105 protein-coding genes, 4 tRNA genes, 1 other RNA gene, 1 pseudogene and 1 riboswitch (2 of these 112 cut by a window edge) are annotated in these 115,343 nt (G+C 59.7%); of the genes and pseudogenes, 72 read left to right on the forward strand and 39 right to left on the reverse strand.

The genetic code is table 11. The features are described 5' to 3' along the window. The 4 genes from AC1ENN_RS02490 to AC1ENN_RS02505 all read left to right on the forward strand — a co-directional run. Window positions 1-592, forward strand: partial view of an alpha/beta fold hydrolase gene (locus AC1ENN_RS02490; RefSeq protein ID WP_449648382.1) — the 3' portion only. Its footprint begins 293 nt before the window's first position; only the last 592 of its 885 coding nucleotides appear in the window; its start codon lies beyond the left edge, outside the window; the stop codon is at window positions 590-592. A 365-nt stretch (window positions 593-957) separates the two neighbouring features. Further along, window positions 958-1,404, forward strand: a complete 447-nt coding sequence (locus AC1ENN_RS02495; protein WP_449648381.1) for an FAS1-like dehydratase domain-containing protein — start codon at window positions 958-960, stop codon at window positions 1,402-1,404. Then, the gene (locus AC1ENN_RS02500) at window positions 1,401-1,808 is read left to right on the forward strand and encodes a MaoC/PaaZ C-terminal domain-containing protein (RefSeq protein WP_449648380.1); all 408 of its coding nucleotides are present in this window, start codon (window positions 1,401-1,403) and stop codon (window positions 1,806-1,808) included. Before AC1ENN_RS02495 ends, AC1ENN_RS02500 begins: the two co-directional genes overlap by 4 nt. Beyond that, window positions 1,805-2,920, forward strand: a complete 1,116-nt coding sequence (locus tag AC1ENN_RS02505; RefSeq protein ID WP_449648379.1) for a UDP-N-acetylmuramate dehydrogenase — start codon at window positions 1,805-1,807, stop codon at window positions 2,918-2,920. The genes AC1ENN_RS02500 and AC1ENN_RS02505 overlap by 4 nt, the downstream gene beginning before the upstream one ends. Before the next feature lie 60 nt (window positions 2,921-2,980). Here AC1ENN_RS02505 and AC1ENN_RS02510 read toward each other — a convergent pair whose 3' ends face one another. From AC1ENN_RS02510 to AC1ENN_RS02535, 6 genes are read right to left on the reverse strand one after another with little or no spacing between them, the layout of a single operon-like run. After that, entirely contained in the window at window positions 2,981-3,610 is a 630-nt protein-coding gene (locus tag AC1ENN_RS02510; protein WP_449648378.1) for a response regulator, read from the reverse strand. Continuing rightward, a complete protein-coding gene (locus AC1ENN_RS02515) occupies window positions 3,607-4,761 on the reverse strand; it encodes a sensor histidine kinase (RefSeq protein ID WP_449648377.1) in 1,155 nt (384 codons plus the stop codon). Before AC1ENN_RS02515 ends, AC1ENN_RS02510 begins: the two co-directional genes overlap by 4 nt. Continuing rightward, complete coding sequence (locus AC1ENN_RS02520) at window positions 4,762-5,634, reverse strand: ABC transporter permease (RefSeq protein WP_480406610.1); 873 nt, start codon at window positions 5,632-5,634, stop codon at window positions 4,762-4,764. Next, window positions 5,631-6,506 (reverse strand): ABC transporter ATP-binding protein, encoded by an 876-nt coding sequence (locus AC1ENN_RS02525; RefSeq protein ID WP_480391678.1) that lies wholly within the window; start codon window positions 6,504-6,506, stop codon window positions 5,631-5,633. Before AC1ENN_RS02525 ends, AC1ENN_RS02520 begins: the two co-directional genes overlap by 4 nt. Before the next feature lie 57 nt (window positions 6,507-6,563). Continuing rightward, complete coding sequence (locus AC1ENN_RS02530) at window positions 6,564-6,902, reverse strand: hypothetical protein (RefSeq protein ID WP_480391679.1); 339 nt, start codon at window positions 6,900-6,902, stop codon at window positions 6,564-6,566. Between the two features lie 4 nt (window positions 6,903-6,906). Next, the gene (locus AC1ENN_RS02535; RefSeq protein ID WP_449648373.1) at window positions 6,907-8,475 is read right to left on the reverse strand and encodes a PspC domain-containing protein; all 1,569 of its coding nucleotides are present in this window, start codon (window positions 8,473-8,475) and stop codon (window positions 6,907-6,909) included. 102 nt (window positions 8,476-8,577) lie between these two features. Here AC1ENN_RS02535 and AC1ENN_RS02540 point away from each other — a divergent pair, with 102 nt between their 5' ends. Together AC1ENN_RS02540 and AC1ENN_RS02545 are read left to right on the forward strand one after the other, a co-directional pair. Then, entirely contained in the window at window positions 8,578-9,735 is a 1,158-nt protein-coding gene (locus AC1ENN_RS02540; protein WP_449648372.1) for a sensor histidine kinase, read from the forward strand. Beyond that, window positions 9,732-10,394, forward strand: a complete 663-nt coding sequence (locus tag AC1ENN_RS02545; protein ID WP_449648371.1) for a LuxR C-terminal-related transcriptional regulator — start codon at window positions 9,732-9,734, stop codon at window positions 10,392-10,394. The genes AC1ENN_RS02540 and AC1ENN_RS02545 overlap by 4 nt, the downstream gene beginning before the upstream one ends. Before the next feature lie 4 nt (window positions 10,395-10,398). Here AC1ENN_RS02545 and AC1ENN_RS02550 read toward each other — a convergent pair whose 3' ends face one another. From AC1ENN_RS02550 to AC1ENN_RS02560, 3 genes are all read right to left on the reverse strand, one after another. Then, window positions 10,399-11,121, reverse strand: coding sequence for a HEAT repeat domain-containing protein (locus AC1ENN_RS02550; RefSeq protein ID WP_449648370.1), 723 nt, complete (start codon window positions 11,119-11,121; stop codon window positions 10,399-10,401). Window positions 11,122-11,155: 34 nt separating this feature from the next. After that, window positions 11,156-12,352, reverse strand: a complete 1,197-nt coding sequence (locus AC1ENN_RS02555; protein ID WP_449648369.1) for a pyridoxal phosphate-dependent aminotransferase — start codon at window positions 12,350-12,352, stop codon at window positions 11,156-11,158. 131 nt (window positions 12,353-12,483) lie between these two features. After that, window positions 12,484-14,538 carry a choice-of-anchor G family protein gene (locus AC1ENN_RS02560; RefSeq protein ID WP_480406611.1) on the reverse strand — a complete coding sequence of 685 codons (2,055 nt, stop codon included), beginning with the start codon at window positions 14,536-14,538 and terminating at the stop codon, window positions 12,484-12,486. Window positions 14,539-15,009: 471 nt separating this feature from the next. On the opposite strand from AC1ENN_RS02560, the gene AC1ENN_RS02565 reads away from it, so the two are divergent. From AC1ENN_RS02565 to AC1ENN_RS02595, 7 genes are all read left to right on the forward strand, one after another. Beyond that, window positions 15,010-15,082 (forward strand) — tRNA-Trp (locus AC1ENN_RS02565). Between the two features lie 64 nt (window positions 15,083-15,146). Then, window positions 15,147-15,428 carry a preprotein translocase subunit SecE gene (secE, locus tag AC1ENN_RS02570; RefSeq protein WP_480391682.1) on the forward strand — a complete coding sequence of 94 codons (282 nt, stop codon included), beginning with the start codon at window positions 15,147-15,149 and terminating at the stop codon, window positions 15,426-15,428. A gap of 71 nt (window positions 15,429-15,499) precedes the next feature. Beyond that, window positions 15,500-16,447, forward strand: a complete 948-nt coding sequence (nusG, locus tag AC1ENN_RS02575) for a transcription termination/antitermination protein NusG (protein WP_449648366.1) — start codon at window positions 15,500-15,502, stop codon at window positions 16,445-16,447. Between the two features lie 87 nt (window positions 16,448-16,534). After that, on the forward strand, window positions 16,535-16,966 hold the full coding sequence (gene rplK, locus AC1ENN_RS02580) for a 50S ribosomal protein L11 (protein WP_480406612.1): 432 nt from the start codon (window positions 16,535-16,537) through the stop codon (window positions 16,964-16,966). Further along, window positions 16,966-17,655 (forward strand): 50S ribosomal protein L1, encoded by a 690-nt coding sequence (gene rplA / locus AC1ENN_RS02585; protein ID WP_219949415.1) that lies wholly within the window; start codon window positions 16,966-16,968, stop codon window positions 17,653-17,655. Before rplK ends, rplA begins: the two co-directional genes overlap by 1 nt. A 69-nt stretch (window positions 17,656-17,724) precedes the next feature. Continuing rightward, a complete protein-coding gene (locus AC1ENN_RS02590; protein ID WP_480406613.1) occupies window positions 17,725-18,267 on the forward strand; it encodes an N-acetyltransferase family protein in 543 nt (180 codons plus the stop codon). Between the two features lie 95 nt (window positions 18,268-18,362). Continuing rightward, window positions 18,363-19,031, forward strand: a complete 669-nt coding sequence (locus tag AC1ENN_RS02595) for a DUF998 domain-containing protein (protein ID WP_480406614.1) — start codon at window positions 18,363-18,365, stop codon at window positions 19,029-19,031. On the opposite strand, the gene AC1ENN_RS02600 is transcribed toward AC1ENN_RS02595, so the two are convergent. After that, complete coding sequence (locus tag AC1ENN_RS02600; RefSeq protein WP_480406924.1) at window positions 19,032-19,634, reverse strand: YqaJ viral recombinase family protein; 603 nt, start codon at window positions 19,632-19,634, stop codon at window positions 19,032-19,034. It abuts the gene before it with no gap. A gap of 135 nt (window positions 19,635-19,769) precedes the next feature. Here AC1ENN_RS02600 and AC1ENN_RS02605 point away from each other — a divergent pair, with 135 nt between their 5' ends. Beyond that, window positions 19,770-21,176 (forward strand): hypothetical protein, encoded by a 1,407-nt coding sequence (locus AC1ENN_RS02605; RefSeq protein WP_480406615.1) that lies wholly within the window; start codon window positions 19,770-19,772, stop codon window positions 21,174-21,176. A gap of 6 nt (window positions 21,177-21,182) precedes the next feature. Continuing rightward, on the forward strand, window positions 21,183-22,514 hold the full coding sequence (locus AC1ENN_RS02610; protein ID WP_449648362.1) for an MATE family efflux transporter: 1,332 nt from the start codon (window positions 21,183-21,185) through the stop codon (window positions 22,512-22,514). Window positions 22,515-22,583: 69 nt separating this feature from the next. Here the strand turns inward: AC1ENN_RS02610 and AC1ENN_RS02615 are convergent, their stop codons facing one another. Further along, window positions 22,584-23,255, reverse strand: a complete 672-nt coding sequence (locus AC1ENN_RS02615) for an ABC transporter ATP-binding protein (RefSeq protein WP_480406616.1) — start codon at window positions 23,253-23,255, stop codon at window positions 22,584-22,586. 36 nt (window positions 23,256-23,291) lie between these two features. Next, complete coding sequence (locus AC1ENN_RS02620; RefSeq protein WP_480406617.1) at window positions 23,292-24,773, reverse strand: ABC transporter permease; 1,482 nt, start codon at window positions 24,771-24,773, stop codon at window positions 23,292-23,294. 166 nt (window positions 24,774-24,939) lie between these two features. On the opposite strand from AC1ENN_RS02620, the gene AC1ENN_RS02625 reads away from it, so the two are divergent. From AC1ENN_RS02625 to rplL, 4 genes are all read left to right on the forward strand, one after another. After that, window positions 24,940-25,692 carry a response regulator transcription factor gene (locus tag AC1ENN_RS02625; RefSeq protein ID WP_480406618.1) on the forward strand — a complete coding sequence of 251 codons (753 nt, stop codon included), beginning with the start codon at window positions 24,940-24,942 and terminating at the stop codon, window positions 25,690-25,692. A 65-nt stretch (window positions 25,693-25,757) separates the two neighbouring features. Then, a complete protein-coding gene (locus AC1ENN_RS02630) occupies window positions 25,758-27,164 on the forward strand; it encodes a sensor histidine kinase (protein ID WP_449648358.1) in 1,407 nt (468 codons plus the stop codon). Window positions 27,165-27,428: 264 nt separating this feature from the next. Beyond that, on the forward strand, window positions 27,429-27,944 hold the full coding sequence (gene rplJ, locus AC1ENN_RS02635) for a 50S ribosomal protein L10 (protein ID WP_449625201.1): 516 nt from the start codon (window positions 27,429-27,431) through the stop codon (window positions 27,942-27,944). A gap of 39 nt (window positions 27,945-27,983) precedes the next feature. Beyond that, on the forward strand, window positions 27,984-28,364 hold the full coding sequence (rplL, locus tag AC1ENN_RS02640) for a 50S ribosomal protein L7/L12 (protein WP_449648357.1): 381 nt from the start codon (window positions 27,984-27,986) through the stop codon (window positions 28,362-28,364). 365 nt (window positions 28,365-28,729) lie between these two features. Here rplL and AC1ENN_RS02645 read toward each other — a convergent pair whose 3' ends face one another. Beyond that, window positions 28,730-30,328 carry a helix-turn-helix transcriptional regulator gene (locus AC1ENN_RS02645; RefSeq protein ID WP_480406619.1) on the reverse strand — a complete coding sequence of 533 codons (1,599 nt, stop codon included), beginning with the start codon at window positions 30,326-30,328 and terminating at the stop codon, window positions 28,730-28,732. Between the two features lie 372 nt (window positions 30,329-30,700). On the opposite strand from AC1ENN_RS02645, the gene AC1ENN_RS02650 reads away from it, so the two are divergent. The 8 genes from AC1ENN_RS02650 (at window position 30,701) to AC1ENN_RS02685 (ending at window position 42,229) form a co-directional block, all read left to right on the forward strand. Beyond that, window positions 30,701-32,731: an RTX toxin gene (locus AC1ENN_RS02650; protein ID WP_480406620.1), complete on the forward strand. Its 2,031-nt coding sequence runs from the start codon at window positions 30,701-30,703 to the stop codon at window positions 32,729-32,731. Between the two features lie 123 nt (window positions 32,732-32,854). Then, on the forward strand, window positions 32,855-34,705 hold the full coding sequence (locus tag AC1ENN_RS02655; RefSeq protein ID WP_449648354.1) for an ABC transporter ATP-binding protein: 1,851 nt from the start codon (window positions 32,855-32,857) through the stop codon (window positions 34,703-34,705). 135 nt (window positions 34,706-34,840) lie between these two features. Further along, window positions 34,841-36,070: a multidrug effflux MFS transporter gene (locus tag AC1ENN_RS02660; RefSeq protein WP_449648353.1), complete on the forward strand. Its 1,230-nt coding sequence runs from the start codon at window positions 34,841-34,843 to the stop codon at window positions 36,068-36,070. 112 nt (window positions 36,071-36,182) lie between these two features. Beyond that, window positions 36,183-36,824, forward strand: coding sequence for a phosphatase PAP2 family protein (locus tag AC1ENN_RS02665; RefSeq protein ID WP_449648352.1), 642 nt, complete (start codon window positions 36,183-36,185; stop codon window positions 36,822-36,824). A gap of 80 nt (window positions 36,825-36,904) precedes the next feature. Next, the gene (locus tag AC1ENN_RS02670; protein WP_480406621.1) at window positions 36,905-38,791 is read left to right on the forward strand and encodes a helicase HerA-like domain-containing protein; all 1,887 of its coding nucleotides are present in this window, start codon (window positions 36,905-36,907) and stop codon (window positions 38,789-38,791) included. 272 nt (window positions 38,792-39,063) lie between these two features. After that, window positions 39,064-40,335 carry an ABC transporter substrate-binding protein gene (locus AC1ENN_RS02675; protein WP_480406622.1) on the forward strand — a complete coding sequence of 424 codons (1,272 nt, stop codon included), beginning with the start codon at window positions 39,064-39,066 and terminating at the stop codon, window positions 40,333-40,335. 77 nt (window positions 40,336-40,412) lie between these two features. Further along, the gene (locus tag AC1ENN_RS02680) at window positions 40,413-41,303 is read left to right on the forward strand and encodes a carbohydrate ABC transporter permease (RefSeq protein ID WP_449648349.1); all 891 of its coding nucleotides are present in this window, start codon (window positions 40,413-40,415) and stop codon (window positions 41,301-41,303) included. Beyond that, the gene (locus AC1ENN_RS02685) at window positions 41,300-42,229 is read left to right on the forward strand and encodes a carbohydrate ABC transporter permease (protein WP_480391692.1); all 930 of its coding nucleotides are present in this window, start codon (window positions 41,300-41,302) and stop codon (window positions 42,227-42,229) included. Before AC1ENN_RS02680 ends, AC1ENN_RS02685 begins: the two co-directional genes overlap by 4 nt. 185 nt (window positions 42,230-42,414) lie before the next feature. Here AC1ENN_RS02685 and AC1ENN_RS02690 read toward each other — a convergent pair whose 3' ends face one another. Beyond that, complete coding sequence (locus tag AC1ENN_RS02690) at window positions 42,415-43,071, reverse strand: hypothetical protein (RefSeq protein ID WP_480406623.1); 657 nt, start codon at window positions 43,069-43,071, stop codon at window positions 42,415-42,417. Between the two features lie 48 nt (window positions 43,072-43,119). Further along, a tRNA-Ser gene (locus tag AC1ENN_RS02695) sits at window positions 43,120-43,204 on the reverse strand. 144 nt (window positions 43,205-43,348) lie between these two features. On the opposite strand from AC1ENN_RS02695, the gene ffs reads away from it, so the two are divergent. The 14 genes from ffs (at window position 43,349) to AC1ENN_RS02765 (ending at window position 59,387) form a co-directional block, all read left to right on the forward strand. Further along, window positions 43,349-43,445, forward strand: an RNA gene (ffs, locus tag AC1ENN_RS02700) — signal recognition particle sRNA small type. A 78-nt stretch (window positions 43,446-43,523) separates the two neighbouring features. Beyond that, a complete protein-coding gene (gene pta / locus AC1ENN_RS02705) occupies window positions 43,524-45,740 on the forward strand; it encodes a phosphate acetyltransferase (protein WP_480406624.1) in 2,217 nt (738 codons plus the stop codon). Further along, entirely contained in the window at window positions 45,737-46,858 is a 1,122-nt protein-coding gene (locus AC1ENN_RS02710) for an acetate/propionate family kinase (RefSeq protein ID WP_480406625.1), read from the forward strand. Before pta ends, AC1ENN_RS02710 begins: the two co-directional genes overlap by 4 nt. Window positions 46,859-47,321: 463 nt before the next feature. Then, entirely contained in the window at window positions 47,322-49,460 is a 2,139-nt protein-coding gene (locus tag AC1ENN_RS02715; protein WP_449648344.1) for a DNA polymerase III subunit gamma and tau, read from the forward strand. 3 nt (window positions 49,461-49,463) lie between these two features. Continuing rightward, window positions 49,464-50,063: a recombination mediator RecR gene (gene recR, locus AC1ENN_RS02720; protein ID WP_449648343.1), complete on the forward strand. Its 600-nt coding sequence runs from the start codon at window positions 49,464-49,466 to the stop codon at window positions 50,061-50,063. Between the two features lie 93 nt (window positions 50,064-50,156). Beyond that, the gene (locus AC1ENN_RS02725) at window positions 50,157-51,422 is read left to right on the forward strand and encodes an aspartate kinase (protein WP_449648342.1); all 1,266 of its coding nucleotides are present in this window, start codon (window positions 50,157-50,159) and stop codon (window positions 51,420-51,422) included. 65 nt (window positions 51,423-51,487) lie between these two features. Next, window positions 51,488-52,552 carry an aspartate-semialdehyde dehydrogenase gene (locus AC1ENN_RS02730; protein WP_480406925.1) on the forward strand — a complete coding sequence of 355 codons (1,065 nt, stop codon included), beginning with the start codon at window positions 51,488-51,490 and terminating at the stop codon, window positions 52,550-52,552. A 38-nt stretch (window positions 52,553-52,590) separates the two neighbouring features. Beyond that, window positions 52,591-53,280: an SGNH/GDSL hydrolase family protein gene (locus AC1ENN_RS02735; protein ID WP_480391697.1), complete on the forward strand. Its 690-nt coding sequence runs from the start codon at window positions 52,591-52,593 to the stop codon at window positions 53,278-53,280. Between the two features lie 67 nt (window positions 53,281-53,347). Next, window positions 53,348-54,019 (forward strand): SGNH/GDSL hydrolase family protein, encoded by a 672-nt coding sequence (locus AC1ENN_RS02740; RefSeq protein ID WP_449648339.1) that lies wholly within the window; start codon window positions 53,348-53,350, stop codon window positions 54,017-54,019. A gap of 20 nt (window positions 54,020-54,039) precedes the next feature. Continuing rightward, complete coding sequence (locus tag AC1ENN_RS02745) at window positions 54,040-55,515, forward strand: malate:quinone oxidoreductase (protein WP_449648338.1); 1,476 nt, start codon at window positions 54,040-54,042, stop codon at window positions 55,513-55,515. A gap of 123 nt (window positions 55,516-55,638) precedes the next feature. Then, entirely contained in the window at window positions 55,639-56,859 is a 1,221-nt protein-coding gene (locus AC1ENN_RS02750) for a sensor histidine kinase (protein ID WP_480391698.1), read from the forward strand. Then, the gene (locus AC1ENN_RS02755) at window positions 56,856-58,052 is read left to right on the forward strand and encodes a hypothetical protein (RefSeq protein WP_480391699.1); all 1,197 of its coding nucleotides are present in this window, start codon (window positions 56,856-56,858) and stop codon (window positions 58,050-58,052) included. The genes AC1ENN_RS02750 and AC1ENN_RS02755 overlap by 4 nt, the downstream gene beginning before the upstream one ends. After that, window positions 58,039-58,722, forward strand: a complete 684-nt coding sequence (locus AC1ENN_RS02760) for a response regulator transcription factor (protein WP_449648335.1) — start codon at window positions 58,039-58,041, stop codon at window positions 58,720-58,722. The genes AC1ENN_RS02755 and AC1ENN_RS02760 overlap by 14 nt, the downstream gene beginning before the upstream one ends. Then, window positions 58,722-59,387 (forward strand): thymidine kinase, encoded by a 666-nt coding sequence (locus AC1ENN_RS02765; protein ID WP_480391700.1) that lies wholly within the window; start codon window positions 58,722-58,724, stop codon window positions 59,385-59,387. The genes AC1ENN_RS02760 and AC1ENN_RS02765 overlap by 1 nt, the downstream gene beginning before the upstream one ends. Before the next feature lie 87 nt (window positions 59,388-59,474). Here AC1ENN_RS02765 and AC1ENN_RS02770 read toward each other — a convergent pair. The 3 genes from AC1ENN_RS02770 to AC1ENN_RS02780 form a co-directional block, all read right to left on the reverse strand. Continuing rightward, window positions 59,475-59,548: transfer RNA gene (locus AC1ENN_RS02770), tRNA-Pro, on the reverse strand. A gap of 28 nt (window positions 59,549-59,576) precedes the next feature. Then, a complete protein-coding gene (locus tag AC1ENN_RS02775) occupies window positions 59,577-60,542 on the reverse strand; it encodes a metallophosphoesterase (protein WP_480391701.1) in 966 nt (321 codons plus the stop codon). Beyond that, complete coding sequence (locus AC1ENN_RS02780) at window positions 60,539-63,091, reverse strand: transglycosylase domain-containing protein (RefSeq protein ID WP_480391702.1); 2,553 nt, start codon at window positions 63,089-63,091, stop codon at window positions 60,539-60,541. The genes AC1ENN_RS02775 and AC1ENN_RS02780 overlap by 4 nt, the downstream gene beginning before the upstream one ends. 54 nt (window positions 63,092-63,145) lie before the next feature. Between AC1ENN_RS02780 and sp36 the strand changes: the two are divergent. The 3 genes and pseudogenes from sp36 to AC1ENN_RS02795 form a co-directional block, all read left to right on the forward strand. Further along, a pseudogene (sp36, locus tag AC1ENN_RS02785) lies at window positions 63,146-63,286 on the forward strand (Sp36 family protein); the annotation flags it as partial. Window positions 63,287-63,306: 20 nt separating this feature from the next. Next, entirely contained in the window at window positions 63,307-63,768 is a 462-nt protein-coding gene (locus AC1ENN_RS02790) for a RidA family protein (RefSeq protein WP_449648331.1), read from the forward strand. Further along, window positions 63,765-65,282, forward strand: coding sequence for a UDP-N-acetylmuramoyl-L-alanyl-D-glutamate--2,6-diaminopimelate ligase (locus tag AC1ENN_RS02795; protein WP_480406626.1), 1,518 nt, complete (start codon window positions 63,765-63,767; stop codon window positions 65,280-65,282). Before AC1ENN_RS02790 ends, AC1ENN_RS02795 begins: the two co-directional genes overlap by 4 nt. A gap of 60 nt (window positions 65,283-65,342) precedes the next feature. Here AC1ENN_RS02795 and acs read toward each other — a convergent pair whose 3' ends face one another. Next, window positions 65,343-67,307, reverse strand: coding sequence for an acetate--CoA ligase (gene acs / locus AC1ENN_RS02800; protein ID WP_449648329.1), 1,965 nt, complete (start codon window positions 67,305-67,307; stop codon window positions 65,343-65,345). A 365-nt stretch (window positions 67,308-67,672) separates the two neighbouring features. Here acs and AC1ENN_RS02805 point away from each other — a divergent pair, with 365 nt between their 5' ends. From AC1ENN_RS02805 to AC1ENN_RS02890, 18 genes are all read left to right on the forward strand, one after another. Continuing rightward, entirely contained in the window at window positions 67,673-68,848 is a 1,176-nt protein-coding gene (locus tag AC1ENN_RS02805; RefSeq protein ID WP_449648328.1) for a TadA family conjugal transfer-associated ATPase, read from the forward strand. After that, entirely contained in the window at window positions 68,845-69,762 is a 918-nt protein-coding gene (locus AC1ENN_RS02810; protein WP_449648327.1) for a type II secretion system F family protein, read from the forward strand. The genes AC1ENN_RS02805 and AC1ENN_RS02810 overlap by 4 nt, the downstream gene beginning before the upstream one ends. Window positions 69,763-69,866: 104 nt before the next feature. Beyond that, a complete protein-coding gene (locus AC1ENN_RS02815) occupies window positions 69,867-70,160 on the forward strand; it encodes a DUF4244 domain-containing protein (RefSeq protein WP_449648326.1) in 294 nt (97 codons plus the stop codon). Next, window positions 70,111-70,530: a TadE family type IV pilus minor pilin gene (locus tag AC1ENN_RS02820; RefSeq protein WP_480391704.1), complete on the forward strand. Its 420-nt coding sequence runs from the start codon at window positions 70,111-70,113 to the stop codon at window positions 70,528-70,530. The genes AC1ENN_RS02815 and AC1ENN_RS02820 overlap by 50 nt, the downstream gene beginning before the upstream one ends. Continuing rightward, window positions 70,530-70,928 (forward strand): Rv3654c family TadE-like protein, encoded by a 399-nt coding sequence (locus AC1ENN_RS02825; RefSeq protein WP_480406627.1) that lies wholly within the window; start codon window positions 70,530-70,532, stop codon window positions 70,926-70,928. Before AC1ENN_RS02820 ends, AC1ENN_RS02825 begins: the two co-directional genes overlap by 1 nt. Before the next feature lie 82 nt (window positions 70,929-71,010). Further along, entirely contained in the window at window positions 71,011-73,866 is a 2,856-nt protein-coding gene (gene topA, locus AC1ENN_RS02830) for a type I DNA topoisomerase (protein ID WP_480406628.1), read from the forward strand. Window position 73,867: 1 nt separating this feature from the next. Then, window positions 73,868-74,497 carry a dTMP kinase gene (gene tmk / locus AC1ENN_RS02835; protein WP_449648322.1) on the forward strand — a complete coding sequence of 210 codons (630 nt, stop codon included), beginning with the start codon at window positions 73,868-73,870 and terminating at the stop codon, window positions 74,495-74,497. Between the two features lie 9 nt (window positions 74,498-74,506). Next, entirely contained in the window at window positions 74,507-75,673 is a 1,167-nt protein-coding gene (locus AC1ENN_RS02840; protein WP_449648321.1) for a DNA polymerase III subunit delta', read from the forward strand. Then, window positions 75,670-77,199 carry an alpha/beta hydrolase gene (locus AC1ENN_RS02845; protein WP_449648320.1) on the forward strand — a complete coding sequence of 510 codons (1,530 nt, stop codon included), beginning with the start codon at window positions 75,670-75,672 and terminating at the stop codon, window positions 77,197-77,199. Before AC1ENN_RS02840 ends, AC1ENN_RS02845 begins: the two co-directional genes overlap by 4 nt. A gap of 17 nt (window positions 77,200-77,216) precedes the next feature. Beyond that, complete coding sequence (locus tag AC1ENN_RS02850; RefSeq protein ID WP_480406629.1) at window positions 77,217-78,791, forward strand: alpha/beta hydrolase; 1,575 nt, start codon at window positions 77,217-77,219, stop codon at window positions 78,789-78,791. A 73-nt stretch (window positions 78,792-78,864) separates the two neighbouring features. Next, window positions 78,865-78,940, forward strand: a tRNA-Thr gene (locus AC1ENN_RS02855). 81 nt (window positions 78,941-79,021) lie between these two features. Then, window positions 79,022-79,795: a lysophospholipid acyltransferase family protein gene (locus AC1ENN_RS02860; protein WP_449648318.1), complete on the forward strand. Its 774-nt coding sequence runs from the start codon at window positions 79,022-79,024 to the stop codon at window positions 79,793-79,795. Window positions 79,796-80,289: 494 nt separating this feature from the next. Next, the gene (locus tag AC1ENN_RS02865; RefSeq protein WP_449648317.1) at window positions 80,290-81,396 is read left to right on the forward strand and encodes a GAF domain-containing protein; all 1,107 of its coding nucleotides are present in this window, start codon (window positions 80,290-80,292) and stop codon (window positions 81,394-81,396) included. 315 nt (window positions 81,397-81,711) lie between these two features. Then, window positions 81,712-82,572 (forward strand): hypothetical protein, encoded by an 861-nt coding sequence (locus AC1ENN_RS02870; protein WP_449648316.1) that lies wholly within the window; start codon window positions 81,712-81,714, stop codon window positions 82,570-82,572. Between the two features lie 45 nt (window positions 82,573-82,617). Continuing rightward, on the forward strand, window positions 82,618-84,042 hold the full coding sequence (locus AC1ENN_RS02875; RefSeq protein ID WP_449648315.1) for a D-alanyl-D-alanine carboxypeptidase/D-alanyl-D-alanine-endopeptidase: 1,425 nt from the start codon (window positions 82,618-82,620) through the stop codon (window positions 84,040-84,042). Window positions 84,043-84,065: 23 nt separating this feature from the next. After that, entirely contained in the window at window positions 84,066-84,650 is a 585-nt protein-coding gene (locus AC1ENN_RS02880) for an isochorismatase family protein (protein ID WP_449648314.1), read from the forward strand. After that, complete coding sequence (locus AC1ENN_RS02885) at window positions 84,643-85,185, forward strand: hypothetical protein (RefSeq protein WP_449648313.1); 543 nt, start codon at window positions 84,643-84,645, stop codon at window positions 85,183-85,185. The genes AC1ENN_RS02880 and AC1ENN_RS02885 overlap by 8 nt, the downstream gene beginning before the upstream one ends. A gap of 1 nt (window position 85,186) precedes the next feature. Next, window positions 85,187-85,987 (forward strand): TrmH family RNA methyltransferase, encoded by an 801-nt coding sequence (locus AC1ENN_RS02890; RefSeq protein WP_449648312.1) that lies wholly within the window; start codon window positions 85,187-85,189, stop codon window positions 85,985-85,987. A 114-nt stretch (window positions 85,988-86,101) separates the two neighbouring features. Here AC1ENN_RS02890 and AC1ENN_RS02895 read toward each other — a convergent pair whose 3' ends face one another. The 13 genes from AC1ENN_RS02895 to AC1ENN_RS02955 form a co-directional block, all read right to left on the reverse strand. Next, window positions 86,102-87,973: an ABC transporter ATP-binding protein gene (locus AC1ENN_RS02895; protein WP_480406630.1), complete on the reverse strand. Its 1,872-nt coding sequence runs from the start codon at window positions 87,971-87,973 to the stop codon at window positions 86,102-86,104. 211 nt (window positions 87,974-88,184) lie between these two features. Then, window positions 88,185-88,550, reverse strand: a complete 366-nt coding sequence (locus tag AC1ENN_RS02900) for a DUF202 domain-containing protein (protein WP_197157434.1) — start codon at window positions 88,548-88,550, stop codon at window positions 88,185-88,187. After that, window positions 88,547-88,927, reverse strand: a complete 381-nt coding sequence (locus AC1ENN_RS02905; protein ID WP_197107834.1) for a YidH family protein — start codon at window positions 88,925-88,927, stop codon at window positions 88,547-88,549. Before AC1ENN_RS02905 ends, AC1ENN_RS02900 begins: the two co-directional genes overlap by 4 nt. 102 nt (window positions 88,928-89,029) lie before the next feature. Next, the gene (locus tag AC1ENN_RS02910) at window positions 89,030-90,019 is read right to left on the reverse strand and encodes a hypothetical protein (protein WP_449648308.1); all 990 of its coding nucleotides are present in this window, start codon (window positions 90,017-90,019) and stop codon (window positions 89,030-89,032) included. A gap of 138 nt (window positions 90,020-90,157) precedes the next feature. After that, a complete protein-coding gene (ribH, locus tag AC1ENN_RS02915) occupies window positions 90,158-90,631 on the reverse strand; it encodes a 6,7-dimethyl-8-ribityllumazine synthase (protein WP_449648307.1) in 474 nt (157 codons plus the stop codon). After that, window positions 90,628-91,923: a 3,4-dihydroxy-2-butanone-4-phosphate synthase gene (gene ribB / locus AC1ENN_RS02920; RefSeq protein ID WP_449648306.1), complete on the reverse strand. Its 1,296-nt coding sequence runs from the start codon at window positions 91,921-91,923 to the stop codon at window positions 90,628-90,630. Before ribB ends, ribH begins: the two co-directional genes overlap by 4 nt. After that, window positions 91,920-92,543: a riboflavin synthase gene (locus AC1ENN_RS02925; RefSeq protein ID WP_449648305.1), complete on the reverse strand. Its 624-nt coding sequence runs from the start codon at window positions 92,541-92,543 to the stop codon at window positions 91,920-91,922. Before AC1ENN_RS02925 ends, ribB begins: the two co-directional genes overlap by 4 nt. Before the next feature lie 2 nt (window positions 92,544-92,545). Beyond that, complete coding sequence (gene ribD, locus AC1ENN_RS02930; RefSeq protein ID WP_449648304.1) at window positions 92,546-93,598, reverse strand: bifunctional diaminohydroxyphosphoribosylaminopyrimidine deaminase/5-amino-6-(5-phosphoribosylamino)uracil reductase RibD; 1,053 nt, start codon at window positions 93,596-93,598, stop codon at window positions 92,546-92,548. A gap of 100 nt (window positions 93,599-93,698) precedes the next feature. Beyond that, window positions 93,699-93,853: riboswitch (FMN riboswitch) on the reverse strand. A 67-nt stretch (window positions 93,854-93,920) separates the two neighbouring features. Continuing rightward, window positions 93,921-94,676 carry an HAD family hydrolase gene (locus AC1ENN_RS02935; RefSeq protein WP_449648303.1) on the reverse strand — a complete coding sequence of 252 codons (756 nt, stop codon included), beginning with the start codon at window positions 94,674-94,676 and terminating at the stop codon, window positions 93,921-93,923. 19 nt (window positions 94,677-94,695) lie between these two features. Next, entirely contained in the window at window positions 94,696-95,262 is a 567-nt protein-coding gene (locus AC1ENN_RS02940) for a GNAT family N-acetyltransferase (RefSeq protein ID WP_449648302.1), read from the reverse strand. Then, window positions 95,262-96,272 (reverse strand): tryptophan--tRNA ligase, encoded by a 1,011-nt coding sequence (gene trpS, locus AC1ENN_RS02945; RefSeq protein ID WP_449648301.1) that lies wholly within the window; start codon window positions 96,270-96,272, stop codon window positions 95,262-95,264. The genes AC1ENN_RS02940 and trpS overlap by 1 nt, the downstream gene beginning before the upstream one ends. A 12-nt stretch (window positions 96,273-96,284) precedes the next feature. Further along, entirely contained in the window at window positions 96,285-97,145 is an 861-nt protein-coding gene (locus AC1ENN_RS02950) for an exodeoxyribonuclease III (protein WP_480406631.1), read from the reverse strand. Between the two features lie 59 nt (window positions 97,146-97,204). Then, on the reverse strand, window positions 97,205-98,296 hold the full coding sequence (locus tag AC1ENN_RS02955; protein ID WP_480406632.1) for a YihY/virulence factor BrkB family protein: 1,092 nt from the start codon (window positions 98,294-98,296) through the stop codon (window positions 97,205-97,207). A gap of 54 nt (window positions 98,297-98,350) precedes the next feature. Between AC1ENN_RS02955 and ptsP the strand changes: the two genes are divergently transcribed. After that, window positions 98,351-99,997 carry a phosphoenolpyruvate--protein phosphotransferase gene (ptsP, locus tag AC1ENN_RS02960; protein WP_449648509.1) on the forward strand — a complete coding sequence of 549 codons (1,647 nt, stop codon included), beginning with the start codon at window positions 98,351-98,353 and terminating at the stop codon, window positions 99,995-99,997. Here ptsP and AC1ENN_RS02965 read toward each other — a convergent pair. Then, window positions 99,994-100,692: a flavodoxin family protein gene (locus tag AC1ENN_RS02965; RefSeq protein WP_449648298.1), complete on the reverse strand. Its 699-nt coding sequence runs from the start codon at window positions 100,690-100,692 to the stop codon at window positions 99,994-99,996. The genes ptsP and AC1ENN_RS02965 overlap by 4 nt on opposite strands. Before the next feature lie 169 nt (window positions 100,693-100,861). Between AC1ENN_RS02965 and AC1ENN_RS02970 the strand changes: the two genes are divergently transcribed. Then, entirely contained in the window at window positions 100,862-101,221 is a 360-nt protein-coding gene (locus tag AC1ENN_RS02970; protein WP_480406633.1) for an RNA polymerase sigma factor, read from the forward strand. A gap of 7 nt (window positions 101,222-101,228) precedes the next feature. Next, complete coding sequence (locus tag AC1ENN_RS02975; RefSeq protein ID WP_480406634.1) at window positions 101,229-102,542, forward strand: zf-HC2 domain-containing protein; 1,314 nt, start codon at window positions 101,229-101,231, stop codon at window positions 102,540-102,542. A gap of 190 nt (window positions 102,543-102,732) precedes the next feature. On the opposite strand, the gene AC1ENN_RS02980 is transcribed toward AC1ENN_RS02975, so the two are convergent. The 6 genes from AC1ENN_RS02980 to AC1ENN_RS03005 all read right to left on the reverse strand — a co-directional run bounded on the left by AC1ENN_RS02980 (window position 102,733) and on the right by AC1ENN_RS03005 (window position 108,042). After that, the gene (locus AC1ENN_RS02980) at window positions 102,733-103,491 is read right to left on the reverse strand and encodes a succinate dehydrogenase iron-sulfur subunit (RefSeq protein WP_449648296.1); all 759 of its coding nucleotides are present in this window, start codon (window positions 103,489-103,491) and stop codon (window positions 102,733-102,735) included. After that, the gene (gene sdhA, locus AC1ENN_RS02985) at window positions 103,491-105,305 is read right to left on the reverse strand and encodes a succinate dehydrogenase flavoprotein subunit (protein WP_449648295.1); all 1,815 of its coding nucleotides are present in this window, start codon (window positions 105,303-105,305) and stop codon (window positions 103,491-103,493) included. Before sdhA ends, AC1ENN_RS02980 begins: the two co-directional genes overlap by 1 nt. Further along, a complete protein-coding gene (locus AC1ENN_RS02990; RefSeq protein ID WP_449648294.1) occupies window positions 105,306-105,752 on the reverse strand; it encodes a succinate dehydrogenase hydrophobic membrane anchor subunit in 447 nt (148 codons plus the stop codon). 2 nt (window positions 105,753-105,754) lie between these two features. Next, window positions 105,755-106,165 (reverse strand): succinate dehydrogenase, cytochrome b556 subunit, encoded by a 411-nt coding sequence (sdhC, locus tag AC1ENN_RS02995; protein WP_449648508.1) that lies wholly within the window; start codon window positions 106,163-106,165, stop codon window positions 105,755-105,757. A gap of 317 nt (window positions 106,166-106,482) precedes the next feature. Next, window positions 106,483-106,797 (reverse strand): MerR family transcriptional regulator, encoded by a 315-nt coding sequence (locus AC1ENN_RS03000; protein WP_480406635.1) that lies wholly within the window; start codon window positions 106,795-106,797, stop codon window positions 106,483-106,485. Window positions 106,798-106,890: 93 nt separating this feature from the next. After that, window positions 106,891-108,042, reverse strand: coding sequence for a glycosyltransferase family 4 protein (locus tag AC1ENN_RS03005; protein ID WP_480391774.1), 1,152 nt, complete (start codon window positions 108,040-108,042; stop codon window positions 106,891-106,893). Between the two features lie 90 nt (window positions 108,043-108,132). On the opposite strand from AC1ENN_RS03005, the gene AC1ENN_RS03010 reads away from it, so the two are divergent. The 7 genes from AC1ENN_RS03010 to AC1ENN_RS03040 all read left to right on the forward strand — a co-directional run. Next, entirely contained in the window at window positions 108,133-109,254 is a 1,122-nt protein-coding gene (locus tag AC1ENN_RS03010; RefSeq protein WP_449648291.1) for a mannose-1-phosphate guanylyltransferase, read from the forward strand. 130 nt (window positions 109,255-109,384) lie between these two features. Continuing rightward, window positions 109,385-110,482, forward strand: coding sequence for a BMP family lipoprotein (locus tag AC1ENN_RS03015; protein WP_480406636.1), 1,098 nt, complete (start codon window positions 109,385-109,387; stop codon window positions 110,480-110,482). A 122-nt stretch (window positions 110,483-110,604) separates the two neighbouring features. Next, on the forward strand, window positions 110,605-112,119 hold the full coding sequence (locus AC1ENN_RS03020; protein ID WP_480391775.1) for an ABC transporter ATP-binding protein: 1,515 nt from the start codon (window positions 110,605-110,607) through the stop codon (window positions 112,117-112,119). Beyond that, window positions 112,116-113,447, forward strand: coding sequence for an ABC transporter permease (locus AC1ENN_RS03025; RefSeq protein WP_480391776.1), 1,332 nt, complete (start codon window positions 112,116-112,118; stop codon window positions 113,445-113,447). The genes AC1ENN_RS03020 and AC1ENN_RS03025 overlap by 4 nt, the downstream gene beginning before the upstream one ends. Further along, window positions 113,447-114,727 (forward strand): ABC transporter permease, encoded by a 1,281-nt coding sequence (locus tag AC1ENN_RS03030; protein WP_449648287.1) that lies wholly within the window; start codon window positions 113,447-113,449, stop codon window positions 114,725-114,727. The genes AC1ENN_RS03025 and AC1ENN_RS03030 overlap by 1 nt, the downstream gene beginning before the upstream one ends. 4 nt (window positions 114,728-114,731) lie before the next feature. Further along, the gene (locus AC1ENN_RS03035; protein ID WP_010205718.1) at window positions 114,732-115,148 is read left to right on the forward strand and encodes a cytidine deaminase; all 417 of its coding nucleotides are present in this window, start codon (window positions 114,732-114,734) and stop codon (window positions 115,146-115,148) included. After that, window positions 115,141-115,343, forward strand: partial view of a thymidine phosphorylase gene (locus AC1ENN_RS03040; RefSeq protein WP_449648286.1) — the start only. Its footprint extends 1,111 nt past the window's final position; 203 of the gene's 1,314 nt are visible here — the first part of the coding sequence; the start codon lies at window positions 115,141-115,143; its stop codon lies beyond the right edge, outside the window. Before AC1ENN_RS03035 ends, AC1ENN_RS03040 begins: the two co-directional genes overlap by 8 nt.

Below are 115,343 nucleotides of genomic sequence, written 5' to 3' on the forward strand. Positions count from 1 at the left end.
TTTTCTGGGAATCGAGCGCTTCGCCGTGATGGGTCACTCTGGCGGTGGGCCCCATGCGTTGGCGGTCGCCGCGATGCTCCCTATGCGAGTCGTCGCAGCTGTCGCCATTGCGAGCCTAGCTCCACTGGGCCGAGACGGGCTCGAGCCGGAGGTGTATACGGCAGGGATGGCCGCCACAGGTATCGCGAGCCTGACAGCAGCCATCGAGGGGCGCACAACTAAGGAATCCTACGAAAAAGAGCACGGTGACGATTACGACCCCGAATTCACCCCCGGTGATCTGGCCATGTTCGAGGGGGAGTGGTCGTGGTTCATCGACGTGGTACGCGCTGGCGCCGCATCTGGCCCAGCACCGGCCATTGACGACGACCTCGCTTACGTGCGTGATTGGGGATTCGACCCCGCATCGATCCAGGCTCCCACCCTGCTTCTCCACGGTGGCGCTGACAGAGTTGTGCCACCGGCACACTCCCAGCGTCTGGCTGCATCCATCCCGGGCGCCGAGTTGAGGCTGGAGCCGAGCGCTGGCCATATTTCGGTGATTGACGGCGCAATCGATGCTCTCGCGTGGATCGCGCGACAGAAAGATTAAGCGTGCCTTCGCCGCGGGAATGTCAGTGGCCCAGAGTATGTTTTAAAGAAAGTTAGGCGACACGCCGAGACACTACATGTTGTGTAATGACATGGGTGTCATTCCCCGTATATAGTGAAATATCCGACAAACCGTCGGTAAACTTCGAGAAGACTTTAAGGAGGATCGAATGGACAACGACAACGACAACGTCGGTGGATACGCAATTCCCGTCGACCCAATGGATCTTCTGCAGTGCGACAGTTGCCAGTAAAAACTTACTGAGCTCGCACCTCAAGAGATTCCTGAAGCCCCGGCAGACCATCGGTCACCGGGGCTTCACTCGTTAATATGCAGAACGTTCAACATTGCCTAAGCTGGACTCCGTGCCAGTCAATAAAGAACTCGAAGGCCGGGTCTTCCCGCCAACAAGCCCCTACCTCGTCGGTCGAGAAAAAGTGCGCGAATTCGCCCGTGCCGTCTTCGCCCAAAGCTCCCTCAACCACGACCCAGCAGCAGCGCGTGCAGCAGGCTACGCCGACGTCGTCGCCCCACCCACGTTCGCCGTTGTCATCCAAGAAGCAGGCCTCGCCCTCCTCCTGGCAGCACCAGACACTGGCATCGACTTCTCCCGCATCGTGCACGGAGAACAAAAGTTCACGTACACACGGCCCATCGTCGCCGGCGACGAACTCACCGCCATCCTCACCGTCACCAGCATCAAATCCCTCGGCGGAAACGACATGATCACCGCCGAAACCGCCATCAGCGACGCAAGCGGCAGCCACGTCGTCACCGCAACCTCCGTACTCGTCATGAGAGGCACAGAATGAGCGACCTCACCGTCGGGCAAGAACTCATCACCGGCAAAGTAACCCTCACTCGCTTCTCCCTCGTGCGCTACGCCGGAGCATCCGGCGACTTCAATCCCATCCACTACCGTGACGACGTCGCCGCCTCGGTCGGCCTCCCCGGAGTGCTCGCCCACGGAATGCTCACCATGGGCCTCGCCGTCCAACCCGTCATCGACTGGATGGAAGACCGCGGCGAACTCGTCGAATACGGTGTGCGCTTCACTCGCCCCGTCGTCGTCGACGGCAACGGCGGAGTCACCGTCACCGTCACCGCCAAAGTCGGCGCCATCGAAGATGACGTCACTCGCATCGATCTCACCGTTAGTGCCGCCAACCAGACCGTGCTCGGCAAATCCCAAGTGAGGGTCAAACTCCACAAATGACAGACAGCCCCGCTAGCGAAACGCTGATGCTCGCCGACCTCACCACCATGAAAGTTGGCGGGCCCGCAAACACCCTCTTGCGACCAACCACAGAGGAAGAACTCCTCGAAAACGTGCGTGCGGTCTGGAAACGCGGAGACGACTGGCTGCTCATCGGGGGCGGCTCCAACATGGTCATCAGCGATGAAGGATTCGACGGCACCGTCATCCACATCGCTACCAAAGGAATCCACGTTGTCTCCCAAAACGAGACCTCGTTGAGCATCCGCGTGCAAGCGGGCGAATCGTGGGATGGCCTAGTCGCGCGCCTCGTCGCTCGCGGTTGGGCTGGCATTGAAGCACTCAGTGGCATTCCCGGATCTGTTGGCGCAGCTCCCATCCAGAACATCGGCGCTTACGGTCAAGAAGTGGCAAGTGCCCTCGACGGTATCGACTTCCTGGACTATTCCAGCGGCGACCTGGTGCACTTGAGTACAGCAGAACTTGAACTCGGCTACCGCAGCTCCGTCATCAAAAGTGGCCGTGCAGGTCTCGTAGTAGCCGTGCACCTCACCCTCACCGCATCGCCAACAAGCACAGTGCAGTACCAACAACTCGCCACGGCGCTCGGAGTGAACATCGGCGACAAAGTGCCCGTGCAACAAGTTCGCGACACCGTGCTCGCGCTGCGGGCATCCAAAGCAATGGTGCTCGACCCCAACGAACCAGACTCGGCAAGCTGCGGCTCGTTCTTCACGAATCCGATCGTTCCCGAAAACATTGCACGAGCACTGCCAGCCGATGCCCCACGCTGGGTAATCGACGATGAACCTGTTGCCGACATTGTGGTTCCGCTCGGAGAAGCTCCCGCCCTGCCGCCCGTGCCACAACAGCGAATGGTGAAGTTGAGCGCCGCCTGGCTCATCGAACACTCCGGTGTGAAAAAAGGCTTCCGGCTGCCTGGATCGCGCGCCGCCATCTCGTCAAAGCACAGCCTCGCAATCGTCAATCGAACCGGAGCGGATGCCGCCGAAGTGGCAGAACTTTCGCGCTACATTGCCGCCAGAGTGCTTGGCGAATACGGCATTCGCCTGCAGCCAGAACCCGTCGCCGTTGGCGTCGAACTCACCTAGATTGCCGCAGCCCTTAGTCGCTACGGCACTTTTTCGTTACGGCACTTAGTCGCAGCAGCTCTAGCTCGAAGTCGGTAGCAGCCCTAATTCCATTGCTCTCGTGACGGCCCGCGTTCGATCCTTCACTTCAAGCTTTTCGAACACATGGATGAGGTGCGTCTTCACCGTCGCCTCACTCACGAACAGGGCGATGGCAATCGCCCGATTGCTGTTGCCCTCAGCAACAAGCGCAAGAACTTGAGTTTCGCGATCACTGAGCGAGACCGGTGCCGGTTCGCGCATACGCTTCACCAGCAGCGCCGCAATCGACGGAGCCAGAGCAACCTCGCCGCGAGCCACCGACCGTAACCCAGCCACAATCTCATCCTGCGGTGCCGCCTTCAGCAGGTAACCGCTCGCTCCAGCCTCAATGGCGGTCAGAATGTTCTCGTCAGACTCATAGGTGGTCAAGATCACGACGCGCACCTCGGGGCGGGCGGCAACGATTTGCGCGGTCGCTTCAGCGCCTCCAACCCCGGGCATGCGCAAATCCATGAGCACAACGTCGGGCGAAAGCTGCGTGGCCAACGTGACCGCCTCGGCACCATTGCCGGCCTCCCCGACGACCTCAATGTCATCCGCAGAACTCAACAGTCCAACAATTCCACTGCGCACAATGGGGTGATCATCGGCAACAACAACACGAATCATGCGGACGCTCCTTGCGGGATCGTGGCGCGCACCGTTGTACCGGCGCCCGAACTGTCAATATCGAGGCGGCCATTCACGAGCGCCAACCGTGCACTCATTCCCTCAAGCCCGAAACCAGTGTGCACGGACGCCGGGTCAAAGCCGACACCGTCATCCGTTACCGCCAGTGTGAGCCCCGTGCCATCCACTGTCACTGCAATAGTCGCGTGAGTGGCCGACGCGTGCTTACGTACATTCGCCAGGGCTTCTTGGGCGCAGCGCAACACGACAACTTCAGTTTCGCGTTCGATCGCAGGCAGCTGCCCGGCATCCACGCTCACGGTTAGTCCAGTTTCTCGGCTGTAGCGTTCTGCAAGTCGTTCGAGAGCGCTCATAATTCCGTCGCCCGTGAGTCCAACCGGAGCGGATGCCGTGACCAGGGCGCGCGCTTCCGCGAGTGCTGCGCGAGCACTGTCTTCGATCAGCTCGAGTTGTTCGGCTGCGGCGGCAGGGTGGTTGTTGTCGAGTTCGCGCCGTGCCCTTTGGGCAACGAGCACTAGCCCGGTGAGGTCTTGCGCGATGGTGTCGTGGATTTCGCGGGCAAGCCGCTCTCGTTCGCTGGAGACTCCGGCATCTCGGCTGACGGCTGCGAGCTCGTCACGGGTGGAGCGGAGTTCCTGCACGAGGTGGTGGCGTTGGTCGCTGAGCTGGGAAATTTGGGTGATCCAGAGGCCGAGGGCGAGGCTGAAGAGCAGGGAAAGGGCCACAACGGTGCCGCTATAGAGCAGTGCATCGGTGCTGAAGCCACCATTGATGAGAAAGCCGAGCCCCACAGAGAGGGCGAGGGTCACGTTGCCGATGATGGCGTTTCTGGTGCGTTCCGCGATCACCCAAATCAGTGGGTAGGCGAGCGATTGCAGGGTGGCCATGACGGGCATGAAGGCGACGGCGGTGCCGACAATGATCACGATGGAAGCAAGGAAGACGATCGCTGCGATTCGGCTGGTGTATGAGCGGATGCCGATCGTGAACCAGGAGAGAGTGAAGGTGGCTAGGGCGATTCCGGCCCCCACTCGGCTCTCGAGGTCGTAGCCTCCGGAGCCGACGATGAGCACCGTCATGACCGCCGCTGTGGCGATCACTGCAATGCTCATCCAGCGAACGAATCCCATTTAGCTATCCTTGCGGATCCAGCGGAAGGTGAGCCGCGTCACAATGAGGCCGAGCACGAGCCAGAGGCCGGTCGCGATCGCAACACCGGGAAGGTTCCAGCTCTCGGACTGTTCAAGTACTTCGAAGCTGGCGGGCAGGAACACTTCCCGCATTCCCTGCGCCATCCACTTGAGGGGGAACACACTCGCAAAGTTCTGCAGCCATGTCGGAAGCATCGAGAATCCGAGATACACCCCGGAAATGAATTGCAGCACGAGGGCGATGGGGATCACGACGGCGGTTGCACTCTTTCCCGAGCGGGGGAGTGCGCTCAGCGCTATACCGAGCACGGCGGATGTCGTAACACCGAGCACGAAGACCCAAGCGAAGGTCAGCCATTTGCTTGGTTCGCTCGGCAGTTCAACACCGAAAGCGATGCCAGCGACAAGAAGCACGAGGGTCGCTTGCAGTACGCCGGTCACGAACACCTGACCAATTTTGCCGATGAAGTAGCTCATCACCGGAAGCGGGGTGCCGGCGAATCGTTTGAGGGTGCCGTCGCTACGTTCCATTGCGATATCAATGGCCATGTTCTGCAGGCCACTGAGGAGTAGTCCGGCGGCGAGCATGCCCGGCAGGTAGAACGCGGCGGCGGTCAGTGGTTCTTCTTCGGTGCCAAAGTTTTGTTCGCTGAAAGCGACTGCGAAGATCGTGAGCATGACGACGGGGAAGAGGAAGGTGAAGAACACCGAGTCACCCTGACGGAAGTAGGCACGCACTTCATATTTGGTGCGGCTGGCGCCGAGCGTCAGGTTGCGGCCCAAGCGGGAACCGACACTGCTTTTTGTAATCGGGGCTGGCGCCGCTGCGGGGGGTGATGTTGTGGTGCTCATCGTGCGTTCTCCACTTCACGTGCTGTTGCGTGATCGGCAACCAACTGCAGGTAAATGTCTTCCAGGCTGGGGCGGATGATCTCGAGCCCGGCAGGTTCTGCACCGTCGACCATGAGGGATGCCACGAGGGCACCAGGAGTGTGGGTGCGTTCTTCTCGGCGCACGCCGCCGTCGCGCCAACGCACAATCGGAACCCGCGCTTCTGCGCCGCCCAACTCATCAATTGCACCGATATCGATCATCGTGCCGCCCGCAATCACGCCAGCGCGGTCGCCAAGCTGCGCTGCTTCATCGAGGTAGTGGGTGGTGAGGAGGATGGTGGTGCCGTCCGCCTTGAGTGAGCGAATGAGCTGCCAAAACTGTTGACGAGCCTCAGGGTCGAAGCCGGTAGTTGGTTCGTCGAGGAAGAGCATCTCTGGGTTGCCGATGATGCCGAGCGCGACATCCACTCGCCGGCGTTGACCGCCCGAAAGTTTGCGAATCAACGTGCTGGCTTTCTCGTCAAGCCCGACGGCGGCAATGACTTCGTCAACTGTGCGCGGGTTGGGGTAGTAACCGGCAAAGTGGCTGAGCTGTTCGCGCACGGTCACGTTGCCGCTCTCGCCGGTGGACTGCAACACGATGCCGAGCCGCGCTTTCCATTCGAGGCCTCCCTTGCCTGGGTCAACGCCGAGCACAGTCGCGTGGCCACTCGTTCGATCGCGGTAGCCCTCAAGAATCTCGATGGTTGTCGACTTGCCTGCACCGTTTGGTCCAAGCAAGGCGAAGGTTTCGCCGCGCTGAATCTCAAAGCTGACAGAGTCAACGGCGGCGAAAGAGCCGTAAGTTTTGCGCAAATCTTCGACCTGCACGACGGGAGCGGTGGTGTTCATGCTTCTATCGTCGCTTGTCTGGCCCGCCCGCAACAGGTTTGCTCGGTTAGAGGTCTATCAACCGATCGGTTGATGGTGGATGTTGCGGCGGGACCAGCGTTTCTGTTGGGATCGGATGACGGCGAGCAGTCCGAGCACCAAAACGATGGCGCCGACAATGATGGCGGCGATGAGCATGCTGTCGCTGGGGCTCAGTGAGAGTGCCCAGCCGACGAATTGGTCCCGCTGTCCGGGAGTGCGAAGTGCCGTGAGCAGTGTGGCGCCAGCGGCAAAGATAAGAAGGCCCCACACAATGGTGCCGAATCGGATGCGCGGCTGAGCGACAGGGTTCGAAGAGTCAGCGCCAGCACTGGTCTCTGTCCCCGCCTCGGTCAGGTTTTCGGTGTCAAATGTCATCTTCTTACTCCTCAAGCTCGGTTGCGGTGAGCGGGTTGTCGTTAAAGACGCGAACCTGCCCTTCCTGCTGCCATAGGCGGACGGTGTGGGTCACGGTGGCGTCAGGGTCGCCGATCCTGACCTGCCATCGTTCGAACGTGCTGCTGAGACTCGTGGGGGAGAGGCAATCGAACTCGCCGTTGAATCCGGCGTTGTTCTCGTCGGTTCGAAGGTTGGCGACACACACAGAACTTTGTGGTGAGCGCACGTCGAGTGTCACTGCAGTTCCTTCTGCGACATACACTTCGACTGATCCGGCACCTTGCCAGAGATCGCTCGTGATGACTGGCTCATTCTGCTGGGTGTTGACGTAGGCAGTGCCCCACAGTTGCGCGGTGCGAGTCCCGTCGAGCGGCGCCGTCGGGGAGAGCAGGGTGCGGTCGACCGGCAGAGTGAATGCAACGAGCGCGGCGAGAACGGTCATGCCGGCCAGGAAGGCTAAGAATGCGCTGCGGCGACGCAGTATTCCGCCAATCACTATCGCTAGCCCGAAGATAAGGGCCGCAACGGAGAGCCCGGTGGCTGCGGCGATTGTCGGGGAATCTCCGCTAGCCGTCGCCGCTGCGGCGACGAGACCATAGGCGAGAAGCGCCAATCCGGCAACAACGGCCATGACCGCTACGGGGAGTCGGGGGCTCAGCCGTTGACGTTCACGTCGACGTGCTGTCGCGATCGCTGCCGCGGCACGAGCACGCTCGCGCGATTCTGCGGTGCGTTGGCGGCGGATCTCTTGAGCATTCGCCTCCTGTTGCGCTTTCCAGGCGGCGTTCTGGACCTTCCAGACGTCTCGTTGTTCACGCCAGGCCGCGATTTCGTCGTCTGTGGCGGTGGAACTTGGATGCTCGGGAAGGGTCGGTGCCGCTGAGGCAGCGTTATTCATCCGCTCGCCAGCGACAGTATCCGATGGAGCGGAGTCTGTGGACTGTCCTGAATTTGCGGCGTCCGAAGAGACAGACGTCGATTGATGTTCGGGAGGTGTTGACCGATCACTTGAGTTGCGGGCGAGCCGTGCGATCCACACGACGAGCGCAATGATGCCTCCGATGACGAGGATCGTCCACAACACTCGGAAGATGTCTGTTCCCCAGCGGGAAGGGCCAGCAACGAAGGAGCCGACTTCCCAGAATCCTTGAGTGGTGGGAAGCATCGAGAGCAGTAGTAGCGCGCCGATCCCTGCATGTGCTCGCTCGAACGTTCCCCGGAGGAGGTTCTCGAGGTGGATCGAGTCATTTTCATCCGGGATGAGGAGCCACGCTGCGGCGTAAAGCAGGATCGCGGGCCCACCGAGAATGGCAACAACGACGAAGATGCCGCGGACGATGAGGGGATCGATGGCGAGGCGGGTCGCGACGCCCGAAGCCACACCCCCAATCCAGCCCGCTTCGCGTCGGAGATCGAGTTCGCGCATCCAGTTCATGAAGGGCTGCCCGGGAGTTGTTGCTTGCGGTGCGGACGGTGGGGGTTCGTGAGAGCCGTCGGAAGAGCCGTCGGTGTCCTCTGTCGGGGTGCTGCCGGAGTTGTTGTGTGAAGCCATGCTCCTATCGTGGCGCTGACTAGCAGCCTTCGCTATGAGGGATGACCCTGAGCGCACCCTGAGAGATCACCATGGCGGTCGAAAACCTGCTTGGATTCAGGGATGACCGCTGCAGCCGTACGCCCTCTCTTGCAGCGCCCGCGCGCGGCGGCAATAAGCGGCGTTTGTGCAGCGGTGGCCGCCCATGTCGGCTGGAGTGTACCCAAGGTGCGTTTGCTGGCGGTCGTCACCACGCTGTGTGGTGGGGCAGGACTGCTCTTGTATCTCTGGCTGTGGGCTCTAGTCCCTCTTGCCCCTAGCCACACCGATAACCGCCGCGAAGTGCACCGAAGTGTTCCGATCGCGATGCTGCTCGTCATTGGCTCGGGAATCGCTGCCATTCTTGTCCTGCTGTTCGCCTTGGGCTCTGGCCCGCAGGGTCGCTCTCCGGCCCTGATCGTTGTTGCGCTCACGAGCGCCGCCGCTGTCGCCTGGAGCTTGGCGGTTGACCGCCACGACCCCAGCCGCGGCACCCGCTACGGGGTGGTAGCCCGAGGATCGTCCGCGGCGATCATCATTGTGTGCTCGCTCTCCGTGTGGGCCCTGCAGCCCAGCATCATCAACGGCCTAATCGCAACAGCGTTGATCATTGCCGCAGTCGCCCTGTTGGCGGCTCCACGAATTGTTGCTCTCTGGGGTGACTTGATCGCGGAACGGACCGCGCGAGTCAGGGAAGAACATCGGGCCGAAGTCGCCGCCCACCTGCATGACTCGGTGCTTCAGACTCTTGCGCTCATCCAAAACCGTGCCGGTGTTTCGACGGAAATTGCGCGGATCGCTCGAGCGCAGGAGCGAGAGCTGCGCGAGTGGTTGTTTGAAGGGGATGCCGCTCCCACGACGGACTGCGTCACCGAGATTCGTTCAATCGCGGCCGCCATTGAGCTCGACTATCCGGTGAGATTCGATGTTGTCGCTGCCGGCGAACTGGTTGAGGATGCTCCCGTCGCGCTCGTGTCTGCCACTAGGGAAGCGATGCTGAATGCTGCACGTCACGCGGGTGGTGAGGTGTCGATCTACATCGAATCTTCCGCGCACGTTGTTGACGTGTTTGTGCGCGATAGAGGTCCGGGGGTCGAACTCGACACTTTGCCTGCCGACCGTCTTGGCATCAGGGAGTCGATTATCGGCCGCATGACTCGTGCCGGCGGAACCGCAACTCTTCGTCGAGGATCTGGTGGCGTTGGCACAGAAGTTCATCTTCGAATCGAGGAACAAGCGTGAATGATCCCCACACTCTCGACGTTGTGATCGTCGACGACCATTCCATCTTCCGCTCGGGGTTGAGAGCTGATCTCGACGCGACCGTGCGCGTTGTTGGCGAGGCGGCGACGGTCGATGAGGCCGTTGAGCTGATCGAGAAATTGCGGCCGGCGGTTGTCTTGCTCGACGTGCACTTGCCTGGCGGGGCTGGCGGTGGAGGGGCAGAAGTACTTCGCCGCTCGAGCGCTCTGTTGGATTCGGTGCGGTTTCTCGCGCTCAGCGTTTCCGATGCAGCGGAGGATGTTGTTGGCGTGATCAGAGCAGGGGCTCGCGGCTACATCACCAAGGGCAGTTCCGGTCGCGATGTGAGTGAAGCCGTTGTTGCTGTAGCCGGAGGCGACGCTGTGTTCTCTCCCAAACTCGCGGGCTTCGTGCTTGATGCCTTCGGTGCCGTTGCAGGGGAGCAGTCGGAGTCCAGCGATGAACTCGACCGACTTTCTGGCCGCGAGCGCGAAGTGATGCGCTATATCGCTCGCGGTTACGCCTACAAAGAGGTCGCGTCCGAGCTCTATATTTCGGTCAAGACGGTCGAGACACACGTCTCTGCTGTGTTGCGTAAATTGCAGTTGTCGTCGCGTCATGAACTGACGGTGTGGGCGACAGCGCGAAAGCTGCTCTAGACGCTCACGAGTCGTCTGGGCGAGAGTCGGTGTCGGGATCGTGACCAGAGTTGGGCTCGGCGGGTGAGTCGAGCGGCGTGGACAACAGCACCCTCAACTCAGCATCAAAGAGCGCAGCGTCAAACCCCTCGTCGGGGGATTCGCGCAACAGCATCGTCGCAATCGCATGAACGCGTCGTCGTTCATCACCGCTCTCCGCCGCTGCTTCGAGCACAGGAAGCGCAGTGTCGCCCAACGCGACGAGGGCCCGACTGAGGCTGAGTTGCACGTCGCGGTCTCCGTGGTTGAGATGGCGCACGAGCATGGCAGCCAAAGCGTGCTCCCCACCTTCGGGTACGAGCACGGTTGCTACCCGCCAGGCTGTTCGGGCGACTTGATCATCTGTGTCGTTGAGGACTTCTGGTGTGATCGCTGCCCATCCCTCAGGGTCGCCGATCTTGGAAAGGGTGTGCAGCGCTTGGCTGCGCGCTTGGGCGATTGCCGATCGTGTTTCGGTGATGAGCGTCGGCACAGTGAGCTCCACTGGGTGCCGCATGAGCGCCCACGTGAGGGTTTCGCGAACGTTGAGGTCTGGTTCGATCGCGCAGCGTTCGAGCAGCACACTCACGTATTCGGGGCGCGGATGGGTCCCAGCGGACATCGCGGCCTGCAACCGCACTGACGGCGCTGAGGCGAGTAGCGCTTGATGCAGCCTGCTTGCGGCATCGAGCGGTGGTGGTGAGTCCATCGGTTCCTCCACCGCAACGGCGGCGGTTGTTGTGTTAGCTGAAAAGTTTCTGAAGGCGCTGCACACCTTCGAGGAGGGCGTCGTCTCCGAGGGCGTAGGAGAGGCGGAGGTAGCCGCTTGGTCCGAATGCTTCGCCGGGGATCACAGCAACTTCAGCTTTTTCGAGAATGAGATCGGCAAGTTCGAGGCTTGTGGTTGGGGTGACGCCAGCCCATTCGCGGTTCAGTAGGCCCGAAACATCCGGGTACACGTAGAAAGCACCCTGTGGTGTTGGGCAGTTGATGCCGTCGATCTTGTTGAGCTCGGAGACCATGAGTTTGCGACGGCGGTCGAAAGCTAGGCGCATTTCTTCAACGGCATCCTGCGGGCCGGTGAGGGCTTCGATTGCAGCACGCTGCGAGATGTTGGAGACGTTGCTCGTGAGGTGCGACTGCAAGTTGGCAGCGCCTTTCATTGCATCGACGGGGCCGACCATCCAGCCGAGGCGCCAGCCGGTCATCGAATAGCTCTTGGCTACGCCGTTTACCAAAATGGTGGTGTCGGCGAGCGCGGGAACAACCTCAACGATGGAAACAGCGCGCACTCCGTCGTAAACAAGGTTTTGGTAGATGTCATCGCTGATCACCCAGATGCCGTGCTCGAGCGCCCATTCGCCGATGGCCTTGGTCTGCTCGGGCGTGTAGACGGCACCGGTCGGGTTCGACGGTGAAACGAAGAGCAGCACTTTGGTGTTCTCGGTGCGAGCTGCTTCGAGCTGCTCGACGGTCACGAGGTAACCCTGATCTGCACCAGCAAAAACTTCAACCATGGTGCCGCCAGCGAGCTTGATCGCTTCGGGGTAGGTCGTCCAGTACGGGGTCGGAACGATTACTTCATCGCCCTGATCTACAAGAGTTGCGAAGGCTTGGTAGACGGCCTGCTTGCCACCGTTGGTGACGACAACTTGGTTGATTCCCACTTCGAGGCCGCTATCGCGCAGCGTCTTGGCCGCGATTGCTTCGCGCAGTTCTGGCAGTCCGGCTGCAGGCGTGTAGCGGTGGTTCTTGGGGTCGAGCACTGCTCGGGATGCCGCCTCCACAATGTTCGCCGGTGTCGCGAAATCGGGCTCGCCAGCCGCATAGCTGATGATCGGACGACCGGCCGCAAGAAGCGACTTAGCTTTAGCGTCCACCTTGAGGGTGGCCGATTCGGCGATGGCGGAAATTCTGGCAGAGAGGCGAGGTGAAGTCACCCGTCAAGTCTAGGCGTTGCGGCTAGCGATGGGGAGGGGATTACGACCGTAGTGATGGCAGAGAAAAGCGGCCGGAGCAGTGGTCCTGGGGGGACGACCAGCTCCGGCCGCTAGAGGTTAGCTACGCAGTCCTAGAGCTCGGACTTGGGATGTGTACGTAGGTAACCTTGACGCGCGAAGTAGGCACCCGCTGCCAACAACGCGACGATGAGGGCGATGAGCGTCGCAACACCGGCACCGGTGTATGCGAGCTGTCCGCCAAGGGCGAGAGTCGGAAGTTCTGGAAAGTCCGGATCTCCGGGGATGCAAATTCCGACACAGGGGTCTGGATCGCCGCCGGGGCCACAGTTCACGGTGCATCCTGGGCCAACGACGGTTCGCACGTTCGGCCCAACGGTGGCTTGGGCCACGTTGAGGCTGACGACTCCGCGAGCGGCAAAGCTGGGCGCTAATGCTGCGCGACCGAGAGCACCGCTGAGAAGTCCTCCCGAGCCGACGCTCACTCGCACTGCGGTTTCGCTGAACATGTTGCCGCTGACAGCACCAGTAGAGGTCCACTGTTCTTGAACGTTGACGGTGATCGAGATCAGATCGTTCAGCACCGTTGCGACGCTTGAGTTGCCAAGAAGTCCGGTAACGGCGGGGTTGACCAATCCAGAGTTGAGGCGAGCGATGACCGAGCTAACGACACCGTCGTTGGAGAACAGCGACTGGTTGAGGCTCGTGCCGAGGCTTCCGATGATGGCATCGACGTCGAGCGCAGTTTTCACGGTGCCACCGAGGAGCGAGATGTTAGCGCTCGCCTGTGCTGCGGTGCCGTCAATCAGGTCATCGACTGTTCCGACGATGGTGACAGCGACAGTGCTGCGCAGGTCGGGCAGGGCGGTCGCCACGAGCTTGCACACAGTTTCTGCTGTGTAGCCGATGACGCCCTGTGTGATGGTGTGCGTTACTCCACCAGTGAGTCCACCAAGAAGACCGCCGAGGCCACCAGTGCTTCCCGTGCCACCGGTGATGATGTCACCAATGATCGGGACTTGGATGTCACTACACACCTTCTGCTGCACCGGATCCTGCCCGCTCAACACGGTGAGGTTCGCTGAAACATCCACGCGAGCGTTTCGGAGAGCGGACTCCACTCGTTCGACGATGTCGTCAGCGAGGGTGCCGACTGTTTCAGTGATTCCCTTCAGGATCTGGTTGACGACGGCATCCGTCAGCAGCTCGGTGTTCGGTGGCAAATCGTTCAGGTCGCTACCTAACAACGTTTCGAGGTCCACGAGCACCGCGCCGGTTTCGAGATTGAAACTCACTGCTCCGTTGCCGTATTTTTCGTTCAGCAGTGAGCTGACGGCATTGTGCACGTCAGCGTCGATAACCACTTTCACGTTTGCCGATGATCCAACAACGCTGAGGAGGGGATCGAGGATGCGGTCGATTGAGTTTCCGAGAGCACCGTCATCACCACCCAAACTGAGTAGTTGACCGTCGACGCCGCTGAGTGCACTGTTCACTTTGCTGGTCAGTTGGCTGATCGCGGGGCTCGAGAAACGCAGTGTGGCATCGGCGAGCGTGTAGTCGCCTGATGCTGAGGTCATCGAGCCGTTGGCGCGTGCGGCTACCGCCTCGAGGTCGAGCTTAAGGTCGGTCAACACGGAAGCGAACTGGTTGTCGAGAAGACTGTCGAGATCGAGTGTTAGGTCTCCGGCAGGACCGGCAGCATTGTTGCCGACTCCAATTCCGCCGTCGTTCTGGATGGCTCCTGTTGAGGCGTAGGACTCACTATTCTGGTCGGCCTGGGCGTAGTGGCTGATGACACCAGCATCGAGAACATCCACCATGGGGAGTTGGATGCCGCCCGGTTGGTTGATGACGGTGGCCCCGAGCACGTCAACAGAGAGGGGGTTGCGACTGATCTGACGTGGTTGGTTGCCGTTGTTGCTTGCAGCTACCCGACCGAGGCCGACAACGTTGCTGAGGTCCGTGCCTAAGACATTGCCGGAAAGGAACTCGGCGTAGGCGTATGACGCCCCGTTGACTTCGTCGGCGTTCGCTGCAGCGGGTGCAATGAGAGTGAAGCCCGAAACGAGGGCTACGGTTCCCAGCGCCGCTCCGAAACGGACTACTGGGTTGTGCTTGGTGTTCCCGACTGGCTTCCCAGCGCGCGGGATGTGTTGTGTAAACACGACTGGTACCTTCCTGATCCTGTGTGGATAAGGAAACTGACTCGACTATGAGGCCAACGTGAGGGTTGTGCCACGAACTGCTGCCTGATCTCAGCTTCGCTTGCCCATCTGGTGGTGATGCCTTTTAGTTATGCGGCGAGGTGGTTAGTCCTCACGTGGTGATGCCGATGTTGTCCGAAATTGCGGGGTGGTTCGCCCCGCTTGTATAGAGAGACTGCGACCGGTGGCGGTTATGACGCGGATTCTCAGATTCTTTTCAGAAAACTTTTTTGGCACCGAATTGGGTGGGCTTCGCGCTATCTGTTGCCGTCTGGCTGTTCGCCGTATTTCACGAGGCCGCTTCATGACGTACACTGGAAGAAGTAGTTGAAAACTGCCATACTTTCGCGCGCCTACTCTCCACTTCTGAAAATAGAAGTCCGGCGGTGTTTGTGCGAAAGTGTTGGGGTGAGAGATGCAAATCTCTCGCAAAGGGTGGTGGCTCAATTGGTAGAGCAGCGGTCTCCAAAACCGCAGGTTGCAGGTTCGAGTCCTGTCCGCCCTGCAAGTCCCGGTTCGTGTTTCACGTCTCGGGTCGAGCAAGCCGAAGTATCGGAAGGTAACTAAGAGTGGCCAAGAAAGACGTAGACGAGCCCAGCGAGGACGTCGTCGCCAAGGCGAAGAAGGACAGCGAGCAACGTCGTGGACCCTTCGGGCGCATGGCACTCTTTATCCGCCAAGTAATTAACGAACTCAAGAAGGTCGTTACACCGACAAGGCGTGAACTGGTCAGTTTCACACTTGTCGTTCTTGTATTCGTCGTCATCATGATGGGTATCGTTTCCGGACTCGACTTTGGTTTTAGCGCGTTGGTGAACTTTTTGTTCGGCAACCCTGACTTAGTGGTTTAGGTCTTTCACTAACCGCCATCCACAAACCGCGTCGGCTACGGCCGAAATGCAGAGTAACGAAAAGAGATTTAGTGTCCGAGAACCACCGCGAAGACTCCGAGCTCGCTACGGCAGCAGAGCAGTCCTCCGAGGAGGATGAGGCGCAGACGGGTAACACCCTGGCTGAGGCAGAGCGTTCTGAAGACTCCGCCGAGCACCAGGCAATGCACGTAGAAGATGGCTCGACCGATGTCGATGCCGATCTTGCCGGGCTCCTTGAGGCTCTGGATGCTGCAGCCGACCCAGAAGCAGATGCTGCGGTCGATGGCGCTCTTGACGTTCACAACACCACAGATGCTGATGCCTCTGTTGCAGCAACCGATGACGAAGCTGCGGATGACGCTGAAGCCGAAGGCGCCGAAGTAGACCCGTACGCCGAGTTCCGCATGGATCTGCGTCTTCAGCCTGGCAAGTGGTACGTCATCCACTCCTACGCCGGTTTTGAGAAGCGCGTCAAGCACAACATTGAGAACCGCAAGGTATCGATGGCTATGGAAGATTACGTTTTCCAAGTCGAAGTACCGATGGAAGATGTTGTCGAGATCAAGAACGGCCAGCGCAAGCTCGTCAACCGCGTTCGTATCCCCGGCTACGTTCTGGTTCGCATGGACCTCAACGAAGACAGCTGGTCGGTTGTTCGTCACACTCCTGGAGTTACTGGCTTCGTTGGCAATGCCCACAACCCCGTACCTCTTCGCTTCGAAGAAGCTTTCAACATGCTGAAGAGCCTTGTTGAGATCGTCGAAGCTCCCGCAACAAAGGGCTCGTCCGCCAAGGGCAAGACCGCTGCGCGTTCGATTCCTGCCGAGATCGACTTCGAAATCGGCGAGACCATCACCATCAAGGAAGGTTCGTTCGCGGGCCTGCCTGGTTCGATCAGCGAGATCAAGGCGGAGAGCGGAAAGCTCATCGTTCTGGTTTCCCTCTTCGAGCGCGAGACCCCAGTCGAGCTCAGCTTCGATCAGGTCACCAAGCTTTAAGGGCTAAAGCCCCTAAAAAACCACCGCGCCCCACCGGGTGCGGGAGAGCTGGCCACACGGGTCAGTTCGTACTGAAAAGGAAACACAATGGCACCGAAGAAGAAGGTTACAGGTCTGATTAAGCTTCAGATCCAAGCCGGCGCCGCTAACCCCGCACCGCCCATCGGGCCTGCGCTTGGTCAGCACGGCGTTAACATCATGGAGTTCTGCAAGGCGTACAACGCCGCAACCGAGGCACAGCGTGGAAACGTTATCCCGGTTGAGATCACCGTGTACGAGGACCGTTCATTCACGTTCATCCTCAAGACCCCGCCGGCAGCAGAGCTCATCAAGAAGGCTGCTGGAGTTGCAAAGGGTTCGGGCACACCGCACACCGTCAAGGTTGCACAGCTCACAAAAGACCAGGTTCGTACGATCGCCGAGCAGAAGATGGTTGACCTCAACGCCAACGACATCGACGGCGCAATGAAGATCATCGCGGGCACTGCTCGTTCGATGGGAATCACGGTGGAGGCATAATGTCCAAGAATTCCAAGGCATACAAGGCTGCCACCGACAAGCTCGAAGAGGGCAAGTTCTACACGCCAACCGAGGCTGTAGCTGTTGCTCGCGAGACCGGCTCAAAGAAGTTTGATTCAACCGTTGAGGTTGCTCTTCGCTTGGGTGTAGACCCTCGCAAGGCTGACCAGATGGTTCGTGGCACCGTTATCCTGCCTCACGGTACGGGTAAGACTGCTCGCGTTATCGTTTTCGCAACCGGTCCTGCGGCTGAAGCAGCTATTGCTGCTGGCGCCGACGAGGTTGGTGGCTCGGAGCTCATCGAGAAGGTAGCCGCTGGCTACACCGCTTTCGACGCAGCAGTTTCGACCCCCGAGCTCATGGGCCAGGTTGGTCGTTTGGGTAAGGTTCTTGGTCCGCGTGGCCTCATGCCAAACCCGAAGACCGGAACGGTTACTCCTGACACTGCTAAGGCTGTGTCGGAGATCAAGGGCGGAAAGATCGAATTCCGTGTCGACAAGCACTCCAACGTGCACTTCATTGTTGGCAAGACGGCGTTCACCGCCGAGCAGCTCGACGAGAACATCAAGGCAGCGCTCGACGAGATCGTTCGCGCAAAGCCGAGCTCGTCAAAGGGCCGCTACATCACCAAAGCAACTGTTTCCACGACCTTCGGTCCTGGCATCCCGGTCGACATCAACTCGATCTAATACTGCTTAGATGAACGGGGGCCGGCTTCTGTCGGCCCCCGTTTTCGCATCCCCGGAGGAGTTTTCGTCGTGACGACCACCGTTCGCGTTGCTGTTGCTGCCGATGCTGAGATCTTGCATGAGCTCGCACGCACCACCTTTCCTCTCGCCTGCCCTCTAAGCACCACCCCGCAGGCAATAGCCGAGTTCATCGCGCACCACCTTTCGGTCGAGTCGTTTAGTGGTTACCTCAACGACTCCGCCCGCGAGATTCTGATCGGCGAGGTTGATGGTCGACCAGCAGGCTACGTACTCTTTTGCAGTGACGAGCCCAGTGATCCGGATGTTGCCGCAGCACTCACAGCGAGACCAAGCGTCGAACTCAGCAAGTGTTACGTGCTCAGCGAGTTCCACGGTGCTGGCGTTGCCAAGGCTCTAGTGACGGCAGGAATCGAGCGCGCACGACTCGAGGGTTTTGCTGCTGTCTGGCTTGGGGTGAATCAGGAAAATGTTCGCGCCAATCGCTTCTATGAGAAGTCGGGTTTTCGCCTCGTGGGTACGAAGAAGTTTCTTGTGGGGGAGCGGTGGGAAGACGACTACGTTCGTGAGCTGCCCCTCAGTGCAGACGCCTAAATAAGTTTCTCCCTGACCGGTGCTTGCGCCGTCGTGGTGCTCTACGATTGTTGAATGCTCGCGCCGCTGACTTCTCGCCCGCGGGCGTTCGGGCTATGACCGCAGTTGCGCCGCCTCGAGTCTCCCTCGGTGCCCTTGAGGGTTATGCCGCTGTGGTTGGCAGCGTTGCCGTTGGGGTTGCGCTCACTCTTATCTGGATGTCGCGACTCTCTGTTCCTCGAGAGCTCTACGTCAGCGAGCTCGGCGCTGAGGGCGAACCTACTGCCGCCGCGTTCGAGATTGCCCTGCTTCTGATTGTCGCGGGAGGCTCAGCCGTCGCGTGGGCTGCCCGCCGAGTTCGAGCGTGGCCACCATTGCTTTCCCTCGGTTCGCCAGCAGTGTCACTCTGGGTTGGCTGCGGATTCTTTTTGCTCGCGTCGCAAGTGACCTGCACTTCGGGATGCCCACTGCCCTATGGCCCCAGTTTCACGGTGCAGGACTTCACTCACACCCTCGCTGCCGTTATCGCTTTCGCGGCCGCTTGCTGGGCAATGATCCAAACGTCATTCGCGCGGGAGCACCGAGTGCTCGCTCGAATGTCGCTGATCACGGCCATTGCTGTTGCTGTGATCGCCGGAACGGGTGGGCTCTTCTCCCTGTTCCGTTTCCAAGTCGTGCTTGGCAGCCGTCTCGAGTTTGTGGCAACGACTATCGCTATTGCCTGGCTCATAATGCTTGGCGCGGTGATTGCTGCGCGCAAACTGGGGCGTGACCGCGTTAGCTAGCTACGGCGCTCGCATGAGATCGAGCAGCCGATCGGCAAGCCCGACAAGGGCATGGATCTGGTCTTCATCTCGTTCAACCCACAAGCATTTCGGCTCAGCATGCACGGGCACAAAGTCGTCATGCTGTTCCCACACCACCAGGGTGCGATCCGCGCCGAGCACGTACTGCTGCCACCACACTTGACGCAAATAGGAACGGGGGATGCTGCGCCACGCCTTGTGGGTTGTCTTGATTTCTGACAACACCACAGCACCATCGATTACGGCAACACCATCGGGGGTTGCCAAATGCAGTGGTTGATCGTGCGCGTGATAGAGCGCAGAACTTGAGCGGATGCCGTGCTGGGCAAGCACCCACCGTGCGATCTCAGGTTCCCGCAGTCGGCCGTGATCGGTGAACGCATTGCCAGAGAAACCAGAGCCGAGGAGCTTGCTCTCCACCACTCCACGCAACGAACTTTCGGTTGCCAAGCGGGCGGCATCCGTCGCTGTAACACCGCGGCTTCGCGCCCGAAGCCAGGCAACACGATCTTCAGCGCGGGCGACCACACGATTGAGGTGATTGGGCGCAACCGGCTCCCACAGATCGAGTTCCGGTTGCATAGTCACACCACCATTGTCTCTCGTGTCTGCTGCGCAATGGTGCCCACCGCGCACAAACCCAGATTCACCGCCGCCAAGTCGTGGTTGTTACGCGTCACGTCAACCAATGTGTGCCGGTACTGGCAGACTAGGCGCATGCTAGCTCGCCACTCCGATTCTGCGCCACCGTCGAGACACCGTCGTCGGTGGTCCGTTGCCGCAGCAGCAGCACTCTTTGCAATGATCACATTCGTTCCGGCGGCGGGCGCTGTAGCATCCGTTGGTTCGATCCCGCCAGATGTTAGCGAGTTCGCAGCGTCAGATGACGGCCTCATTCTTGAGCTCGAAGAGTATTTCGGTGTTGACGAGCGAGGCGGCGGACTCGATTTCACGGACGGTATTGAACTGGGTGAAATTGATCGAATCTTCCTCTGGTCTGAGGCATTCCATTCTGGACAGAAGACGGACACTCCGGTGCAGTATGTCAATCGCTGGAAGGTGCCGGTTCTGATTGGTGAAGAGCCCGTTGGTATCGCCATGATTGGCATTGATCCGGCAACGGTCGACCCAGAAATGATCGACTTCATCCGCAACCCTGGCATCACGCTCGCCCTCGACCACATCGACGAAGATGCAACACTCGTGCACGAGCCGGAGACGAAAGCATGGTTCAGCCTCAGTGATGGCGTGATCATTCCCCTCGTGCGTGGCGAAAGCGGCATTGCTGGCGAAACGACTCTCGCCCAATATCAGCCTGAACTTTCCGGTCGCGAAATAGAAATCGTGGACCCGACACCACAGCCAGATCAAGGTTCCGTGCAGTCAGTGGTGCTCATCGCCACCACTGCAGTAGTTCTCCTGCTGGCACTGCTGATTCCCACAATCATTGGTCAGGTTCGTGAGCGCCGAGAGCGTCTCGCTGAGGCTGAGGGCGATGCTGCTGAGCGCGGTGCTGCCGGCGACGCGGGTGATGCGCCTGTCACGGATCCTGCGGGTGCTGCGGGTGCTGCGGTTGACACGGATGCCACGAGTCCTACGGATGCTGCATCTGACGAAACGAACACCGATGTTCAGTCCTCGACACCGGCAGCTTCGACGCCGGATGTCTCCGAAACAGCTACCTCAACCGTGACGACGGCAGCGGCCATCGCGGCAACGAAAGCACCAACGAAGAAAGCCGCGGTGAAGAAGGCGCCAGCTAAAAAGGCGCCAGCTACGAAGGCGCCAGCTACGAAGGCTCCGGCTGCGAAGAAGTCGACGCCGAGCAGTTCTACGACCAAGACGACCCCAGCGAAGAAGCCCGCGGCTTCGACGTCCACAGCTAAGCCTGCGGCAACCAAGCGGACAGCAGCCAAGCCGGCCGGAACGAAGCCTGCGGTGAAAAAGGCTACGCCGGCAACGAAGACTGCGCCGGCAACCTCGGCCGCAGCGACGAACGCTGCACCCGCGAAGAAGCCGGCCGCAAAGAAGCCGGCCGCGAAAAAACCTGCCGCGAAGAAAGCGGCGCCGTCAAAGCCTGCAGCGTCACCGTCGCCCAAGGCGACAGAGTCGTCGACAGACTAGCCAGTAGTGAGCCTGCTGCACTCGCCACTTGACCGGGATATCCGGCGCCTTGCGTTACCGGCGCTCGGCGCGCTCGTAGCGGAACCAATCTTTCTCCTCACCGACACCGCTCTCGTTGGTCATCTCGGCAGCGCGCAATTGGGCGGGCTCAGCGTTGCCAGCGCCGTACTGCAAACAGCGGTGGGGTTGCTCATCTTTCTGGCCTACTCGACCACTCCTGCTGTTGCACGCTGGCTCGGCGTCGGCAACCGTGCCCGAGCGGTCGCGGCAGGCGTCGACGGAGTTTGGCTCGCAATCCTGTTGGGTCTCCTATTGGTCATCATTGGAATCCCAGCGACCCCGTGGCTGATCAGCCTCTTCGGAGCAGACCCCAGCATCGTCGGCTTCGCCAACCAGTACCTCGCAATTTCTATTCTCGGGCTGCCGGCGATGCTCATCACTTTTGCGGCCTCCGGACTCCTGCGGGGTTTGCAAGACACCCGAACGCCACTTATCGTGGCGGTCGCAGGATTCATCTCAAACGCCCTGCTCAACGTTCTCTTCATTTACGGATTCGGGTGGGGGCTCGCCGGTTCCGCCATCGGCACCGTAGTGGCCAGTTGGGGAATGGCGATTGCCTACCTCGTGATGCTCATCGTCATCGCGCGCCGGGAAGACGCGCGAGTGCGGCCCCACCTCGGCGGGATGCTCATTGCCGGGCATGCTGGCGCGTGGCTGCTGCTCCGCACGGCATCCTTGAGGGCAGCGATGCTCGCAACAATTGCGGTCGCAACGGGATTCGGGGTTCAGGAACTCGCAACGGTTCAGATCGCCCTCACTATCTTCGCCACCCTCGCGTTCGTGCTTGATGCCCTCGCCATAGCCGGACAAGCAATGATTGGCAAAGAGTTGGGGGCCAGTGATGTTCCTCAAGCGCGAGCGATCACCCGCAGACTCATTGAACTCGGAATCTTCAGCGGCGTCGTGTTGGGAATCGTGATTCTGGCGATGTCACCCTGGCTTGGCTTCGTGTTCAGTAGCGATTCAGAAGTTCGCACAGGGCTAGCGGCTCTTCTTCCCGTGCTGGCTCTCGGCATCCCTGTCGCCGGCTACGTGTTCGTGCTCGACGGGGTGCTAATCGGTGCGGGGGATGCGCGCTACCTTGCCCTCACGGGTCTCATTAACCTTGCCGTCTATCTCCCACTCCTCTGGTGGGTTTCTCTCGCAGAACTCACCGCCGCACCAGCACTGGTCTCACTGTGGTTCGCCTTCGGACTGGGATACATCGGGGCACGAGCAGTGACACTGGGACTGCGAGCTAGAGGCGAGCGGTGGCTCGTCACAGGGGCGACACGGTAGCAACTACCGCGCCGCCCACCAACTCCGCTTAGTCACGGCAGACCTCTCCTGGGTGAAAGCCTCGCAGCGCTACTTCTTTTCGGTCACTGCTCCGTGCTTCAGCTGCAATCGACGCTCAGCCCGCTTCGCAACAGCAGAGTCGTGCGTCACGATAATCAAGGTCAGCCCCTGATCGCGCCACAAGCCCTCAAGCAGTTCCATGATCTCGTCCCGGGTCTGCTCGTCGAGGTTTCCGGTCGGTTCGTCGGCTAGCAACACGGAAGGTTCCTTGACGAGTGCCCGAGCGATCGCAACACGCTGCTGCTGACCACCAGAAAGCTCAGACGGATGGTGAGCTAAACGCTCGCCCAAGCCGACCTTCTCGAGCGCTTCGGTCGCGCGACGCTTACGCTCAGCGTTCGCGAGTCCGAGCGGCGCAAGGGCCGTCTCCACATTCTCTTGAGCAGTAAGAGTGGGGATGAGATTGAAGCCCTGGAAAACAAACCCAATCGTGCGCGCGCGAATGTCTGCAAGTCGAGCATCCGGCATCGCAGACAGTTCGCTATCGCTCAGAGTGACCGTGCCGCTGGTCGGACGCTCAAGTGCACCAAGCATTTGCAGCAGTGTCGACTTTCCCCCGCCCGTCGGTCCCTGAATCGCGACCATCTGTCCGGTCGGGATGCTGAGGGTTACGCTGTTGAGTGCGCTGACGGGGCCACGTTTGGTCTCGTAGGTTTTGGTGAGATTAGCTAGTTCGCACATAGAAGGTCTCCTACTGGTCAGAAAAAAACGGTGGGATTAGGCAACGCTGCGCAGAGCTTCGGCTGGGCGCAGTTTGGCTGCGCGCCATCCACCGAAGGCACCAGCGATGAGGCCGCCGAGTATGGCGAGGGCCACGGCGATGCCGATGATGCCGAGAGTTACCGGAATCTGTAGAGCGATCTCGGTCGAGGCAGCAGCAGCCGTGGCCGCGGCATCTCCGAATCGTCCGCCTCCACCCGGTCCGGCCCCTGGGCCGAACGGAGTAGTCGTTGTCGCGCTCGCGCTCAAGGCGGGGGCCGCTAGATTGATCGCAAGAATGCCCAGCAGCCCAACGGCGACGCCAATCACCCCGCCGATTGCCCCCTGCACCAGTGACTCACCAGCAACCTGACGCACGACCGCACCATTGCTCCAGCCGATCGCCTTCAGGGTGCCAAACTCACGGGTGCGACGAGCGACGCCAGAAGTAGTGAGAAGAACAGAGATCAGGAACGCAGCGGCGAGCACAATGATCGACAACCACGTTCCGAGCTTGCCGACGAGGTCGGAGGCCGTTGACAGCGAGCCGGACACGCTTGAGGCAAGATCCTCTTGAGTCTTGACTGCGGCATCCGGAGGTGCGCCCTGCAGCGAGGCTTGAACTGAAGCAATGTCGGTCGACGATGAAGCCTGCACGTAGACGGTCGAGATTTGACCCTCAAGCTCTGAGATGCGCTGTGCTGTATCAAGCGGAATGTAGGTGTTGGATGCCGTGGTGGCGTCCGATGAAGTGGATGAGACGGTTCCGATGATCTCGAACTCCTCACCACCAATTTCGAGGGTGTCGCCGACGCTGAGTTCGCTCGTTGTGGCGTAGCCGGAGTCCAGCACTACGACGTTGGTGGCAGCATCCGTTGTCTCAAACGCGCGACCGTCGACGAGCCCGACGGAAGTGAGGGGGCCAACACTTTCGCCAGCAACATCAATTCCGGTAACGGTGAAAGTGTCGACGCTGAACGAGCTTCCGCCAGCACCGTCTGGTCCGCCAGGGCCCATTTGCCCTGCTCCGGGCGCTCCGCCCTCTTCGGTAGCGGTAGTGTCGCGGGTCGGAATCTCGCCCGAGAAACTCACGTTGTTGAGCGTCAAGGTGGCAGTGGCTGCGGCAACGTTATCGAGTGCGGCGGAGGTCGTGAGAGCATCCGCATCGAAGGTAGTGCTGCTAACGCCACTGGTCAGACGAGACTGCGCGAGGGCGGTTGTACCATCGGCGGTGGCGCCGTCGTCAGCGCCAAACTCAAAGCGAGGCTGCTGCTGTTGCCCCGCTTCTCCTTCGGCGGGTAATTCTGGTTCTTGAGTGACGGTGATGTCGGTGCCGACACCGTAAATCGATGTGAGCACGCTCGCTTGGGCGTCTCGCACACTAGCAGCGACGCCGCTCACGATCATCACGAGGGCAATGGCGAGAGCCATGCCGGCCGCAATAATTGTTGTCTGTTTGCGTCGGTTGCTGAGTTCTCGATACAGGTACGTTCCGAACATGGGTCTCCTCGGTGCTTCGGGTGGTCAAGGCAAAGGTAGGAAGGAGCCCTATCAGTGCCCTATGGCCAACCTGAGAACTAGCCTTGAGCCGCGAAACGTTTCTCAGCGATGACACCAGAAATTCGTACACAGAAATTTCATAGGAAACTCCGAATAACTAGAAGACATGAATCAGTCACGCCACCTTCCGGCAGTCCAGGCGCAACCGCGTTTGAGCCGAGCCGACGGCACAGCCATTCGTGCGGTAGTTGTCGACGACGAAGATTCGCTAACAGACCTTCTCTCGATGGCCCTTCGTTATGAGGGCTGGGATGTTCGGCTCGCCTCTGATGGACATCAAGCCCTCACCACCATTCGCGAATTTCGCCCAGACGTCATCGTTCTCGACATCATGATGCCTAGACTAGATGGGCTTGCAGTTCTCACTCGACTGCGAGCTGACGGCATCGAGACGCCCATACTCTTCCTCACAGCAAAAGACGCTGTCGAGGATCGCGTTGCTGGACTCACGGTTGGCGGTGATGACTATGTGACCAAACCTTTCAGCTTGGAAGAACTCGTGGCACGACTGCGCGCACTCTTGCGTCGTTCTGCGATCACGATTGCTGGCGATGCCGATCCGGTGATTGAAGTCGGGGATCTCTCGCTGGATGAAAGCACGTACGAAGTGAGCCGGGCAGGCACCAAAGTTGACCTCACCGCCACCGAATTCGAGCTCTTGCGCTACTTGATGCGCAACCCCAGGCGTGTGCTCAGTCGCGCGCAAATCCTTGACAGGGTGTGGAGCTACGACTTTGGCGGACGAGCAAGCGTTGTAGAAATCTATATCTCCTACCTGCGCAAGAAGATTGATGTTCTTGGCCCTCCGATGATTCAGACAGTTCGCGGGGTCGGGTACATGTTGCGGGCTGCCGAGTGATCCGACCTCGAGAAGTGAAGGCCCCGGGGACGGGCCGCAGGCTTAGCCTCCGCAATCGCCTAGTCTTGGGCAGCGCCGCACTCATTGCGCTCGCCGCAGTGCTTATCGGCGTCGTGAGTGTGCTTGCGTTGCAGGGCTTTCTGGTTGACCGTCTCGATGTTCAATTGGTTTCCGCTTCAAGCCGTTCCCAAGGTGCGCTTGATGGTCGGCCAACAGGAAACACCCAAAACATTCCCCCGGCTGGCGACTTTCTAGCGCTGCCGGGCCAGCGTGAAGGAACAATTGCGGGTCTCGTGACCTCCAATGGAACTATCACGGCTGGAGTCTTGGGAACCCGGGGCGCACCGTCGCCCTTGACCGCGGATCAGCTCGCAGCGCTGTCTGCTCTGACCGAATCAAGTGAACCGGTCACGGTGAATCTCGGGGGTACGCTCGGCGAATATCGGGTCATCGTTTCGAGCACTCCGTTCAATGGAGAGTCTCTCATCGTTGCGCTACCGCTCGCTGATGTCAGTGACACCGTGTTGCGGCTTACCCTGTTGGTCATTGGCATTGGAATTCTCGCCGTCGTCATTGCCGCAATTGCGGGTGCCATTGCGGTGCGGTTCGCCTTGCGCCCCCTCGAACGAGTTGCCGGCACAGCAACCCGTGTCACCGAAATCCAACTCGATCGCGGAGCTGTTGCGCTTGCCGAACGGGTCTCGCTTGATGACGCTGACCCGCGCACCGAAGTTGGGCAAGTGGGGGCAGCACTCAACCGCTTACTTGAGCATGTGGCATCCGCCCTCAATTCCCGCGAAGCTAGCGAGAACAAAGTGCGTACCTTTGTGGCGGATGCGAGTCACGAGTTGCGCACCCCGCTCGCGTCGATCCGTGGCTACGCGGAACTAACGCGTCGCGGTGGGCATGAGATTCCCGATGATATCGCCCACGCCATCGGTCGAATCGAAGCGGAGTCCGTGCGCATGACGGGACTCGTGGAGAGCCTGCTGCTCTTAGCGAGGCTCGACGAAGATGTGGCAATTCAACATGAGCCAGTCGATCTCTCCCGCATCATCATCGATGCCGTGGGGGACGCTTACGCTGCAGGTCCCGACCATGTCTGGGAGTTGGAGCTTCCGGATGACGCTGTCATGGTCAGCGGTGACCGCCTGCGACTGCACCAGGTGATAGTCAACGTGCTCGCGAATGCGCGAGTGCATACTCCAGCGGGCACTATTGTCACTGCGTGTCTGCAGCGGGAGGGCAAGCGCACGATCATCGAGATTCGCGATACCGGCCCCGGCATCGCTCCAGAATTGCAGTCAACGATATTTGAACGGTTCGTGCGCGGAGATAGCTCGCGCTCTCGGGCGGCCGGCAGCACCGGACTGGGGCTCGCGATCGTTGCCGCAGTCATTGCGGCGCACGGGGGCACGACGAGCGTTTCCAGCGTTCCGGGTAACACGGTGTTCCGCATCGAGCTTCCCTGATTTGCGGCTACGCCGGTGATCCCGTAGTCTTACCGAAGCCAAAGACCGCCGGTCGTTTGCATGCGCGAAAGTGTGTGCGATCGAAGTTCGTGAAAACGAAGGCCAGCGCAGGTGTGTGAAGTAGTTTTTCGGCCAGATCTGGCCGCAACTCAGCTCCGTGCCTCTGCGTTAGCGCAGTAGAGCCGGAGCTTTTCTAGTTTCCAGCCACTCTTTACACTTCCGTGCGGCTCTGAGGCAGACACACATCAACCAGTAGGGAGCACCATGGCGAACAAGGAAGCATCGGTCGCCGAGCTTACGGATCTATTCCGCAACTCGACCGCCGTTCTGCTAACCGAGTATCGCGGACTCACTGTTGCCCAGCTCAAGACGCTGCGCAAGTCAATCAGTGAGCACGCAACATACGCCGTGGTGAAGAACACGCTGACAAAGATTGCAGCTAACGCCGCAGGAATCTCGTCATTCGACGAGGAACTTGTTGGTCCATCTGCAATCGCATTCGTACACGGGGACCCAGTCACCGTTGCGAAGGCTATGCGTGACTTTGCCAAGGCAAATCCTCTTCTCGTGGTGAAGGGTGGTTACTTTGACGGTAACGCGCTCACCGCTGCAGAGGTCACCAAGCTGGCCGACCTGGAAAGCCGGGAGGTGCTCCTTGCGAAGTTTGCAGGAGCAGCAAAGGCTTCACTGTTCGGCGCCGCGTATCTGTTCAACGCACCGCTCGCTCAGGCCGTTCGCACGGTCGACGCGCTGCGCGAGAAGCAGGATTCCGCGCAGTAACGCGCGGGTTAATTAGCTTAAGAAATATAGGAGAAAATCATGGCAAAAATGTCAAGCGACGACCTCATTGAGGCCTTCAAGGAACTGACCCTCATCGAGCTCAGCGAGTTCGTTAAGAAGTTCGAAGAGGTCTTCGAAGTTACTGCTGCTGCCCCGGTTGCTGTTGCAGCTGCTGGTGCACCTGCTGCCGCTGAAGAAGTTGAAGAGAAGGACTCATTCGACGTCGTTCTCGAGTCAGCGGGCGAGAAGAAGATCCAGGTCATCAAGGAGGTGCGCACCCTCACGAGCCTCGGTCTCGGTGAGGCGAAGGCAGTTGTTGATGGCGCACCTAGCGTTGTACTCGAGGGTGCAAGCAAGGACGCTGCGGAGAAGGCAAAGGCTGCTCTTGAAGAAGCCGGCGCAACCGTAACCCTTAAGTAGTCACATCCTTTAAAGAGGATCTGGCCTCATTAGAGGCATGCTTAGCCAGAAAAGCGTCACCCTTCGGGGTGGCGCTTTTCTGCGTTAACGCGCAGAACGGGAGACCACTTGGTGCGTGTGCGCTGACGAACTCGCCAGTCGCAGGCTGGAGGAGAAAGCCGGGAAGAGGGGGTGGGGCGCCTGGTAACCAGCCGAGCGCCCCACCAACGTGCCGATTCCGTTGACACCAGGGATCAGGTTCCGGAGACGGAAATACGGCACGAGAACCGCTGGCCACGCAACGATATGCGGAACCAGCGGAAGTGGTCTACCAAATGTATCGAGGGCAAACATATCCGGCAACACCCGAAAGGGTGAATGGCGGGTTAGTCGCGGGTGATCTCCACTTGGAGCCCCAACTCCCGAGATTTATAGATCGCTTCGGTCCGCGAGGTCACTCCAAGCTTTCTGTAGATGTTCTTAAGATGCGACTTCACGGTATTGACCGAAATGTAAAGGGTCTCAGCGATCTGGGCAGAACTGCTTCCCCGAACGAGTTCCTTGGCGATGGCACGCTCCCGATCGCTCAGCGACAACGAATCTTGAGGCCGGATGACTACCGTTAGGCCATCGAGCCGCTTCACTAGGGCGCCAACCTCCAGAGGCTGGTTTCGGGCAGCCGCCCGAGTGAGCATCGACTGAACAGTCTCACTTGGCACGAGCCGGAAAGGGCTGAACAGACGATTGCGCGCCGCCAGTCGCAAAGATCGATCGAAGGCGACATCCGATGCCTCTTCGTTTCCCAGGCAGAAGTTCGCTGCGGCCTTGAGAAGAAATACATCGGCAAGGTTTCGGCTCGAGTGAGCGTCGCCGAGAGTTTCGCAATCGCGCAACGCCTCTAGCGCACCGCGGTAGTCACCCGTGACAAATCGCAAGTGAGCGACGAGCCGGCTCGGGCACACGGTGTGATGTTGCGTGGGGAAGAGCTGTGCCAAAACATCCCACGCTGTCCCAGAGTCGCCAAGCTGCAGGAACGCTGCCGTTCGCGAACCGCCAATCTCGGTAGCAACGAATCCGACAGGTTGCCAACCGTCGAGGGCATGAAGCGACGAACGCAACAGGTCGAGGCCTTCGTGGGGTTTGCCAACGAACAGCTCAACGAACGCTTGCGCATAGAGTCCTAACGGCTCCCAGTCGGTTTCAACAATCGCCGATTTCACCCGCGCGATCTTGCCGTCTGCGGCGTCAGCACCCCGCTGGTTTACGCTGATCAGTAGGTCGGCGATCAACGCAGGAGCGTTAAAGCGGCTGTCCCGGAGCGCCGGACTAGCGCCGGTGGACTCTGCCCTCGAGACATAGCTCAACGCATGTTCAAAGTCTCCGAGGAAGAACTGGATGAGCGCCAGGCCACCGAAAACCTCAAGCTGATCTGCTACACCTAGATTCGTTTCGGCGAGCGACCCTGCAATGCGATAGTCGGCCTTCGCACGGTCGAAGTCACCACCGTGCAGGTAGACGGCGCCGCGGTGCAACGCGATTTCGGCAGTGAGCGGAATTCGTTTGGCCAGGGGAATGACGTCGGGACTCTCGACAATTGAGTGCGCGATGGTAATTGATGCCAATGCTTCGTCAAGTCGTCCGAGCGAACGGAGGGCCGCAGAATGATGAAGGTGATGCGTGGCGCGCACCAACGGGGGAGTTGTTGGACTGAGTAACGCTAGCGCTGCCTCGAAATAAGGAAGGGCGGCTGACCGGTTTGTTGCATCAAGCGATCGAAAGCTTGCGGCATAACACGTTACGAGCCATGGGTCGTTGTGCCACAGTTCGGGAGCTGCGGAATCGAGGAGTTGACGGATTCGTGAGCCATCGGAGCCCACCAGTTGCGGCCAAACCTTGCTGAGTTCAGTGAGCGCGGCGGCAATACCTTCGTCGGTTTGAGCCGCGTCGAAGGCGCGCTCAAGCGTTCTCACATCGGCTGTCGCCATCTTCTACCCCCTCTTCGAGACTATTGTCTCGATGAGTTCGTGGTTCTCGCCTAGTCGGGTGGGTGACGCGAGAGTAGTAAGACTACCCCGCCGCAGGTATCGGCGTGTCTGGCTTGCGTTTGTTTCTGTGAACCCCCCATAATGGGCACGTTGCATTATTGACCCCCGAACGTGTGACACATCCCGATAGAGCTACCCGGAATCCCCCGCCGGTCTGACTCGCTTCCCCGCGCGTCAGGTTCGAATATGTTCCGAGTCGTTCGCTACCCGAGAGCGAATCCCGAAGTGAATAACTTTAAGGTGCGTTGGCGCGCCGCAAATCGAACCCCCCGATTCGATAAGTCCACTGGACAACCGCGAAAGCGTTGGTCTTTGCGTGACACTCGCGGTATTTCCGCGATCGTTGCTTTGGCCCTGGTTGTTGGATCTGGCTTGGCTGTTGTCTCTGTGTCATCGGCTGCCGAAGCTCACACGCCGAGCATCTCTGTCTCGTGTGAAGGCGTCACGGTAACCGGTAAGTACTACGAGGCAAGCGGTTCTCGCGAAGGCCAGCAAAACCTCATCAAGTTCCAGCTTGAGGGTGGCAAAGAGCAAGTAATTCCCTTCAGCAAGAACGGTGAGCACTTCTTTGCGTTCCCCAACTCCACTGATGCCCACACCTTCACCGCATCGGTGACAGCGTGGAACGACCCGACGAACACCAGTTGGAACCGTACGTGGACGAAGACGTCAACGCCGTGTGTCTCTCAGAGCATCGTCAACGTCACGGCATCGAGCTGTGATGTACCCGGCGGCACCACCGGAATCACTGCAACCTTCAAGGGACTCGTCGCGGATCGCAAGTATGAACTGACTCTTTCTGGCGGCGCTGCGGGAACCCAAACAGTCATGTACACGCCGACTCAGACCACTGGTAGCTACACGTGGCAGGGAATGGTCGCAGGCGGAACCTATGAGGTGAAGATCACAGACACCACCAACCGTGCTCTTACGGCCTGCAAGACGGTTCAGTCGCTCGCTTGTCCCGAGACTTCAGGAATCGCCATTGTTCCCAACGAGTGCAGCGTTCCTGGTGAAGGCGCATCCATCAAGGTGAACCTCAGTGGCCTCGTCATTGGTCGCGAATACCGCGTCAGTATCGTCAACGCTGGCTCAGACGCCGTCGTTGACAGCCACACCTTCGTCGCTAACTCAGCAACAGGTGCCTACAACTCACCGGCAACACCCTCGGCTAGCTACTACGCGACTGTTGTAGACACGGGGGCAGCAAAGGCTGTGCCGCTGAAGAGCGCAACGCACACATTCCTTCCGTGCCCCGAACTGCTCGTCAAGCCGACCCTGATGGCTACCCAGTGCAACGTCGTCTCTGGCGATGCTGAAGGCGAAATCACGGTTGCGGTTGAGGGCCTCGTTCCTGGCCGCTCGTACACCGTGGTCATCACCGACCCGGCTAACAAGCCGGTACTCACGAACAGCAACTTTGTTGCGACTACTGACCGTTTTGATGCTGAACTGAAAAACCTCGCCGAAGGCACGTACACGGCAACGGTTACTGATGTCATGTTGCCCAACAACACAGCGAGTGCTTCTGCAACGCTGCTTCCGTGTGCCACTAACGACACGACGGTCGAACTGACCGCCGAACAGTGCACGGCTCCTGGTGGCACCGCGGCACTCACCGCTACCGTGTCCAACTTCAGCGTCGGCCGCGACTACACCGTCACACTCATGCGCGACAATGTCGCCGTTGGTGCAGCCCAGAAGCTTGATTCGCGAACCGCTGACGCACAGAAGTTCACCTTCGACGGGCTCGCCCCGGAGAAAAGCTACCGCGTAGTGGTAACGGACACGCTGTCGGATCCCACTGTCACCGCTGCTGCCGACATGTATCTCGCCGCATGCCCGGGAAACCCGATCGTGATGATTAGCCAGACCGAGTGCAACGTACTGGGTGCATCGACAATCGCGGTCTCCGCAAGCGAGCTCGTTGTCGGCCAGAACTACACCGTCACAGTCATCAACAAGGTGACCGGCAAGGCAGTCGAAGGAATCGCACCGATTACCTTCGAAGCGGACCTGCCCACACTTTCGCTCAACATCACCGACGTGCCGAACGGAGAGACCTACACCGTCTCGATCGTCAACGCCGACAAGACATTGAGCGCCGAAGGCGACATCACGCTGGAACTGTGCGACCTGCCCACGTTCCCGCTTCCCCCCGAGGAGCCACCCACAACGGTGCCCCCGACGGTTGACTTGCCGACACTAGACCTGCCGACATTGGCGTTCACAGGCTCGAGCACAATCGCTCCGACACTCGCTGGACTCGGGTTCCTGCAGCTCGGATTGGTGCTCGTAGGGTTCAGCGTGGCGCGACGACGTTCGGTAGTTCGCGAAGGCTGATCCCGACTGTTCGGCGGGTAACTTCGGTTGCCCGCCGAACCTTCTCTCACGGTTTCTCGCACAGCGCACTCTTGCGCTGTGCGATTGGCCGTTAACGAGGTTTTCGCGAACTAGTCTCGAACTATGAGCACAGTAGGTGGCCCCCATCGTGGCGGTCGGGTCAGCGGCGGCGACTATTCGGCACAGAAAGCCGCCAACGCAGCAGCCCCCAAAGTTCCTCACCTCTTGCGGCGTATCGCAGAACTCTTTGAGCCCCACCGCGCGGCTCTAGCGCTCACCATCACGCTCGTGCTCATTGGCGCTGCGGTTAGCGTTCTCCCACCATTGCTAACGAAGCAAGCGTTCGACGAGGGGCTGTTCCCCGCTGGCGGGCCCAACATTCCCATATTGATGCAACTCGTCAGCATCATGGTCGGACTCTGGGTTGCATCCGCAGCCCTCGGCGTGTGGCAGACCTTTCTCACAGCAACAGTCGGCAACAAGGTCATGGGTGCCCTTCGGGTACGGCTTTTTGACCAACTCCAGCACATGGAACTCGCTTTCTTCACGCGAACCAAGACCGGCATCATCCAATCACGACTCCAGAACGACGTCGGTGGTGTCGCCGGAGTATTGAACAACACTGTCTCGAGCGTTATCGGCAATACGGTGACAGTGATCGCCGCGTTCATCAGCATGCTGGTTCTCAGCTGGCAGCTCACGATCGTCGCCATCATCGTGCTGCCAGGCATCGTTATTGCCCAACGCCGAGTCGGTCAAGTTCGTGCGCGAATCGCCACCAAAACTCAAGAGTCACTGAGCAACATGACGGCGATCACTCAAGAGTCACTCAGTGTTTCAGGCATCCTGCTGTCGAAGAGCTTCAACCAACAAGACGTGGAAACCGAACGCTACTCCGACGAAAATGAGCAGCAGGTTGGCCTTCAAGTGCGCCAACAGATGAGTGGGCAATGGTTCTTCGCGACCGTCAATATCTTCCTCTCCATCATCCCCGCGATTGTCTACGTCGTCGCCGCCTATCTGATTACCGATGGTGTCGATGTCACTGCGGGCACAATTGTTGCCTTCACTACAGTTCAGGCGCGGCTCATGTTCCCCCTGCTTGGTCTCATGCGCGTTGCGCTTGATCTGCAAACATCTTCGGCACTCTTTGCCCGCATCTTCGAGTACCTTGACCTCAAGCCGGCCATCACCGATAAGCCTGATGCCCACGAGGTCCGGCCCAAAGCGCTTGGCGCCGTCGCGTTCGACAACGTGACCTTTAGATATCCGGATGCTGACGCATCCACTAAGGCCACTCTCGACTCGGTCTCATTCTCGATCGAGCCTGGGCAGTACGCTGCCTTTGTCGGGCCGTCTGGTGCTGGAAAGACAACGGTCTCGTATCTGATCCCTCGTCTGCACGAAGCGAGCGAGGGCAGAGTACTTTTCGCCGGCGATGATGTGCGAGATCTCACGCAAGACTCACTCATCCAAAACATTGGCATCGTGAGTCAAGAGACGTACCTCTTTCATGCGACGATCGCCGAAAACCTCTCCTATGCACGACCGGACGCCACAATCGATCAACTCGAGGCGGCCGCCCGCGCGGCCAATATCCACAACACGATCATGTCGTTCCCCGAAGGGTACGCAACCGTGGTCGGGGAGCGCGGTTACCGCCTGTCGGGCGGGGAGAAGCAGCGCATCGCGATCGCTAGGGTGCTTCTCAAGGACCCGAGCGTGCTCATCCTTGATGAAGCAACTAGTGCCTTGGATTCCATTTCGGAGCGCACCGTTCAAGGTGCACTGGACACTGCATCGCGGGGCCGTACGACCATTGCTGTAGCGCACCGCTTGTCGACGGTGCGTTCCGCCGACGTGATTTTCGTTGTTGATGGTGGTTCGATCGTGGAACGGGGAACCCACAGCGAGCTCATCACTCTGGGCGGCGTCTACTCGCGGTTGTATGCGGAACAAAACCGTACCGACTAGTTGACGTGTCTTAACCCGACTTTTGCGGCGTCGCAGAGTCCGTCGAAGCGGGCGTAGGCTGGCATAGTCCTCGGGGTTGCGGACACATTGCTTTCTGTCGCGCCCACATCGGGCACTCTCTACGCAAGGATTAGATTGACTACCGTTGTTCATCCCGGTGACTCGCTCTCTGCTCGCCAAAGACTTGTCTATGTTTTGGTGCTTGGGGCGCTGACTGCCCTCGGCCCGTTCACCGTTGATCTCTACCTCCCAGCATTTCCGCTGATTGAAGCAGATCTGCAGACAACGGCTGCCGTTGTGCAGCTCACGCTTACCGCGACCACGCTTGGTTTTGCCCTCGGTCAACTGATTGTCGGCCCGCTGAGCGATCGCCTCGGTCGGCGCCTGCCACTGATCGTTGCTACAAGCGTTCACTTGTTAGCGAGTCTCGGAGTGGCGCTCGCCGGCAATATCGAGTTGCTGTTCGTGTTCCGGCTCATTCAAGGCATGGGCGCTGCTGCGGGCGCTGTGGTCGCCATGGCTGTCGTTCGTGACCTCTTCGGAGGTTTACCGCTCGTGCGCATGTTGTCTCGGCTAGCGCTCGTGCAGGGCTTGGCACCGATTCTGGCCCCGCTCATCGGTTCGCAACTGCTACTGATTACCCCGTGGCGTGGAATGTTTGTCTTCCTCGCAATCTATGGCGCACTCGTGTTGATGGCTGCCTGGTTCTTCATCGTCGAGACCCTCCCAGCCGCACGTCGCCGCGACTTCGGCCATGCCACCACTCGTGAGCGCTACAAGTCACTCTTCACCGACCGCGTATTCGTGGGCACCGCAATCATTGCGGGCATGACGTTCTCCGGGCTATTCGCCTACCTCGCTTCGTCTCCATTCCTGCTACAAAACGTCTATGGTCTTGACCCGCAAGCTTTTGGGCTTGTTTTTGCCGTGAACTCCATCGGCGTCGTAATCGGTGTTCAAACGAGTGCATTCCTCATGCGGTATGTCGGCCCACAGTGGATCCTTGCGGGGGCTGGTGTCATGCTGCTGCTGTCTGCATCCACCATCGTCTTCTTGGATGTGGTGAACGGCGACCTGATTACCGTGCTGATTCCTCTGTTCTTCTTTGTCATGGCGTGTGGTTTCTCGTTCCCCTGCACCCAAGTGTTGGCGCTGGCAAATCATGGGGGAGAGGCTGCTACTGCAGCATCCGTTCTGGGAGCCGTGAACTTTGGTTTGGCCGGTCTTACCTCACCCATTGTGGGAGCGTTCGGAATTACCAACGCGATTCCTATGGGCATCGTCATGGGAAGCACCGCGATTGTCTCCATCATCGTGATGTGGACCGTCGTACGTCCGCGCTCGGTGCCCGCCCTCTCGCGGTAGAAAACGATCGATCGCTCTGAGGTCGATCAAGCACTGATCGTGAGCGGCCAGGCACAGTCGTGGGTCGGCACGCATAGAGCGAATTGTGAGGATGCGCCGCTAGCGTAGGAGAGTGAACAACGATCTCCCTCACGCGGACGCGCGCCGCATCACCGCACTGTGGCCGCTCATCAGCGGGGTTGGCGCACTTGCTCTCGCTGTTGTGCTCGGAGTGCTCATCGCTACGCGAAACAGCCCCTTCAGCCTTGATCAGCTCTTGCTCGCGGACTTCGTGAATATCCGCTCCCCGCTCTTCACAATGCCAGCGCTGGCCATGAACTTCATCGGCGGCGGCTGGTTCGGTGTGTTCGTTGTTCCTTTGGGTGGCGCACTCGCGTTTTTTCTTGCCAAGCGACGATGGGCTGCGTTCTATTTCATCGCAGCCGCTGCAGCGAGCGCGGGAGTTGTCCAACTCCTCAAGACCACCTTCGGTCGCGCACGGCCAACAGAGATTCTGGTTACGTCCGATCTTGGTTCATTCCCTTCTGGGCATGTTGCAAACGCGGCGACGCTTGCTGTGGTGCTCATCATCTTGCTGCAACGGCGCTGGGTCTGGATCGCCGGCATTATCTACACGATCCTGATGATGGTCAGCCGCACCTACTTGGGCGCTCATTGGCTCAGCGACACGATCGGCGGTGCACTGATCGGAGTTGGCGTTGCCGTGATTCTGTGGGCACCGTTCGCACGAAAACTTTCCGCCGAAACCGGGTAACAGCGTTGCGATACAGCTCGGGCGCACCGCGACTCATTATCCGAAGGGGCACTCGCGGCCCCGTTCGATAAACTCAGGACATGACGGATGCCGCAGCGCAAGTAGAAGCAGCCAAGAAGGCCCTAGCGGAAGCACAGGCCGCGCTCGCGTCAGCCGAGGCGGCGTCTGCAGAGACGAAGGCAGCGCAGGCGGAAGCAGCGCTAGCGGAAGCAGCGCAGTCCACGACAGCAGCGCCTGAGCCAGCAGCGCAGTCCACGCCAGCCGCGCCTGAGGCGGCCGCGCCTGAGCCAGCAGCGCCCGAGCCGGCCGTGTCGAAGTCAGCTTCGTCGAATTCGACAAGTGGCCCGCTCAGTGCTGATGAAGTTAGCGCTATTCGCGACGGCTATGCGTTCGAGGGCGAGGTGCTCGAAATGGGAGCGCTCGTCAATGGTGATGCTCTCTCTGACGTTCCTGTGCGCATTCCGATTGCAATGCTCAATCGCCACGGCTTGGTTGCTGGCGCAACGGGAACCGGCAAGACAAAGACATTGCAGGTACTCGCTGAGCAGCTCTCGGCTGCCGGTGTCCCCGTTTTCGCGGCCGATATCAAGGGGGACCTTTCCGGCATTGCCACCGCTGGGACGTCAAGCGAACGGTTGCTGGAACGTACAGAATCGATCGGTCAGGATTGGCAGCCCGCGGCATCCCCGACCGAATATTTCACGCTTGGCGGGATGGGCACTGGCGTTCCGATTCGCGCAACCGTGTCGAGTTTTGGGCCGCTGCTGCTGTCGAAAGTGCTCGGCCTCAATGACACTCAAGAGTCGAGTCTCGGCCTAATCTTCCATTTCGCAGATCAGGCGGGGTTGCCCCTTGTCGATCTCAGCGATTTGCGGTCCGTTGTTCAGTACCTGCTGAGTGACGATGGCAAAGCCGAGTTGAAGAACCTTGGCGGGCTTTCTTCGGCAACCGCTGGTGTCATCCTGCGTGAGCTTATTGGCTTCGCCAACGAGGGTGCTGATGCGTTCTTTGGTGAACCTGAAATCGACACTTCGTTGTTCTTGCGCACTAATGCCGAGGGCAAAGGCCTTGTGAGTTTGCTCGAAATTCCGGGAGTAAATGACAAGCCGGCGCTGTTCTCAACGTTCCTGATGTGGCTTCTCGCTGACCTTTTCAATGACCTCCCCGAAGTGGGAGACATTGATAAGCCCAAGCTCGTCTTCTTCTTCGACGAAGCGCACTTGTTGTTCAATGACGCGTCAAAGGATTTCATCGACTCGATCACTCAAACAGTTCGGTTGATTCGCTCGAAGGGTGTTGGCGTGGTTTTCGTGACGCAGACGCCGAAGGATGTTCCGAGTGACGTGCTCGCGCAGATCGGTTCGCGTTTTCAACACCAGTTACGAGCGCACACTCCGGATTCGGCTAAGGCGCTCAAAGCGACTGTGTCGACCTATCCGACCTCAGGCTATGACCTCGGTGAGGTGCTAACAAGCTTGGCCACTGGTGAAGCAATCATCACGGTGATGAACGAGAAGGGTGCACCCACTCCGGTGGCCTGGACTCGTCTTCGCGCACCTCGAGGCTCAATGTCTCCGACGGTTGCGGGTGTTATGGAGGCAGCGGTTGCGGCTTCACCGTTGATGGTGACCTATGGCACTGCGGTTGATCGGGAATCTGCGCGCGAGATCTTGGCAGTGAAGATGAATGCTGCCGCCGAAGCGGATGCCGCGGTTGAGGCGGCCGAAGAGGCAGAGAAGGTGGCGAAAGCGACTGCCAAGGAGCAGGCCAAAGTGCAGGCAGAGTATGAGCGCGCGCTCAAGGACATGAACAAAAAGACTGCGCCAAAGTCGTCGACGCGCACCACTCAGCGCACCTCGACGCGCAAACAACCGAACGTTTTGGAAGGCGTCTTGGGTTCACGAACTGGACAGACGGTAGTGCGAGAGGTTCTTCGCGGGATTTTTTCTACGCTCAAGAGGCGCTAGAGCGAGCGCGCCGTTTGGCGCATTCGCGAGTTGTTTCCGTTCCAGTACGCGGTGCCATACCCCCGCGTTTCTGGGGTTCTCGGCGGCAATTCCTGCGAGAAGTGGGGTGTGGGGCCGGCCCATGCCGTTCGCTGTTGCCAAATTGTGATCATCCAATTTCGCTAAAACTGGTTGCGTTCACTTGTCAAACTCAACGGTTCGCAGTTTACTGGGCAAGGTCCGATTCACTTCTTGAACGGAACAGCACTCACTTTCCAATGGAGGAACACAGAATGCGTAAGCCACTATCCATTATCGCTGGGGCGGTGGCCTTGGGCCTCGTTCTCGCGGGCTGCTCAAGCAACACCGGGTCAGACCCGGAAAACGCTAACCAGGTTGAGGTATTCACCTGGTGGGCATCAGGATCTGAAAAGGTCGGCCTCGACGCTCTCGTCAAGGTATTCCAAGAGCAAAACCCGGATGACGAGTTCATCAACGCTTCGGTAGCTGGCGGCGCTGGCTCCAACGCAAAGGCTGCGTTGGCATCACGTCTCGAAGCTAACAACCCGCCGGACACGTTCCAGGCCCACGCCGGAGCCGAGCTCACGGACTACATCAACGCCGGTCAACTTCAAGACCTCAGCTCGTTCTATGAAGACAACGGGCTCACCGACGTCTTCCCCGCGAGCCTCGTAGAACGCCTCACCGTTGACGGCGCCATCTACTCCGTCCCCAGCAACATCCACCGTGCCAATGTCGTTTGGGCCAACACTCAGGTGCTCACGGATGCCGGCATCGACCCGATGGCTGCCCCCGCTGACATCGACGCGTGGCTTGCAGACCTCGAGAAGCTCAAGGCTGCCGGAGTCGAGACGCCTCTCGCACTCGGTACCGAGTGGACTCAGATGCAGCTCTTCGAAAACGTTCTCATCGCTGACCTCGGCGCAGACGGCTACTCGGGACTCTGGACCGGCGACACCGCTTGGGACGACGCAGGAGTAGAAACTGCGATCGGCCACTACGGTGAGCTTCTCGAATACACCAACAGCGACTTCGCTGGTCTTGACTGGGATGCTGCAACGCAGATCGTTCTTGACGGCAACGCTGCATACAACGTCATGGGTGACTGGGCCGAGTCTGCATTCCAGCAGGCTGGTTGGACCTACGACAACGAGTACACCACCTGGGCAACCCCCGGCACCGAAGGAGTCTTCGACTTCCTCGCTGACTCGTTCACGCTCGCCGTTGGTGCACCTCACGAAGCAGCTGCACTCGACTGGCTGACGACCATCAGCTCCGCTGAGGGCCAGAAGGCTTTCAACCTCGCCAAGGGTTCGATCCCGGCACGTACTGACACGGTTGCCGCTGACTACCCCGCGTACCAGCAGACCGCTATCAAGTCGTTCGGTGAAGACACCGTTGTTAGCTCGCTCGCACACGGTGCAGCAGCAAGCATTGCCTGGTCGGGAGACATCTCCTCGGCCATTGGTAAGTTCGGTGCCGACCGCGACGCAGCATCGCTGCTTTCCGGACTCGTCGCAGCTTCTGACAAGGCTCAGGGCTAACTAGCACAACGAGACATGGTGGGTGGGGGCAGTAATGCTCCCACCCACTTCTACCGTGGCAACCGAGGAGCTTGCGCGTGAAAAAGGGCTATAAAAACTGGGGGCCACCGCTCCTACTGATCACACCGACGATCATCGTCATAGGCGTATTCGTGTATGGCTTGATCGGAGCCAATATTTCGGTGTCGCTCAGCAATCGGCACAGTCTTGTGCCGGCGACCGAGTTCGTTGGTCTCGACAACTACTTCGCTCTCTTCGCAGAAGAGCGCTTCATCCACTCGCTGCAAAACCTCGGTGTCTTCACCGTGTTCTTCATCGGTGGAACCATGCTTTTCGGCTTCTTGTGGGCGTGGATGCTCGACAAGGGCGTTACCGCTGAGGGTGTCTTCCGCTCGGTGTTCCTGTTCCCGATGGCTATCTCGTTCGTGGCATCCGGTGTCGTGTGGCGCTGGTTGCTCAACAGCGCTGAGGGTGATCGCGCATCCGGATTGAACCGCATTTTCGAGATCATGGGTCTCGACTTTCTCCAAAACGCGTGGTGGAGTGAACCGGGTTGGGGCATGGCGGCAATCGCCCTGCCAGCGATCTGGCAACTTGCTGGCTACGTCATGGCGCTGTTCCTCTCCGGGTTCCGCGGAATCCCGATGGAGTTGCGTGAAGCAGCCCGCATGGATGGCGCAACAGAGTGGAAGCTCTACCGTTACGTAATCTTCCCGCAGCTGAGCCCCGTCGCGCTCTCAGCCCTCATCATCGTTGGCCACATGTCGCTCAAGGTCTTCGACCTCATCATGGCGATCACGAAGTCGATCTACCAGACAGAGGTTCCCGCAACCTACCTGTGGGTTGCTCTCACCGCTAACGACTATGCAAAGTCCGCAACGATCGCGACAATCCTGTTGCTCTTCGTCGCCGTACTGATCGTTCCTTACCTCATCTATACGGCTCGTTCAGAGAGGAAGCAGCGATGAGCGTCACTACTGAAACCAAGAAGCCTCGCATCTCAAGCAAAATGGATATGCCGGGAGATTCGACGCTCCGAAACCGCAAGCGTGTGAGTCGCACCATCAAGTACGTGTTCCTCGTACTGTTCCTGATCGTTGTCCTCATGCCCGTCTACGTGCTTATCGTCACGAGCCTCAAGCCACCACAGGATGTAAACCCGGCAACCTCATGGGGACTACCCGTTCGTTGGCCCTGGGAACCCGCTCTCGAGGGCGGACCCACCGGTTTCGACAACTGGTCGCTCGCGTGGAATGCGCTTTCGGCATCCATTGGTCGCACCTTCCTGTTGGCGATTCCTGCCGCACTCATCGCCTCATTCTTGGGCGCAATGAACGGTTTCGTGCTCGCCCGCTGGCGCTTCCCGTATGCCGACATCGTGTTCACGGTCATCCTGTTCGGAATGTTCATTCCTTACCAGGCGATCATGACTCCGCTGGTGCAGATGAAGACAACGCTGGGGTTGCCGAGCGACATTTCGACCCTGCTGATTGTTCACGTTATTTATGGTCTGCCGATTTGTACGCTGATCTTCCGCAACTACTACGCCGGCATTCCGCACGAGTTGATGGAAGCATCCCGCATGGATGGTGCCGGGATGTTGCGCACCTTTGGCAGCATCGTGTTGCCACTGTCGCTGCCCGGCTTCGTTGTGACCATCATCTGGCAGTTCACCTCGGCGTGGAACGACTTCTTGTTCGCGTTGTTCCTGTCTAACCAGAACGAGGGGCCAGTATCGCTCTCGCTCAACAACCTGGCACAGGGTGCCCAGCTCGCTAACTACGGTGCTGCAATGGCTGGTGCGCTGCTCGCATCGCTGCCAACACTCGTCGTGTACATCGTTCTCGGCAAGTACTTCATCGGCGGACTAATGAGTGGGTCAGTCAAGAGCTAGTTCCCCGTACGGCAGAGTGCCGTGGTATCGACATTCGCTTCGGCGGTGGCGGTACCGCGGCATTTGTCGTTAAGCGGCGTGACCCGTTGAGCGGCGTGATCCGTCAAGCGGCGTGATCCGTCAAGCGACAGGTGTCGTTACGCGGAGTGGGCTGCTATGCACCGTGCGCTATGGGCGCTGCTCCGCTAGGCAGTGATGGAACGGATGAGCGCGAGCACACCCATGAGGATTGCCGCCGTAGTGACGGTGCCCCCGACCGCGATGATAGCCACGAAGACCGGGTGGCGCTCCATGAAGTAGAGGGCGTTTGGGTGGTCCTCACGGAGTTCACCGGTAGAGACTGCGCCGGGAATGGTGACGACGGGAACGTCGAATTCTGCAGCAACAACATCCATATCTGCTTGGGTCCAATACTGGCCGCGCATGCGAAGCAGGCGCTTCTTGTTCGCGCCCAAGATGACCATTTGCGAGCGCGTCTCTGAGCCATCACTCGTATAAACCTCTGCCCGCAATAGTGAGACAGCATCGGATTTAGCGAAGTGGGTGAGTCGTCCGAAGAAAAACCCACGCTCAGTCACCATCGGTGAAGCAGGACCAATCCAGATTGCACTGCGAAAGTAAGAGACGGATGCCGCAACGGCCGCGACTATGGCCGCAACGTGGGTTAGAGCAACAGCTAGCCACGGGCCGTTGGGCACGGTGAGGGTGTAGAGCACGCCGAATACCGGAATGGTGAAAGCGAGCCCAGCAAACAAACCGCGGCGAAAGAGGGATATTGGTGGCCCGAGTCGACGACGCAAGTCATTTCGCAAAGGTGTGCTGCTGTCGATCTCGTGCGGCAACGGCGTTCCCTTCGTATTTTCGCAAATCGCGATCACAACGGGTTAGAGCGGAGAATGGGGGATTCGAACCCCCGAGGGCTTGCACCCAACACGCTTTCCAAGCGTGCGCCATAGGCCACTAGGCGAATTCTCCTGGCGAATCGAACGCGCGATAGCGCAAACGACCTCATGTGATCATAACGGGGTGAACCGTTCAGCGGTAATCGGGCGCGCGTCGCGGCAACCGTTGTGTCTGCCACGGGCGATCGCGGGCTGCCAAAGATTTGGGTAGACTGGTTTCGGCTCCTCGCGTGGCGCCATCCAGGCCAACTCCCCCAGGACGGAAACGTAGCAAGGGTAACCGGGCTCTGGCGGGTGCGCGAGGGGTCTTTTCTTTTCCGTCACGGACTCCTCTTCTCTGTGCCGGGGAGGATTTTCGGGCCCGTTTCCTGTTCGCCGCGTAGTCTGAAGCGGTGGCGAGGAACATTTACATTACTTCCATCGAGGGCCACGCTGGCAAGTCCACCATCGCCCTCGGTCTGCTTGACACGCTCAGTCGTGAAGCGACACGGCTCGGGGTATTCCGGCCCGTCGCGCGAACCAGCGATGAGCGAGACTATGTGCTTGAGATGTTGCTTGGCCATGATGCTGTCGATGTCAGTTATGACGATGCTGTTGGCGTTGGCTATGACGATGTACATGCCGATCCCGAAGCCGCACTGAGCCGCATCATTGAGCGGTTCAAAGCAGTCGAAGCGCAATGCGACATCGTGGTGATTCTCGGTTCTGATTACACGGATGTTGGCAGCCCGACTGAATTGTCGTACAACGCGCGGGTCGCGGCGAACCTGGCAGCCCCGGTCCTCCTTGTTTTGGGGGGTCAGTCTGAGGATGGCGAGAGCCGTACCCCAGACGACCTTGCTCAGGTTTATGCGATTGCCCATCAGGAACTTGATGCCGCTTTCGCACAATTAGTTGGCGTGGTGGTCAACCGTTCTGATCCAGAGCAACTGCCGGAGATTATTGCCGGGGTGAGTGCTGTGGTCGGTGGGGATACCCCGGTGTGGGCGATCCCTGAAGACCCTTTCTTGATTGCTCCGAGTCTGGCATCGCTACTGGAGGCGGTCGATGGTGAGCTGCTCAAGGGCGATCGCGAACTTTTGTTGCGTGAGGCTCTCGGCGTGGTTGTCGCCGGGATGACGATGGAGAACGTTCTTACTCGACTGATCGAGGGTTCGGTTGTTGTGGTTGCCGGCGACCGATCGGATGTGCTGTTAGCGACTCTGATGGCGCATGCGTCTGAGACGTTCCCGTCATTGGCTGGCATCATCCTGAATGGCGGGTTTGACCTGTTGCCGCAGATCGAACTGCTCATCGATGGTCTCGATTTGTCGTTGCCGGTTATTCGTACCGGATTCGGTACTTATGACACGGCACGCATTATTACGAAGACGCGGGGGCGTTTGGCGGCAGATTCGCCCCGCAAGTTCGACACCGCTCTTGCCCTGTTTGAGCAGCATGTTGATGCCGAGGTGCTCGTGCAGCGACTCGATCTGCACCCGTCAACGGTGGTTACGCCCCTCATGTTCGAATATGGGTTGCTCGATCGTGCGCGGCAGAATCGGCAACACATCGTTCTTCCTGAAGGCGGAGATGACCGCATCCTTCGGGCATCGAGCACGTTGTTGCGTCGCGGTGTCGCGAAGCTGACGATCCTGGGAGACGAGGGAGAAATTCGCGGTCGGGCGGCTGAGCTTGGTCTCGATATCTCGGCTGCGAGCATCCTGAGCCCTTGTGATGCAGAACTACGCGAACGGTTTGCGACCGAGTATGTGAAGTTGCGTTCCCACAAGGGCATGACGATGGAGGTCGCCCGCGAGACGGTCACCGATGTGTCCTACTTTGGCACCATGATGGTGCACTTGGGGCTGGCAGACGGCATGGTTTCTGGGGCAGCCCATACAACGGCCCATACGATTCGTCCGAGTTTCGAAATCATCAAAACCAAGCCCGATGTCTCAATCGTGTCGAGTGTGTTCTTGATGTGTCTCGAAGATCGGGTGCTGGTTTACGGCGACTGTGCCGTGAACCCTGACCCGGATGCCGCCCAGCTCGCTGACATCGCAATCTCGTCGGCTGCGACGGCCGCACAGTTCGGGATCGACCAGCGCATTGCGATGCTGTCGTACTCGACGGGGTCGTCTGGCAGTGGTGCAGATGTCGACAAGGTTCGCGCGGCGACAGCTCTCGTCGTCGAACGCCGACCAGATCTGGCCGTCGATGGGCCCATCCAATATGACGCGGCAGTGGATGCTGCGGTTGGCAAATCAAAAATGCCAGACTCAGAAGTCGCCGGCCGAGCTACGGTCTTCATCTTTCCCGATCTCAACACCGGCAATAACACCTACAAGGCTGTTCAACGCAGTGCCGGAGCGGTTGCCATCGGGCCAGTACTGCAGGGCCTCCGCAAACCCATCAACGATCTCTCGCGGGGTGCGCTTGTGCAAGACATCGTGAACACCGTTGCAATCACCGCGATTCAGGCTCAAGGGGTTGCCGCCCAAGTTGAGGCAACCGCCGCGACCGCTAAGGCGACTGCAGCCGTGACTGTGACCTCAGCCGCGACCGGCACCACAGCCGCGACCGGCACCGAGTCCAGCACGCACCGAAAAGCAGGCAAGCACTCGTGACAACGGTCTTCGTCGTGAACTCGGGTTCTTCATCCATCAAATGGGAACTTCTGGATGCCGAATCCGGCTCCGTCTACAACGGCGGCATCGTGGAACGCATCGGCGAAAGCGGTGGGGGAGCGGCAGACCACGACGATGGGATGCGACAGATTTTGGCGGAGCTCGGGAACGAGCATCCGGCAGTCGTTGGTCATCGAGTGGTGCACGGGGGAGCGGAGTTCACTGCGGCTACCGTCATCACCGATGAGATCGAGGCGCGGCTTGACGAACTTTCGGTGCTCGCGCCGTTGCACAACCCGGAAAACTTGAAGGGCATTCGTGCTGCGCGAGCTGCCTTCGCAGCTGTTCCCCACGTTGCCGTCTTCGATACCGCATTTCACGGCACGCTTGCGCCCGAGGCCTACACGTATGCAATCGACGCTGACGTTGCCCGGGAGCACGGCATCCGCCGGTACGGGTTTCATGGCACGTCCTACCGCTACGTGGCTGGCAGGGCAGCGGAGCTCCTCGGCCGTGAACTGAGTGAACTCAAACTCATCGTGTTTCACCTCGGCAATGGTGCATCGGCGTGTGCCATCGACGGCGGTCGCAGTATCGATACCTCGATGGGGATGACGCCGCTCGAGGGCCTCGTCATGGGAACACGGTCGGGCGATATCGATCCCGGGGCGCTCTTCCACCTCGGTCGCGCCGGAATGACTCTGCCCGAATTGGATCAACTCCTCAACCGTAGAAGCGGCCTGCTGGGAATGACCGGAACCGGCGATATGCGCGACGTGCAGTCAGCGGCGGAGTCAGGAAACGAGATCGCCAAGGCTGCGCTCGCCGTCTACTACCACCGCCTTCGTCACTACCTCGGCGCGTACCTGGTGGCGCTTGGCGGTGCAGATGCCATCGTCTTCACGGCAGGCGTTGGAGAGAACAACCCGAACACGCGCCTCGCAACCGTTGAGGGTCTCGAAGGGCTAGGGATTGTGATCGATCCCGAAGCCAACGCTCAAGCGAGCCGAAGCGAGCGCGTGATTTCGGCATCCGATTCACCGGTGAAAATTCTGGTGATCCCGACGAATGAGGAACTTCAGATCGCCCGCGAATCGGTCGCTGCGTCAAATCTCTAGGTAGATCTGCGTTGGGTATCCGACGCACTCAGCGTCTTTCGTGTGCCCGGTTTGGGTGCCTTGTGCGCCTTCCGCGTGCGCCCTAGCGTTGAGTAAGCCGACAGGAATGAGGTTTAGGGGAACCAACCATTCCGGCATACGAGTGATCTCACAACTGCAGGATCGTTAACTACTCGGCACAACAGCGGCCGCGGCGCGCAACCACAGGGGCCCGGTCTGTCGTGTCTTGAGAATCGAGCGCGTGCAGGGCTCGCCTCCCCCGGGGAGCCCTGCACGTCTATTCGACAACGTTTGCCACGGATCAGGTGTGGCGGTGATCGGTAACCAGCCGACCACAGATGATTCGGAACCGCCGTAGCGATGGATTGCCCGATTCGTAAAAATTCTTTGCCGAGACTTACTGACGCGACCTGATCGCTCTTCGCGCGTTGGGATCGTCAGTGGGCACGACTACGCTAGGGGCGTGGTTGCTGCCCTATATCGTCGATACCGGCCCGAGACTTTTGCTGAACTCATCGGGCAGTCTCAAGTGACCGATCCGCTGCGCACAGCGTTGCGCACCGACCGTGTGAATCACGCCTATTTGTTCAGTGGGCCGCGAGGCTGTGGCAAGACGACATCCGCCCGAATTTTGGCACGCTGTTTGAACTGTGCTGAGGGCCCGACCGACACTCCGTGTGGCGTCTGCCCATCCTGCGTTGAACTTTCTCGTGACGGTGGTGGATCGCTCGACGTTGTTGAGATTGACGCGGCAAGCCACAACGGTGTTGATGATGCCCGTGATTTGCGCGAGCGTGCTGTGTTTGCTCCGGCCCGTGACCGTTTCAAGATTTTCATTCTCGACGAAGCCCACATGGTTACTCCTCAAGGCTTCAACGCGATGCTCAAAATTGTGGAAGAGCCGCCCGAGCATGTGAAGTTCATCTTTGCGACAACCGAGCCAGACAAAGTGATTGGCACGATTCGTTCGCGCACTCACCACTACCCATTCCGGTTGGTGCCGCCCGCTCAAATGCTTGACTACGTTCAACAGCTCTCCGAGAGCGAAAAGGTAGAAGTTGAGCCAGGTGTTTTGCCGCTCGTCGTGCGGGCAGGTGGCGGATCGGTTCGAGACACGCTCTCGCTACTCGATCAGTTGATCGCCGGCTCAGACACCGCGATGGTCGGCTACGAACGTGCCGTTGCCCTGCTGGGCTATACCCATGCAGAACTGCTTGACGAAGTGATTGATGCCCTCGGCTCTGGTGACGCCGCTGCCGCATTCTCTTCAGTTGATCGCGTCATTCAGACCGGTCAGGATCCGCGCCGTTTCGTTGAAGATCTTCTTGAGCGGATGCGCGACCTCATTGTTGTTGCGGCAACCGCCGACCATGCAGCAAGTGTTTTGCGAGGTATCCCGCAGGATCAACTTGAACGCATGGCCCAACAGGCACACACTCTGGGCGCTGCTGAACTGTCCCGCGCCGCCGACGTCATCAACTCGGCCCTCTCTGAGATGACGGGGGCGACATCCCCACGACTGCACCTTGAGCTGATGATTGCGCGCATTTTGGTTCCGGCGAGCGACAACACCCAGCGCGGTGCGCTCGCTCGTGTCGAACGCCTCGAACGCCGAATCGGCATCGAGGGTGACGGATCGTTGCCCGCGGCAGCTGCCACACCATCCGCTCCCGCGCCCGCAGCGACACCCGCTGCGTCACCAATGACTCCTCCCGTGACGGCGCCAGCGGCGCGTGTCGAGCCACCAGCGCCGGCCGCGCCCTCGGTCTCGTCCCCGGTCTCATCGAAACCCGCGGAATCCGGCAGCGTACTGTCGACTCCTCCCGCAGCAGCGCGCACCACTCCCGTCTCAATCCAGCAGGTGAAAGACGCCTGGCCAGAAATCTTGGATGTCGTGCAAAAGCTCAAGCGCACGGCGTGGATGGTCGTCTTCACCGCCAAGCCGCTTGAGCTTCGTGATGACAAAATTCTGGTACTTTCCTTCCCCAGTGAACGCGATGTTGATGCGCTCAAGCAGCGCAGCGCCCCTGGCGAAGGTGTCGGGGATTACCTCAAGAAAGCCTTCATCCACGTGCTCGGCTTTGAACCGGCACTTATGGCACGCGTTGAAGGCACCTCTCCGGCTCCTGCCGCAACTGCTCCTCAGAACTCATCGGCAGCTCCGACCCCCACGGCTGAATCTCAGCCTCGCGCCACTCCACCCGCTCCGCCAACTCCACCCACTCCGCCCGCCGGCGATGAAGGCCCGGAACCGGAGGAACCAGCGCCAGCGGAAGATCGTGAGCCTGGCGGATGGGCGGTAGCGGCCATCCCCGAGTCCGAGCCAGAGCCAGAGGGTGATCCTTCGATGTCGCGCAGCGCGGCAGCTGCAGCATCGAGCGCGGCCAAACAGGACGTCCCCAAGGCATCGACACCGGCGTCAACTCCCGACGCGGCATCCGCCCCGCCAGCGGAAGAGCCACGACCATCAATGTCAGCTGCGGCAGCAAAGATCGACAAATCTCGCTACGGAGAGTCAGTGGTGCGCGAACTATTGAATGCCACCTTTATCGAAGAGCAGCAGGTTGCTCCACGCGTAACGCCCCAGCCGAGAGACGAGTAACCCGTGTACGACGGAATTGTTCAAGAACTGATCGACGAACTCGGGCGTCTCCCCGGCATCGGTCCCAAATCTGCCCAGCGCATTGCATTTCATATTCTTCAGACGGAAAGCTTCGACGTTCGTCGACTGGCAGAACTGCTCAACGACATCCGTGACAAAGTACATTTCTGTGCAATCTGCGGCAATGTTACCGAGCACGAGACCTGCTCCATTTGTCGTGATCCGCGCCGCTCACCCGCAACAATCTGCGTTGTTGAGGAAGCAAAAGATGTCGTCGCCATCGAGCGCACTCGCGAATTTTCTGGGCTGTATCATGTACTCGGTGGAGCTATCAGCCCCATCGACGGAATCGGTCCAGACCAGTTGCGCATCAAGCAACTCTTAGGCCGGTTGGCTGACGGCGTCGTCACAGAAGTCATCATCGCGACCGACCCCAATCTCGAAGGTGAAGCAACCGCTACCTATCTGACGCGGCTTCTGGTTCAGCCCAACCTTCGAATTTCGCGCCTCGCATCGGGTCTTCCGGTCGGCGGAGATTTGGAATATGCCGACGAGGTCACACTCGGCCGTGCCTTCGAGGGCCGCCGAACAGTAGACCGCTAGCGCATCCCGTAACGAACTCGGCGGGGCGTGCGCACACCGTTAGACTCGCACTTTGGGCAGCATTTGCCCGCCAAATCCCGCTTCAGGAGAACAATGAGCCTCATCGTTCAGAAGTTCGGTGGCTCATCCGTTGCCGACGCTGAGAGTATTAAGCGCGTCGCAAAACGGATCGTCGAGACCCGTAAAGCCGGAAACGACGTCGTTGTCGTAGTTTCTGCGATGGGCGACACCACAGACGAACTCTTTGACCTCGCCGAACAAGTCGTGCCCGTACCGACTGGCCGCGAGCTTGACATGCTACTGACCGCGGGCGAACGAATTTCTATGGCGCTCCTCGCGATGGCCATCAAAAGTTTGGGCGTTGACGCCCGCAGCTACACCGGCAGCCAAGCCGGTATGGTCACGGATGCCCAACACGGGGCCGCACGCATTGTGGAGGTTTCGCCTCGTCGCGTGCAAGAAGCGCTCGATGATGGCGCGATCGCGATCGTCGCCGGGTTCCAAGGCTTCAATCGCGGAACCGGTGACATCACTACTCTCGGTCGCGGAGGATCCGATACGACAGCGGTTGCGCTTGCGGCAGCTCTCGGTGCCGAGACCTGCGAAATTTACACCGATGTTGATGGCATTTTTACGGCCGATCCCCGCATCGTGAAGTCGGCCCGCAAAGTCAATGTCGTCACGTGTGAAGAAATGTTGGAACTGGCCGCTTCTGGCGCAAAGGTTCTCGACGTGCGCGCGGTTGAATACGCTCGTCGGCACGGGGTAACAATTCACGTGCGGTCGTCGTTCAACAACAACACAGGCACGTTAGTAGTCAATCCGAAGGATGGAGAGAGCGTGGAAGAAGCAATCATCACAGGTGTTGCCTCCGATCTGAGCGAAGCGAAGATCACGGTAGTTGGGGTTCCCGACGTGCCAGGTAAGGCCGCGCAAATCTTTACGATCGTGGCCTCGGCAGATGCCAACATCGACATGATCGTTCAGAACGTTTCGCTGGCATCCACAGGTCGCACCGATATTTCATTCACCTTGAAGAAGTCGGATGCCGAAGACGTGCTTCGTGCGTTGACGTTCCATCAAGAAGAAGTTGGCTTTGAGTCGCTGCAGCACGATGACCAGATCGGAAAGCTCTCGGTCGTTGGCGGCGGAATGCGCACGAATGCTGGTGTTTCGGCGCGACTCTTTACGGCGCTATTTGAGGCCGGGATCAACATGGAGATGATTTCCACCAGTGAGATTCGCATCTCGGTTGTCACTCGGGCCGATACGGTTGCAGAGGCGGTGCGGGTTGTCCACACCGCATTCGGGCTTGATGGCGATGAAGACGCGGTCGTTCATGCAGGCACTGGTCGCTAGTCGGCCATAATTGTTCATCGTTTGCTGCGATGGTGGCGAACACAGAGTTTCAGGTAGAGGGTCTCATGGTTAACGCGGGCATCCGTATTGGTGTTGTTGGTGCAACGGGTCAGGTTGGCGCTGTTGTGCGTCGTCTGCTTGAGGAGCGCGATTTTCCGGTTGCGGAGATTCGCTTCTTCGCGTCGGTACGAAGCGCTGGTACGACTCTGCCGTTCAGGGGTGAGCAGATCACTGTTGAAGATGCGTCGATTGCCGACCCAACGGGCCTCGATATCGCGATTTTCTCGGCCGGAGCCACGACGTCGTTGGCGCAGGCTCCGCGGTTCGCTACTGCCGGTGTCACCGTGATCGATAACTCTTCGGGCTGGCGCATGGACCCTGACGTTCCTTTGGTCGTCAGTGAGGTTAACCCGCACGCGATTGATCAGGCAGTCAAGGGAATCATTGCGAACCCGAACTGCACCACGATGGCCGCAATGCCCGTATTGAAGGTTCTGGATGCCGAAGCGGGCCTTGAACGCCTCATCGTGAGTACGTACCAGGCTGTGTCGGGCGCTGGTCTTGCTGGTGGCGAAGAGCTGCTCGAGCAGGCTGCTGCTGCGGTCGCCCAAAACACGATGGGACTCGTTGAGGATGGCGCGGCGGTCACGATGCCGGCCCCGAACAAGTTCCCCAAGAACATTGCGTTCAACGTTGTACCTCTCGCGGGCAACATTGTCGACGACGGGCTCAACGAGACCGACGAAGAGAAGAAGCTGCGCAACGAGAGCCGTAAGATTCTCGAACTGCCCGGCCTGTTGGTCAGTGGCACGTGCGTTCGCGTCCCGGTGTTCACGGGTCATTCGCTGTCGATCAACGCCGAGTTCGGCAAGCCCCTGAGCCCGGAGCGGGCGAAGGAATTGCTGGCGGATGCTCCGGGTGTCAGCCTCAGCGACATCCCGACGCCTCTCGACGCTGCCGGTGCCGACCCGAGTTTCGTGGGCAGAATTCGCGCGGACGAGGGTGTACCGAACGGCCGTGGTCTTGCGCTCTTCATTAGCAATGACAACCTACGCAAGGGTGCGGCTCTTAACGCTGTTCAGATTGCCGAGCTCGTTGCCGCCAAAATCGCCGCGAAGGCATCGGCGTAACGGGAACCACTTCCCGCTACAGTCGCACAGAATTCCCGATGAGGTTCGACACTTTCACTCGCACGATCATGGTTGCCGTTCTTGTCGCGGTCACGCTAGGGCTTGCGTCGTGTACAAGCGCCGCAGCAATGAACGAACCCGCCCTTTTTGCCGCTGCCGACTCCGAAGCGCCTCGAGTCGCTTTCTATGGGGATTCCTACACGCGAGGAACGGGAGCTACAGATCAGGCCTCGCGGTGGTCGACCGTTCTCAGCAACCAGAATGGCTGGAGCGAATTCAACCCGAGCGTTAGCGGCTTAGGCTTCATGCGAAATCGCACACTGTTTGGGCAGGGTGACCTTCCTGACCTCATCATCGAAGAGAATCCTGACGTGGTGATTGTGGTGATGGGCCTTAACGACAACTTCACTTTCGATGCCTTTGCCGATGAGCTTCCCGGCCAGATATTGAGCGACTTCGAGCGTCTGTCGGCAGAGCTTCCTGATGCGCGACTCGTCGTCGTTGAACCGTTTTGGTACAAGGAAGAACGTCCAGCTTCCGTCGAGGCAATTATTTCGTGGGTGCACGATGCCGCGGTTGAAGTCGATGCCGATTATGTGCCCTATGCGTCATATTGGCTGACGGGGCATCCGGAATGGATGTCTAGTGACAACCTTCATCCGAATGACGCCGGTCACGCCGCAATTGCCGCACGGATGGAGCGCGCACTCCGCGCCTTGGATTTCTAACGGGTTCACTGTGCGGTCGAGGCGAAGTGCAAGCAATCGCTTGGGGCGTCTGCGTCGAACTCCTGTCATGAAATTTGATTCCGTTGCACGCACTATTGCGGCGACAGTTGCCATGGCCGCAGCTCTTGGCCTCGCGGGCTGTAGTGCGACAGAGCCAGCGGATGACCGTGACCCGAACGCGGTGCGTGTCGCGTTCTATGGTGATTCCTACACTCTCGGCACCGGTGCATCCACTGCCGAGAACCGCTGGTCGACCGTGATCTGCCAGCAACGGGGCTGGAGCGAGTTCAATCCGAGCGTCAATGGGCTGGGGTTTATCAACAATCGCGGCGCCTTTGGTGACGGTGACCTACCGAGTCTTGTGATTGCCGACGATCCCGACATCGTTTTCGTAACCATGGGCCTCAATGACAATTTCAGTTTCGATGCTCGAGCTAGCGACATCCGCTCGCAAATTAGCGCCGATTTTGATCGATTGAAGACAGCCCTTCCTGATGCCCGATTCATTGTTGTCGAGCCATTCTGGTACACGGATGCGCGCCCAGAGTCCGTGGCAACGATCATTGGTTGGGTAGAGGATGAGGCCTCCGCGATCGGCGCCGACTACATCTCCGGTGCCTCGCACTGGATCGAGGGACACCCTGAGTGGATGGCGAGTGACGGACTGCACCCCAACGACGACGGTTACGCGGAGCTGGCGCGGCGGATGGATCAGGCGCTTCGCAACTTAGGTCTCTAATGGACGGCTAAAGTAGAGCCGTGAAGAAAACCGTCGACGTCGCGCTTATCGGCGGCGGAATTATGAGTGCCACCTTGGGAACGCTGCTTCAGAAGCTGCAGCCCGACTGGGATATCCAGATCTTCGAGCGTTTGGGCGATCTTGCCCAAGAGAGTTCGAACCCGTGGAACAATGCTGGCACCGGTCATTCCGCGCTGTGCGAGCTTAATTACACTCCGCAAAAGAGCGATGGCTCTATTGAGATTTCGAGCGCGGTGAAAGTCAATGAGCAGTTCCAGGTGTCGCGCCAGTTCTGGTCATACCTCGTGAACGAGGGTGCGTTGCCCGAGCCCAGCTCATTCATCAACCCGACCCCGCACATGAGCTTCGTGTGGGGCGAAACAAACGTCGAGTACCTGCGCAAACGTTTTGATGCGCTCAAGGATCATCCACTATTCGCTGGCATGGAATACAGCGAAGACCCGGCAGTCATTCATGGGTGGGCACCGCTCATGATGCCGGGTCGACGCAAGTCGGAGCCCATAGCCGCTACCCACATTCCTTCGGGGACTGATGTTGACTTCGGAGCGCTCTCGCACTTCATGGTTGACACTCTTGTCGAGTCTGGCGCACAGCTTAATACCGGAATCCGGGTGACCAATCTCAAGAAACAGCGGGATGGTCTCTGGAATCTCTCGCTTCGTCATGACGTGGGCGGAACCCCGGTGGAATCCGTAGCCGCCCGATTTGTTTTCGTTGGCGCCGGCGGTTATGCCCTCAATTTGCTTCAGAAGTCTGGCATCAAGGAGATCCGCGGTTTCGGCGGCTTCCCAGTCAGCGGCGAGTTCTTGCGCACTGACAATCCAGAAGTTGTTGCCGCCCACAGTGCCAAGGTCTATGGCAAGGCTGCCGTCGGTTCACCTCCAATGTCGGTTCCTCACCTCGATCTTCGTGTGGTCGATGGTCAGGGCAGCCTGATGTTTGGCCCCTACGCCGGATTCAGCCCCAAGTTCTTGAAAACTGGGTCAGTTCTTGACCTCTTTGCTTCCATTCGCTGGCACAACCTGCTGCCGATGGTTGCCGCAGGCATCAGCAACCTCTCGCTCGTGAAGTACCTCATTGGGCAACTCCTCGCGAGCCCAGAGACGAAGTTTGATGAACTCAAGAACTTTGTTCCCAATGCCAAGCCTGAAGACTGGTACCGCATTACGGCCGGTCAACGCGTGCAGGTGATGAAGAAAGACCCGAAGAAGATCGGCGTCCTGCAGTTTGGTACCGAGGTGGTGTCGTCGGCTGACGGCAGCATTGCTGGTCTTCTTGGAGCGTCTCCAGGCGCGTCTACCGCTGTTCCGATCATGCTGGGTTTGGTGGAGAAGTGCTTCCCTGAGCGCATGAACGACTGGCGTCCGAAGATCGAGAAGATGATTCCGAGCTTCGGGCAACAGCTTTCGGACTCACCTCAGCTTGCACACGAAACACTCGAACGCACAGCGAAGGCTCTCCACATCCACCCGTAGCACTGCCGCTCGCGCTGATGCAAAGCAAGGCGCGTAGACGTACCCCGAGAGTGGGGTACGTAACGTACCCCGATAAGTGGCATACTGTAGCTGTTGTTGCAGTATGGCGAAGGGGGTCGGCGGATGTCTATTGGCTTGCCCGCGCACTTGCGCCAAGAGAGCGTTCGCCGTGCCTTTGCCCGTACCGCCAATACCGTCGCATTTCTTTTGCTTTCGCTTGCACTTGTCGGAGTGCTCAGCATTTACGCCAACGACGACGCTATTTCGCTCTGGCCTGCATCACTTGCGCTGATTCCGCTGCTCGTTACGGTGTGGCTGGTCAACTCCAACCGAACGCCTTTTTTCTCTGTCGCACACGTCTTAATCGGCGGCCCAGCACTCTATTGGTACGCGCTCACTGTCGTCTCGCAGCTCAGGCCGTTGGGGGACGCGGGCCGGTATCTCCTCGATCTCCCTCAAATCGCGATCATGCTCATCGGTGGTTCGGGACTTACGTTAGTTTCCGCCATCGTTTGGTGCACTATTGGGCTCATGGTGGCCGAGTTCGCCGTAACGCTAGCGGTCTGGCAAGTGGGCGGCACATTTGCACTTCAACCTGCTGTGTTGGTGACCTATTTCGTGGTCGTCGCGGTATTAATCACGTTGCGGTTCAGTCAGCGCGGTGTTCGCCGTGTTCAATCAAATTTGCATCGGGCCGCCCGTGATGAGGAGATGGCATCGTTGCGATACGGGATCGAAGCAACGTCGGCCGCAGTGATGCACGACACGGTGCTCGGGCATCTAGCTGCGATTGCTCACGCACCCTTTGGTGCGATTGACTCTCGGCTGCAAGTTCAAATCAATCGCGATCTCGAAGTGCTCGTTGGCGAGGAGTGGCTCTCCGAATCGAACTCCGACGGTATTGAATCAGCACGAGCGGACTGGCACAGCAGCGAGTTGCTTGTTGCGGTGACTGAAGCTCGTGAACTTGGACTTGAGGTCGAAGTCACTGGGGACTTGACCGCACTCTCATTGCTCGATGCGCGCGGAGCTTCTGCCCTCGGGCCTGCGGTCAAGCAGTGCCTTGTCAACGTCATCAAGCACTCGGGAACGCTGCACGCTGAGGTGGCCATCTTTGGATCCGCTGACGAAGTGAGTGTTCTCGTTGTGGATGCGGGCAAAGGTTTCGAAGAGGCGGAAACGGGGGAGGACCGTCTCGGTTTGCGGCAGTCAGTGCGTCGTCGAATCGAACTCGTCGCCGGAACCGTTCAAGTGTGGTCGACTCCCGGTCGAGGAACATCCGTAATGATTCGTGTACCAACCGGATCGGCCAACTCCGTCACTTCACCGGGCGGAACGCTATGAATGCGAAGACTGCCCCGACATCAATTGCGGGCGCCTCATCGCCGCAGACCGGATCAACGCGGGTGGCGATCCAGCAACTCGATCCGCTGGGAACTCTCGACGGGCGCCCCATTAGCGTGACCGCAGGCATTGCCGTGGTGTTGTTCACGGCTCTCATGCTGTGGAGCAGCGCGGGTGACCCTGTCGATCCCTGGCTCGCTGGCTTGGCGCTTATCGCCGTGCTGGTTACAGCGGTGGTACTGATTTTGGGAACGAGCCCCCTGAGGGCGCCGTTTACGGGCGCTATGCACGCGCTCGGGGTGGGGTCATCCATCATAGCTTTCGCCTTGATCTCGGCAGCCCTAGGCGGCGCAACCGCACTCCCCACGGCGTATTGGGCACCTCTGGTTGTTGGCACGACGTGCATTGCGCTCGCGCCCTATCGCCCGGTGCGTGAACTTGTTGCCGTGGGAATCGTGGCGTCCATTTTCACTGGATTTTCGGCTCTCGTGTGGTCGAGTGGATCGACGAATACGAGCCAGATGATCGTGATTCTATTTTCGATCACACCAGTGCTGACGATGTCGCTCGGCGGCGCCGCTTTCGCCCGCTCACTGGCATTGAGCCACCAGCGGTGGGAGTCGCGGGCAGTCTATGGGGCTCGTCGTCTGCGTGAGCGTCAGCACGTGAGCGTTGCCCGTTCTGTGCAGCAAGACCGAGTAACCATTCTGAATCGCTTTGTTGTGCCACTCTTTGCCGAACTCTCCTCCCGAGGAATAGTGTCACCAGACGATCGCGCGAAAGCGGCAGAATACTCTGCATCGCTTCGCGAGCTCATGGTCACGGAGGTCAATCGCAGTTGGCTTGAGTCCGTGGTGGCGCAAGCGTTCGGTTCCCTGGATGACGGCACTCTCGTGCAAGACCCTCATCGGCTGGCGAACGCCATGACAGCTCACCAGCGCACAGCGCTGCGGGCAGCAGTGCTTGCTGTGGCAACGGGGGGAGAGCTCTCCCGTGACAGCGTGCGGCTCTCAATCGAGAAAACGTCAACGGGAGCGATGATCGTTGTGCGGGCAACAGTGACTTCGTCAGAATCGTCTTGGCGGTCATCCCTTGCTCCCTATTTTGCGGTACTTCGCGTGGTATTTACTGGACTTCAGATTTCCTATCGATCACCCTCACTCACCGTTAGGTTCACTTATGACACCCCCTGATTCTCAACTCAGTGCGCATCTTGGGGATCGCGCACCGATTCGACTGGCGATCTTGGACGATCACGAAGTTCTCCTCGACAGTCTCAACAGTTGGATAACCAACAACGCCCCAGACTTCGACGTAGTGCTCACGGCCAGCACGTGGCTGCAATTGGTGCACAGCGACCGTTTCCCGACCGAGTTGGTCTTTCTTGATTTCCAGCTCAAGGAGCCGGTATCAATCGAAGCGCGAGTGCGCACGTGTCGAGCTGCTGGCGCCAAAGTTATCGTGCTCTCAAGCCTTGATAGTCGAGAAGCACGCGAACGAGCGCTTTCGGCGGGAGCGGCGACGTTCTTGTCAAAATCGTTGCCGATGCAAGAGGTGATGGATGCTGCTCGCGAAATCATGGGCGTAGAGCCCGAGGGTGGTGCGCAGCTTGATTGGCGGCCGCTACCCTCTGGCTCCGCTGACCAATCAAAGCCAAAGCTCAGTGCCGGTGAGGCGGATGCTCTAACGCTGTACGCTTCTGGACTAAGCACACCCCAGGTCGCAGAACGCATGAATGTGCAATACGAGACTGCGAAGACATATCTTCGTAGGGTGCGTGAAAAGTACGCAAAGGCAAACCGGCCGGCAAGCAAAAAGGCTGACCTGATCCGTCGGGCCGCTGAGGATGGATTTCTACGCTGATGAGCAAACTGTATTTCCGCTACGGAGCCATGAACAGTGGCAAGAGCACCGCGCTGCTGCAGGCTGCGTACAACTACGAGGAACGCGACCAGCAGGTGCTTCTGGCCAAGCCTCACGTCGATACCAAAGGCGACAACTCCATCATTTCGCGCCTCGGTGTCACCCGCCAGGTCGATTTCACCGTTTCTCCAACCGATGACGTCTACGAAGTCTTTGCCCGAGAACGCGCCAGAGTGTTTGAGAAGACCGGTTTGCCTGTGAGCTGCCTGCTCGTGGATGAGGCGCAGTTCTTCACCGAGGCTCAAGTGGATGACCTCTTGCGTATCGCGATCGTTGAGCGCGTGCCCGTGTTGGCGTACGGCATCCGTACTGACTTTCAGACTGTAGCTTTTCCGGGCAGCCGGCGGTTGCTTGAGATCGCCCACTCGCTTGAAGAACTCAAGACCATCTGTCGTTGTGGGCGCAAGGCTGTTTTCAATGCACGCACGGTCGGTGACGAGTTCATCTTTGATGGCGATCAGGTCGCCATTGACGGCGTGGATGTCGGCTACCAGTCGCTCTGCGGAGCCTGCTACCTAGAAGAGAGCGGCGGCGTTCTCAATAGTGGGTGGCGCCCGAAGATCGATTTCAGCTATGGAAGCGCGCCCGACGCAGACTTCTCGTAGATAGCAGCAATTTGCACACGCTTTAACGACTAAACGCCTTCCCGAGGGAAGGCGTTTAGTCGTCTCTGTGATGAAACAGATTTTTTGTCGGGGTAGCGGGATTTGAACCCACGACCTCTTCGTCCCGAACGAAGCGCGCTACCAAGCTGCGCCACACCCCGATCATTAACCACTGACGTGATCAACAGATCAAGAATAGCCGATATCTCCGGCGGTGAGAGTCACAACCACCGCTTCTGGCTTGCAGGCGAAGCGAACCGGGGCATAAATTGATGTTCCGAGGCCTGCGCTGACGTTCAAGAACGCGGCGCGACGCAAGTGGTGCCAGATGCTGAGACCGCTAGCCTGCTCGCGAGGAATGTCGCAATTGGTGACCAAGGCCGGCATTCCGGGAATCCGCACCTGACCACCGTGAGTGTGTCCAGCAAAAATCGCATCGGCACCATTCGTGACCAGAGCGTCGAGCACGCGGCGGTAGGGGGCGTGTGTGACACCGAGCGCGACAGTTTCTGGGCCGTGACGGTCATCTGCCCACCCGACGTTTTCGCGCATCTCTTCGATGTTGGCTGGCAGGCGATCTAGGCGCTCCCAGCCGCGGTGTGCGTCGGCGGTGCCAAAGAGTTCAAGGCGGGAACCGCGGAGTTCGATGGCACGAGCATGGTTGTTGAGGGAGAGCCAGCCGAGTTGATCCTCGAAGTACGCATTAAGGGCATCCGTGTCGAGGTGTTCGACGGGCCGGTGATTCGAGGTTGGCGCAGTGAAGTAGGTGAACGGGTTCTTGAACTGAGGACCGTAATAGTCGTTCGATCCGTGAACGAAGACTCCCAGGGTGCCCTTAAACGGCTCGAAAGCACGCTTAATGCCGAGGATGCCGTCGGCGTGCCCCAAATTGTCACCCGTGTTGATGATGAGGTCGGGTTCGTAGGCGGTGAGGCCGCGAACCCAGTCTTGCTTACGGGTCTGCCACGGTGCCATGTGCAGGTCGGAGATGTGAAGCACCGTGATGTCACGTGCGCCAGGGTCAAGGATCGGCAGCGTCTCATGACGAACAGTGAACGCGTTGCGCTCAACGAGCGAACCCCAGGCGAAGGCAGCTACCCCTGCTGCGGCTACCGCACCGAGTGCGGTAGCCGCAGGGGAGAGATGTCGGCTCATGGACAAGGCGTAATCTGACCCACGGTTAGGGTGATCGTTGTCGCCTGTTTGACTAAGCTTCCCGCCGCGGGGCTAGAGGAGATCACCTTGCCGTCGCGCGGATCGCCTGGCGGAACAACTTCACATCCCTGATTGACGTTGGAGAATCCGGCCCCATTCAAGATGCCCTTACCTGCGTTATAGCTATTGGATTGTCCATCGCCGACAGCGTCAGGAATCTGAACCAAGTTCTGCTTGCTGGTGTAAACCGTGACTGTTGCGCCAGCACCAGACTGAGTTCCCGCCGCTGGGTCAGTTCGTACAACCTGACCAGCCGGAAGTTCGGAGTCAACCGCTCCGCCGTCCCTAAAAGCAAATCCAAGGCTCACAAGGACGGACTTGGCCTGTTCCAGACTCTGAGAGCGAACGTCAGGAACCTCGGTGCCCGAGCCAGTGAGTAGCGCGGGGTCTGGTGCGCCAAATGCTGTGCCAGGGTACTTAAGGTTGAGAACCGTATCGGTTGCTTTCGTAATGTAGTGACGCAGACGATAACCCTGCACGCCTGCGTAGGAAACGCGACTAATATCTTGCTCGCCAATGCTGTTTCCTACCCACGTTGCGGTGCCGTAGCGTGTGGTGCCTGTTGCCATCCACGTCTGGTTTGCACCGTCAGTGGTTCCCGTCTTGCCGAAGATTGGGATGCCATCGTTCGGGGCAGAGTAGGCGGCATTGCCTCGGTTGAGGACCTCAGTCATGACGAACGCTGCGGTGGCAGCTACTTCTGGTGAGATCGCCTGTCGGCAATTCTTTTCTTGCCCGCCCAGATCGTTGTTTCGCGAGTCGATTGCTTTGTCGATGATGATTGGTTCGCACCACAGGCCACCGGCTCCGATCGCCGCATAGGCAGAGGCAAGGCTCAGCGGTGTGACGGTATTGGTTCCGATTACTGAGGATGGGTAGCTTTCCAGCTCTTTTCCGTCGGCGCGTTCAACGCCCAAAGCTGCGGCGACATTGCGAATATTGCACTGGTCGAGTTGGCTGGCCATCGAGAAGAAGATTCCGTTGATCGACTCTGCGGTGCCTTCGGCGACAGTATAGACGCCCCGCTCGCCACCGTTGTTCTTGAATTCCACGGGACCTGCGTATGGCCCGTTACACGTATCAAGGAACTGTGAACCTTGCATCGTTCGCGCGGTTCCCTCGAGACGGTCATAGATTCCTTTGCCCTGATTGAGCCACTCGATGAGCGTGAACGCCTTATAAGTGGAGCCGGGCTGGAAACCTGTCGAACCGCCATAGTTGAAGCTCGTGTTGTAGTTCACGGCTGAGGTGCTGGCGCCTCCACCTGTCGCTGTGTCGTCGAAGACTTTGTTCTCCGCCATCACCCGCACTCGGCCGGTTCCGCCTTCAACCGTCGAAGTCGCGCTGCCGAGGGCGTAGGCCGTTTCACTTGGCGGGGCGTAGGTCCAGGTTGCTTCCTGTGCTGCAACCTGAGCATCGAGATCGAGAGTTGTGTAGAGCTTGTAGCCACCCTTTTTCCAGTTGGCAGCCCGCTCATCAGGAGTGTCGCCCAAGAACCCGAAGTCGCCAACACTCTTGACTACGTAATCGCAGAACCATTTGGCGTATTTATAGGCAGCGATGCAGCCGTTCTTGGGTGATGACGGAACAACACTTGTCTCGTCAACTTGAATCGCGACAGCCTCGTCGTACTCTGCCTGCGTGATCGATCCCACTTCGAGCATCGCGTAGAGAATCACATCGCGGCGCTCTTGATTAGCAGCGAAGTACTCAGGGTCAGAGAGGTTGCGCACACTCGGCTCTTGCACAATGGCGATCAGGCTCGCTGATTGCTCTAGCGAAAGGTCCTTAGCGTCGACACTGTAATAGCGTTGTGCAGCCGCCTGGATGCCGTAGGTCGCATTGCCGAAGTTGGCGATGTTGAGATAAGCGGTGACGATCTCTTTCTTCGTGTATCGCTTCTCAAGCCCGATCGCGAGCTTCATTTCCTTCAGCTTGCGGTCAAATGAAGTGGCGACAGCCTTCTCGTAGGCGGCTTTGCGCTCGTCTTCGTTTGGCAGTGATTCCGCTTCGGAAATATAGGTGTTCTTCACCAGCTGCATGGTGAGAGTAGAGGCACCACTCTCAATTCCGGAGCTGATGACGTTGCCCAGGGCTGCACGCACGAGGGACGTGAGGTCAACCCCACCGTGATCAAAGAAGCGACGGTCTTCACCGTCAACGGTGGCGTCAATCGCGTACTGAGAGATCTGGTCGTAACTGACCTCTTGGCGGTTCTGGTCGTAGATCGTAGCTATGGGGTAATAGCCATCAACGTTGCCCTTGCCGGTGAAGTTGGCATAGATCGTGTTGCGCTCTGGCTGCTGGTCGATCTCGAGATAATCCGGGAGACCATCAAAAATGCCGATAGTACTGGAAGCAGTGATGCCGGTCACGGCGAGGGCGGGGGCGACCATCGCGGTAATGAGGAGACCAGCGAGCGCACTGAAGCTAACAAGTCCGGCAATTGCCGACACTATGCCACGACGCGGAATATTTTGGGCAGACATATGATCAAGAGTAAGGGATCATTGATAACGCCATGCTGAACGGGAGCCGCAAATATGCCCACTTGGGAGTACCTGACTACACCACTGATGGTGCACAATTCCACCGCAATCCTCAATAACTGGGGTTCTGAGGGCTGGGAACTCGTGCAAGTCGGCACCGGCCCCGAGGGCGGCCCGGTTGCTTATTTCAAACGCATCAAGGAAGAGAACAAGTAATGTCACAGCTTGATGAGCGTCTTGCCGAGCTTAATCTCACCGTTCCTGAATTTTCGAAGCCTCTCGCTTCCTATCTGCCAGCGATGGTCACGGGCAACCTTGTCTTCACCTCGGGCCAGTTGCCTCTGGTTGACGGTGCGCTTCCTGCTACCGGCAAGGTTGGCGCGGAAGTGGATGCTGATGCAGCCCACGAGTACGCCAAAACGTGTGTTCTCAACGGCCTCGCTGCCGCTAAGGGCGTCATCGGGTCTCTCGATCGCATCACCCGGGTAGTGAAGGTCGTAGGCTTCGTAGCGTCCGACCCCAGCTTCACGGGGCAGCCTGGAGTCATCAATGGAGCTTCGGAACTGCTCGGCGAGATCTTTGGTGAGGCAGGCAAGCATGCTCGTAGTGCTGTTGGTGTTGCCGTTTTGCCCCTCGATGCTCCCGTTGAGATCGAGTTCGTTTTCGAGTTCGCGTGATCGAAGTGTGGTACCCCGGCCAAGCTGGGGAGAACGCTCCATTTCGCCGATTTGAGTTGGGCGAGTGGGATCCGACGCATGCTGGCGTAACTCTCAGCGCGCGCCGACTCGTGCAAGATAGCCGTGAAGTGGGGGATGGCGACATTTTTGTTGCCATCGGCACTGCGGCATCCCCGGCACTGCCCTACAGTGCCCCGGCGCTCGAGCAGGGCGCTGTTGCGGTGCTCGTCGATGCGGCGGCCGCTGACGGTGCGAGCTTTGGCGAACGTGTGTTTGCGATTGAGAACCTCCGTGACGTGATCGGTGTCATGGCGGATGCGTTTGTCGGGCATCCATCGCGGTCGATGTCGATGGTCGGCATCACAGGCACAAACGGAAAGACATCAACCGCTCACTTGTTGACGCAGGCGTGGCATCGGTTGGGAGTGACATCGGCGACGATCGGCACTCTCGGTGCGGGTATCACGGGAGAGCACCGCATCAACATGGGGATGACGACTCCGCAGGTTACGGCTGTTCACCAATTCTTGGATGATTTTCACCGTGCCGGGGTAGAAAACGTCGCCATGGAGGTCAGCTCCCATGCGCTAGAGCAGCGTCGTGTCGACGGCGTCGAGTTCGACATTGTGGCGTTCACCAACTTCACGCGCGATCACCTCGACTATCACGGGTCGATGGAGGAGTACGCGGCGCAAAAGGCGAAGATCTTCTCTCTCCCCGGTGTACAAACCGCCATCCTCAACTTGGATGACGCGGCGGCCGAGAATCACTTTCATCACACGCTTCCTGAGGGAATGCGTGGAATCGGAATGACCTCAAATGGTCACTCTGAAGCCATTGTTCGAGCAGAGAACGTGCAGCTCACGACTGAGGGTCTCGAGTTTGATCTCGTGATCGACAGTGAACGCCATCACGTTGCTAGCGGACTTATCGGCCGGTTCAACGTCGACAACTTGCTGACGTGTGCGGCAGTCTTGTGGGCTCAGGGCAGTGAGCCGCGAGTGATCGCTGAAGTGCTTGCCCCACTTGAGCCGGTGCTTGGTCGGATGACCCGCATCCGTGAAAACGACCAGCTGCCATTGGTCGTTGTGGACGCTGGGCACACCCCCGATGCCGTGCGCCACGCCGTCACGGCATTGCGCGAGTCTGGCCATGCTCGAGTCGTCACGGTATTTGGCGCGACCGGTGATCGTGACCCAGGTAAGCGCCCCGAGATGGCGCGCATCGTCGAAGAGGGCTCCGACCTGATCGTTGTTACCGACGACGACGTGCACAACGAAGATGGCGACCAGATTGTGGCGCACATTCGGGCCGGCTTCGAGCATCCGGAACGTGTTGTCGAAATTCGTGATCGGGCCACAGCAATTGCCTATGCGATCGATGCTGCGAATGCCGATGACGTTGTGTTGTTGCAGGGCAAGGGTCACGAGCCGTACCAAATTGTTGGCAATGAGCGCGTGCCATTCAGCGATATTGACACGGCTATTCGGCTGCTCAAGGAGCGCGCGAAGTAGCAGAACTACACGAAGGCCGGGTCGCAATCGCGACCCGGCCTTCGTGTGTGCTCCAGCGAACTATTTGAGCTTGTCGGAGATGATCTGCATCACTGTAGTGTCAGCGAGGGTGGTGGTGTCACCAATCTCGCGACCCTCCGCGACATCCTGAAGCAGGCGGCGCATGATCTTGCCAGAACGTGTCTTGGGCAGTTCAGAGACGATGAAGATCTCGCGCGGGCGTGCAATCGCGCCGATCTCCTTCGCGACGTGCTGACGCAGTAGGGCACTAGCTTCGGCTGCAGTCTGGGCGTGCTCTTGGTTCGACTTGATGATGACGAAGGCAACGACGGCCTGACCTGTCGCTTCATCAGCGGCGCCGACGACTGCGGCTTCGGCCACGATCGGATTCGAGACGAGAGCGGATTCGATCTCGGTGGTCGACAGGCGGTGACCGGAGACATTCATGACGTCATCCACTCGGCCAAGCAACCAAATGTCACCATCTTCGTCGACGTGGGCGCCGTCGCCAGCAAAGTACTGTTCGCCGTCGAGCTGGGGGAACTTCGACCAGTACGTTTCCTTGAAACGCTCCGGGTCGCCCCAAATGCCGCGCAGCATTGCAGGCCACGGTTCGGAGACGACAAGCAACCCGCCATTAGGTGGGTCAACCCGGGTGCCATCTTCGCCGAGGATATCGATTTTGATTCCCGGGATCGGAACCTGCGCCGAACCGGGCTTGAGTGTCGTCAGGCCAGGCAACGCCGAGACCATGATCGCGCCCGTTTCGGTCTGCCACCACGTATCAACGATCGGGGTGGAGCCTCCACCGATCACGTCGCGGTACCAAATCCACGCTTCCGGGTTGATGGGCTCACCCACGGAACCGAGCACGCGAATCGAGCTGAGGTCGTACTGCTCGGGAATCTGACGCCCGGCCTTCATGAACGAACGGATGGCGGTGGGCGCCGTATAAAAAACGCTCACCCCAAATTTTTGGATGATCTCCCACCAGCGGCCCTGGTTGGGAGCGTCAGGGGTTCCTTCGTACAGAACCTGCGTTGCGCCGTTCGCGAGGGGACCATAGGTCACGTAGGTGTGGCCGGTGATCCACCCAACGTCGGCGGTGCACCAGTACACATCAGTTTCGGGCTTCAGATCGAACACGTTCTTGTGAGTGAAAGCGGCCTGCGTGAGGTACCCACCACTCGTGTGCAGGATGCCCTTCGGCTTGCCCGTCGTGCCCGAGGTGTAGAGCACGAAGAGAGGGTTCTCGGCGGGGAACCCCTGTGCCTCGTGCTCGGGCTCCGCTGCCTCAATCTGATCGTGCCACCACAGGTCGCGGCCCTCGGTCCACTCGACATCGTTGTCGCCGCGCTTGACGACCAACACATTGGTGACACTGGATTCCCCGTTGGCGAGTGCGGCATCCACTGCGGATTTGAGGGGAAAGACTTTGCCCTTGCGCCAGCCACCATCGGCGGTGACAACAAGCTTGGCGCTCGCGTCGTCGATGCGGCTGCGCAGGCTTTCGGCACTGAAGCCGCCGAAGACCACCGAATGGGCGGCGCCGAGGCGAACTGTGGCAAGCATCGCGATGACCGCTTCGGGCACGAGGGGCATGTAGATGGCAACAACGTCGCCCTGACCAACGCCGAGCGCTGACATTGCATTAGCGGCGCGCTTTACTTCGGCGGTGAGTTCGGCGTAGGTGATGCTGACGCTGTCGCCTGGCTCGCCTTCCCAGTGGATGGCTATGCGGTCGCCGTTGCCAGCGAGGACGTGACGGTCAAGGCAGTTGTAGGCAACGTTGAGCTCGCCGTCGGCGAACCACTTGGCGAATGGAGGAGTAGACCAATCTAGGGTTTCGGTGAATGGCTTGTGCCAGTGGACGTATTCCCGAGCTTTATCGGCCCAGAATTCGACACGATCCTCTTTGGCTGAGCTGTAGAGGTCGGCGCTCGCCTCCGAGGCAGCAGAAAAGGCCTCTGACGGGGCAAAACGGCGAGATTCGTGCAAAAGACTGTCAATGGAATTACTGGGCATTTGATCCTCTTCGATCGTGTGATTACGTTTCTTGACCACGTGCTTTCTGAAAGTATTCCACCGATTCTAGAACCTCCATTGCGGCCGCATACCGTTGCGTTACACTGAAAGTCGTCGAATGCAAGTTCGGCACGCGGCAATCTTGATTCCCCCCAATCGATTGCCGCGGTGGCGGCGTCTATTCCCCCCAATGGACGCCGCCCCTCTCTCGTTAACGGGCAGTCGTCGATTAACGGGCAGTCGTCGATTGATGGGCGGTTGTCGATCAGCCGAAGCAACTCCTCCACACTCCTTGCCATTGTCGTTGGGACACGAGTTCGAGCGGGCGCCCGTTCCTGTCGGATGATCGCTCTTACTGTTGCGGCGTGACTGAGACAGCGAGTGCCCCCGATACCGTTCCTTTTGTCGCCCGTCGACAACTGACTGCCGAGACCACTCGCAGGGTGGGTGTGCCCGTTGGCGGTACACACCGGGAGAGTGGGCCTATGCCGAGCGCGCCAGAGCTGAGTGGGTCAGAACCGAGTGGGCCGCTCGATGTTTCGGCGTCTGTCAACTCGGGAATCAGTCGCGCAATTGCCCCACCTCATGGAGGGCTGGTTCGGGATACTGCAGCACAGGTTGTGCACGAATTCGGGCCACTCGCCCCCTACGTCGGCCGGCCCAACATCACTGACGTATTTGTGAATGGTGCAGCGCACGTCTGGATCGACCGGGGTGGTGGCCTAGAGACGGTCGGCGACGTGGGGATGACCGAGGCGGATTTGCGCGCGCTCACGGTGCGCCTCATCAACCTTGGCGGCCGCCACATTGATGAAGCGACCCCCTGCGTCGACGTGCGGTTGGCCGGGGGCATCCGCGTGCACGCCGTACTGCCACCGATTTCACCAACCGGAACACTGCTATCGATTCGGGTCCCCAGCCGCCAACCATTAGGGCTTGGCGAACTCGACCTCGCCGGGTTCTTCTCCGAGGTGCCGCTTGCGCGAGTGAAGGCCCTCATCGACGGGCGCTCGAATGTTCTCATTTCTGGAGCATCGGGAGCAGGCAAGACCACGTTTCTTGGCGCACTATTAGGGGCGGCATCCGAGTCAGAACGCATTGTGGCCATTGAAGATGTTGCTGAGCTTCGAGTGGAGCATCCCCACTTCGTCTCGCTTGAGGCTCGGCAAGCAAACCTTGAGGGTGCTGGCGGCTATGGTTTGCCCGCTCTCGTGCGAGAAGCACTGCGGATGCGGCCAGACAGGCTCGTCTTAGGGGAGTGCCGTGGAGCGGAGATCCGCGAACTTTTGAGTGCGTTGAACACCGGCCACGATGGCGGTGCTGGCACGGTGCATGCGAATTCGCTCAAGGATGTTCCTAGCCGTCTTGAGGCGCTTGGCGCGCTCGCGGGGTTGGATGCTCCCGCAATCGCGCGGCAGGCAGTGAGTGCGATTGGGGCGGTGCTCCACATCGATCGAATTGATGGCAAGCGCAGGCTCACCCATGTTGGGCGGCTCGTGCTCGATGATCATGACCGGCTAGCGATAGCCGATCTCGAATGAAACGCGCTCCCTCGCAACTCCCTGAAGTCGCCAGTGTTACGCAGCGTTTGGCGGTCCTCCTGAACGCGGGGCTCGCTCCGTCGTCAGCGTGGCGGCACGTTGCTCGAGGGCGGCCAATCGAGAGCATTGCGGCGGCGGTAGCTGCGGCAGGTGATGATTCCGGTGGTGCTCCCGAACGGATCGTGCGTGCATCCGAGACTCTGCCCGCACTTGATCGGCAGGCTTGGAACTCTCTCGCTGCGGCCTGGTTCGTGGCTGGCCAGGTCGGAGCACCTCTTGCTGGTGCGCTCCGAACACACGCGAGGGCGCTGCGGATGCTCGTGCAGGTGCAGCGCGAAGTTGCCACAGCCCTCGCCGCCCCGGTAGCGACAGCCCGCATGGTGTTGGCGTTGCCTGCGGTCGGACTCCTGTTCGGCGCGCTGCTGGGTTTTGACACGTTCGGAGTGCTCGCAACAACTCCGATCGGGTGGGGCTGTGTGGTGATCGGCGTCGGACTCATTCTTGTGGCAGTGCGGTGGAACCGGCGGCTTGTGACGTCCGCGACACCCACTCGGGCGGCTCCGGGTTTGGAGTGCGAACTTATGGCAATCGCTGTCACTGGTGGTGGGTCACTTGTGCAGGCGCGGACTGTTGTGGCGCGGGCTCTTGAGCGATTCGAGCTTCCCGGCGACGGTGATCACCTAGACGAGGTGTTGCAGCTCTCACAGGAGGCAGGAATTCCGGCAGCTGAGCTATTGCGCGCCGAAGCCGATGAACTGCGCTTGACGGCAGATGCGGATGCCCGTGCCCGAGCCGCAGCGCTCTCTGTGCGGCTCATGCTCCCGCTTGGGCTGTGTGTGCTTCCCGCTTTCATGGTGCTCGGGGTGCTGCCGCTTATGGTCGCGGTCATCTCATCCACCGTCGCCGGATTCTGACCGTGTTCCACACCTTGGGGGCTGGCGCCTCGAGTGCTGCTCGGGCTCGACAGGCTAAAGGGACTCGGCCGCAGACTGCGCTACAGCGCACGAAGGAGTACTTCATGAACGATCCGCACCTTGCCCGTTTTCCCGCCCTCGAACCGGGTCGGGGGAGTCGCCGACGATTGTTCGAGCAACGAGCGCAGCCGCAGCGTACTCTAGGGCTCCGCGCTCGAGATCGCGGTCGAGCCTCGGTTCTACTCCGCTCCGAACGTGGCGCCGCCACCGCCGAATACGCCATCACCACCCTTGCGGCGGTCGGCTTCGCTGGCCTTCTCGTCGTTGTGCTTCGTTCTGGAGAAGTGCGTGGCATGCTCACCGACCTCATCCGCAGTGCGCTCTCCATCCCCTCCTAGAACTGCGAGACAGGGCAACGGCGAACGCCTTGGCCTCCCCGACCGTGGCAGCGTCACCGCAGAATTTGCTCTGGCGCTGCCCGCCGTCGTCCTTGTACTCGTGTGTTGCCTCAGCGGGGTGCAACTGGCCGGGCTGCAAGTGCGACTGCAGGATGCAGCAGCAGCGTCAGCGCGCAGTCTCGCTCGCGACGAAAGTGTCGCAAGTGTCGCAGCCACGGCATCCGCCCTCGTCTCCTCGGCACGACTCACCCCTCAACACCGCGACGACCTCGTGTGCGCCACCGTAAGCGCTCCAGCGCGCAACGCCCTGCTCGGGTTGCTGCCGATCACGCTCAGCGCCAGCAGCTGCGCGCTCGCAGGAGGTAAGTAGTGTCCTTCGGGCTCGAGCGGCCGGGTGCGAAGCGGCCCGGAGTGCGCAGTCAGGTGAGGGAAGCACGGGGCGCGGGCACCATCCTGATGGTCGGCCTCGTCGCTACCGTCATCGCACTTACCGCGCTCGTCATCCCGCTCTACTGGGCGCTGAGCGTGAAGCACGCGCTCGCCGGAGCAACCGATGCTGCTGCACTTGTGGCGGCCGACACCGCTAGTGGCCTCATCGCGGGTTTTCCCTGCACCAACGCCGAGCGACTCGCGGTCGCAAATGACGCCCATATAGAGGAGTGCACAGTTGATGGGCGTATTGTCACGGTTACCGCTAGTCGCCGCATCCTCGGCATACTGGTCACAACGAGCGCCACAGCAGGGCCACCCCCAACCAGGGCGGATTAGGCAACTGAGCGGTCGGTGTGTGTATTGTGTCGCTGACAGTGGCGCTGCCACCGGTCAAGTGCGTCATCACCCAAGGAGTCCCGTGTCTGGCACCAAAAAGCTTGTCATTGTCGAGTCGCCCACCAAGGCCAAGACGATAGCCAAGTATCTCGGTGACGACTACGACGTGCTCTCCTCGGTCGGCCACATTCGAGACCTCGTCGAACCTCGCAACCTGCCACCCGAGCTCAAAAAGGGTTCCCTTGGCAAGTTCTCTGTCGATGTCGACAACGACTTTGAGCCCTACTACGTCGTTTCCGACGCCAAAAAGAAAACCGTTTCCGAACTCAAGAAAGCGCTCAGCGGAGCCAACGAGCTCTACCTCGCAACTGATGAGGACCGCGAAGGAGAAGCCATCGCGTGGCACCTCCTCCAAGTGCTCAAGCCCAAAGTTCCCGTCAAGCGCATGGTGTTCCACGAAATCACCGAAGACGCCATTGAAGCGGCCATCAACAACACCCGCGACGTCGATACTGCACTTGTCGACGCTCAAGAAACCCGCCGCATCCTCGACCGCCTCTACGGTTACGAAATCTCCCCAGTGCTCTGGCGCAAAGTCGGCCCCGGCCTCTCCGCCGGCCGCGTCCAGTCAGCCGCCACCCGCCTCGTTGTTGAGCGCGAACGTGAACGCCTCGCCTTCATCACCGCCAACTACTGGGACCTCATCGCTCAGCTCTCGCCAGATAGCGAAACCAACGGCTTCGAATCAAAGCTTGTTCGCCTCGACGGCAAGCGTGTAGCCGCCGGCCGCGACTTCGACGACCGCGGAAACCTCAAGGGCGACGCTGTAGCGCTCGACGAGAAAGCTGCCCAAACCCTCGCAGACGCACTACGGATGCCCAGCACCACCATCACCGTGAAGACGGTTGAGACCAAGCCATACACGCGTCGCCCCGCAGCACCATTCACCACATCGACGCTGCAGCAGGAGGCCGGCCGCAAGCTGCGCTACTCCGCACGCCAAACCATGAGCGTCGCGCAGTCGCTCTACGAAAATGGTTACATCACCTATATGCGAACCGACTCTTCGTCGCTGTCGCAACAGGCCATCACCGCCGCGCGCACTCAAGCCGTCGCGCTCTACGGTGCTGACGCCGTGCCAGACAAGCCCCGCGTCTACGCCAGCAAAAGCAAGAACGCTCAAGAAGCCCACGAAGCAATCCGCCCTTCCGGTGACACTTTCCGCACCCCAAGCGAATTGCAGTCAACGCTGCGCGGCAACGACTTCAAACTCTATGAACTGATCTGGAAGCGCACCGTCGCCTCACAGATGGCCGATGCCAAAGGCTCAACGGCATCCATCACCATCACTGCCGGTGAAGCGCCCGTCGCCGAATTCTCGGCAAGCGGAACCATCATCACCTTCCGCGGCTTCATGCAGGCCTACGAAGAAGGCCAAGACGAAGAGCGCAACGCCACCGCCGAGCCAAAAGAAGCAAAGCTGCCTCCGCTCAAAGAAGGTCAGACGCTCACGCTGCTCGAGGTCGAAGCCAAAGGCCACGAGACCAGCCCGCCGCCTCGCTACACCGAGGCAAGCCTCGTCAAGAAGCTTGAAGAGCTCGGTATCGGTCGCCCATCAACCTACGCGTCGATCATCTCCACGATCATCGACCGGGGCTACATAACCCCGCGTGGCCAAGCACTTGTGCCCAACTGGATCGCCTTCTCGGTCATCCGTTTGCTCGAAGAATATTTCGGCGACTTGGTGCAATACGACTTCACCGCTGGCATGGAAGATGACCTCGACCGCATCGCCGGTGGCAGCCAGAACCGGGTCGAATGGCTCAAGTCGTTCTACTTCGGCGACGACAAGTACCGCGGCCTTCGCACTGTTATCGACAACCTCGGCGAAATTGATGCCAAGGAAATTAACTCGATGAAGCTGTCGGATGAAGTGACCCTGCGCATCGGAAAGTACGGCCCGTACCTGGAGACCCCCAGTGACGACCCCGAGAAACCGCGCCGCGTCAACATTCCCGAAGCACTTGCGCCAGACGAACTCACCCTCGCTAAAGCCGTCGAACTTATCGAGGCCCCCGTTGTCGGCGACCGCGTTATCGGCGTGAACCCCGAAAACGGCAAAGAGATTGTCGCCAAGGATGGACGCTTCGGCCCCTACGTCACAGAGCTCGAACCAGAACCTGAGCCCGTTCCTGAGCCAGTCGAAGAGATTGACCCCAAGACTGGCGAAGTAAAAAAGGCTAAGAAGCCTAAAAAGGTCGCCGTCGTAAAGCCGCGCACTGCATCCATCTTCAAAACGATGGAACTCGACGCAATCGACCTCGATACTGCGCTCAAACTGCTTAGCCTGCCCCGCGTTGTTGGTGTTGACCCCGAAACCGGTGTGGAAATTACCGCCCAAAACGGACGCTACGGCCCCTACCTCAAGAAGGGCGTAGAGACTCGATCACTCACCAGCGAAGACCTCATCTTCGAGATCGACGTAGCCGGGGCTGTTGAACTTTACGCGCAGCCCAAATACGGAAACCGCGCAGCATCCAGTGCCCTCAAAGAGTTCGATGCCGACCCTGTCAGCGAAAAGCCGATCAAGATTAAGGATGGCCGCTTCGGTGCTTACGTAACCGACGGCACGACTAACGCCACGATCCCTCGCGGCGAAACTGTCGAAGACGTCGACTTTGAGCGCGCCGTGCAATTGCTCGCCGACAAGCGTGCCAAGGGGCCAGTCAAGCGCAAGACGGCAGCAAAGAAGCCTGCCGCGAAAAAGCCCGCAGCCAAGAAGCCCGCAGCCAAGAAGCCAGCGGCCAAGAAGCCTGCAGCCAAGTCGGCCACCGCAAAAACGACTGCGGCAAAGACCACCGCTGCGGCAAAGAAACCGGCGGCCAAGAAGCCGGCAGCCGTGAAAGCTGCCGCATCGTCGGCTGACGAAATCAAGTAGCGTGCCCGGACTCTTCATTACCCTCGAGGGCGGAGATGGTGCGGGTAAAACCACACAATCGAAACTTCTCGTTGAGTGGCTTACCGCTGCCGGTCACACTGTAGTCGTCACCCGCGAACCCGGCGGAACCGACCTAGGGCTTGAGCTGCGCGAAATTGTCTTGCACCGCCGCGGCGAGATGAATCCGCGCGCTGAGGCACTGATCTATGCCGCCGACCGTGCGCATCACATCGCGACGGTGGTTCGCCCGGCGCTCGAACGCGGCGAAATTGTGGTTCAGGATCGCTACATCGACTCATCTGAGGCCTACCAAGGTGCCGGGCGAGTGCTCGGCGCTGACGAAGTACGCGAGCTGTCGCTGTGGGCAACGCAGGGGCTACTGCCCGATGTGACTGTGCTGCTCGACGTCGACCCGACCGACGGCCGCAAGCGCCTCGATAGTGCCCGCACCCGCTATGACCGGCTCGAAGCTGAGAAACAAGATTTCCATACCCGCGTGCGTGACGCCTTCCTCACTCGGGCTGCTCAGGAGCCCGATCGCATCCTTGTCGTGGATGCCGCACGCGACCTGAATGAGATCGCCGCCACAATCCGTGAGCGCATCCAGAATCACCTGCCACAACCCGCTTAGACTGAGCGCATGTCGTTGTGGGAGGGCCTAACAGGTCAAACTGAGGCGATCGCCGTTCTGTCGGCGGCAGCATCATCGTCGGCTTTGGGAAGCACAGACGAATCGTCAATGACTCACTCGTGGCTGATCACGGGGCCGCCCGGTTCCGGCCGGTCAAACATTGCCTACGCGTTTGCTGCCGCACTACTCGGCACCCGCGGCGACGAGACCGAAGAATCTGTGTACAAGCAGGTCCTGGCCCGCACTCACCCCGATTTGGGAGTCCTCAGCACCGAACGCGTCATCATCTCGATTGACGAAGTGCGCAAACTCGTCTCGTCATCGCAATTTTCGCCCTCGGTTGGCCACTACCGCGTGATGATTATCGAAGATGCCGACCGCATGGCTGAGCGCACCTCCAACGTGCTGCTCAAAGCGTTAGAAGAGCCGCCGCCGCGCACCGTCTGGATTCTGTGTGCTCCAAGCGAAGCAGACCTCATCCCCACCATCCGCTCACGCGTGCGCAGCGTTCGCCTTCGCACCCCCGCAATTGACGATGTCGCGCAACTGCTGCAAGACCGCGATGGTGTTGCCCCCGACATCGCCTTGCGTGCCGCGCGTGAAGCTCAAAGCCACATCGGCATGGCACACCGTCTTGCCACCAATTCGGAGGCCCGCGAACGACGCGAACGCACCCTCACCACCGTTCTCGACATCCGTTCGGTGTCCAATGCTGTGATTGCTGCCACGACTTTGCTTGACCTATCGAAGGCGGATGCCACAGCGCTCACCGAAGAGCGGGATGCCCAGGAACGTGAGTCAGCGCTTCGCTCGCTCGGTGTCGCCCCCGGCGGAACTATCCCGCCAGCGCTGCGCGCTCAACTGAAAACGATGGAAGAGGACCAGAAGCGTCGAGCTACCCGTGGACTGCGTGATGGCATCGACCGCATCATGGTTGACCTGCTTTCGCTGTATCGCGACATTCTGCTGACCCAGATCGGCGCTCCTGGCGAACTCATCAACCTCAGCATCCTCAACAACATCAACGCGGTCGCTGCCAGAACCACGCCCGTAGCGACCCTTGCGATCATGGATGGTATCGCTGAAGCGCGCCGCCGGATCGAGAGCAATGTCGCGCCAGCGCTCGCGCTCGAGGCAATGCTCGTGAAGGTCGCTGTTTCCGGTCGCGGCGCATGAGGCGCATCTTCGGCGTCACTGCCGCTGCGATTGCTGTCTCGCTCTTGCTGAGCGGTTGCGTCTCGTGGTTCATGCCGCCGGCATCAAACATGACGTCAACACCGACCGACGAGCCAGTGACTCCGGGACTTGAGCCCTACTACCAGCAGGTGTTGGAATGGGCGAACTGTGGTGATGCGCTGCAGTGTGCCACGGCGATTGCGCCGGTGGATTGGGAGAACCCCGAGGGCGAAAAAATCGAGTTGGCGCTAGTTCGTCAGACAGCGCGCGGCAATGACCGCATCGGTTCGTTGTTGGTGAATCCTGGTGGTCCTGGTGGCTCTGGGTTTGATTTCATCGCCGACAGTGTGGATTACGCCACGAGTGAGGCGCTCCAGTCACAGTTCGATGTGGTTGGTTTTGATCCTCGTGGGGTGAACCGTTCGACGCCGGTGTCGTGCTACTCAGAGCCGGCGGAGCTCGACGAGTACATCTACGGGATTACACCGGGGGAGAAGGGCAGCGACGAGTGGCTTGCGGCTTCCACGGAGGCATCTGCTCAGTTTGCGGAGCGCTGCCTTGAGGAGACGGGGCCTCTTCTGGGGTTTGTCGACACTCTGAGTGCTGCCCGCGATCTCGACATGCTTCGGGCCGCGCTTGGTGACACCACGCTGAACTATTTGGGCTACTCCTACGGAACGTTGCTTGGACAGGTCTACGCGGAGTTGTTCCCGGAGAAGACGGGGAGACTCGTTCTTGACGGTGCGGTTGACCCCGCGGCATCCGAATTTGAGGCAACGAAGGCTCAAGCTCAAGGCTTTGAGGGTGCACTTGATGCGTTCTTGGAGGATTGTGCTGGCGCCAACGATTGTCCTTTCACCGGATCGACTGAGCAGTCGCGGGCATCGATTCGCACTCTGCTAGATCGCCTCGATCAGAGTCCACTTGCGAATGCTGATGGTCGCCAGCTGGGCAGTGCGACGATGTTTACCGCGATCATTTTGCCGCTCTATAGCCAGGGCAATTGGGCGTATTTGCGCCAACTTTTCACCACCGTGATGGAGGGCGATGCGAGCATTGCGTTCGATCTCGCCGACAGCTACAACGGTCGTGGCGCAGATGGCAGCTATGCGGAGAATCAGACGGAAGCGTTCGTTGCAATCAATTGTTTGGATGCCCGCGAGCCCGCCGATTCTGCCCGCATGCGCGAACAGGCTGCTGCCTTAGCTGTCGCTGCTCCGATCTTTGGGCCGCAGATGTCTTACGGAGATCCGGGGTGCGCTAATTGGCCGGTGGAGGCGAAGCGCGAGCGGGTGGCGATTGCGGCTCCTGGAGCGGCCGACATGTTGGTGATCGGTACGACAAACGATCCCGCAACTCCGTATGCGTGGGCGGAGACTGTTGCCGCCAATCTTGAGAGCGGGCACCTCATTACCTACAACGGTGAGGGCCACACAGCATACAACAAGTCGAACGACTGCGTGAATTCCACCGTGGAAGACTTTCTGTTGAAGGGCGTGGTTCCGGCCGCCGACCCCAACTGCTAACCGCTAGGCTCAGGGCCGTGAAGTTCACCCGTGCTAGTTCCTCTGTCCGCGCCCGCAGGTTCAGCCTTGTGGCGACTGCCGCGGCAGTGACGGTGCTGCTGAGTGGCTGTGTGAATATCCTCGACTTGCTCGTCGGCGAACGTTCGGAACCAACCGGCGAAACGGTTTCCGCGGAACTTGCCCCGTACTACGAGCAAGTACTCACGTGGGTTGACTGTGATGACGGCGCTCAGTGCGCGACGGCGACAGCGCCAATGGATTGGGCTAATCCCTCGCCCGAAACAGACATCACTCTGGCGCTTGCTCGACATGAGGCGACCGGCGAAAGCTTGGGGTCGCTGTTTGTGAATCCTGGTGGGCCTGGGGCTTCAGGTTTTGATCTCATTCATGATGATGTCGATTTTGCGGTGAGTTCGACGCTTCGCGAAAATTACGATGTTATCGGATGGGATCCTCGCGGGGTTGGCCGCTCGACTCCGGTGACGTGTCTCGACGACGATGGACTCGATGATTTCGTTTACGGGATCCCGGATGCCGAGGTCGGCAGCGATGCGTGGCTTGCTGAGAGTGAAGAAGCGGCGATCAGCTTTGGTCAAGCGTGCTTTAACAACACCGGTCCGATCCTGCAGTTCATCGACACCCAGAGCACGGTGCACGATCTCGACATGTTGCGGGCGATTGTTGGCGACGAGAAGCTGCAGTACTTGGGTTATTCCTATGGCAGCGATATCGGTTCGTACTATCTAGAAAACTTTCCCCAGAACGCTGGGCGCATTGTGCTCGACGGTGCAACAGACTCGTCAATCTCGGTGTTCGAGGTGGGGCTCGTGCAAACGGCGGGATTCCAGCGGGCGCTCGAAAACTATTTGGCAGCCTGCCCCACGTCGTTTGACGATTGTCCTTTCACAGCGGGCGTGGATGCCGCACTCGCGACCATCCGCGAACTTTATGACCGCTATGACGCTCAACCGGTTGCTGCCCCCGATGGCCGCATGATGGATGCCGGTGTCATCGATATTGCGATGAGTACTGCACTCTATTCTCAAGATTCGTGGCCGTTTCTTAACGATCTCTTCTCAGAGGCTGCTCGAGGCGGAACGGATACCGCATTCTTCTTGGCCGATTTCTACTACAGCCGCGCTAGCGATGGCACCTACACCGACAACTCGCTTGAAGCTTTTATCGCGATTTACTGTGTTGACTACCCGGTCGAGACTGACCCTGCCGTGTTAGTCGAACAACAGAAATTGATGCAGGCGGCATCGCCAACCACGTATCGGGACTTCCCCCCGACCGCAGACCTCACGTGCCTGAATTGGCCCTATAAGTACATCGGCCCTGGTATCACTGAGCTGACAGGTGCCGGGGCACCACCGGTCCTCATCATTTCGACAACCGGTGACCCAGCGACACCGTACGAGTGGGGGGTCGCCTTGAGTAAGCAGCTTCAGAGCGCTCAACTCATCACCTACAACGGAGAAGGGCACACCGCCTACAACGGCGGAGTTGCCTGTGTGGATGATGCTGTCGACAACTACTTCGTGCGCGGAACGGTGCCCAATACCGACCCCAACTGTGGCGCCAAGCGCTGACTTCACGGTGACGGCTTTGGAGCCCCGAATCTTCGGCTAAGCTATCTTGCTGTGCCTCATGAAAATGCGGCCGGCCGCCTTAGCTCAGTTGGTAGAGCATCTCACTCGTAATGAGAAGGTCGTCAGTTCGATTCTGACAGGCGGCTCCACCAGAGTGCAGCTACGTCGCCAGTTCGCCGATTTCAAGGCTTGTCAGGCAAGCTCCCATGCCCGTCTCTTAAACTCGGGTTATGAAGTACCGAAATGAGCCGATCTATACCGCAGCGATTGGCGCTGGTCGCGCAATGTTTGGTGCCCTCCGGGTGCGTCGTACCGTTATCGGTGCGGAGAATATGCCCGATACGGGCGGTGCCGTCATAGCGATGACCCACTTTGGGTATTTGGAATTTGCTCTCGTCGAGTGGGCGACCTGGTTGCATAACCGCCGCCGCATCCGCTTCATGGCGAAGAAGAGTGTCTTCGACAAACGGGTGGTCGGGTCATTCATGCGCAACATGAAGCACATCCCGGTCGATATGAAGGCGGGAGCTAGCGCATATGCCGCGGCCGTGTCAGCACTGAAGTCTGGCGAATTGATTGGAGTCTTTCCCGAAGCCGGGGTGAGCGCGTCATTCACGATTCGTGATTTTAAGACTGGCGCGGTGCGATTGGCCGCTGAAGCTGGAGTGCCCCTCATTCCGCTCGCGGTGTGGGGCGGGCAACGCCTCATGACCAAAAACCGCAAGATCACACTGCGCGAGCGAATCGGTGTTCCCATCATGATGGTCGTCGGTGAGCCCATCATGGTGTCGGTTGCGGATGACGCGAATGCCGCAACCGCGCAACTCAAGGCAACTATGGAACGTCTCCTTGAAAAGGCGCAACAGAACTATCCGCTTGAGGGAACCGGGCAGTGGTGGCAGCCACGCCAGCTCGGGGGAACAGCCCCGACCCCAGAAGAGGCCGCGGCAGCCGATGCCGAGCGCGAATTGCGCCGGGCTCAGTCTTCTCGCAATCGTCGATAGTCGAGCAATGCCCTTGGGTTGTGGTCCCGTCCCCAACTGGGGCTACCCGTGTGGATGAAATCGCCAGCAGGTCTGCTTAGGATTAGATTAACCAACGACATGCGATTGCGGCGCGACTCTACAGAGCTGACCGCGTTCGCATCCATCTAAACGGCATACCCGGTGTGAACCGGCGATGCTACGCCACGGGACCTCACAAAGGTTGGCCGGGTTATTGAACTGAAACTTTATTTGTCATGCGCAAGAACGTCCCCACTGCTAAATCCGTTGCGTGTACCGGCGCCGCTGAGGCTGCTATCGAAGTCTTGGATCGCGACAGGACGGTTGCGCCGGTTGCTACCACGTCGCCAAGGAGCGCCGTACGAAGCTGGCTTTCCTCATTCGTTCTGCGCGCGGGCGTCGCAGCCGGAGAGAGACGTGCTCGGGATCTTCCGAGCCCCACTGACCATCCCAGCGGGCACGCACGGGGCGCGAACAGCCAGAGGTTGCTCCTGGTGGGATCTGGACCAGCAGTTGGTTGGGGGGTCACCAGTCACGAACTCGCCCTGCCCGGTGCCCTCGCCCGGGCCTTATCGAATCTGACCGGTTTCGGCTTCACGGTAGATGTCATCGCCGATCCGAGCATGGATGCTGCCAGCGCTCTCGACGCGATAACATCCGTTCCCTCCCATCGCTACGACGCTGTGATTGTCACGGTCGGGGTCAACGACGCTCTGACTCTTACGCCGCCGAGGCAGTGGAGAAGCCGGATACGCGAAATGATGGATGGATTTGTGGCCAGTTTCCCGATGGATTCGCCACTTTTTGTTGTGGGCATTCAGCCCATCGAGTCCATCCCCCTCTTTAGCGCCAGGGTTAGCGCGATAGCTGATGCTCATGCGCGCCTTCTCAACCAGGCGACTGTGGATCTGACATCGCTCGAACCACGTGCCGTGTACCTGCCGCTGCAGCCTCCTTCCGCTCAGGATTCTCCCCTAAATGACGACCGATATCGGACAGGGCAGGAGTACGCGCGTTGGGCATCACAGCTCGCCCCCGAGATCGTCGACCATCTTGGTGGTGCTCCGCGCGACACCCGTGATACCGGCACTCCGATTTCGGGGGAGGAAAGTGCTCGCCAGCTCGCTGTCGACCTTCTCTCCGCTGCTCCTCACGACAATGACCTCACTCTCAGCCTTAATCGCATTGCCACGCTAGCGAAAAGCGCGTTTCAGGCCCAAACGGCTCTCATTACCGTCCTCGGCCCAGACTCTCAATGGAATCTTGCCCAATCCGGCCCTGAGCTGGGGGAAGTGCCACGCAACGTTTCGCTCTGCGAAACCACTATCCAGTTCGGCGACATCTTCGTCATCCCTGACACGCTTGCGGATGCGCGTTTTCGCGATAATCCGCTGGTAACTTCCGGCCCCCAGATCCGCTTCTATGCAGGATTTCCGATAGAGGCGCCCTCCGGCGTCCGGATTGGGGCTCTCTGCGTCATAGACACACGAGCCCGGAGCCACGACGGCGACCTGAATGAGCCGCTGTTGCGAGAATTGGCCCTCATGGCTCAGCGGGAACTCTGGCGACACTTGCGTGCAGACGGGCCGTCTGAATCATGATCCGCAAAGTTCACGATGCGGTTGTGGACGCTCAACTAAGGCGACCTAAATAGCGAAAGCCCGCTCTTCACGCTCGAGCAAAGTCGTGGACTCGGCCCGATTTGGGTCAACTCGCAGTCAAGCTCCTCATGCTGAATTTGGGCCACGGACCTGTCCCCCAAAGGGAGGATAGAAGCGTCACCCAGACCCCCCATTAACGGGTATTTCCGCATGTTTCCGGGGTTTTTTCCTTGCAAATCGGGAACTTCACGCCTAGTTTTGGGCCTAGGACGCAGGGGGAACTGCGTCCAATCATTCGTCTGGGGGACGATTTTCATGGGGAGAGTTCCGTGGTTAACGGCGGCATTTACTGTCGTACTTGTTGGGGTAGTTCCATTCGTCGGGGGAGGCGGACCGGGTCTCACTGACAGCGCAACCGCAAACGCGGCAGCACGCTCACCGTTGTTCGCATCGACCGCAACTGGTCCGATCGAACAATCGACGACCGCGATTGCGATCGCCAGCGTTGAACGTGTCACTGAAGCATCATTGGCGGCAGAGCTTAAATCAGAAGCCAAAGCGCTCACCGTCGACTCTGAGCACCTCGCGCAGAAGGCAGTGCCCAAGCCGAAGCCAATCGTCGTTGCAGCGGCAATCGGAGGCAGCGCATCCATCGCTCAAATTCGTGCAGTGTATGCCGCAGCCGGCCAGTCTTGTCCCGGTAACGTTGGTGGTGGCGTACCTGGTGCACCAAGCCGCAGCTCATCGCAGGGTGTACCCGGCACTACATCGGGCGACCTTGCATCCTTCGCCTACACCTATAACTCGATCCGCGTCGCTAACTGCTTGCAGCCAATCGCGCTGTCGAAGTTCCGCTACGACTCCTGCATGGAAGAGCGTCTCTTCTGGATGGCGGAGTCGCCAAGCTCGAACCCGCTCGACGCTTGGGGTCACATGGGAAGCACACGTGCCGATGGTGTTCCTTCGCGCGGTTGTGACGGAAACCTCGCAGGAGGTTCAGGAAACAGCGGAGCGACGGTGGCATCCAAGTGGTGGGCATCCAGCTCGCACCGGGCATCGCTTTACCGCCCGGGTGCCAGCACCGCAGGCGCTTGTATCGCTTTCGCTATGACGCACGGTGGAATCGATGAACCATACAGCTTCACCCGCGCCGCAGCACGATGGACGTGGTGCTAGGCCCACTCGCACAAGCTGATTCGGGCATCCGGGTACTATAACCGGGTGACTGAATCAGCTAGCAGTGAGCCGAAGGCGCCAGGAGGAATCCGGGCGTTGTTCGCCAAACACCCCACCGCATTCACGGTGACGGTCGCGGCACTAGTTTTTGTACTGCTTGGAGTTGGAGCAGTATTCGCCGGAATTTCGGTTGGCTCCGCCAACTCGGCAGATGATGTCACCCCAGACGAAGTCACTGCTGAGCAGCGGAGCCAACCGGATGTTACACCCGCGGGAACTACGGTGCGCACTTGTTCAGTAGAAAACTTTGCGACAGTAGCAACTTTTCCCAGCCTGGTTGGCATAGTTACGGATGCCGCAACGGGTGAGGCGCTGTGGAGTCGCTCAGGAAAAGAAGCGGCAATCCCCGCGCACATTGTGACCGCATTTACGGGCGCTGCCGCCCTGCAAGCACTCGGCCCTGACACTCGGATCAGTACGAAAGTGATCGACGGCTCGACACCGGGAACCATTGTTTTGGTGGGTGGCGGAGATCCGACACTCGCGACGACGAACGCGTCGTTCTACCGCGATGCCCCTCAAATTTCCGATCTGGCCTCGCAGGCTATGACACGTTATGACGAGCTTCACCCGGCGACACCCATCACGCAGATCGTGCTCGATTCCACGCTGTGGAACTCCAGCGACGCGTGGAACGCAGACTGGCCGGAGCGGGAGCGCACAGGCGGATATCATTCCGCGGTGACCGCTCTCATGGTGAATGGCGATCGGGCCGATCCCACAATTGCGATCAGTCCGCGCGGCACTGACCCCGTACAGTCTGCCGGCGAAGCGTTCGCGCAGGCCGCCGGACTTCCCGCTGTCTCCTTCACCAAGGGTGCCGCCGTTGGCAGCACTGTTCTTGCTGAAGTGAAATCGCAGCCGGTGAGCATTCTTGTGGAACAAATGCTGCTCAGCGGCGATGACTCCCTCGCAGAGTCTTTGGCACGACTTGTCTCCAAGAAGCTCAATCTCAACGGGTCGGCATCCTCCCTCACCCAGGCGCTCTCTAGCGCTCTGACAGATGCTGGACTCGAAGACACCTCGACGATCACCATCGCCGACGGCTCGGGTCTCAGCCCCAAGAATCAGGTACCGCCGGTATTTGTCACGCAGTTCATGTCTGAGGGCGCCTCGGGGAATGGGGCGATTGCCGCCGTCTTCGCGATGCTGCCGGTTGGCGGTGAGAGCGGTGACCTGTACAACCGCTTTGTGGGGGATTCTGCTGCGGCATCCGGTCAGGTTGTAGCGAAGTCAGGTTGGACTAATCAAGAACATTCGCTCGGCGGTGTCGTGAATGCTGCAGACGGCACTGAGTTGGCGTTCGCGTTTTATGCGATCGGCGAGGGCATCTCGAGCGACGCTCGCACTGCGCTCGACAATCTCGTCGCCGGGGTTTACGCGTGTGGAAACAATCTCTCCAACTACTAGCGAGAGCAACCTAGACTTGAAGTGTGGTTGCCGCACTGTTCATTATTGACGTTCAAAACGACTTCACTGAGGGCGGGGCCCTCGGCGTTGCGGGTGGTGCTGCCGTCGCGGCCGATATCACCACGTATCTGTGGGCACATGCGCAGCACTACGCCGTGGTGGTTGCTTCCCGCGACTGGCACGATGCGAATAATGACAACGGTGGCCATTTTGCGACCGACGCCGAACCCAACTTCGTCGACACCTGGCCTGTTCACTGTGTCGCTGGCACTACCGGTGCCGAGTATCATCCGGCGATCAACACCGGGCAGATTACTGTTCATGTGCGCAAGGGGCAGGGCGTGCCTGCGTACTCAATCTTCGAGGGCGTTACGGACGACGGTGAGCCTGTGCCTGCCCTGCTCGATCGCCTAGAAATCGACAGAATTGATGTTGCGGGAATTGCGACTGACTATTGCGTGCTCGCCTCAGCGCTGGATGCCGCAGCCACGGGCCGTGAGGTCCGAGTGCTCACTGATCTGATTGCGGGAGTTGCGCCGGAGTCGAGCGCTGCTGCTCTTGAGACGATGAGTGAGGCGGGCATCACGCTTGTGTCCGATGATGAGTGACGCCGAAGAGCTGACCCTTCCTGGCTTCATCGCCGAATCGGAGGTGCTGCCTCCGAGCAAGAATTTGGGGCTGCGGTTACTTGCTGTTCTCATCGGTCTTGGGCTTCTCATCGGACTCTCGGTCGCCGGCGGCGCTGCGGTTCTTACCGCAATCTGGCCTGACCGCGCAGGGATGTGCGATGCCTCAGCCGGACCATGCAGCGACCTCACTATTGAACAGATTTCCTCGTTCTCGGGAATCGATCTGCCGTCGACGGCAACGATTGACGCCGCCGAGTATGAGCGGGTGGATGGCACCGGGCTGCTTTCCGCAACCGTTGTCTTGAGCGCTGGCGAGGTGGATCCACTACTCAATGGTGACTATCGGGTGTCTCCAGCACTCTCGTGGGCGTCGGAAGCGGATGCGCTCAGGCTCGACAATTTGGTGCTCTACGAAGGTGTCGATTCCCTTACCGGGCCCGGCTATGAAGCGGCCAGTGGTCAGCGTGCCGATGGCAGCACCGTTATTCTCATTCGCACCGCTCGGGTCATCTAGAGTGCCGATTATTGCCGTCACCGAGCTCAGCGATCCGCGGCTTGCTGACTATTCGCACCAGACCGACGTTGCTCTGCGCAAGGCGAGAGGAACTGAACACGGCCTCTACCTCGCTGAGTCGTCGCTCGTGTTGCAGCGGGCGCTCCGCTCTGGCCATCGCGTGCGCTCAGTGCTTGCCCTCGACACTTCCGTAGAAGAGATCGTTGAGCTTGTCGGCGACGACGTACCGGTCTTCACGGGCGGTGGATCGCTGCTCGCCGAACTGACAGGCTACGTGCTGCACCGCGGAGTGATCGCGTCGATGCATCGCCCGCCCCTGCCGACTCCCGAGGCTTTGCTGACGGATGCTCGCCGCATCGTCATTCTCGAAAACGTCGTTGATCCCACCAACGTCGGCGCGATCTTCCGCTCGGTCGCCGGCATCGGGGCGGATGCGGTGCTCGTCACCGAGCAGTGCTCCGACCCGTTCTACCGGCGCGCAATCCGTGTCTCAATGGGGACCGTGCTGCAGGTGCCGTGGACCCGCATCGGCAACTGGACTGACATTCGTACGCTGCTCACGGCATCCGGATTTCAGATTGCGGCGTTAGCGCTCGAAGACGGTGCGGTGTCGCTGCGTGACTATGCGGCGGATGCTCCCGCGAAGGTTGCGCTCGTGCTCGGCACCGAGGGCCACGGTCTCACCTGCGAGGCTATCGCTGCCGCTGACACGATCGTGCAGATTCCGATGCGTCACGGCATCGACTCGCTCAACGTTGCGGCGACCGCCGCGGTCGCGATGTTCGCGCTCGCGGTCGAGTAGCCGCGGCAGTAGCGCCGCGACAGCAGCGCGCAGCAGCCGCCGCGTGCCTCCACAGCTGAGCGGGCCGCGTGCTAGCGGGCGGGTGCACCGCCGAAGCAGCGCACCCGCGAACCGCTAAACGAGCAGCTGGTGCTTAGCGAGGTCCTTGTAGAGCGGGGTCGACTTCACGAGCTCGGAGTGGGTTCCGACGCCCACGACCTTGCCCTTGTCGAGCACGACGATCTGGTCGGAGTCGACGACGGTCGAGAGGCGGTGCGCGATCACGATGAGCGTGCGGTTCTCGGCAACAGCGTCAATGGCTTCGCGGAGCATTTGCTCGTTGAGGCCGTCCAAGCTGGAGGTCGACTCGTCGAGCAGCAGAATCGGGGGAGCCGCGAGCAGCGTGCGGGCGATCGCGAGACGCTGACGCTCACCACCGGAAAGCATCACGCCGTCTTCGCCGACAGCGGCATCCAAACCAGCAGGGTTGCGTTCGAGCACACCGGTGAGGTTCACCGCCGCGATGACGTTGACGCATTCTTCGTCGGTCGCGTTGGGCGCACCGATGAGAAGATTTTGGCGGATGGTGCCGGCGAGCACGGGCGCATCTTGCTCGACGTAGCCGATCTGCGCGCGCAGCTCTTCACGGTTGAGGCCGCGGAGGTCGTCGCCACCGAGGCGAACAACACCGCCCGTTGGATCATAGAAGCGCTCGACGAGGGCGAGGATGGTGCTCTTGCCGGCGCCCGAGGGGCCCACGATAGCGGTGCGTTCGCCGCGCTTCACAGCGAAGCTGACTCCGCGCAGAACCGTGAGGTCGATCTCGTCGGCGGCAGCTTCGGTGCCGCCGTGCTTGAGCGAGGCCAGTTCCGTTTCGGCTTGAACGAGCACCGAATCGCGGGGGTACGAGAATTCGACGTTGTCGAACGTGATGGCGGCATCCGATTCGATGCTGGCGACAGCAACCACGTCAGTGTCAGATTCGAGCTCGCTGGGCAGTTTGATGATTTCTTGGATGCGGCCGAGCGCACCGAGTGCCTGATTGACCGCAGTGACCGCGCCGAAGGCTTGCCCGAGCGGCATGATCATGAGGAACAGGAAGAGGATGAACGCGACAAGGTCAGCGATCTCGATGGCGCCACTGGCAACGCGGTAGCCACCGACGCCGAGCACGACGAGGAACGATACCTGCAGGGCGATTCCGGCAATCGGAACAACGAGTGCCGAGATCTTGGCGACGCTGATGCCCATCTTCCAGGCACCGAGAGCGTCTTCGTTCACGGCCTCAATTTCACGCTCGGTGGCGTTGGATGCGCGCAGCGTACGCACGGCGGAGATCGCACGTTCCACGGCTGCGGCCAGATCGCCGACCTTGCGCTGAGCGCGCTGGCTGGCCACACGGATGCGCTTCGAGAGCGTCGTGACGGTGACCACGGCGATGGCGATCACGAGCACCGTGAGGCCGAGCAGCACGGGGTCGATGATGAGCATCGCGATGAGCGCGCCGATGAAGGTAATAGAGCCACCGATGGCTTCGACGAGTCCTTGTGTCAGCACCGCGCGCAGCAGAGTCGTGTCGCTGCCCACGCGGGAGACGAGGTCACCGGTGCGGCGACGGTCAAATTCTGAGATGGGGAGGTTGAGCATCCGGCTCACGAGGCGACGACGGCTCGAGAGCACGACACCTTCGCCGGTGCGCTGCAGAAGGTAGTGCTGGTAGCCGCTGATGAGGCCCGAGATGACCACGAGGCCGATGAGCAGCCACACGAGAGTCCCGAGCGATTTGCCGGCCTCAACGATCGTGATGACCTGGCTGACGAGCAGCGGTTGGGCAAGCGAAGCGCCGGCGCCAAGGATGCTGAGGATGATCACGAAGATCAGAACTTTGCGGTGCTCCAGCAGGTACGGGAACAGTTCGCTGAACTTGGCGCGGGGGCCGTCGTCGGGGTTGTCGCGTGATCCAGAACGTCCGCGGCGAGGTGCAGAGGTGTGTGAAGTCGAGCTCATGAAGTTTCTCGTTGTCCCAAAAATGTAGGGCGAAGGTGCCGCGAGTGTTCAGCGACATCGGCATCAGCAATCAGCCTCTAAAACACTAAGCCTTCTGTCTGGGCGCTGCGTACAACATCCGGTGTATCTGTGCGGATGTTGCTACGCCGTTGGGTGGTGAACAGAGGTCGCTGGCGGGAGGCACGGCTGCTCGCGCCGAGCGCCGACGTGGCTAAGGCTCTAGCGTCGCGACGATCCCGAGCGCGGCGAACACCGCACCGACGACGGCGAGCACGAACACGGCTAGCGCCCAGAGAAAGAGCGGCGCAGCACTCGCGAGGCGAACACGGTCGGTGGATGCCTGAACCAACGTCGTATGCACGGCGCGGTATCTACGATGCCCGACCCAGAACAGCACGGCGGTCATGATGAGTCCGAGCGCTGCCACGGCGTAGCTGCCGATGCTGACGGTATTGAGAAGGAGTCGCGCGGAGACCAGCGCGGCAATGGCAAACGACAGTACGGTGCGCTGCCAAGCGAGGGCGGTGCGTTCCGCTTGCAGGCCGGCATCGAAGGGGCGGTCGAAGGCGCGCGTCACTGGAGGAGAATACCGATCGCGAGCAGCAGTCCGGCCACGACAACGCCGCCGCCGATCGGGCCAGCAAGGTTAGGGGAGGGAAGTGGGCGCCCGAGGCGCAGCGACTGCTCGGCCTTCATCCAGCCGAACCAGGCCTGCATCGGGGCAAGTACGCCCAACAGAATCAGCAGCACGGATGCCCCGAGCCGGAACCCGGGAGCGATCGGCAACACGAATGCCTCCAGCGCGACACCCGCAGCGATTAGCGCGAGGGCGGTACGGATCCACGCCAAGAACGTGCGCTCGTTTGCCAGGCTGAAGCGGGCATCCGGCTCAGTGCCGACGCCGTAGACGCGGCGCGGAAAGCGGCGAGGAGGCGGCTGTACTGGTTCGGTCACGAGCGATCCTTCATGCGTCGATCCTAGCGTCTGGCTTCCGGGTCATCCCCGGTTGCGAAGCTTTCGGAGGACGTGCGGCTCAGCCTTAGCCCTGTGAAGCGGCTAGTGGTCGGGAGTGGTCTTCGCGGAGCTCGAATACAGCCACAGCGATCCAACCGCGATAAGCAAGACCACGGGCACAGCGGAATTAATGCTGCCCTCCGCCAACCAGCCGACCCACCCTGGTTCGATCCCTACCGACGCGCCAACCTTCGGTCCCCTCAACGGACCAAGTAGGAACGAAACAGAAAGCAGCAGTATTGTCGCGGAGCTAAACCCCACCACTAATGCCACCCGGAATCGTCTGAGCCTGTTTTTCGCCGCCACGGTCAGTAAGAACGTCACAATGGTGCTCAGCACAGCGATCGCAATCATCGGCAGGAATGGGACGGTGGATGAGGAAACTGCCGTCACCATATTGTTGAGATCGAGAATTGCGCCCAGCTTTCGGGCTACAACCTGAGCGCTGAGCAAGCCGATGATGAAGACGAACACCACTCCGAGCAGCATCCCGTAGATGCCCCAGGCTGCACTTCTCAGCGGGATGTTAATGGGCCTCGGCATTGACGCTGTTGCGTCACGATGTGTGGGCTTGGGGCTTTTGGAGTGCAGCCATAGCAAGCCAACAGACAGAAGAAGTACTAGATGAACGGCGGAGCTGCTCCCTCCGCGATTCAGCCAGCCTTGCCATCCCGGCGCTACGCCAATCATTGGGGTTTCCGGCGTCATGCCGGTGGCAGCGAAGGCGAAAGACGCAATGATGAGGAGCAGTGTCGCGGCGCTAAAACCGCTCGTGAATGCCATCCGCGAGACAGCGGAACGGTTTCGCATGGCCACGGTAAGGGAAAAGACAACCGCGGCGCTCAGCACCGCGAGGGCGCCCATCATTAGGTAAGGAACGCGTGGAGTAATAATCGAAGCAAGGGAATTGTTGAGCGCATACTGCGCGCCGGCCGCAAGCCCCGACGCTTGAATCGTGAGGAGGCCAGCGACCAGTACGAACACCGCACCAGTTGCGATTCCACTGATTCCCCACGCCTCGCTCTTCTTCAAAGAATCCCCTTAGCACTTTGCGGCAGAACTAGGCATCCGGCAGGTACGCCCGGACTACCGAGCCATCGAGTACTAAAGCTTTCATCAATTTCAGTGGGTTGCAAGCGTGAGGGGCGGGGAACCGACCGGCCCGGACAGTTACTCCCCGCGAAGCTGCCTCAATAGCACCGCGGTCGCGATAGCGGCGTTGGCGGCTTCTTCGCCCTTGTCCTCTTTCGAGCCTTCTAGCCCAGCACGATCGAGGCCCTGCTGTTCGTCGTCGAGCGTGAGCACGCCAAAGCCCACCGGCTTGCCGGTCAGGATCGATACTTGCGTGAGACCGCTGGTGGCGGCATCCGACACGTATTCAAAGTGGGGTGTTCCACCACGGATGATGACGCCGAGCGCAACGACGGCATCCGCCCCAGCATCCAGGGCTGCCTTGCTCGCGACGGGCAGCTCGAAGCTGCCGGGAACCCGCACTTCGGTCACCTCGGCATTCGCTGCGGCGAGGGCGCGGTGGGCGCCGGCAAGCAGCCCATTGGTGATGACCTCATGCCACCGCCCGGCGATGATCGTGACCTTGAGGCCGGTTGCGTCGGTAACAATTTCGGGGGATCCTGCGCCACTCATGAGAGGCCTTTCGTGGTGAGTCGTGCTTCATTGAGCACGGCGGTGGAGGGGAGTTGGTGACCCATGCGGTCACGCTTCGTTTCGAGGTAACCCTCGTTGCTGGCGCCAACGCCCACAACGAGCGGCACGAGATCGCCGACAATCACGCCGCGCTCTTCGAGCTGACGCTTCTTCTCGGGGTTGTTGCTGAGCAGGCTGACCGTCGAAATTCCGAGATCCTTGAGGATTCCGACAGCGGCCCCATAATCGCGAGAATCAGCAGGTAGGCCTAGGGCCAGGTTCGCGTCGAGAGTGTCGAGCCCATCTTCTTGCAGGCGGTAGGCGCGCAGCTTGTTGATGAGTCCGATACCGCGACCTTCGTGGCCGCGCAGGTAGATCACAGCGCCACCATCACGCTGGATAGTCTCGAGCGCAGAATCGAGTTGAGGGCCACACTCGCACTTGAGCGAACCGAACGCTTCACCCGTGAGGCACTCGGAGTGCACGCGCACGAGAGTGGGGCCATCGCCCGTGTGCTCGAGTGTTCCTGGCGCGATAAAAGCCACGTGGTCGGCGCCCGTCGAGTTATCGCGGTAGGCGCGAACGGTGAAGGAGCCATGCACGGTCGGGATCGTCGTCTCGACTTCGAACTGCACGCGACTCATCTCCGGGATCGGTTCGATCGGTGCCGGGATGGTGTCGCAACGGTTCTCTTCGAGCCACCGCATGAGCTCTAGGATCGTGATGACGAGCACATTCTCACGGGCGCCGAATTCGATCAGCTCGGGCAGGCGCATCATCTCGCCTGAGTCGAGCACAATCTCCGAGATCGCCGCAACGGGGCGCAACCCGGCGAGCTTCATGAGGTCGACGGATGCTTCGGTGTGGCCGTCGCGCTCACGCACGCCACCATCGACCGCGCGCAGCGGCAGGATGTGGCCGGGGCGGTGCAGGCTTGATGGCATCGAGAGCGGATCGGCCAGCACTCGCAGGGTGTGAGCCCGGTCAGAGGCACTGATGCCGGTGCTGAGACGGTTCGCGGCATCCACGGAGACGGTATAGGCAGTGCCGCGGGGGTCTTCGTTCACCGACACCATCGGTGGCAGCGCGAGTGCGTCAGCGATCTCGTTGGTCATCGGGGCGCAAATGAAGCCCGAGGAGTGGCGGACCATCCAAGCAATCCATTCTTGGCTGGCGAGCTCGGCGGAGATGATGACATCGCCCTCGTTCTCGCGGCCCTCATCGTCAGCAACGATGACGGGGCGACCAGCGCGGATCGCTTCAATGGCCTGGGGGATGGTGGCGAGGCTCATGACCCGCTCCTTTCGTGACGCTGATCAGCGTCGGTGAACTCCGCCATCCGGGCCACATGGCGCGCCAGGATGTCTGTTTCGATGTTGACGGAGTCGCCCACAGCGAGCGCTCCCAACGTTGTTGCGGTGAGAGTTTCGGGAATCAGCGAGACCTCAAACCAGTCGCGCCCCACAGCACTCACCGTGAGCGAGACGCCGTGCACCGCGATCGAACCCTTGCGGGCAACCAGCGGGGCCAGCTCTTCGGTAAGGCTGAAGCGCAGGATGCTCCAGCTACCCTCATCGGTGACGCTCAGTACCGTGCTCGTTCCGTCGATGTGGCCCTGCACGATGTGGCCGCCGAGGCGATCGCCGACCTGCAAGGCGCGCTCGATATTCACGCGGGCGCCGGCAGCGAGCGAGCCAAGCGTGCTCATGTCGAGGGTGACGCCCATGACGTCAGCCGTGAACCAGTCGGGGCCCTTATCGACAACGGTGAGGCACACGCCGCTAACGCTGATCGAGTCACCGTGGCCGGCATCCGACACCGCATTCGGAGCGCGAACTGTCAGACGCGCACCATCATCGGTCGCCGCAAATTCGACGACATCGCCGAGCTCCTCAATGATTCCGGTAAACATGGTTACGCTCCTGTCTCTGCCGCCGGGCGGGCGACAATCAGCACGTCATTGCCCAGCGGGCGAAGTTCAGTGATGCTGAGGTCTTTCGCCTCAGCCATGGTCGATACCCCGAGCTCGCCGAGCGCCACCTTGGGGCCGCCCAACAGTTTCGGGGCCAGGTAGATGAGCAGTTCATCCGCAAGCCCCGCAGCGATGAAAGCGCTCGCGACAGTCGGGCCACCTTCAACGAAGACACGACGGATGCCCGCCTCAAACAGTTCGCTCAGTCCGGCGTTGAGGTCGCGCCCGTCAAATTGACGCAGTTTTGCGGGGTGCTGGCGCAGCTGTGCATCCGCCGGAATCTCGCGCCGACCGAGTACCACCGGCTGCGGTTGCGACTCGAGCAGTTCGCCGGCGTCGCCCCGCGCGGTCAGGCTCGGGTCATCGGCGAGTACTGTGCCCGTACCCACGACGATTGCATCGGCGCGCGCCCGTTGCTCGTGCACGTGCTGGCGGGCGGCGGTGCCGGTGATCCACTGGCTCGTGCCGTCGGCGGCCGCAGCACGGCCGTCGAGGGTGGATGCCCACTTCACGGTCACATGCGGACGCTGCAGCCGCGCAGCAGTCAGCCACGAGTGCAGAAACTCTTCGGCCTCGGCCTGGGCGACACCGGCGATCACTTCGACGCCACCGTTGCGGATCCGTTCGGCACCGCCAGCGGAATGCGGCCCAGGATCTGACACCGCATACACAACGCGGCTCACGCCAGCATCGAGGAGGGCTTGAGCGCAGGGACCGGTGCGGCCGTGGTGGTTGCAGGGCTCGAGAGTGACGATGGCGGTGAGGCCCGCAGCGTTGCCGTTGCGTGTAGAAGCGCTCAGCTTGGCGAGAGCATCCACTTCGGCGTGGGGAGTGCCAGCACCGCGGTGCCAGCCTTCGGCCACGATCTCGCCGGCAGCATCGACAAGAACACAACCGACTTGGGGGTTGCCGCCGGTGATCGGCCCGTGGCTCGCCAACGACAGCGCATGGCGCATCAGCTTCTCCAGCTGTGCCTGCTGCTCTGGTGTGCTCATCCGGGCTCTCGTCTCGTTGGACGCGCTCCGGGAAAGTGGGTTCGAAAAACCCGCCGACCCATTCTGGGCTCCCAAATTTCGGGCACCACAGATGGTTCGGCTCGTGCTTCCTCTTATCCGGACTGAGAAATCTTGCGACTTCATTACCGTCGGTCCCGGAGTTTCACCAGGTCAACCGTTTCGAAGTTCTCACTTCGGCGCGGGTCGCGGACTATAACCGCCGGTTCGGATTCTCACCGAGCCCCGGAGCACGTTTTGCTTTGCTTAGTCTACTCAACGCGGCTGGGCAGAAAGTATTCCCACGAAATGTGACGACGCAACGTCAGTCGAGCAGCCCGGCCAACTCATCAAGCGAGTGGATGACGCTGACGCCGCCCGCCCGAGCTTCGTCGAGCTGGTCGGTGGTTGCGCTGCGCTCGCGGTCGAGCCACACTCCGGTGAGTCCGGCGTTCGCGGCTCCCAGCGCATCCGTGGCTAGCCGGTCGCCGATGTAGACGGCGCTGGCGGGTTCGACGTTGAAGAGTCCGCAGGCGTGGTGAAAGATGCGCGGGTCAGGTTTGGTGTGCCCGAATTCGCCGCTGGCGACGAGGTGTTCGATGCGGTGGGCTATGTCGACCGTCTCTACTTTGCGCGTTTGAAAGTCGAGTTCACCGTTGGTGATGATGCCGAGGCGGGTAGCGGGGGAGCGGGCCTCGAGTGCGTCGAGGCAGGCCAGAGCATCATCGTGCAGGTGCCACGCTGCGCGGTACGCCTCGAAGTAGGTGTCGAACCAGAGGCTGGATTCGGCATCGGTGAGGGTCACGCCGTAGGGCTCGACGAAGCCGCGGGCGCGAGCTTGCCGTTGCCCTTCGAAGGTCAGTTCGCCGCCGAGGTAGCGGTGGTAGTGGTGTTCTTCGAGCGCGGTCCAGCGCACACTCTCAGCCGCGTCGTCAGGCCACACGACGCTGCCGTCGCTGGTCGGCCCCGCAGCGAACGCAGCGCCGAGTGAGCGACGGTGGTTACGAATGCCGAGATCGACGGATGCCCGGTGGGCAAACAGGGTGTCGTCAAGGTCAAAGAGGGCGACGGTGATGCTCATACAGCGACCGAAGTCAGAGCTAGACCGGCCACGGCTGGCCGGATTCGACCTCATACGTGGGGTTCTCATCCGGTGCGGTGAGGGTTGCCCACCACGACGGTGGGTGTGTTCCGCCACGGTATTCGCTCGAGGCAGGTTCGATGCCGGTGTAGATGAAGCCGAGGCTCTTTGCGATGGCAGCGGAGGCTTTGTTGCCGACGAGGGCTTCCCAGCGCACTTCAGGGCGGCCGGTCGAGAAGACCCAGCGGCAGACCTCAGCGACAGCTTCTTTCATGAAGCCTTGGCCGCGGTGCGGTTCGCCCATCCAGTAGCCGATGGTGTCGTTGTAGAGGCGAAAGCTGATGACGCCGAGCAGTTCAGGCTTGCCGGTTTCGCGGATCGCCCAAGTGTATTCGTCGTCATCTTCCCACCACTGTGCCACCAGGTTGTTGATGAAGAATTCGGCATCCGACTTCACGTAGGGCCAGGGGATCGTGAGCGTGTGCTCAAAGATTGGGTCTTGGCAGTAGGCGGTCATCAGCTCAGCATCTTCACCGGTGAGGGCGTCGAGAGTGAGGCGTTCGCTCGTGAGAGTAAAAGTTTGCATTAGCGCACCCGCGGCAGGAAGCCGATTCTGTCGTAGACGCGGTCAAGCGTCTTTTGGGCCATTTCGTTAGCACGTTCAGCGTTTTTGCTGAGCATGCGGTCGAGCTCGGCAGGGTCATTCAGTAGCTCAAGGGTGCGCTCGCGCACGGGGGCGAATTCAGCTGTCACAACCTCGGCAACTTCCTTCTTGAGGTCGCCATAACCCTTGCCCTCGAACTGCGCTTCGAGGTCGGCAATGGATGTGCCGCTAAACGTGGAGTGCAGAGTGAGCAGATTCGAGACGCCCGGCTTTGCCCCGCGGTCGAACCGAATCTCGCGGTCCGCATCCGTCACGGCAGATTTGATTTTCTTGGCCGTCTTGGAGGGCTCGTCGAGTAACCACAGCACGCCAGCATCCGTCGTCGCCGATTTGCTCATCTTCGACTCGGGGTTCTGCAGGTCGTAAATCTTGGCCGTGGCCTTCTGAATCTGAGGCTCGGGCATCACGAAGGTGTCGCCGAACCGCGAATTGAAGCGGGTGGCGAGGTCACGCGTGAGCTCGATGTGCTGACGCTGATCTTCGCCCACCGGCACAATGGCGGTGTCGTAGAGCAGGATGTCGGCGGCCATGAGCACGGGGTAGGTGAAGAGGCCAACGGAGGCGGCATCCGATCCCTGCTTTGCTGACTTGTCTTTGAACTGGGTCATGCGCGAAGCCTCACCGAAGCCGGTGATGGTGTTCAGCACCCAGGCAAGCTCGGCGTGCGCCGGAACCTGCGACTGAACGAAGAGCACCGAGTGCTCGGGGTCGATGCCACCGGCAATGTACTGCGCGGCGGTGCGACGAGTTTGGGCGCGCAGCAGCTCGGGCTCCTGCGGAACGGTGATGGCGTGCATGTCGACAACGCAGAAGACCGCGTCGTAGTTCTGCTGCATCTCGCGCCACTGCATGAGCGCGCCAATGTAGTTGCCCACGTGGAGCGAATCGGCAGACGGCTGCATGCCTGAAAACAGGCGAGGTGTGGTGCTCATGGGCTAATTCTTTCAGATGGAATAGTCAACAACGACGGGAGCGTGATCGCTCCAGCGCTCATCCCAGGCGCCGGCCTTGTCGATGCGGTAATCCGCAACGGTGGCTGCAAGCGCGGGGGTGGCGACGTGGTAGTCGATACGCCAACCGGTGTCGGTGTCGAAAGCTTGGCCGCGCTGCGACCACCAAGTGTAGGGGCCGTCAACTTCACCGGCGAACTGGCGGCCGACATCCACCCAACCGAGGCCGGGCGCGGTCGTGCCATCAACGCATTCGATGGTTTCGCCAGCGGCACCAAAGATGCGGTCGAAGTAGGCACGCTCTTCGAGCAGGAAGCCAGCCTTCTTGCGGTTGCCGCGCCAGTTCTTGATGTCGAGCTCGCGGTGACCAACATTGAGGTCGCCGACGATGAGGGCGTGGTCGCTGTGGGCGGCAAGCTCGGGCAGGCGCACGAGCATGGCCTCTAAGAACTTGTACTTCTCGACCTGCTTCGGGGTATCGACAACGCCCGAGTGAACGTAGGTGCTGACGACGGTGACGGTCTTACCGTTGACGTCGAAGTCAGCTTCGAGCCAGCGGCCAGCGCTGTCGAAGTCGTCGGCGCCGAGCGCTACGCGGTGAGCAAGAGGGGCGGATGCCGCAGAACCCTTGCGTGAGGCCAGCGCGACTCCCGCGCGCCCCTTGGCGGTCGCGGCGTCGTGCAGGATGTTCCAGCCATCGCCGAGCAGCCCTTCGATGTCGGAGTCGGCAGCGCGAACCTCTTGCAGCGCCAGAATGTCGATGTCACGGGCATCTAGCCAGTCGCCCATGCCCTTGCGGTAGGCGGCGCGAACACCATTGACGTTGACGGATGCGATGCGAAGACGTGTTGCCATGCCTCAAGACTACCGACGCGCACTGACCGTGTGCTGCTCGCGCCCGCGAGCGATTCGCGTCACTTGCGCTTGTTGCGTTTCATCATCCGTGTGAAAGTGCGCTTGAACTTCACTTCACTCGCTCGATCACTATCGCTGCGATCCTCTGGGGTGTTCTTAGCCTCGCGATTAGCCTGCCGTTCGGCCTTCTTCGCTTGAGCGTCATCGGTCGCCTTAGTCGCGGTAACCGCCCGCGGAGCATCCTCGTCGCGCTTTTCACCGCTGAGGTCAAGCTCGGCATCGTCGGCACCGACGGCAATCCACGCAGACCCGATCAGGATGATCTGACAAATCAAGTTGAACCAGATCAGCAGACCGATGATTACCGCGAAAGATGCGAGAAGTGGGTTGCGAGTTGCTCCCTCGAGAAGGAAGCCTCCTCCGAACTTGAGGGCGCCGAGCGCGAGCGCCGCGATGATCGTTCCCTGAGCGAGCATCCGGAAAGGAATCTTGATTCCCGAGATCACACGGTAGAAGATTCCGAGAGTTGCCGTATCGAGAACGAGAACAATGACAAGGGCAATGATTTGCGCCCCCGTTCGTGAGGCAAACGAATTTTCGTTGATCGAGAGAAGCCCGAGTAGCCAGTTCAGCGCAGCCGAGCTGGCGATTGACGCTGCTGCGGAGGCCACAATCGCAAGCCCAAAGCCGATCGCGAGCCCGGCATCCTTCAATTTCAGAAGCAAGAAATTTGTTTGTGAGCTCTCAAGCCCGAACATTGTGCGGATCGCGCTGCGACCCGATGCGATCCAGCCCAGAGCGGTGAAGGCTAAACCTCCAGCGGCGATCGCTCCAGTGATACCCAGTATTTGAGTGTCAGCAAGGGTCTCTCGGGTGATTGCACCGTTGCCGCTTCCGTCACCGATGAGGCCCGGAATGTTCGTAGAAATGAAGTTATAGACCGCATTGAGCAGTCTTGGATCGCCCTGCACAATAAAGCCGGCGACCGCAAACCCCACCCAGAGAGCAGCGAAGACAGCGAAGATTGCCTGGTATGAGAGCCCGAAAGACAATAGCGGGCCGAGCTTCTCGGTGTAGTGCAAGAAAACTCGCACCGGGCGGAGGGCCAGTACCCACTCAATGGCTGGTTTCAGTCGTTGCGCAAGCTGCATCCCTCAAGAATAGCTAGGCTGTCTGTGCGTAACTCAGAGGAGAGGTCAGATCATATGGAGCTTCAGGGTGTTGGAGTTGGACGATCGGTCGCCATCGGGAAAGTCGTGCGTATGCCCGACCCGCTTCCTGAACCGAAAGATGCACGCCACTCTGGCGATGCCGCAGCAGAGAAAGAATCCGCGGCCTCAGCGTTGACGTTTGTGGCAGCAGATCTTCGTGCGCGCGCCGAAAAGGCGGATGCCGAGGCAAACGAAGTGCTCACGGCAACAGCGCTTATGGCTGAAGACCCCTCCATTCTCGATAGCGTCAACGACATCATCGATGGTGGCAAGACCGCTGAACGTGCTGTCTTTGAAGCGTTCGGCCAGTTTCGCGAGATGTTGATTTCTCTCGGCGGCATGATGGCTGAGCGCGCAACCGACCTCAGTGATGTCAGCCAGCGCGTTGTTGCCCGCCTCCGTGGTGTCGAAGCCCCCGGTGTTCCTCAGCGCGATGAGCCTTTTGTGCTCGTTGCCGACGACCTTGCCCCAGCAGACACTGCTCTTCTTGAACTCGACAAGGTTCTCGCCCTCGTTACGCGTCAGGGTGGCCCAACCAGCCACACTGCGATCCTTGCGCGCTCTAAAGCTATCCCCGCGATTATGGGCGTTGCTGAAGCTCTCGATCTTGCTGACGACACTCTGGTGATCGTGGATGCCGGTACCGGTACCATCACGACGGAACCGACCGCTGACCAGCAGTCCGCCGCTGAAGCCCGCATTGCTGAGCTCGCCGCCGCAGCTAGCGCCCCCATTACGGACGGTGAGCTCGCCGACGGCACCATGGTGCCTCTTCTCGCAAACCTCGGTACACCGTCCGAGGCTGCTCAAGCCGTTGAGCTCGGCGCTGAAGGTGTCGGACTGTTCCGCACCGAACTGATGTTCCTCGATGCCACGAGCGCACCGACCGTCGAAGAGCAGACCGCAGAGTACACAGAGATGCTGAAGCACTTTCCCGGCAAAAAGGTTGTCGTGCGTGCGCTCGATGCTGGCGCAGACAAGCCGCTCAGCTTCATGGACATGGGCGAAGAAGCAAACCCCGCCCTCGGGCAGCGCGGACTGCGCTCTCTGCGCGTTAACGAGAACATCCTGCGCGACCAACTCACGGCACTCGTCAACGCTCAGAATGCTACCGACGCCGACCTCTGGGTTATGGCCCCGATGGTGTCGGATGCCGAAGAGACCGAATACTTTGTCTCCCTGGGCCGCGAACTCGGCCTCAACACCGTCGGTGTGATGGCGGAGGTGCCGTCGCTCGCCGTGCTCGCCGATCAGATCGCCGAACGCAGTGACTTCGTCTCGATCGGCTCTAACGACCTCACCCAGTACACGCTGGCAGCAGACCGAATGCTTGGCACCCTGGCCAAATTCCAGGACCCATGGCATCCTGCAGTGCTTCGTCTCGTGAAGATGATCGGTGCTGCTGGTGCCGCCGCCGGTAAGCCGGTCGGTGTGTGTGGTGAAGCCGCAGCAGATCCGCAGCTCGCCGTCGTGCTTGTCGGTCTTGGAGTGACCAGTCTTTCTATGACCCCTGCGGCGCTCGCCGACGTGCGTGCCGAGCTCAAAACGGTAACGCTTGAGCAGGCCAAGGTGCGAGCAGAAGCAGCGATCAACGCGACGACGGGGCCAACCGCTCGCGAAGCCGCTGCGAACGCTAGCTAGCGGTACTCAGGGTTCGCGTCAAAACCGAACCGCTTGCCGTCTTTCCACTCAGCGGGCACGTTTCCTTCGGCCGGAATTCCGCCGTTGGCGTTCAACATCGTGGCTAAGTGGATGAGGTTGTGCGCCATGAATGTGGTGTTGCGGTTAGTGAAGTCGTTCTCTGGACCGCCAGATCCCTCATCGAGGTAACTGGGTCCTGGTCCGACCTCGCCGATCCACCCAGCGTCAGCCTGCGGCGGAATTGTGTAGCCGATGTGCTGAAGGCTGTACAGAATGTTGGAGGAGATGTGCTTGACGCCGTCTTCGTTTCCGGTGACTAGCGCCCCGCCGACTTTGCCGTAGAACACATACTGGCCTTTGTCGTTGGTCTCGCCGCTGTGGGCGTAGAGCCTTTCGATGATTTTTCGCGACTCTGATGACTGGTCGCCAAGCCAAATTGGTCCAGCCAGAATGAGAATATTTGCTCTCTCCACGCGCGGCCAGAGCTCGGGCCAAGCATCAACATCCCATCCATGATCGCGCATATCGGGGTACACGCCGGGGGCAATTTTGTGGTCGACCGCGCGAATAACTTCCGTCGAAACACCCGAATTTTCCATGACTCGGCGGCTCCGCTCGATGAGCCCGTCTGTGTGGCTCAGCTCGGGGGAACGCTTGAGTGTCGTGTTGATATACAGCGCTGTAAGTGTCGTCATGTGGTCTAGATTACGCGCCGGGTCTGAACGTGAACAGGTAACGTGAGCATTGCTAAGTGGGGGAAACGTTAGGGCCAGAATGACCTGTAGCCCCCAAATGGGGGCACAGATTTTTCACCAATCTGGATAGTCTGCGTCATAAAACAGGAGTTTCTCCGTCTCTCTAAATATGAAGGCAAAAATCTCCACCGCCTTCGTTCCGCAGGGAAACAGAGAGGCCCAAAAATGGATCAGGGGGATGAGCGGAATCGTGGCTCTGAAATTAACCACTTCGGACGAACAGCTGCTGGCGCAAGCACGTACGGGGGTACAAAACGCTTTCGCCGAGCTGTGGAGTCGCCACTACCGCTCGGGTATCTGTGTCGCTCGTCAGTACACGTCGATAGACGCGGACGATCTCGTGTCTGAGGCGTTCGCGCGTATTTACCAGCGTGTGCTGGCGGGCGGCGGCCCCCGGGGAGCCTTTCGCCCCTACTTGTATACGACCATCCGCAATCTCGCCTCAACATGGGGGGGCAGCTTCACGTGAAGTGCAAGTGGATGAGATCGCCGACTATGAAGACCCAAGCACTATCGATGACCCCGTTACTCTCGCGCTCGACCGCACGCTCACCGCGCAGGCATTTCGTGGACTCCCCGAGCGTTGGCAATCAGTGCTGTGGTACACCGAGGTAGAAGGGATGGACCCTCACGAGGTTGCACCCATTCTTGGCATGAGCGCCAATGGCGTCGCAGCGCTGTCGTATCGCGCACGTGAGGGTCTTCGCAAGGCGTGGTTGCAGGCTCACATCAACGATGCTTCGGCATCCGGTGAATGCCAGTGGGCGATGTCCAAATTTGGTGAGCATGCCCGTCAGAGTCTGAGCGAGCGGGATTCGCGTCGAGTGAATTCTCATCTCGAGTCCTGCGCGCGCTGTGCGATTGTCTGTGAGGAAATTGACGAGGTTGGGTCACGCCTCGCACTCGTCATGATTCCGTTGCTGCTCGGTGGCGTTGCCGGTGGTGGTTTCTTAAGTGCGTTCGCGCAGTCCGGGGCAGTCTCTCTCACAGCGGCAGCCGCGCCAGCAATGCCGGCAGCGGTGCTCGGTGGAACCCACTTTGCTGGTGTCACAGCGGGGACGGCCGCGAGTGGGGCAACCGTCGGAGCGCTGCCGGTAGCTCTTGCCGGTTCACTTGCCGCTGCCGTTGCCCTCACCGGCTCTCTCGTTGTGATGGGACCTCGCGATGATACTCCTTCGATTGCAGCACCGACTACGCAGTCGTCCGACACTCAGGGCGAAGTTAGCGCGTCAATTTCGCCGGTGAATGACGATCTAGGCGCCGGTCGTTCAGCTCCCGGAAACCTTGTCATTCCGACTGTGCCGTCGATGGAGGCTGGAACCGGGGATAGCGCAAATTCGACCGAAGGTCTCGGGGGAGTCGTTGGCGGTGTTGGCAATGCGATTGGCATTCTCGTCGACTCTGTTGTCGGCAGTATTAGCGGGGGAGCAGCGCCGGAAGGGCACACGGCACCCGGCGGGGTGGTCGGCGCCGACATCGACCTGAACCTTGCAGGAACCGCGACCCCGGGAGCACATCTCTCGTTGCAGGGGGCAGGCATTGTCTATGCGACCACGACGGTTTCAAGCAACGGGACGTTCGTTCTCACAGTCACCGGGGTTCCTGGAGGGCTTGCGTCGCTCGACCTCGTGCAAACTGTTGACCGCAATTACCTTGCGGGAATTGTCGGTGGGGGAGGACTGCTGGGTGGCATTCTTGGGAGTCTCGATGGTCTCATCAATGACCTCATCAAGCCCCTGAGCCTTTCGAGCGGAGCCAACCAGGGCATCACCATCCACTTGCTGAATTAGAGACTGCTTTTCAGTTCCCCAAAACAGTTTCAGGAATGGCGTCATAGTTCGGGCTCAACCCAGTCTCTATAGTGAGCCTCCTGAGGCTTCTGCCTAGTCGTGCACCGTGGGTGACGCACGTTAAGCGACATCGGCCCTGTGGCTACCGCGGTAGCAACAGGGCCGATCTCAAGTCGTACAGGGAACGCCGCTAGGGTCGTCCCTTGATGATGGCCTGCTTCACTTCAGCAATCGCCTGAGTGACTTGGATGCCGCGGGGGCAGGCGTCGGTGCAGTTGAAGGTAGTGCGGCAACGCCACACGCCCTCTTTGTCGTTGAGGATGTCGAGGCGAACCTGCGAACCCTCATCGCGAGAGTCGAAAATAAAGCGGTGGGCATTCACGATGGCGGCAGGACCGAAGTACTGTCCATCAGTCCAGAACACGGGGCAGCTCGACGTGCACGCAGCACACAGGATGCACTTAGTGGTGTCATCGAAACGTGCGCGCTCCACCGGGCTCTGCTTGCGCTCTTTGCCACCCTTGACAGGGCCAGCCATCAAGAAGGGGTTGACCTCCTTGAAGGAGTCAAAGAACGGCTCCATGTCGACGATCAAGTCTTTCTCCAGCGGGAGACCCTTGATGGCTTCAACGGTGATCGGCTTCGAGATGTCGAGATCTTTGATCAGCGTCTTGCACGCCAGGCGATTGCGGCTGTTGATGCGCATTGCATCAGAACCACATACCCCGTGAGCGCACGAGCGACGGAACGTCAGCGAGCCATCCATCTCCCACTTGATCTTGTGCAGAGCGTCCAAAATCCTGTCGGTCGCGAGGACCTCCAAAGCAAAGTCTTCCCAGCGCGGCTCGTCGTCAATTTCCGGGTCAAATCGACGGACGCGCAGCGTTATGTTCAGGGTAGGAATGGCCTGTGGTGCGGCAGGCTTTTTGTCAGCGACGGCAGTGCTCATTAGTACTTTCTCTCCATCGGCGGGTAGTTGGTGATCACTACTGGCTTCCAATCAAGTCGGATGTGGTCACCCGCCTCTTCTGATTCTGGGTCGCCCGTGAGGTACGCCATCGTGTGCACGAGGAAATTCTCGTCATCACGGTTGGGATAGTCCTCACGCATGTGGCCGCCACGGCTTTCCTTGCGTGAACGAGCCGAGAATACGAGCACTTCGGCGAGGTCAAGCAGGAAGCCAAGTTCTACGGCTTCGAGCAGGTCGGTGTTGAACCGCTTGCCCTTGTCGTGAAGTTGGATGTTCCGGTAACGAGCACGCAGGTTCTGGATGAGCGTGGTGACCTCAGCGAGGCTCTCATCGGTGCGGAAAATCTGGGCGTTGCGGTCCATCGAGACCTGCAACTCTTTACGGATCGTGGCAATACGCTCGGTGCCATCACCGGCCCGAACCATGTCGAGGATGTCCTTAACGCCGCCGGCAGGATTCTCGGGCAGCGGCACAAACTCGGCAGTCTTCACGTATTCGACGGCGGCCTTTCCGGCCCGCTTTCCGAAGACGTTGATGTCGAGCAGCGAATTAGTGCCCAGACGGTTGGAGCCGTGAACGGAAACACATGCACACTCGCCGGCGGCGTAGAGGCCCTTGACGACATCCGTGTTGTTGCGAAGCACTTCGGCCTGAACGTTGGTCGGGATGCCACCCATGGCGTAGTGCGCGGTCGGCAGCACAGGAACGGGCTCGGTGTAGGGCTCAACACCGAGGTAGGTGCGAGCGAACTCGGTGATGTCTGGCAGCTTTTCGTCAATGACGGCGGGCTCGAGGTGCGTGATGTCGAGGAACAGGTAGTCCTTGTCTGGACCAGCTCCACGACCTTCGCGAATCTCGGTGGCCATCGAGCGCGCAACGATGTCACGCGGAGCGAGGTCCTTGAGCGTCGGCGTGTAGCGCTCCATGAAGCGCTCACCCTCGGAGTTGCGCAGGATAGCGCCCTCTCCACGTGCAGCTTCGGAGAGCAGGATGCCGAGACCAGCCAACCCGGTGGGGTGGAACTGGAAGAACTCCATGTCTTCGAGAGGCAGGCCCTTGCGCCAGATGATCCCGACGCCGTCACCGGTGAGGGTGTGAGCATTGGATGTGGTCTTGAAAATCTTGCCGAATCCGCCAGTAGCAAAGATGGTGGCCTTCGACTGGAACACGTGGAGGTCACCGGTGGCGAGTTCGTAGGCAACGACGCCAGCGGGCTCTTCAACGCCGTCGACCTCGGTCATGATGAGGTCGAGTACGTAGAACTCGTTGAAGAAGTTGATGCCGAGTTTGACGCAGTTTTGGTACAGAGTCTGAAGAATCATGTGACCAGTGCGGTCAGCGGCGTAGCAGGCACGGCGTACAGGGGCCTTGCCGTGCTCGCGAGTGTGACCACCGAAGCGACGCTGATCAATCTTGCCGTCGGCGGTGCGGTTGAACGGAAGACCCATATTTTCAAGGTCGACCACGGCGTCGATTGCCTCTTTGGCGAGGATTTCGGCTGCGTCTTGGTCAACGAGGTAGTCGCCACCCTTGACGGTGTCGTAGGTGTGCCATTCCCAGTTGTCTTCTTCAACATTGGCAAGGGCCGCTGCCATGCCACCCTGCGCTGCACCGGTGTGCGAACGCGTGGGGTAGAGCTTGGAGATGACCGCAGTCTTGGCGTGCGGGCCGGCTTCAATAGCGGCACGCATGCCAGCGCCGCCGGCGCCAACGATCACAATGTCGAATTGGTGGTAATGGACTCCATCGATGATGGTTCCGTCGGCGATATCGCCAGTATTAATCGTAGACAATTAGCGTCCCTCACAGATGCTGGCTAACAGAGCTGGGTCAGCTCCGGCGGGGCAGGGATCGAAGGTGGTAATCACCAGGGTTCCCAAAAGGATCAGGATCGCCGTGGATGCGGCGATTCCAATCAGTAGAACTTTTCGCACCTTGGGGTTGGTTGCGTAGTCGTTGACGAGCGTGCGCATCCCGTTACCGCCGTGGATCAAAGCGAGCCACAGCATGAGGCCATCCCAGACTGCCCAGAACGGGTCGGAGAGCTTTCCGCCGACAAACGCGAAGTCAATTGCCTTGACGCCTTCGCCGGCAACAAGGTTGACGAAGAGGTGGCCGAAGATGAGAACGATGAGCACTACGCCAGAGGCGCGCATGTAGATCCATCCCCATTTTTCCCAGTTGACTCCGCCAGTGCGGCGGCCACGGGTGGGGGTGCGGGGGGCTTCGATGAGACTCATGCTCAACCTCCGAAGACGTGCATTAGCTGGCGGGGAATGAATCCGGCGAGCAGAACAAGCCAGAGTCCGATGACCACCCAGAACATTGCGCGTTGGTGTTTCGCGCCGAATGCCCAGAAGTCGATCAGGATGATGCGCAGGCCGTTAAAGGCGTGGAAGGCAATTGCCGCAACCAGAGCGATCTCTCCAAGACCCATCAACGGAGTCTTGTAGGTCGAAATAACGGCGTTGTAGGCCTCTGGACTCACGCGAACAAGTGCGGTGTCAAGAATGTGAACAAGAAGGAAGAAGTAGATGGCGACACCGGTAATGCGGTGAAGCACCCACGACCACATGCCCTCGTTGCCCCGGTACAGGGTGCCGGCAGGTCTTTTGGGTGAGCGGATCTTCGGGGGAGACTGCGGCTCCGCCACTAGGTTGCTCGCCGACTTCTCTGGCACGAGGACCCTCCTTGCGGTGTGGGGTCGCGTCCACCGCGACCGATGAGTGTCCGCACAGGCGGACCTACCCAGTCTATTCCTGCGCGGAGCGCCTTGCTTCCCACCTCACGCTAAATAGCCGCAAATCCGGGATGATTTCGTGAATTCTCGGAAAGTTAACGGGCTACAGTCTTTTCCCGCGCAGTTTCTTTCGATACTTCACTGCTGACGGCTGTCTCGTCATCATCGCGCACGGCCAGTGATGCTCGATACCACTCAATCTTCTGAGTGATTCCGGCAAGGTGTTGCTGTTACTCGGCCAGTTCGCGGGCAACATTCTCTCGATGTTGTTCGAGCAACCGCATCCGGTCTGCGGAGGTGTCTTGTGGGCTGCGAACGAGATCGGCATACTCGCGAATGGTGCGGATAGGCATCCCGGTTCGTCGAAGGTGACTGATGAATTCGACAGCTTTCACATCGATCTCGCGGTAGCGGCGTTGTCCGTTTGCTAGCCGCGGCACGACCAGGATGCCCGCCTTTTCGTAATAGCGCAGCGTGTGGTCAGTGACGCCTGTTGCTGCAGCAACCTCACCGATTGTTAGTACGCGTTCTTTCGTGTCGCCCATGAGGTCCCGTCGTCTCCGAAGTGTGAGCCAAGCCCATCCTTCTGCCTAGAGTGCACTCTAGGTCACGGCGTTCGAGGAAGCCAGGGAGTATGGTCAGCGCGATCGCGCGTGAGCCCGCTCAGAGGCACGAACAACTCCAGCGGCAATCGTTGCCGTGTAGTAATCGACGAGCTGCGCACAGACACCGCTCCACGACTTGCCAAGCACTGTGCGTCGACCGGCCTCGCCCATACGGGAGCGCAGCTCAGGGTCGATCACCAATGCCTCAACGAACGCCCGCAGCTGACTTTCGTTGTCTGCCTCGAAGAGAAAGCCGTTCGTGCCGTGATCAATCAGATCGATAGGCCCCCCGGAGCGGGGTGCAACAACGGGCAATCCCGCCGAGTGCGCTTCCTGAAGCGTCTGGCCAAAAGTCTCCTCCGTGCCCGTGTGCACAAAGACATCGAAGGCCGCATACGCCGTTGCCAGCTCTTCGCCGCCCAAGCGACCAAGCCACGTGACCGGGATGCCGGCAAGCTCCTTCTTGACATGAGGAACCGATGAACCGTCTCCGACAATCGCGACGCGCACCCCGTCGAGACCGCGAAGCGCTCTCAGCCGTTCCACTTGCTTCTCGGGCGCGACGCGCCCGACATAGCCAACGACTACCTCCCCGTGGGGAGAGAGCCGCTTGCGCAGCTTTGCCGTTTCGGGGGTCAGTTTCTTTGCAGGGTGATACATCGCGAGGTCAACACCGCGACCCCATCTCTCAAGCTTTGTCAGCCCGATGGCTTTCAGATCGGCCATAGCGGTGCTCGACGGAGCGAGAGTGAGTTGAGCACCATCGTGGATCCAGCGCACGATGCGCCACGCCAGTTTCGTTGCCGGACCGAGGCGATGGCGGCGAGCGTAACCGGCGACATCCGTCTGGAAGATTGCGACGGTGGCAATGCCGAGCCGATTGGCGGAGGCAATTGCCTGCGCCCCTAAGAGAAAAGGTGCTGCCGCGTGAACGACATCCGGCCGAAAGTCGGCGATGAGTTTGTGCACCTGCGGGTTGGGGAGCCCGACCGGAAATTGGCGGTAGGCGAGCGCTGGTACCGAGTGAACGGTGAAACCCGCATAAGTGGCGGGGGCGCCTGCCGCGGGACAAATCACGATTGCTTCGTGGCCCTCGGCGCTCAAGTAGTCGAGCACCTTGCTCACGCTATTGGTGACGCCATTGACCGTGGGAAGAAAACTTTCGCTAACAATGGCGACCCGCAAATTCAGCACCTCAATCGGTTGTCGTACTGGTCACGCTAGGAGGTGCGAACAACGGGCGAGTTAACGGGCGCTGAAGTCTAGGGTGGATGTATGAGCCAACTTCAGGCACCTTTCGACAATTTCTACAGTGTGATCCCTGCCGGTGGCATCGGATCGCGACTGTGGCCGCTGTCGCGGGCAGATGCTCCCAAGTTTTTGCACGATCTCACCGGGTCAGGTCAGACACTGCTTCGCGACACCTGGGATCGACTCGCACCGCTATCTGGCCCCGACCGCATCATGGTCGTCACGGGGCGAGCGCATCGTGCAGCTGTCGAAAAGCAGCTTCCCGAATTGAGCGACGCCAACGTTGTGCTGGAGAGTGAACCGAAAGATTCCTCCGCCGCCATCGGGCTTGCCGCCGCGATACTGCTCAAGCGCGACCCCAACGTCGTTATCGGGTCGTTTGCTGCTGATCACGTTATTCGCGACATCCGCGGATTTCGTCGCAGCGTGCGCGAAGCTATTGCTGTCGCGAACGCTGGCTACATTGCGGCAATTGGAATCACACCGTCCGAACCGGCAATCGGGTTTGGATACATTCACTGCAGCGGCGCGATTGATGTTGATGGCGCTCCGAGCGCCGTCTCTGTTGAATCATTCGTCGAGAAGCCAGACTTTGCGACCGCTGAGTCCTATTTGACCAGTGGCGACTATCTCTGGAACGCCGGGATGTTCATCTCGCGTGCCGATGTCCTGCTTGAGCAATTGGGCAAAGCCGAGCCAGAGTTGCTCGTCGGGCTCACCGAACTTGCCGAAGCTTGGGATACCCCAGCTCGCGGCGCTGTTGTTGACCGGGTGTGGCCGCACCTCGCCAAGATCGCGATCGATTACACGGTTGCAGAACCTGCTGCCGCGGAGGGGCGACTTGTTGTTGTTCCTGGCGACTTCGATTGGGACGACGTTGGAGACTTTGCGTCGATCGCTAAATTGCACTCCGGCGGTCGCAAATCTGACCTCGCGATTCTCGGTGAAAATGCTCGCGTACTCGCCGACAAATCCACCGGAGTAGTGATTAGCCAGACTGACCGGCTTATTTCCCTAATTGGGGTAAACGACATTGTCGTGGTCGATACTCCAGACGCTTTGCTGGTTACGACAACTGCGAACGCTCAACGCGTCAAATCTGTAGTGGATGCTCTAAAAATCTCTGGCCGCAACGATGTGTTGTGACGATGTGATTTCGCATTTGTAACCATTCGGCTTCAGCGCTCATATTCGCACATTCGTTTTCTTGATTCTTCGGTAGCGTAGGTGAATCATGTTTCGACAATTTCTGTCGAACAGCATCTTGGAGGACACCTTGAGAATCAGCACTCACGGCCGCACACTCAGCGGCATGGCGCTCGTTGCAACGAGCGCACTCGTACTCGCCGGTTGCGCAGCAGCACCGGAAGAGTCCGCAGAGGGTTCGGGCGAAGCGCTCGACTTCCTCCCCTGCATGGTTTCTGACTCTGGCGGATTCGACGACAAGTCGTTCAACCAGCTCGGTTATGAAGGTATCGAAAAGGCAGCCGACGAACTCGGCGTTGACTTCCTCACTGTTGAGTCGACTAGCGACGCAGACTACGCACCCAACATCGAGAGCCTCATTGCCGAGGGTTGCGACCTGATCGTTACTGTTGGGTTCAACCTTTCCGCTGCAACCGTTGAGTTTGCTCTGGCAAACCCCGACGTCAACTTCGCAATTGTTGATGACGCCGCTGACAACGACTTCGACGGCACGACCGACGCAGACAACATCAAGCCGATCCTCTTCGACACTGCAGGCGCAGCGTTCCTCGCAGGATACGCAGCAGCAAGCTACTCGACCACCGGTGTTGTTGGAACCTACGGCGGAATGAACTTCCCGACCGTTTCGATCTTCATGGATGGCGCAGCACAGGGTGTTGACTACTACAACTCCGAAAAGGGTGCAGCAGTCACGGTCCGCGGTTGGGATGTCGCAGCACAGGACGGAACGTTCATCGGTAGCTTCGCTCCCGGAACCGACTCGCGTGCAGCAGCACAGAACCTGATCGACCAGGGTGCAGACGTTCTGCTTCCCGTCGGTGGCCCGATCTTCCAGAGCGCAGTTGAGGCAATTCGCGACTCCGGCAAGGACATCGCCATGATCGGTGTTGACGCTGACCTGACCGAGACCGAGACCGCAGCAGCGGACTTGTTCCTCACCTCGATCCTCAAGCAGATCAGTGTTGCTGTTGAAGAGGTCGTAATGGAAGCATCGAGCGGTTCGCTTGACACCACTCCCTACATTGGAACCCTCGAAAACGGTGGAGTTGGCATCGCGCCGTTCCACGACTTCGAGTCCAAGGTTGACGGCGGCCTCGAGGCAGAGCTCGTCGCTGTAAAGGACGGCATCATCTCCGGCGACATCGCCGTGAAGTCGTACCTCAACTAGGTATAAAGAACTGAGGGGGCTGGCCTGAGGGTCAGCCCCCTTCGTTTTGGACTAGTCTTCTGAGGCTAATCTTGTGAAATCAAACGACGGCGACGACGCCGAATCAGCACTGAGGAGAGATTGTGAAACTTGAGCTGCGAGGTATAACCAAGCGCTTTGGTGACCTAATCGCGAACGATCATATTGATCTCACAATCGAAGAGGGCGAGATCCATTGCCTCCTCGGCGAGAACGGCGCGGGCAAGTCAACGTTGATGAATGTTCTCTACGGCCTGTATCAGGCTGAAGAGGGCGAGATTCTCATCGACGACGAAGTACGCCACTTCGCCGGCCCTGGAGACGCTATGCGTTCCGGCATTGGCATGGTCCACCAGCACTTCATGTTGATCCCTGTCTTTAGCGTCGCGGAGAACGTGGCGCTCGGGCACGAAGAGGTCTACGGACCAGGGCTACTGAATCTCGACGCCGCGCGCACCCTCGTGCGAGACATTTCGGCACGATTCGGATTCGACATCGATCCCGACGCCCTTGTCGAAGATCTCCCCGTGGGAGTTCAGCAGCGGGTTGAGATCGTCAAGGCGCTCTCCCGTGAGGCGAAGGTTCTCGTTTTTGATGAGCCAACCGCCGTATTAACGCCCCAAGAGACTGACGAGTTCATGGCCATCATGCGCCAACTCAAGTCAGAGGGCACTTCCATTGTTTTCATTACGCACAAACTGCGTGAGGTTCGCGAAGTCGCTGACCGCATCACGGTCATCCGCCTAGGCAAGGTTGTTGGTGAAGCCGACCCCAGCGCCGACAAGGAAGAACTTGCATCGCTCATGGTCGGTCGTGCCGTAGACCTCACGATCGATAAGGCACCTGCGCAACTTACGGAAAATTCTCTCGTCATCGAGAATCTGTCGATAGCTGATGAGTTCGGCAACCGTGCTGTGAAGGACCTCAGTGTCACTGTTCAGGGTGGTGAGATTCTCGCAATTGCAGGTGTGCAAGGTAACGGACAGACCGAGCTCGCCGAGGCACTGTTGGGGATGCAGCCACGCGCATCCGGTTCGATCTCTCTGAATGGCAAAGAACTATTGGGCCTCAACGCCCGCCAAATTCTTGATGAGGGTGTTGGCTACGTGCCGGAAGACCGCACGCTTGATGGTCTGGTTGGCGGGTTCAGTATTGCCGAGAATCTCATGCTTGACCGCAGTGACGGGGCACCCTTCGTGCAGTACGGCACTCTCAAGACAGACACGCTGAATGAGTTTGCCGTCGACAAGCTCGAAGCGTTCGACATTCGCGCCCAGAGCATTCACGAAAGCGTTTCCCAGCTTTCGGGTGGTAACCAACAGAAGGTTGTATTGGCGCGCGAACTGAGTCGCGAGCTATCACTTCTCGTCGTCTCGCAACCAACCCGAGGTCTCGATGTTGGATCTATTGAGTTCGTTCACGAGCAGATCGTTGGCGTGCGCGATCGCGGACTTCCCGTGATTGTCGTGTCGACAGAACTCGACGAAGTTGTCTCCCTAGCTGACCGTATCGCGGTCATGTACAAGGGCCAGATTGTTGGAATCGTACCGGCGGACACCCCCCGCGAAAAACTCGGCCTCATGATGGCCGGCGAACGCATTACGGAGGAGGCAGCATGAGCGAGCCAACGTCCCAGAAACCAGAAGATCAGAAACCAGAAGATCAGAAACCAGAAGATCAGAATGCTGAAGATCAGTCGTCTGTAGATCAGTCGTCTGAAGCGGCAGCGTTGACCCAGGGTGCCGAGAACTCGGAGACCAATCAGGACACCGCTCGGTGGACGAATGCGTTCCGCGAAATTGCGTCGGGCAACGCTCTCCTTTCGGTGCTTGCCGTCCTTCTGGCAATCATTATCGGCGGAGTGCTCATTGCCCTGACCGACCCTGATGTTCAGGATGCGGCCGGATACTTCTTCGCCCGCCCCGGCGACCTTTTTGCCGCGATCGGAAGCGCCGTTGGTGGCGCCTACCTCGCTCTCTTCCAGGGATCGGTGTATGACTTCCGCCGCGATGACTTTCTCTCTGCGATCAAGCCACTGACGCAGACACTGGTCTTCGCGACGCCGCTGATCGCAGCCGGTCTCGGTGTTGCCATCGCGTTCCGTGTTGGACTGTTCAACATCGGTGGCCGCGGCCAGATCATCGTCGGTGCAGCATTCGCGGGCTATGCGAGCTTCGCGTGGGATCTGCCCATTGTCATCCACGTTGTAGTCGCCGTCATCATGGGCATCATCGGTGGCGCTCTGTGGGGCGCTATTGCTGGCGTTTTGAAGGCAAGAACCGGAGCGCACGAGGTGATCGTGACGATCATGCTCAACTACGTCGCCTACTACCTGATCAGCTTCTTGCTGCGCACTGATCTACTTAAGAACCCCGGATCCAACAACCCGAAGACTCCGCCCGCCGCTGATAACGCTGTACTTCCGCCGATTTTTGGTGACGGTTTCAAACTCCACTGGGGTTTCATCGTCGTTATTGCGGCCACGGTGTTGGCATGGTGGTTGATTGAACGTTCGAGTCTCGGCTTCAAGTTCCGCGCTGTGGGGCTCAACCCGCATGCGGCTCGAGTTGCCGGCATCAAGGTGGAGCGTCTCTACATCTACGTGATGCTGATCGCCGGTGGCTACGCCGGTCTTGCGGCAAGCACCGAAGTTCTCGGAACTACGACAAGTGGTTTCACTTCTGGGGTGGATGCCGGTATCGGCTTCGACGCTATTACCGTTGCATTGCTTGGCCGCTCAACGCCGTGGGGAACGTTCGCCGCCGGTGTACTGTTCGGGGCGTTCAAGGCTGGTGGATTCACCATGCAGGCTTCGCAGAGTATCCCGATCGACATCGTTCTGGTTGTTCAGTCGCTGATCGTTCTGTTTATCGCAGCTCCGCCGCTCGTGCGTGCTGTGTTCCGTTTGCCGCAACCCGGCGCTCGCGCAAAGAAGGTGGTCAGCTAATGACTCTCACCAAGACTTCAGACAGCAAGAGCCTCGCCGGCTCGAAGATTGATCGCCGCAGTTGGAAGATGCCGATTGCGTTCGCGATTGTCGCCGTGATTTCGGGAGTGTTGTTTATCGGCTTTGCCGAGGATGCGCCTACAGGGTTCAACCTCTCGACTGGGACTGATCTCTTCCAGTTGCCTGTGGTTCATTTGCCTGCGCTGGCCACTGGCATCGTTGTCACGATACTGATGGCGTTGATCTCCATCGTCTCCGCGTACATGATTTCGCAAGACCGTACAGTGCCGACCTGGGTTCCTGTTCTTGGCGCACTATTCGCTCTCACCGGATTTCTTACGTGGGCCGCTGCCGACGAAACGCTGCGCGTTCCTGAACTGCTCGCTGGGGCCCTTGTTCTCGCTGTGCCGCTCATCTTTGGTGCACTCGGCGGTGTGATCTCCGAGCGTGTTGGTGTTGTCAACATCGCCATTGAGGCTCAGCTGCTCGCTGGAGCATTCGTCTCAGCGGTCGTTGGCACAATCACCGCATCCCCCTTTGCTGGACTGTTCGCGGCTGCGGTTGCGGGAATGCTTGTCTCGTTCCTGCTCTCGGTATTCGCAATCAAGTACCTTGTCAACCAGATCATCGTCGGTGTTGTCATCAACGTTCTGGTGTCTGGCCTCACCGGGTTCCTCTACTCGCAGTGGCTTGTTGAGAGCCCAGAGCGGTTGAATAATCCAGAAGGGTTCTCGGTATTGCCGATTCCTTTCTTGAGCGGTATCCCGATTGTCGGACCGGTTCTCTTCAAGCAGACCCTCATCGTTTACTTGCTCTACATCATCGTGGCGGCTGTTGCCTTCGCGCTGTACCGCACTCGCTGGGGACTCCGCCTACGCGCGGTGGGCGAGCACCCCAAGGCTGCTGACACTGTTGGTATCAACGTGACCCGCACGCGATTCTGGAATGTTGCTCTCGCGGGAGCAATTGCTGGTCTCGGTGGAGCATTCATCACGCTGAGCCAGACGGGCCAGTTCGGAAAGGACGTCACGGCTGGAGCCGGCTTTATTGCTCTCGCCGCTGTCATCTTCGGCCGCTGGGATCCGATCAAGGCGACGCTCGCCGCACTGCTCTTCGGTTTCGCCAGCAACCTGCAGAACGCTTTGAGCGTTGTCGGTTCGCCGGTGCCGAGCGAGTTCATGCTCATGCTGCCGTACGTGGTGACAATCATTGCCGTAGCCGGCTTGGTCGGAAAGTCTCGGCCGCCAGCCGCATCCGGAACACCGTACATAAAGGGGTAACGCTATGACGATCGAGCCGCAATCAATTGACTGGGATGCGCTGAGGCTCGTCGCCACAGATGCCCTGAGTCACGCCTACGTTCCCTATTCGAAGTTTCCGGTCGGCGTCGCCGCCATTGTCGACGATGGCCGGATAATTTCGGGAGCCAACGTAGAAAACGCTTCCTATGGCCTCACGCTGTGCGCAGAGTGCACCATGGTCTCCGCACTGCACATGACGGGCGGCGGCAAGCTTGTCGCCTTCACTTGCGTGGATGGCAAAGGCAACGCTCTCATGCCCTGTGGCCGCTGCCGCCAGCTGCTGTTTGAGCACTCCGCTGAAGGCATGCTGCTCGAAACAGTTTCTGGCATCAAAACAATTGACGAAGTAATTCCCGACGCGTTCGGGCCACGCACTCTTGAGGAGTACCGCAGTGAATAACAGTGAAGAAACAGCAATTGAACGATTCGATGCCGTCGATCTCATCCACACCAAGCGCGACAAGGGCGTACTCAGCACCGACCAAATCAACTGGCTCGTGGATGCTTACACTCGCGGTTATGTCGGCGACGAACAGATGGCTGCCATGACAATGGCCATCTTCATCAACGGTATGGAGCGCGAAGAGATTCGCGA

The organism is Rhodoglobus sp. G.S.23 (assembly GCF_056675935.1).

What these genes read in the sequence shown, in the direction of transcription:
- AC1ENN_RS02500 (WP_449648380.1), top strand. Translation starts at nt 1,401, where the DNA reads ATGAGCGACCTCACCGTCGGGCAAGAACTCATCACCGGCAAAGTAACC.
- AC1ENN_RS02505 (WP_449648379.1), top strand. Translation starts at nt 1,805, where the DNA reads ATGACAGACAGCCCCGCTAGCGAAACGCTGATGCTCGCCGACCTCACC.
- AC1ENN_RS02510 (WP_449648378.1), bottom strand. Translation starts at nt 3,610, where the DNA reads ATGATTCGTGTTGTTGTTGCCGATGATCACCCCATTGTGCGCAGTGGA.
- AC1ENN_RS02515 (WP_449648377.1), bottom strand. Translation starts at nt 4,761, where the DNA reads ATGGGATTCGTTCGCTGGATGAGCATTGCAGTGATCGCCACAGCGGCG.
- AC1ENN_RS02520 (WP_480406610.1), bottom strand. Translation starts at nt 5,634, where the DNA reads ATGAGCACCACAACATCACCCCCCGCAGCGGCGCCAGCCCCGATTACA.
- AC1ENN_RS02525 (WP_480391678.1), bottom strand. Translation starts at nt 6,506, where the DNA reads ATGAACACCACCGCTCCCGTCGTGCAGGTCGAAGATTTGCGCAAAACT.
- AC1ENN_RS02530 (WP_480391679.1), bottom strand. Translation starts at nt 6,902, where the DNA reads ATGACATTTGACACCGAAAACCTGACCGAGGCGGGGACAGAGACCAGT.
- AC1ENN_RS02535 (WP_449648373.1), bottom strand. Translation starts at nt 8,475, where the DNA reads ATGGCTTCACACAACAACTCCGGCAGCACCCCGACAGAGGACACCGAC.
- AC1ENN_RS02540 (WP_449648372.1), top strand. Translation starts at nt 8,578, where the DNA reads ATGACCGCTGCAGCCGTACGCCCTCTCTTGCAGCGCCCGCGCGCGGCG.
- AC1ENN_RS02550 (WP_449648370.1), bottom strand. Translation starts at nt 11,121, where the DNA reads ATGGACTCACCACCACCGCTCGATGCCGCAAGCAGGCTGCATCAAGCG.
- rplK (WP_480406612.1), top strand. Translation starts at nt 16,535, where the DNA reads ATGGCACCGAAGAAGAAGGTTACAGGTCTGATTAAGCTTCAGATCCAA.
- rplA (WP_219949415.1), top strand. Translation starts at nt 16,966, where the DNA reads ATGTCCAAGAATTCCAAGGCATACAAGGCTGCCACCGACAAGCTCGAA.
- AC1ENN_RS02595 (WP_480406614.1), top strand. Translation starts at nt 18,363, where the DNA reads ATGACCGCAGTTGCGCCGCCTCGAGTCTCCCTCGGTGCCCTTGAGGGT.
- AC1ENN_RS02600 (WP_480406924.1), bottom strand. Translation starts at nt 19,634, where the DNA reads ATGCAACCGGAACTCGATCTGTGGGAGCCGGTTGCGCCCAATCACCTC.
- AC1ENN_RS02605 (WP_480406615.1), top strand. Translation starts at nt 19,770, where the DNA reads ATGCTAGCTCGCCACTCCGATTCTGCGCCACCGTCGAGACACCGTCGT.
- AC1ENN_RS02615 (WP_480406616.1), bottom strand. Translation starts at nt 23,255, where the DNA reads ATGTGCGAACTAGCTAATCTCACCAAAACCTACGAGACCAAACGTGGC.
- AC1ENN_RS02620 (WP_480406617.1), bottom strand. Translation starts at nt 24,773, where the DNA reads ATGTTCGGAACGTACCTGTATCGAGAACTCAGCAACCGACGCAAACAG.
- AC1ENN_RS02625 (WP_480406618.1), top strand. Translation starts at nt 24,940, where the DNA reads ATGAATCAGTCACGCCACCTTCCGGCAGTCCAGGCGCAACCGCGTTTG.
- rplJ (WP_449625201.1), top strand. Translation starts at nt 27,429, where the DNA reads ATGGCGAACAAGGAAGCATCGGTCGCCGAGCTTACGGATCTATTCCGC.
- rplL (WP_449648357.1), top strand. Translation starts at nt 27,984, where the DNA reads ATGGCAAAAATGTCAAGCGACGACCTCATTGAGGCCTTCAAGGAACTG.
- AC1ENN_RS02645 (WP_480406619.1), bottom strand. Translation starts at nt 30,328, where the DNA reads ATGGCGACAGCCGATGTGAGAACGCTTGAGCGCGCCTTCGACGCGGCT.
- AC1ENN_RS02655 (WP_449648354.1), top strand. Translation starts at nt 32,855, where the DNA reads ATGAGCACAGTAGGTGGCCCCCATCGTGGCGGTCGGGTCAGCGGCGGC.
- AC1ENN_RS02670 (WP_480406621.1), top strand. Translation starts at nt 36,905, where the DNA reads ATGACGGATGCCGCAGCGCAAGTAGAAGCAGCCAAGAAGGCCCTAGCG.
- AC1ENN_RS02675 (WP_480406622.1), top strand. Translation starts at nt 39,064, where the DNA reads ATGCGTAAGCCACTATCCATTATCGCTGGGGCGGTGGCCTTGGGCCTC.
- AC1ENN_RS02685 (WP_480391692.1), top strand. Translation starts at nt 41,300, where the DNA reads ATGAGCGTCACTACTGAAACCAAGAAGCCTCGCATCTCAAGCAAAATG.
- AC1ENN_RS02725 (WP_449648342.1), top strand. Translation starts at nt 50,157, where the DNA reads ATGAGCCTCATCGTTCAGAAGTTCGGTGGCTCATCCGTTGCCGACGCT.
- AC1ENN_RS02730 (WP_480406925.1), top strand. Translation starts at nt 51,488, where the DNA reads ATGGTTAACGCGGGCATCCGTATTGGTGTTGTTGGTGCAACGGGTCAG.
- AC1ENN_RS02735 (WP_480391697.1), top strand. Translation starts at nt 52,591, where the DNA reads ATGAGGTTCGACACTTTCACTCGCACGATCATGGTTGCCGTTCTTGTC.
- AC1ENN_RS02740 (WP_449648339.1), top strand. Translation starts at nt 53,348, where the DNA reads ATGAAATTTGATTCCGTTGCACGCACTATTGCGGCGACAGTTGCCATG.
- AC1ENN_RS02750 (WP_480391698.1), top strand. Translation starts at nt 55,639, where the DNA reads ATGTCTATTGGCTTGCCCGCGCACTTGCGCCAAGAGAGCGTTCGCCGT.
- AC1ENN_RS02755 (WP_480391699.1), top strand. Translation starts at nt 56,856, where the DNA reads ATGAATGCGAAGACTGCCCCGACATCAATTGCGGGCGCCTCATCGCCG.
- AC1ENN_RS02760 (WP_449648335.1), top strand. Translation starts at nt 58,039, where the DNA reads ATGACACCCCCTGATTCTCAACTCAGTGCGCATCTTGGGGATCGCGCA.
- AC1ENN_RS02765 (WP_480391700.1), top strand. Translation starts at nt 58,722, where the DNA reads ATGAGCAAACTGTATTTCCGCTACGGAGCCATGAACAGTGGCAAGAGC.
- AC1ENN_RS02775 (WP_480391701.1), bottom strand. Translation starts at nt 60,542, where the DNA reads ATGAGCCGACATCTCTCCCCTGCGGCTACCGCACTCGGTGCGGTAGCC.
- AC1ENN_RS02780 (WP_480391702.1), bottom strand. Translation starts at nt 63,091, where the DNA reads ATGTCTGCCCAAAATATTCCGCGTCGTGGCATAGTGTCGGCAATTGCC.
- AC1ENN_RS02790 (WP_449648331.1), top strand. Translation starts at nt 63,307, where the DNA reads ATGTCACAGCTTGATGAGCGTCTTGCCGAGCTTAATCTCACCGTTCCT.
- acs (WP_449648329.1), bottom strand. Translation starts at nt 67,307, where the DNA reads ATGCCCAGTAATTCCATTGACAGTCTTTTGCACGAATCTCGCCGTTTT.
- AC1ENN_RS02810 (WP_449648327.1), top strand. Translation starts at nt 68,845, where the DNA reads ATGAAACGCGCTCCCTCGCAACTCCCTGAAGTCGCCAGTGTTACGCAG.
- AC1ENN_RS02815 (WP_449648326.1), top strand. Translation starts at nt 69,867, where the DNA reads ATGAACGATCCGCACCTTGCCCGTTTTCCCGCCCTCGAACCGGGTCGG.
- AC1ENN_RS02840 (WP_449648321.1), top strand. Translation starts at nt 74,507, where the DNA reads ATGTCGTTGTGGGAGGGCCTAACAGGTCAAACTGAGGCGATCGCCGTT.
- AC1ENN_RS02845 (WP_449648320.1), top strand. Translation starts at nt 75,670, where the DNA reads ATGAGGCGCATCTTCGGCGTCACTGCCGCTGCGATTGCTGTCTCGCTC.
- AC1ENN_RS02860 (WP_449648318.1), top strand. Translation starts at nt 79,022, where the DNA reads ATGAAGTACCGAAATGAGCCGATCTATACCGCAGCGATTGGCGCTGGT.
- AC1ENN_RS02870 (WP_449648316.1), top strand. Translation starts at nt 81,712, where the DNA reads ATGGGGAGAGTTCCGTGGTTAACGGCGGCATTTACTGTCGTACTTGTT.
- AC1ENN_RS02885 (WP_449648313.1), top strand. Translation starts at nt 84,643, where the DNA reads ATGAGTGACGCCGAAGAGCTGACCCTTCCTGGCTTCATCGCCGAATCG.
- AC1ENN_RS02895 (WP_480406630.1), bottom strand. Translation starts at nt 87,973, where the DNA reads ATGAGCTCGACTTCACACACCTCTGCACCTCGCCGCGGACGTTCTGGA.
- ribH (WP_449648307.1), bottom strand. Translation starts at nt 90,631, where the DNA reads ATGAGTGGCGCAGGATCCCCCGAAATTGTTACCGACGCAACCGGCCTC.
- ribB (WP_449648306.1), bottom strand. Translation starts at nt 91,923, where the DNA reads ATGAGCCTCGCCACCATCCCCCAGGCCATTGAAGCGATCCGCGCTGGT.
- AC1ENN_RS02925 (WP_449648305.1), bottom strand. Translation starts at nt 92,543, where the DNA reads ATGTTTACCGGAATCATTGAGGAGCTCGGCGATGTCGTCGAATTTGCG.
- ribD (WP_449648304.1), bottom strand. Translation starts at nt 93,598, where the DNA reads ATGAGCACACCAGAGCAGCAGGCACAGCTGGAGAAGCTGATGCGCCAT.
- AC1ENN_RS02935 (WP_449648303.1), bottom strand. Translation starts at nt 94,676, where the DNA reads ATGAGCATCACCGTCGCCCTCTTTGACCTTGACGACACCCTGTTTGCC.
- AC1ENN_RS02940 (WP_449648302.1), bottom strand. Translation starts at nt 95,262, where the DNA reads ATGCAAACTTTTACTCTCACGAGCGAACGCCTCACTCTCGACGCCCTC.
- trpS (WP_449648301.1), bottom strand. Translation starts at nt 96,272, where the DNA reads ATGAGCACCACACCTCGCCTGTTTTCAGGCATGCAGCCGTCTGCCGAT.
- AC1ENN_RS02950 (WP_480406631.1), bottom strand. Translation starts at nt 97,145, where the DNA reads ATGGCAACACGTCTTCGCATCGCATCCGTCAACGTCAATGGTGTTCGC.
- AC1ENN_RS02955 (WP_480406632.1), bottom strand. Translation starts at nt 98,296, where the DNA reads ATGCAGCTTGCGCAACGACTGAAACCAGCCATTGAGTGGGTACTGGCC.
- ptsP (WP_449648509.1), top strand. Translation starts at nt 98,351, where the DNA reads ATGGAGCTTCAGGGTGTTGGAGTTGGACGATCGGTCGCCATCGGGAAA.
- AC1ENN_RS02965 (WP_449648298.1), bottom strand. Translation starts at nt 100,692, where the DNA reads ATGACGACACTTACAGCGCTGTATATCAACACGACACTCAAGCGTTCC.
- AC1ENN_RS02970 (WP_480406633.1), top strand. Translation starts at nt 100,862, where the DNA reads ATGAAGGCAAAAATCTCCACCGCCTTCGTTCCGCAGGGAAACAGAGAG.
- AC1ENN_RS02980 (WP_449648296.1), bottom strand. Translation starts at nt 103,491, where the DNA reads ATGAGCACTGCCGTCGCTGACAAAAAGCCTGCCGCACCACAGGCCATT.
- AC1ENN_RS02990 (WP_449648294.1), bottom strand. Translation starts at nt 105,752, where the DNA reads ATGAGTCTCATCGAAGCCCCCCGCACCCCCACCCGTGGCCGCCGCACT.
- AC1ENN_RS03000 (WP_480406635.1), bottom strand. Translation starts at nt 106,797, where the DNA reads ATGGGCGACACGAAAGAACGCGTACTAACAATCGGTGAGGTTGCTGCA.
- AC1ENN_RS03010 (WP_449648291.1), top strand. Translation starts at nt 108,133, where the DNA reads ATGAGCCAACTTCAGGCACCTTTCGACAATTTCTACAGTGTGATCCCT.
- AC1ENN_RS03025 (WP_480391776.1), top strand. Translation starts at nt 112,116, where the DNA reads ATGAGCGAGCCAACGTCCCAGAAACCAGAAGATCAGAAACCAGAAGAT.
- AC1ENN_RS03030 (WP_449648287.1), top strand. Translation starts at nt 113,447, where the DNA reads ATGACTCTCACCAAGACTTCAGACAGCAAGAGCCTCGCCGGCTCGAAG.
- AC1ENN_RS03035 (WP_010205718.1), top strand. Translation starts at nt 114,732, where the DNA reads ATGACGATCGAGCCGCAATCAATTGACTGGGATGCGCTGAGGCTCGTC.